Raw genomic sequence first — 115343 nt, forward strand, 5'->3', positions numbered from 1 at the left:
GTAAACCATCGCGCAGGGAAAGCCGGAATGCTTCGGTTGAACCTGTGGTCCTACCCCCGTGCTTTTTGTTGCACGGGGCCCATGGGTGCAACCGGCACCCGGCTTTCCCTGCACCCTCTGCTATCGAGGAGGGTGAAACGAGACGAAAAGCTCGGACGCAACGCGCCGCGAGAACGCGAACTTACATCCCCTCGCTGTTTGACATTTGAATCGTGATCTCTCCCCACGTCGTCCCGGGCTTGACCCGGGACCCATAACCACAGGGAGATGTTATGGCGCGGGCAGGCGGTCACAGCGGAGCAGGTCACATCGCCCTGTGGTTATGGGTCCCCCGCCTTCGCGGGGACGACGCCGGTGCGAGAAGCGCCAAAGCAATACCAACGACAGAGCTTAACCCGCCGTATCGAGCGCGAGCACGCGCCCATCTGCGCGAGTTGCATTCTCCTGTACCGCGCTCCGCCGGCCCACGATATGATCCGCCACGAACTCCGTGTCGCGTCCGATGCCGACGAACCGGCCCGAACCCCAGGTGTAAAGCCAGGGCAATCCGATCACATAGGCACCATCGACCGAGGTGACGCCGCGCTTGTGCGTGGGATAACCTGCGCCGTCGAACATTGGCAAATCCACCCACGACCAATCCGAACGAAAGCCGGTGGTCCAGATGATGCTGGTGATGCCGGCTGCCGCAAGGTCGAGCTCCGTCGGGGTCTCGGCGGGCGACCACACCGGCGCATAGTGCGGCGTCAGCGGCGCATCGATCCCGCCTCTCGCAATGTGGTCGTCGATCAGGCTGCAGATGCCGTTGTAGACTCGATCGGCATTGTCGAGGTTGGTCTTTAGATCGTCGCTGAGCCGCAACGTGGTGCCGCGCGCGTCCTTCAGGCGCCCGTAGAGCTTCATGCCTTCGAGCGCAAACTTGCGCAGATCGATGTCGCGGCCGCCATCGCGGCCGGTGAGATAGTGGTTGGCATTCCTGCGAACCTTTTCACGCAGCGGATGCTGATCCACCGGCAGATCGTATTGGCCGAGATCATCGAGCCAGTCGACGGCGTCGCGGCCGCGGTAGAAGCGGGGACAGCGCGGCGCGCTGCCGACCGCGAGATGAACCTTGCGGCCGGCCAGATGCAGGTCCTCGGCGATCTGGCAGCCGGACTGGCCGCTGCCGACCACGAAGATCTCGCCCGGCGGCAACTGGTCCGGATTGCGATAGGCGGACGAATGGATCTGCGTGATGGCCGGGTCCAGCCGCTCCGAGAATTCGGGAAGCTTGGGGATGTGATACCCGCTGACCGCGAGCACGACGCTATCGGCCATGATCTCGCCCGCGGTCGTCTCGAGCAGGAATCTTCCGCTTACCTGGCGTAGCCTGACGACCGCGACGCCTTCGCGGACCGGAGCTTTGATGTGCTTCGCGTAGTCTTCGATATAGCGGACGATCTCATCGCGCAGCATGAAGCCGTGCGGATCGTCGCCGGCATAGGGGAAGCCGGGGAGCTGGCATTGCCAGTTCGGCGTCACCAGGCAGAACGTGTCCCAGCGCTGCGTTTTCCAGGAATGGGCGATGCTGTTCTTCTCCAGCACCACATGGTCGATATCGTGCCGGCTGAGCTGCGCGCTCATCGCAAGGCCAGCCTGTCCGCCGCCGATCACGACGACCGGGTAGTGAGAGTCGAGATCAGACATCATGAACTCCTGTTATTCTTCGAACGAAACGATGGTGACGGAGGCCTCTGGCATGGCCTCGAATCGGCCGGCCGTTTCCTCGATCCGGGCGAGTTGACCGAGCGCGCGCGTGCAGAAGAAGCCGTATTTCTCGCGGACGCGCTCTGCTGCGATCGTCAGCGCGATGCGGCTGCGCTCCCGGAAATCGGCGAGCGAGTAGGTCGCGCCGACGGCGAGATGGTCCTTGATCACCAGCGAAGGCGAATAGCAGACCTCGATGCTTTCATCCGGCCAGCGCACATGGAAACGCATTTCAGGCATAATGCACCTCGCTCATGCGGCGATAGGCTGGAAGGTGCGCCTCAGCGGTGCGGCTCCAATCGTGACGTTCGGCGACGTTACGTCCGTTCGCGGCGAGGCGGGAGCGAAGCGGTTCGGACAGCGCGCTGATCATGGCATTCGCAATCGAGCCCGCCTGATGCGGATCGCACCAGGCAACGTCGTCCGCGCCGAGATATTCGGTGAAGGGCGGGATATGCGAGACGATCACGGGGACGCCGCTCGCCATCGCTTCGAGTACGACGAGGCCAAAGCCCTCGCGCAGCGACGGGAAGACCAGGGCGTCCGAAAGCCGATAGAGCGATGGCATCTCAGTATCGGCAAGCGGCCCGGTCTCGATCACCGCACCTGCGGGCAGCCCCGCATCCTGCAGCCGCAGCCGGAACTGCCGCTGGTAGGCGCCATGATCGAGCAGCGACGCGCCGCCGGCGATCACGAGCTGGGCGGAGCGGTGGATGGCATGCACTTGGCTGAAGGCATCAAGGATGGCATGGGTGTTCTTGCGTTGCTCGATGCCGCCAATCGCCAGCAGCACTGGTCCCTCGCGAAGCCCGAGACGGGCGCGGAGTGCGTGGTCGCGGGCATTGGCGACAGGCGAATAGCGATTGGTATCGACGCCGTTGCCGACCAGCGTAGAGGTGCAGGCCAATTCGATCCTCAGTCGCTCCTGCCACATCCGGCTGACGACAAAGAGGTGATCGGCGAGAACGATCGAGCGCTGGTCGAGCTGGCGCAGCCGCGCATCGCTGAAATCGTCGACGTGGTGCACGGTGCGGACGTAACCCTGGATCAGCCGGCGTTGCTTCAGCGTCGCCAGCGCATTGCCGGAGATGCCGTCCTGGGCATGGTAGACATCGAATTGCCGATGCGCGGGATTCTCGAAATGCCGCACATAATCCGCGATGCGCGTTTCCACCATCGACGTGACGTCATCAGACACCGCCGACGCCGGCACTGATATGGTCGGCGCGAGACTGGAACGGAAGAAGCTCTTGCCGGTGCGATCGGGCGCATGCACGATGGCGGCATGGCCGAGCCTCGTCAAGGCGTCCGCGAGCTCGAGCGCGTGCACCACGCCGCCACGCGGGTTGGTCGAGTGGGTCAGGATCGCGATGCGAAGCCGCGCGGACGAAGCGCTCATGCGACGCTCCGCTGGATCGGACGCTTGGCGGGGCCGCAGCCGATCAACGACTGCTGCGCGAAATCCCACACCGTCGCGCGGTCGGAGCCGGCGCGAATATCGACCGTGGTTCCGGCCATCACGTCGCCAACGGACGCGGCGGCGATGCCGCGCTGGCGAAAGCGCGCGAGCGTTTCGTCGAGATGTTCCGGCTTGATCGACAAGAGATAGCCGAAGCTCGGAAAGGTCTGCAGCCAGCGTTCCAGCAGAACGCCGTCCGGAATCGGGATCGCGTCGAGATCGATGGCGAGCGCCACCTGCGAGCACTCGGCGAGCATCGCGGCGGTGCCGACGATGCCGCCCTGGCTGATGTCCTTGGCGGCGCACGCGAGCCCGGACTCGGCAACCGACGGCAGGATCTCGATGTCGCCGCGCAGCCGTTCCGGCGGCGCATCGGTTGCCGCTTCCCAGTTCGCGAACGGCTCGCGGTAGCGGCCGCGAAGATCGATCGCGGCAACGAGCTTGTCGCCTGGCTTCGCATCGAAGCTGGTCAGCAGCCGCTTGGCACGGCCGAGGATCGCGACCGCGAATTGGCTCTGGCTGCTGCGAATATTGGTGTGGCCGCCGATGATGGGGACCCCGAACGCCTTCGCCGCCGCCTTCAGGCCGGCGAGGATCGGCGATGCGTTATCCGGGCCATCGGACCAGATCGCATTGACGATCGCGGTGGGCCGGCCGCCCATCGCCGCGACATCGGAGATGTTCACCATCGCGCCGCACCAGCCGGCGAACCAGGGATCGGCGGCGACGAATTCGTTCATGAAGCCTTCGATAGCAAACAGGAGGTGGCCGTCACCATCCGGAATTGCCGCGCAGTCGTCGCCCACGGGGATCGCCTGATCGCCCGACAGCTCGAGCGCGGTGGCCACCGCGGCGATGTCGGCCTTGGCGGCGATGCCGCGGCTCTGCCGCAGCCGTTCCGCAAGAGCATCGATGGCGGCACCGGAGAGCATGATCAGGCCGCCAGTTTCGCCAGGGAGAGGAAGCCGGTCTCAGGAGTGCGGAATGGCGGATAGTGATCGAGGTCGGCCTCCATGCGGTGATGCGGGCGGCCGTGCAACTCGAACTCGCCGAGCGAGCGCCAGTGCATGTGCTGGAACAGCAGCGCATTCTGGCTCTGGACATTGGCCAGGAAACGCCGGCAGCCGCGCGCGTGCGCGGACGACACCGCGAGCCGGATCAGGCCGGCGCCGACCGCGCTCAGCCGGCGGTAGTTCCTCGCAACCGCCAGCCGCGATCCCCACCAGACATCCGCCTCATGGTCATCGCGGTGAATGCGCACAGTGCCGACAACGTCGTCCTCGACGACGCCGAGCAGCGACACCGCCACGAGCGGAATGGCAAAGTCGTCGATCGCATCGCGATCGTCGTCAGCGAAGACGTGCTGCTCCTCGCAAAACACCTTACGGCGGAGCGCAGCGGCCGCAGCCTTCTCCCAAGATTCGGTCGCGAACTTCACTTGGAATTCCGGCGCAATGAACGGCTTGAACGATTCGAAGATCATGCGATGGCCCTCCGCTCATAGGTCGACAGCGCCGAGCAGGCGCCGCATTTGCCGCAGCCCGCCTTGATGTCGGAAGCGCGCAAGTCCCCGGCCCGCAGCATGTCCGCAAGCGGGCGCAGGATGTCGTGCATGAACGAAGGAGGTGGTGTCGGATGACTTTCCAGCGGCGTGCCGGCAATCGGTACAAACGGAACGACGAAGGGATAGACGCCGATGTCGATCAGGCGCCGGGAGGTCGCAAGAATCTCGGCAGGTTCGTCGCCGAGGCCGGCGAGGATATAGGTCGAGACCTGACCGCGGCCGAACACCGGCACCGCCGCCGCGAAGGCTTCGAAATAGTCGTCGATGGAAACCTGCGCCTTGCCCGGCATGATCCGTTGCCGCACATCGGCGCCGATGACTTCCAGATGCATCCCGAGCGCGTCGACGCCGGCATCCTTCATGCGGCCGAACCAGGCGAAATCATCCGGCGGCTCGCATTGCGCCTGGATCGGCAGGTCGACGGCGGCTTTGACGGCCGCGGCGCTCTCGGCAAGGATCGCAGCGCCGCGATCGGAGGTGCGCGGCGTGCCCGTGGTCATCACCATGTGACGCACGCCGTCGAGTTCGACCGCGGCCTTGGCGACTTCGGCAAGCTGCGCCGGCGTCTTGCGCTCGACCGTGCGTCCGGCCGCGAGCGACTGGCCGATCGCGCAGAACTGGCAGGTCTTGGTGCGGCTCTGGTAGCGGATGCATGTCTGCAGCACCGTGGTTGCGAGCACGTCACGCCCATGCAGCGTCGCGATCTTGGAATAGGGAATGCCGTCGGCGGTAGAGAGCTCGTAGAATTTCGGCCGCAGCGGGAACGAGACGTCAGCCAGAACGATGCCGTCGCGCGAGATGCGGCTGCGGCCCGCGGCGTCGGGCCGCTCGACGAGGTATGGGCTCTCGAACGCCGGTGCATTATGGACCGGCACCATCACTGTGGAACCATCGATGGTGAATGGCGTGTGGTCCGAGGGGCCGGCGCCACCGCGGCGGCTGATGCCGCCGTTCCTGGGATCAGCGAGGCGTACTCCGAAGGACTGCAACTCGTTGATCAACTGCTCGGTCGGCATCGCCTTGAGTCGCTCGTGCGGCATCTGCTGTGTCATCGGATACGTCTCCCGGATTGGGCATGAGGCGATTGGGGTGAAGGCCGTGCATCGGACGCGCCGGCTGGTCGTTGAGCACGAGCGACAAAAGCTCCGGGCGGGCATAATGGCCGACCGAGTCCATCATCCGCTTGCGCTTGGTGATCAGAGCCATGTCGAGATCGGCGATCAGAATTCCCTCGCCGCTGGTGAGCGGCGGGACGAGGTGATTGCCTTCCGGCGAGACGATCGCGGTCATGCAGCCGCCGCGCAGGCCCTTGCGCAGGCCTTCGTCCGGCGAGATCTTCGCGATCTGCTCCTCGGAGAGCCAGCCGGTGGCGTTGACGACGAAGCAAGCGCTTTCGAGTGCATGGTGGCGGATCGTCACCTCGATCTGGTCGGCGAAGATCTGTCCGACCAGCGATCCCGGAAATTGCGCCGCGTGAATTTCCTCGTGCTGCGCCATCAGCGCGTAGCGGGCGAGGGGATTGTAGTGCTCCCAGCAGGCGAGCGCGCCGACGCGGCCGACGGCCGTATCGGCCACCTTCAGTCCGGCGCCATCGCCCTGGCCCCAGATCATGCGTTCGTGGAAGGTGGGTGTGATCTTGCGGCGCTTCAGCACGATCGCGCCGGTGGCATCGAATACGAGCTGCGCATTATAGAGCGAGCCGTGATCGCGCTCGTTGACGCCGAGCACGATCACCATGGCATGGCGCTTGGCCGCTTGGGCGACGGCGTCGGTCACTGGGCCCGGCACCAGGACGGCGTGGTCGTAGAGTTGGATATGCTCGGCGCCGCTCAGGACCGGCGGGCGGACGAAGGAAAAATACGGATACCAGGGAACCAGCGTCTCCGGGAACACGGCGAACTGGACGCCCTTGCCGGCCGCTTCTGCAACGGCTGCCAGGATCCGATCGACGGTTCCACTCGGCGTCTCCAGATCGGGCGCGATCTGGATCGCTGCAGCCTTGACGATGCGCTTCGCTGTCACGGTCTCCTCCCTCGTCCGCTCGCCCCGCGTCAGAGCGTCCAGGTGTGGAGCATGAAGGCGTTGTCGTTGCGGTGGATCAGGATCAGATCCAGCACGTCGAGCGGATTGATCGGCCGGATGCCCGGGATCAGCGACGGCTCGCCATGGCCGTACAGCGCCTGCAAGGCGAAGCGGCAGGCGTAGACGTTGCCGCCTTCGTCCATGAATTTTGCGAGCTGGTTGTTGAAGTTCTGGGCGCCCGGAAACGCTTCGTCGCCGATCTTCGGAAAACCGCGCTGCACGCCGAGCGTGACGCCCGGGCCATAAAGCAGGATCGAGGTGTCAAAACCCTTTCGCTTCAGCCGAAGCGCCTGAAGGATGTTGACGAGACCGATCGAGCCTTCGAACGCGACAGTGTGGAACGTCACCAGCGCCTTCTCGCCGGGCTTGGCTTTGACGTCCTCGAAAACCTTCTCCTCATAATCGACAAGAAAATCGCCTTTCTGGCGAGCGGGCATCGTTACTGCGGGCATTGCGCACCTCCTGCTCTCGTCCGGCCTCCCGGATCGATTTCAGGATTTGCAATCAATGTGCCAAACGCCTGTTTGCTCGATTAATCATCAACGCAGTCAATATGCAGTCAGATATCCAGTCAATGTTGACTGGATATCTGACGGGACTGTAGGGATTGCTTCTTTGCCGTTAGAAAAAGCTGCCTAGCAGCGATGTGCAACGCGCTCGATTGCTATGCAGGCGCCCTCGTCGAGTCCCGCAGGAATAATGACAGTACTACGAACCCAATTGCGAAAAAGTATGCAACAACATACGGTCAATTTTGAGCTCATCTGGCTAGATCTCGCAAATGACCGACTGGCGACCCGACCTCTCCAACAGTGACAAGCCGCGCTATCTCGCGATTGCCGACGCCATCGCCGATGATATCGCCGCCGGAAAGCTTGTCATCGGCGACCGATTGCCGCCGCAGCGCAAATTGGCCAAGCGGCTCGACATCGACTTCACGACGGTAGCGCGCGGTTATGTCGAGGCGCAGAAGCGCGGGCTGATCGAATCGAAGGTCGGGCAGGGAACTTTCGTCCGCGACAAGCCGCGCCCGCGACGCTCAGTGCAGGCCTTTCCGCCGCGGCCGGTCGACCTCTCGATGAATCTGCCGCCCGAGCCTGATGATCCCGACTTGATCGCGCGGATGCAGGCGGCGGCGGACTACGTCATGCGCGATGTCGTCTCGCTTTTGCGCTACCAGGGATTCGGCGGCACCCAGGCCGACAAGGATGCGGCGTCGAGTTGGCTCGGCCGGCGCGCGCTGGTGCCGGCGCAGAGCCGTATCTTCGTGTCGCCTGGCGCGCATCCGGCGCTGCTTGGCATTCTCTCGATCCTCGCAAAGCCCGGCGAGATCGTGCTGTGCGAGGCCATCACCTATCCGGGCATACGCGCTATCGCCGCGCAACTCGGCATCACGCTGGTCGGCTTGCCGATGGACGATGACGGCGTCGAACCGCAGGCCTTGACCGACGCATGCAAGAAGCTGAAGCCGAAGGCGATCTATCTCAATCCGACCCTACAGAATCCGACTACGCTGACGATTCCCGACCCTCGACGACGCGAGATCGTTGCGATCGCGCGACGCCACAAGTTGCCGATTATCGAGGATGACGCCTACGGCTTCATCCCCGAACACGGTCACGGCCACGCGCCGTTTGCCGCGATCGCGCCCGATCTCACCTGGCACGTTGCGGGCCTTGCGAAATGCATCGGTGCCGGATTGCGCGCTGCCTATGTCGTGGTCCCCGATACGCGTTCGGCCTGGCCGTTCGCCTCGGCCCTTCGTGCCGCAACCGTCATGGCTTCGCCGCTCACAGTGTCGCTGGTGACGCGCTGGATCGAGGACGGCACCGCCGACACGATCCTGCGGTTCATCCGCACGGAGACGTCGGCGCGGCAGAGGCTGGCAGCGGAGATATTGCCGAAAGGTTCTTATCGCGGGGATCTGCTCAGCTTCAACATCTGGGTCCCACTGCCCGCGCCATGGACGCGCTCAGCATTCGTCGAGCATATGCGATCGACCGGCATCGGTGTCGTCGCAAGCGATGCATTCGTCGTCAACGGATCGCCGCCCGAGGCGGTCAGGATATGCCTCGGCGGTCCCGTCAATCGGCCGCAGGTCAGGAGCGCGCTGGAGTATACCGCGCATGCGCTTGCCGAGAGCCCGGCTCTGGCATCATCGTTTCTCTGACGTCGTCGAAATCAGCGCAACGAATCTGTTGCCGCGCATATCCTGAAACAACAAGCACTGCGATGTGCGATCGTCCGGCTAGCCTGTTCTGGCGCATAGGAAGACAGGTGTGCTCGTCATCACAAGTGCGCGAGCGTCCGCAATCACAATTGAATGAACAGATCGGCCTTCTGCGCATAGCTGATTAAGATTTGGCTCGCGCGATTTTCGACGCGGCTTCATCGCGTGAGGAGAAAAGTCCTCGCCAACTCACCGGATATTGAGTGCTGCGATCCGCGCCATCACCGAATGTTGGCTGATCGTAGCAGCTTGTTGATGCGATCCGACATCCAATCGGCGCCGTCGAAACCCTAAATCGTTTTTTAGTTGAGAATGGGATGTTCGACCGCCACTTGAATGGCGTCGGCGACGCGGCGTCTTTGGGCTTGTTCGGGCGGACTACCCACTAGAGGTATTCGGAAATGGAAGAGGTCGGATCGTGGGTCGCTCCACGTAGCGGCAGGTTTCGCTTGGAGGCATGTATGATCGTGCTGTCACGTTCTTTCGTTCGCAAACGCGTGATCTCACTCGCGACGACGGCCACCGTGGCGGCGACGTCGTTCGTGTTGGCCCAGAATCCCACCAGGGCGTATCACGTTCGCGGGGCCATGCCGGTTCAATATGTGGCTGATCGCCCCGACTATGCCGGCGAGCAGCCCTTCCTTTCAGAAAATGATGCCGCCATGAACAAGATGATGGCGGACATGACGATCAAGCCGACCGGCGATGTCGACCGTGATTTCGTCGCGATGATGGTTCCGCACCATCAAGGCGCGATCGACATGGCGAAGGCTGTCCTTCGCTACGGCCATAACGAGCAGCTTCGCCGTCTCGCGCAGGAGATTGTCGTGACCCAGCAGCAGGAGATTGCGGCGATGCGGCTCGCGGTTGGCGAGGAGTTGCCGCCGTCGGTTGCCGCGCCGACACAGCCGGGCACTGCACCTGCGCTGCAGCCGGACACCATACCTGCCATGCAATCACTGGACGCGATGTCTAGCCACACGATGCATATGCAGTAGGGGACGAAACAAATGAGGATGTCGGCTCTCGAGCCTCGCCGGCGCACGAGGCATGGCGAAGACAAAATTCAACGACGTTATCTGGTAATCACAGAGGGCGTTCCGGACAAGCCCGGTCACGTCGTGCAGGTGCATTTGAAATAGGCGCGCCGCTTGCTTGTGTGAGGACCGGCAGAGCGGCGCGCGGTTAAGGACCGATTATGGGTATCGTTCGCTTCGCTCTGCGGTTTCCACATACGTTCTATGTGGTCGCTGCGCTGATCCTGTTTCTGGGTGCCGTCGCCAGCTACAAGATGCCGACGGACATCTTTCCGGAAATCAACATCCCCGTGGTGACGGTGATCTGGAGCTACACCGGGCTGAGCACGCCCGAGATGGAGCAGCGCGTCACCACCTACAGCCAGTATTCGATCAGCTCCAACGTCAACGGCATCAGGAACATCGAAGCCCAGACCATGGCGGGGTTGTCGGTGCAGAAGATCTACTTCCAACCCGACGTCAATCTCGATCTCGCCATCGCCCAGATCGTCTCCGCCACCAACTCGATCCGCGCGCTGATGCCGCCGGGGATCCAGCCGCCGGTGGTGGTGCAGTTCAACGCCTCGAGCGTTCCAGTGCTGCAGATCAGCCTGAGCTCCGACACGCTCAGTGAGCAGCAGCTCTACGACTACGGCATCTATCGCATCCGCCAGCAACTGGCGCCGATCCCCGGCATCACGCTGCCGACGCCGGCCGGCGGCAAGTACCGCCAGATCATGGTCGATATCGATCCGGAAAAGCTGCTCGCCAAGGGATTGACGCCGCTCGACGTGGTGAACGCGGTCAACACCCAGAACCTGACATTGCCGGCAGGCACGGCGAAGTTCGGCAAGACGCAATATGCCATCCGCACCAATGCAACGCCGCCGAGCATCGACGACCTCAACAATATTCCGATCAAGGTGGTGAACGGCGCGACTGTGTTCGTCAAGGATGTCGGACAGGTGCATGACGGCTGGCTGGTGCAGCAGAACGTCGTGCGGCAGAACGGCCGGCGCTCGGTGCTGCTCAGCATCATCAAGAACGGCAATGCCTCCACGCTCTCGGTTGTCAATGCTGTGCACCAGGCGTTGCAGACGGCGCGGGCCGCGGCGCCTCCGGGCATGCAGATCAAGGAACTGTTCGATCAGTCGGTGTTCGTCAAGGAGTCGGTCACGGGCGTGCTGCGCGAGGGCGCGATTGCGGCGGCGCTGACCGCGCTGATGATCCTGCTGTTCCTGGGATCATGGCGCTCGACCGTGGTGGTCATGATCTCGATCCCGCTTTCGATCCTGACTTCGCTGATCGTGCTTTATTTCCTCGGCGAAACCTTGAACACGATGACGCTCGGCGGTCTGGCGCTCGCGGTCGGCATTCTCGTCGACGACTCGACGGTCACGATCGAGAACACCCATCGGCTGCTGACCGAGGAGGGGATGCCGCTGCCACAGGCGACGCTGCACGGCGCCGCCGGCATTGCCGTCCCGACCCTGGTCTCGACGCTTGCGATCAGCTGCGTCTTCACCTCCGTGGTGTTCCTGGATGGGCCGGCAAAGTACCTGTTCACGCCGCTCGGGCTCGCCGTCGTGTTCGCGATGCTGGCTTCCTACGGTCTGTCTCGAACCCTGACGCCGATCGTGATCGGACTTCTGCTCAAGGGCGAACATCACGGCGCACCAGGAGCGGCGGCGACCGGCTTGTTCGCGCGCTTCCATGCGGCGTTCGAGCGCGGTTTTGAGACCATACGCCATGCCTATTCGCGTTGGCTCACCGAACTCTTGAACCACCGCTTTATCATTCCCATCGGCATGGGATTCGTGCTGCTGCTGGGCGGCGTGATGTTTCCGATGGTCGGCCGAGACTTCTTCCCGGCGATTGATGGCGGACAGATTCAGCTTCACGTCCGCGCGCCGGCCGGGACCAGGATCGAGGCGACGGAGCGCGTCTTTCAGCAGGTCGAGAACAAGATCCGCGAAATCATCCCGGCCGATCAGCGCGCATTGATCGTCGACAATATCGGGCTGCCGGCACGGCCGTATAACCTCGCCTTCAGCGACGGCTCGACCATCGGCGTCAATGACGGCGTGATCCTTGTGGCGCTCAAGGAAGGCCACGCGCCGACGGCGAACTATGTGCGCAAGCTGCGCGAGGAGCTGCCCAAGGCTTTCCCGGAGGACACGTTCTACTTCCAGGCGGCGGATATCGTGACGCAGATCCTCAATTTCGGACTGCCGGCGCAGATCGATGTCCGTACGGTCGGCTACGACAAGGACAATAATCTGCGGGTCGCACAGGAACTGCGGCAGCGCATCGCCGATATCCCTGGCGTGGTGGATGCGCATCTGCAGCAGGAAGTCAACGCGCCAGCGTTCTATGCCGACATCGATCGCACCCGCGCGGCCCAGCTCGGCCTGAACGCCAACACGATCGCCACCAATCTCAATGTCAGCCTGAGCTCGTCCGAGCAGGTGCAGCCGAATTTCTGGACCGATCCCAAATCCGGCATTCCATACTACTTCGCGGTGCAGACGCCCGAGAGCAGGATTTCGTCCGTCAGCGATATCGGCAACACGCCGGTTTCCACGACGCTGGCGTCGCTGACCGATACACCCGTGCCTGGCCTGCTCAGCAACGTCGCCACGTTCAGGCGCGGCAGCGTTCCGACCAATGCCAACCAGGCCAATATTCAGCCGGTCTACGAGACCTATGCCAGCACGCAAGGCCGTGATCTCGGCAGCGTCGCGAGCCAGATCAGCCATATTGTCGGGGATCTGCAGAAGCAGCTGAAGCCAGGCAATTCGATCCAGGTGATCGGCCAGATCGACAGCATGAACAGCTCGTTCGTCAATCTCGGCATCGGCCTGCTGTTTGCCGCCGTGTTTGTCTACATGCTGATGGTGGTGAACTATCAGAACTTCGGCGACCCCTTCGTCGTTATCCTGGCCCTGCCCGCGACGCTCTGTGGCATCCTGACCATGCTGTTCGTGACCGGCACGACCCTGAACGTGCCGTCGCTGATGGGAGCGATCATGGCGGTGGGTGTGGCATCGGCCAACTCGATCCTGCTGGTGACTTTTGCCCGCGAGCAGCAGCTTGCCGGCAAGACTGCCTTCGAGGCTGCGATCGAGGCCGGGCATACCAGGATCCGACCGGTGCTGATGACCGCGGCCGCAATGATCGTAGGCATGATCCCGATGGCGATCGGGGCGGCCGGCGAAGAGCAGAATGCCGCGCTTGCGCGCGCGGTGATCGGCGGCTTGCTGTTTGCGACGCCGACGACGTTGCTGGTGGTGCCCTATCTGTTTGCCGTGCTGCGCAAGGGCAATGACGGCGAAAAACATCACGGGGTATTCGACGAGGTGCTGGAATGAATTTCAATCGGCCTTTGAAAATCGAGCCGACGCCCGGGGATCGCAAAAGCGATCCGGCGCCGGTGCGGCATGGCCGTTCGAGACGGTGGATTGGCCGGACTGTGGGCGTGGCCCTGGGGCTGATCGGAGGGACCGCACTGGCGTTCGGGGGATGGAATCACTACGCCCAATATCGCCAGACCATGGCCACGGCCGAACAGCGCCACGATCTCGTCCCGGACGTTCGTGTGGCGACCGTCGAGCCTAGCGATGGGATCGACGTCGTGAACCTGCCTGCAACCACCTCGGCTTTTGCCTCCGCCAACATCTTCGCGCGCGCCAGCGGCTATATCGCCAAGCGCGAGGTTGATATCGGTGACCATGTCAAGGAAGGGCAATTGCTGGCGGAGATCGTTGCGCCGGAACTCGACCATCAGATCGCACAGGCTGAGGCGACGCTCGGGCAGCTCAGGTCTGCGCTGCAGCAGGCGCAGGCCAACAGGGAACTGGCCAAGGTGACGTGGGACCGCGACAAGCCGCTGGTGGAGAAGGGCTGGCTTACCGCGCAGCAGGGAACGATCGACTCCCAGACGCTGAAGGCGCAAGAGGCCGCGGTCTCGGTCGCGCAGGCCAATGTGGTCGCCGAGGAAGCGCAGGTGCAGGTGTTGCATCAGCAGAAGATCTACCAGCACGTCGTTGCACCCTTCGACGGCGTGATCACCCAGCGCAATATCGACGTCGGCAGCCTGGTGCAGGCGGATGCGACCAGCGGCACGTTCATGTTCACGATCATGCAGAGCAATGTCATCCGCACCCAGGTGTTTGTTCCACAGGATGCGGCGTTCGGAGTACGTGCGGGGATCGATGCCATCGTGCACGTTCCGGAACTGCCCGACCGCACCTTCCCCGGCACGGTGACGCGGATCGCCGATGCGCTGCAGCCGGGTTCGCGAACGCTGTTGACCGAGGTCGATATCCCGAATCCGGACGGCGCGCTCACGCCCGGCACCTACTGCACGATCGAACTGCGCATCCCGCGCAAGACGCCGAGCTTCAAAGTGTCTGCGGATGCAATCATCTTCAATCAAGGCGGCCTGCAGGTCGCCGTGGTCGAGAACGGGGTGGCGCATCTGCACAAGGTCAACGTCGTGCGTGACCTCGGTCAGCAAGTGGAGATCAACAGCGGTGTTAAAGCGGGCGACAAGGTGATCCTCAATCCGTCGGTCGACTTGGCCGACGGCAGCCGTGTGACCCTCAGGACCCAGGCCGTTTCCTGATCTCTCTCCGCGGTCCGCCCGGATCGGCAGCAAAACCCCTCTCTAAAATGCAATTTAATGGCGTGGTTCCGCCGCCGAGCCTATGTTGGTTGAGCGGAGGGCGGACGCACGCTGCCAGCGGCGCGGGCCGGCCTCCGGCAGGGTGTTGTCGAGAACGGATTGATGACAAAGGTGCTCTTGATCGAGGATGACGGCGAGACCGCCGAGGAGATTACGGCCGAACTCGCTGAACGCGGGTTCGAGGTCGAATGGTCGGCCAATGGTCGAGAAGGCCTCGACAAGGCTCGCAATCTGCGGCCTGACGCCATGATTGTCGACCGCTTGTTGCCGGGAATGGATGGGCTCAGCGTGATCGAGACCTTGCGGAAAGAGCAGGTTCGCACGCCGGTGCTGGTGCTAAGTGCACTCGGCGCGGTGGACGACCGTGTGCGGGGCCTGCGCATGGGCGGCGATGATTATCTCACTAAGCCCTTTGCCGTCGTGGAACTGATCGCGCGGATAGAGGCGCTGCTGCGCCGGCCGGTGGAATCGCGCGAGACATTGCTGCGGGTGGGGCAGCTCGAACTCGACCTGATCGAGCGCAGTGCCAGGCGCGGCGATCGGGTGATCGATCTGTTGCCGCGCGAATTTCGCCTGCTCGAATACATGATGCGACGCAGCGACCAGTTGCTGACGCGCGCCATGCTGCTTGAAGAAGTCTGGAACTACAAGTTCGTCCCGGCGACAAACCTGGTCGATGTGCATATGGGCCGCCTGCGCCACAAGGTGGACGGGCCGGACGAGACTCCGATGATCCAGAATGTCCGCGGTGCCGGCTTCATTCTCCGTGCGGCCTCCTGAGATATTGCGCGCTCCGATCGATGGCCGTTGATCTCATGCAGAGACATCCGAACACGATGGGCCAGTGGCAATTCATTCGGTCGAACAGCTTTCGCTGGGCCCTTGCGGTGGCCGGCGTCCTTGCCGTCTTCATGATCGCGCTGTTCGGTTTCATCTATGTGAAGATCGACAATTATCTGATCGAGCGGACCGACCGCATGCTCGGCCGTCAGATCGCCTTCATGGCGACATTGCCGATGGAGCGCCAGCTCAACGCGATTGAAGATCATCTGCGGCAGGATTCGCGCGGCGTTCAGTTTGCAGGGGTGTTTGGCTCGGACGGGCGGAGGTTGGCCGGCAACATGCAGCGTCTTCCGGCCGGTCTCAAGATCGACGCCCCGGCGCAGAGCGTCACCGCGGCGAGGGTAGACCAGCCGGATCACAATCATTCAGTTCGCGCGATCGCAAAGCGCATGCCAAACGGCAACGTTCTGGCGATTGCACGCAATGTCGATGAGACCAAGGAAATCTCCCACGTCGTCGGCGAAGCGCTCGCGTTCGGATTGTTGCCGGCATTCATCATCTGTCTTCTGGCCGGCGCGTGGCTGAGCGTGCGGGCGCAACGGCAGGTCGAGGAGGTCAACCAGCGCGTCCAGCGCATTATCGCGGGCGATCTGCGTGAACGGCTGCCCTATCGCGATGGCAGCGAGCCCTTCTCCAAGCTCGCAGTCATCGTCAACGGCATGCTCGACGAGATGGAAACGATGATCAACGCGCTGGCTGGCGTCGGCAACGACATCGCCCACGATCTCAGGACGCCGCTGACCCGCGCAAGGCTCGCGCTCGAGCGCGGCCGCACCCATGCAACGTCGCTGGAGCAGCTTCAGACGGTCGCAGACAAGGCGATCGCAGGCATCGATCAGTCGCTGACGATCATCACTGCGCTGTTGCGGCTTGCCGAGATCGAGAACAGCCGGCGGTCGGCCGGCTTCGGCATCGTGCGGCTGCATGAGATGTTGCGGGAGGTCTGCGACATCTACGAGCCGATCGCGGAGAACAAGAATATCGTGCTGACGGTCCACGCGGAGCACGAGCTCAACGTGCGCGGCGACCGGGACCTGTTGATCGAGGCGGTCACCAATCTCGTCGACAACGCCATCAAGTTCACGCCGGAAGGCGGCAAGGTCGATATCGAACTGCTGCGCAACGGGAATGAAACCGTGATCCGCATTGTCGATACCGGTAGCGGGATCACGGCAGAGGAGCGCGACGCTGTGCTGCGGCGGTTCTATCGGTCCGACAAGATGCGCAACACGCCCGGCGTCGGCCTAGGGCTCAATCTGGTGGCTGCGATCGTCAAGCTGCACGGCTTCCGGCTGACGATCCACCCGGGCGCGGGATGCCGCGTCGAGATCGCCTGCCCGGATCCGGAAGCGTAATCGCCGAGGGGAGGGCCGCCTGTCCATGCGGCTTGCGCATAGCCTGCTTTTTCTCCGATATTGAGCGTGTCGTTTGGAGGATCGGGCCATGAGCACAGCGATACATCGCTATCGGATCGCGGTCGGTGACGATGTGCTCGAAGATCTCAAATCAAGGCTCGGCCGGACGCGGTGGCCCGAGGCCGAGCTGGTCGAAGACTGGAGCCAGGGTGCTCCGCTGAAGTGGATCCAGGAGGTCTGCCGCTACTGGGCCGACGAATATGACTGGCGCAGCCGCGAAGCGCGCCTCAATCGCTTCGCGCAATTCACGACAGAGATCGACGGACTTGGCATCCATTTCCTGCATGTTCGCTCGCCGCACGCGAACGCGTTGCCGCTGATCATCACCCATGGTTGGCCGGGATCGGTGGTCGAATTCCACAAGGTGATCGAACCGCTAACCGACCCGACCGCGCACGGTGGCCGTGCGGCCGACGCGTTTCATGTGGTCTGTCCGTCATTGCCGGGCTTCGCCTTCTCCGGCAAACCGCGTGCAACCGGCTGGGGCGTCGATCGCATCGCCGCGGCCTGGGCCGTGCTGATGGAACGTCTTGGCTATGCACGATACGGCGCGCAAGGAGGTGACTGGGGTTCGGCCGTCACGACCGCGCTGGGCGCGCAAGACGCTGTGCATTGCGCCGGCATTCACATCACGCTGGCGATGGCGACGCGGCCCAATGTCGAGGGACAGCCGACGCCGGAAGAGGTGCGGGCGCTAAACGGTATCAAATACTACGCCGACTGGGATTCCGGCTATTCGAAGCAGCAGTCGACCCGCCCGCAAACGCTCGGCTATGGGCTGACGGATTCACCGAGCGGTCAGGCCGCGTGGATCCTCGAGAAATTCTGGGCCTGGACCGACTGCGACGGGCATCCCGAGAACATCCTGTCCCGCGACGAACTGCTCGACAACGTCATGCTGTATTGGGTGCCCGCCACCGCGGCTTCCTCGGCGCGGCTCTATTGGGAAAGCTTCGGATCGAAACGGCGAACCGCGCACAAGGTCACCGTGCCGACCGGCGTCGCCGTCTTTCCCAAGGAGATTGTCACGCCGGTTCGAAAGTGGATGGAGGCGAGCTACACCAACATCTGTCATTGGAGCGAGATGCCGAAGGGCGGGCACTTCGCCGCCTTTGAGCAGCCCGAGTTGTTCGTGCGCGAGGTGCGCGAATTCTTCCGGCCGTTGCGCGAGGAAGCGAGTCAGTCATGAGCGAAGGACGCTATCGGCTGATCGGATCCACCGCTGCTGGAGCCCGCGGGGTGCTGGGCGCATCTGGCTGCGAACTGATCGCCTTCGGTTTCATCTAGCGAACCAGCTATCGCGAGCAGGACGGCAAGGTCTTGATCGCTTCCTCCGCCTCGGCCCGGCTCTTGTAAACCGTGTCGCTTGCGACCGTGATGTTCGGGGTATCCGTCTTGGGCGTCTTGTCGACGACCGAGCAACTCTTGGTCAGCGAGTTGAGCACAACATAAAATGCCGGACCGGTTCTCGTGCTTTGGGCGAGGGCAGGGCAGACAGCCGCGAGCAACGCAACCAAACCGAGACAAAGCAGATAGCGTTTCATCATGACCTCCCTCGGTTCGAGCGAAATTAGCGCGCGAAGAGGAGTTCGGTTCCGGATCTGGATGGCAGACCTCGACGCCTCAACCCTGCAAATTAATGGGCCCCGGTGCATTGGAGCATCGCGGGGCCCTGCATCTTCGTTTTAGCGAAGGATTCTGGTAGACACCAGGATAACTCTGGATCGTAAAGCGCGTGGCCTTTGCGCTCCCATCCGGTGGATATGTTCAGATTGTCGACGGCGCAATGCGGCTAGCAGCTGCTGTTCGCCTCAACTGCGCCGAGACCTTGCCGCTGAGCAAGGTCACAGGACTGTCCCGGTGGCGTCATGCTCCTCTCCAAGAGTGGCCCGACGGACATCTGTCCGTATCCTCTGCTTGCCGCCCGACGACATAATCGACCGGCAATCCCTGCAAGGCCGGGAGCCAAGCTCCAGCACCCCGACAGGTGCATCAGCAAAATGCTGCGGCAGATATTGGAGGCTGTCAAGTGAAGTCGCGGTTCCCCGAGTGAGGGAACCTTGAAGTGCAGGATCATTTCCTATGTCGGCTGCCAAGCGCTATCGCGATGGAGGTCGGATCCTTGATGCGCTCGATCAGCAAGTCGATGCGATCGCCACCCCAGAACAGCTCGCCATTGAACACCATGGTCGGGACGCCGAACACGCCGAGCGCCTCCGCTTCCTCGACGATCCGATCATGTTCCGCTCGCGCGGGCCCATGAACATATTCCTCGAACTCTTTCGCCGAGCCGCCGATCGTCGCGATCACGCCAGCGATATCAGATAGTTCGTCGATCTCCAGATCATGGTTCCAAAAGCGGCGAAAGACCGTGTCGTGGTACGGCCGGAACAGGCCGTGGCGTTGGGCGAACAGCATGCCGGCGCTGGAATAGAAGGCGTCGTAAATCCGCCGCGGCCCTTTCATCGTCAGGCCCTGCGCGTTAGCGAAACGCCGCGCGTCCATGTAGGCGTAACGCACCTTGCGCCAGAAATGCGGGGTGCGCTCTTCCACCGTCCCCATGAATTCCGGGATCCGCAGCGTATAGGGCAGCCATTCCAACTCGACGCCATGCTGCTCTTCGAGCTCGAACAGGCGCTTGTTGGCGACGAAGGCGTAAGGGCTTTTGTAGTCGGTGTAGATGCGTACGCGCGGCCTTTCCATCCTTGGCCCTCCCTGATCGTGGTGGCGCTCAGGCGTCTGCACGTTTCGTTTGTCGATACTGGCTCAGATCGGGATCGTGGGTCATCCCCCAATAGTCGACGAAGCGCCAGGGCATGGCCGAGAACACGCGGCCCCGGCTGTTGCGGTAATAGGTCGTCATGCCCGGATGGGTCCAGATCAACTGCTCATGTTCGGCATCGACCTTGCGGACATATTGATCATGGGCTTCCTGACTGACATCGATGGCGGCAATGCCTTTCTCGACCATCTCGACCAGGCAAGCCGAGATGTAGCGGCTCTGGCATTCCGACTGGAAAATCACGCTGCCGCCATGCGCAGGTCCTGAGTTCGGGCCCAGCATCAGGAACAAGTTTGGGAAGTTTGGCACGGTCAAGCCGAGATAGGCCGTCGGGTTATCGTTGGCCCAGACATCCCTGAGATTGTTGCCGCCGCGCCCGGTGATGTTGAGCCGCGCCGCCATCTCCGAAACCCTGAAGCCGGTTGAGATGACGATGATGTCGTGCGCACGCTGCTCGCCGTCTGCCGTGACGATGCCATCGCGCGCAAAATGATCGATCGGGTCGGTGACCAGCTCGACATTCGGCTTGGTCAGCGTCTTGAACCAGTTGTTGTCGAGCAGGATGCGCTTGCCATAGGGCGGATAGGTCGGCACGCATTTTTCGATCAGGTCGGGGCGATCCTTGAGCTCGGACAGGATGAAATCCGTCAGCTCCTGCCGGTGCCGGTCGTTGCCCTTGTTGACGGCGCGCGCCGGATGCGGCCAGTTCGGATCCTTGCGCAGGAATGGCAGCAGGCCGTCGCCATAGCGCCAGAACATGTTGAAGCGGTACCACTGCACATAGAAGGGCAAATGCGCGAGCAGCCATCGCGCGCCTTCGGTGATCGGGTCGGAGTAACCTTTGACCGGGCGTGCCCATTGCGCCGTGCGCTGATAGACCGTGACCGACGATACGCGATCGGCGATGGCAGGCACGAGCTGCATCGCGGTGGCACCGGTGCCGATCACGGCGACGCGCTTGCCGTCGAGATTGATATCGTCGGACCACAGCGCCGAATGCACGGCGAGGCCCTGGAAATCTTGCTCGCCCTTGAAATGGGCCGGGGCGGGGTCGTTGAGCTGACCGATCGCGCTGACGAGAGCGGTCGATTCAAAAGTTTCTTCTCCTTTCTCGGTCTTGAGAGTCGAGATCCAGCGCCGCTTATTGTTGTCCCAGCGTGAGGCGATCAGCTCGGTGTTGAGACGGACATGGCGTCGGATGCCGTGTTCGCGCACCACCTTCAAGAGATAGTCGAGCAGTTCCTGGCGCGGCGCGAAATAACGCGTCCACTGGTTCCGCTCGCCGAACGAGAAGGAATAGGAGTGGTTCGGGGTATCGACGCCGCAACCGGGATAGCGGTTGACGTACCAGGTGCCGCCGATCTCGTCCTCTTTCTCGACGATGGTATAGGGGATGCCGAGCCGGTCCAGCGCGACGCCGAGCGCAATCGCGCAGACGCCGGCGCCGACGATCAGGACGTGCTGTTCGGCGAGCTTCTCGTCCGATGGACGTTTGGTCCAGCGCGCATCGCGCGGGATGAAACCCATTTCCTCGCGCATCAGCGGCGCATATTCCGGCGCAACGGGCTCGCCGAGCGTTGCGCTCATCATCTTCAGCATCAATTCGTTGCCGGGATCGGTGATAGCAGGCTTGGGCTCGCCGTTCTCATAGAGCTTCAGGACCGCGGCGCGGATTTCGTCCTGAATTTCTTTCGGCACGCCGGCGTCCGGATCGGGGATCAGGCGCACGTCGCGCTTGGGCTTGTACGGTGGTTCCAGCCAGCGCTCATCGCCAGTCATGTGCACGAGCACCATCAACAGCACGCGGATGTCGCCTTCAGCGATCGCGGAAGCCAGGTCGAGTTTCTTGCGCGGCATTTCGATGTTCATGCTGTTGTCCTCACGCTTCCGGTGCTTCCGGCAATCCGCCATAGGCGGCCCATGTTGACCCCGCGATAAAGCCGGCATCGACAGGCAGGTTGATGCCAGTGACGCCGCTGCTCTTTGGTGAAAGCAGCCAGGCAATCGCCTGCGCCACCTCGAACGGCTCGACCAGCCGGCTCATGGCAGATGGCCGCGACAGCAATTCCTTGTCGAGCGCGCCCGAGGCGATGCCGGCTTCCAGCATCGCCGTGCGGGTGAAACCCGGCGATACCGCGTTGACGCGCACGCCGACCCGGCCCCATTCGGCGGCAAGCGTCTGCGTGATCTGGATGACGCCGGCCTTCGCCGCGGTATAGGCGTGGATCGGGCCCGAGGTCATGCCGGCGACTGAGGCGACATTGACAATGGCGCCGTTTCGCCGCGCGGCCATCCGCACGCCGACGCTGCGGGCGACCAGAAACGTGCCGCGCAGGTCGATGTTGACCTCGCGGTCCCATTGCTCCATCCGCACCCGCTCGATCCGATGCATCTTGCCGAACACGCCGGCGGCATTGACAAGGCCGGTGATCGGCCCATGCGCGGCCTCGATATCGGCAACGCCGGCGGTGACGGTCGCTTCGCTCGCGACATCGAACGGGGCGGGCCAGAGGATCGCATCGGTCCCGACCAGTGGTTCCGGCGCGATGTCGACGATGACGACGCGCTGGCCCTGGTCGGCAAGCAGCGTGGCGGTGGCGGCCCCGATGCCGCGGCTGCCGCCGGTGACGAGAACGAAGCCATCAGCGGTCATGGCCATTTTCCTGACTTGCTTTGTTGAACAGGCCGCGGGTCACAAGCTTCCGATAGGCCGAGATCACATGATCGGGCGGGGCGGTGACCTTGCCGTCGGTGTAGGAATAGCGGCGGCTGAGATAGCCGCGCGCGCCCATCAGCATCTGCACGATCGCCTCGAACTCCTCGTCGCTGAAATTAATGATCTCGCCGGCCTGCCGCGCGCGGCCGAGGATGCGCACATAGGCGATCGAGATATTGTCGAAATGCTTCTGGTAGCCGATCGGTGCAAAGAATTCGGCTTCGTTGAGGATGCGCAGGAACTCCGGCACTTCCAGGATGAAATCGAAGAAGGCGGTGAAGCGCTCGATCTCCTGCCGCGCGGTGTGGGCGGTGCCGGTGCGCGCGTGGATGAAGCGCACCATGTCCAGTCCAATCTTCGGCAGGAGCTGCTCGAGCAGTTCCTGCCGGTTCTCGAAATGATTGTAGAAGGTGCCTTGCGCGACGCCGGCTTCCTCGGTGATGCGGGCGACGGAGGCTTCCGCGTAGCCATATTTGCCGACCACCTTGGTCGCGGCGTCGAAGATCTTTTGCTTGGTCCAGGCGTTGCGCTCGACCCGGTTCAGCTTGGGGATCTTGATGGGCGCAGCGTGCGGTGCTTGGGTCATGTAGCGGTCTCCAGTTCGGCGCGCAGCACGCGCTTGAGCACCTTGCCGGAAGGGTTGCGCGGCAGGCTGTCGCGGATGATCAGTTGTTTCGGCACTTTGAAGCTGGCAAGCCGGGTGCGGCAGTAATCGGTGAGGGCGGGCAGATCGAGCGCAGCGCCTTCCGCCAGCACGACGATCGCGATCGGCTTCTCGCCCCAGCACTCATCGCGCGCGCCGATGACGGCGACCTCGCCAACCTCGGGCATTTCATAGATGACGCGCTCGACCTCGGAGGAGGCGATGTTCTCGCCGCCGGAAATGATCAGGTCCTTCTTGCGGTCAGTGAGATAGAGGAAGCCCTCCTCGTCGAGATAGCCGACATCGCCGGTGCGGAACCAGTCGCCGAAGAAGGCGGCTGCGGTCTTCTCCGGATCCCGCCAATATCCTTTCGTGACCTTCGGTCCGCGCAGGCAGATCTCGCCGTTCTCGCCGGCGGGGAGCCGATTGCCCTGATCGTCTCGGATCTCGATCTCGACATGGGCGATAGAGCGGCCGGTCGAGCCGATCTTCTCGATCTCGCGGCCCGGCTCCATGAAGGTGTCACCGCCGACGGTTTCCGTCAGACCATAGGCGTCGATGTAGCGGGCATTCTTGAAACAGTCGGAGAAGGCGCGGATGCGCACCTCCGGCGTTTTCTCGCCGCCGCCGATCGCCCATGCGAGACTTGAGACATCGTAACGGTCACGGGTGGGGCAAGTGAGGATCGCGGTCGTCATCACAGGGGCGAGCCAGGCCGCGTTCAGCTTCTCCGCTTCGATCGCAGCAAGTGCCTGTTCGGGCTTGAAGTCGCGATGGACCGAGAGCATGCCGCCGTGCCACAGCACACCGATTCCAGGCAGATCGAGGGCGCCGACGTGATAGAGCGGGCCGACGACAAGCAGGCGCGTATCCGCATTGAGGCCGAGCACCAGCGTCTGGTCGGCCGACTTCCAGTACATGTTCTCGTAACTGAGCATCACGCCCTTGGGGCGGTCGGTCGTGCCTGACGTGTACATCAGCCGCATCAGGTCCTGCGGTCGGCGGACATGCATCGGCGCGGGTGCGATATCGGGCGCGAGCTGCGTGGCAGTCGATTGCGCGGCTTCATCCAGCAATACGATTGGCGCATGGCCCGCCGCGGTTGCGGCAAGCTCTTGATCCGCGATCAGGATGCGCGCGCCGGCATTGCCGACGATGTAGCCGACCTCATCGGCGGAAGGGCGATAGTTGATCGGCAGGAGCACCGCGCCGATATGGCTGGTGGCAAACACCAGTTCGAGAAAGGCGGCGCTGTTCTTCATCAGCACCGCCACGACGTCGTCGGGACCGATGCCGCGAGAGGCGAGCCACCCGGCCACCCGGCGGATGCGCTCGTCGAAGTTGCCGTAGGAAATGTCCACGCCGCGATATTTCAGCGCACACCGATGCGGCGTCCGCTTGGCATGAAAGGCGATGAAGCTCGAAAGGTTGATCATCTGCCGCTCAAAGGGCCGTTTCGGCCTCGTTTCCTTCCCCGATGAACTGTGACTCGTAATTCATCTTTGGCTTGACGTCACCCCCCTTGCTCTGAAATCCTTGTGTCTACGGAGACGAGATGATCTCCGGCAAGGGAATAGGGAACGACAACCCGACTGGGAGGGGAGAATGAAGAGAACCCGTCAACCGGGCGTCAGCCGCCGTGCGACTCTGGCGCTGATGGGCGCCGGTGCGGTGACGATCGCTGCGCCATGGGTGGCGCGAGCGCAGGCCAAGACCATCAAGATCGGCATGCCGACGATTTTGTCGGGCCGCGTCGCGCAGCTCGGCACGTCCTCGCGCAATGCCGTGCTGCTGGAGGTCGAGAAGGTCAACGCCGCGGGCGGCCTGGCTGGCCGGCAGATCGAGATGGTGATCCGCGACTCCAAGGGCCAGCCGCAGGAAGCAGCCCGCGTCGCGCGCGAACTCGTCAACACCGACGGCTGCGAGATGCTGTTCGACGGCGAGGCCTCGTCCGGATCATTCGCGGTGCACGAAGTGGCGCGCGATCTCGGCGTGCTCTGCATCCACACCTGCTCGGAAGCCTCCTCGCTGACCGCGGATCCGAAGCAGCACATTCCGAACGCGTTCCGCTGCGTCCGGCAGGGCATTCATGATTCGATCGTCGGCGGCAGCTATGCGGCCGCAATCGCGAAGGCCAAGGGCTTGAAGAAATGGGCGACCTGCTCGCCGGACTATGCCTATGGCCGCGATACCACCGGCGAATTCGCGCTCTATCTCAAGCGCTTTGCGCCCGATGTCGAGATCATCAGCGAGTCCTGGCCAAAGCTGTTCCAGCCTGACTACACCGAAGTGGTGACGAAGATCCTGCAGGCCAAGCCGCAGGCGCTGTATACGTGCCTGTGGGGCGGCGATCTGACGTCCTATATCGACCAGGCCAACATCTACGCGCTGTTCACGCAGATGGAAGTGTTCGCCGTTAACATGGCCGACTACACGGCGCTCACGGTGGTGAAGAACCTGCCGAAGGGCATTCACTCCGGCAACCGCTACATCAAGACATTCCCGAAGACGCCGGAGAATGCCGCGTGGGGCGACGCCTACCGGGCGAAGTACAACGAGTACCCGACCAACTGGTCGTGGCAGAATGCGACTGCGGTGATGCTGCTAACCGAGGCGGTGAAAAAAGCCAACTCCACCGACGGCAAGAAGGTCGCGGAGGCGCTGCGCGGGCTGACGATCAAATGCCCGTTCGGCGCCGACGGCACCGTGACGATGCGCGCGGAGGACAACACCCTGGTCGGCTACGCCATCGGCTGGGGCACCACGATCCTGCAGGAACCTTATGTGCTGGAGGTGAAGGCCGGCGACTGGAAGACCATCTTCGAGCTCGAAGCCGAGTGGAAGAAGAGCAAGGGCTACACCTGACCGGCCTGTGAGTGGAGGCGGGCGGGCCGCTTCTACATACGTCACGTTTGGCGAGTTGCGCGCCGACGGTTTCGGCGCGCTGAGATGGAAATACTGCATTGGATATAGACGCGCTCGCTGGCTGCCTCGCCAGTCCGGCCTGCCTGGTGACGCAAACCACCAGCGGCCTCATTATCGGTATGCTGCTGTTTCTCGTCGCCGTCGGGCTGACGCTGATCTTCGGCGTGCTCAAGGTGGTCAATTTCAGCCATGGCGCCTTCTATATGTTCGGCGCCTATTTCGCGATGACTGCGTACCAGATTTCCGACAGCTTTGCGCTCGCGATGCTTTGCGGCGCGGCGGGCACGGCGCTCCTTGGCCTGATCTTCGAGCGCGTGTTCATGAGCCGCGTCTATGGCGCCGACGTGCTGATGCAATTGCTGGTCTGCTACGCCTTCGTGCTGATCTTCGACGACGTCGTACGCATGATCTGGGGGCCTGAATTCAAGTCGATGGGCATGCCATCGGCGTTCCAGGTGCCACCGCTGTTCATCGCCGGCGGCGTCGTGCCGCCCTATTACCTGCTGCTGATCGGGGTCGCATTGGCCGCCGCCTTGGTGCTTGGCCTTGGGCTTGCCCGCACCCGGATCGGCAAGGTGATCCGCGCGGCCGCCCACAATCCGGGCATGGTGTCGGCGCTCGGCATCAATACCGGGCTGCTCTATGGCGGCGTGTTCGCGCTCGGCGGCATGCTCGCTGGGCTTGCCGGCGCACTGGCGGCGCCGGTGCGCTCGCTGACGCCGGGAATGGGATTTTCAGTGCTGATCGAATCCTTCATCGTCACCGTGATCGGCGGCATGGGCTCGATCCTGGGCGCGCTGATCGGAGCTCTGCTCATCGGCCTGATCCGCTCGTTCGGCTCGCTCGGCTTTCCCTTGTTCACCGAAGGCCTGATGTACCTGTTCATGGTGATCGTCCTGGTGTCACGGCCGACCGGCCTGTTCGGCAAGGAGGTCGCATGACCGAGCTGCAGGCTGATCGCGCGTCGGAGACCTTGACTACGCCGCGCATCGAAACGCGCTCGTTCCGCTCGCGTTATCGCGACATTCTGATTGCGCTGGTCGCCTTTGCGGTGCTGGCGGCGCTGCCATTCTTCTTCGGCAGCAAGGCGCTGCTCGATTTCGTGATCCGTTGTTCAGCGTTCGGCCTGTTCGCGACGTCGCTCAATCTGCTCGTCGGCTATACCGGCATGATCTCGTTCGGGCACGGCATGTTCTTCGGTCTCGGCGCCTATGGCTTCGGCCTGCTGATGCAGCGCACCGGCGTGCCGATACCGGCGGCTTTTGTGGCGACGCTCGCGATCACCGCCGTTTGCGCTGCGATCATCGGTGCGATCTGCGTGCGGCTGAAGGAGATCTACTTCGCGTTCGTCACGCTGGCATTCCAGATGCTGATCCACTCGACGATCCTGACCTGGGCGTCGCTGACCGGCGGCGACCAGGGCTTGCGCGGCGGCATCCCACGGCCGGTTTTTTTCGGCATCGATCTTGCCAATCATGTGCATCTCTACATCACAAGCTGCGCGCTGCTGGTGCTCGGCCTGCTTCTGATGCGCCAGATCGCGCAATCGCCGTTCGGCTATACGCTGCGCATGATCCGCGACAATGCGCGGCGCGCCAGCTTCATCGGCATCGATGTCTGGCGCGCCAAGCTGACCATCTTCGTGCTGGCGGCGCTGTTCGCGTCCACCGGCGGCATGGTGATGGCGCTGTTCGTCTCCGGCGCCTATCCCGAATTCGCCTACTGGACGATTTCGGGCGAGGGCATCTTCATCAACATGCTCGGCGGCGTCACCACGTTCCTGGGGCCGATGGTCGGCACGGTGCTGCTGCTGATCCTCAACGATACCGTCACCCGCTACACGGAATATCATGGCATCGTGCTCGGCGCCGTGATCCTGTTCTTCGCCATCGGCCTGCGCAAGGGCCTGATGGATTATGTGCTCGAGTGGTATGCGCAGCGGCGCGACGGGCCAGGGGAGCGCGGCTAGCCATGCTGGATATTCGCGGGCTCTCAAAGTCGTTCGGCGGGGTGAAAGCGACGGACAATGTTTCGCTGGATTTTTCCGATGGCTCGCTCACAGCCGTGATCGGTCCGAACGGTGCCGGCAAGAGCACATTCTTCAACCTGATCACGGGCGCGCTCAGGCCGGATGCCGGCGAGGTCCTGCTCGATAGCGTCGATCTCGCCGGCAAGTCTCCACCCGACATCGTGCGGCACGGCATCGGGCGAGCGTTCCAGGTTGCCAGCATCTTTCCTTCGCTCACCGTGCAGGAGACCATGCTCGCCGCGGTCTGCGCGGATCAGCGCCGCTCGACCGTGCTGCACCGGCGTTTCCCGCTCGGCGAGACGCTGGACCGCGCGGAGCACGCGATGGAATTACTGGGCCTTGCCAACAAGCGCCACCGCACCGCCGCGACACTGTCGCATGGCGATCAGAAGCTCTTGGATATCGCGCTGGCGCTGGTGCTCGAGCCAAAGGTACTGCTGCTGGACGAGCCGACCGCCGGCATGGGCACCGAAGAGCGCTGGCGGATGATCGACAAGGTCCGGGAGCTCTGGGAGGCGCAGAAGATCACGGTCGTCTTCATCGAGCACGACATGGACATCGTGTTCAAGATCGCGCCGAGGATCGTCGTGCTCTGCTACGGCCGCATCCTTGCGACTGGCACACCTGATGCCATCAGGCGCAACGAAGCGGTGATCGAGGCTTATCTCGGCACCGAGGACCATGCCGAGGCCGTGACATGAGCGCTTTGCCAGTCGTGCAGGTCGAGGACCTCGACGTCTACTACGGCACTAGCCAGATCCTGTTTGGCGTCGGCCTCTCGGTGCGGCAGGGCGAGACCATGGCGCTCCTTGGCCGCAATGGCGCCGGCAAGTCCACTACCATGAAGGCGATCATGGGACTTGCGCCGGCGCGTCGCGGCAAGGTGACCCTGAACGGCAGGACCGTTTCCGGGATGCGGCCGCATCGCATCGCCCGCGCCGGATTGGGTTTTGTCCCGGAGGATCGCCAGATCTTCCCGGAGCATACGGTGGAAGACAATCTCGTCATCGGCCAGAAGAAGGGGCCAAATGGCGAGGACGAATGGTCGATTCAGCGCATCTATGACGTTTTCCCGCTGCTCGAGCCATTGCGCTACCGGATCGCGGGACGGCTGTCCGGCGGCGAGCAGCAGATGCTGGCCATCGCGCGGACGCTGATGGGCAACCCAGCGCTGCTGCTCTTGGACGAGCCGAGCGAGGGGCTGGCACCGATCATCGTGCAACGAATCGGCGAACTGTTGCGGCAGCTTCGCGCAACCGGCGCCACGGTGTTGATCGCCGAGCAAAACATGCATTTTTGCCTTGGCCTTGCGAGCCACGCGACGGTTATCGACAAGGGCCAAATCGTCTACACATCTCCCATCGAAGAGCTGAAGGCCAACGACAACATTCGGCAGCGCTATCTGGCGCTGTAGCCTTCGGCTCCATGGGGAGGATGAATGGCGATTGATAGCAGGCTGGCGCCAACGCACGAGGCGCCCTATCGCGGCCTTCGCGTGCTCGATTTCGGACAGGGCATTGCGTCGCCCTATTGCGCGATGCTGCTTGGGGTCTATGGCGCCGACGTCATCAAGGTCGAGCCGCCGGAGGGTGACTGGTCGCGCTATCTCGGGACCACCTATGGCAACCATACCACGCTGTCCGCCGTCTACAACCGCGGCAAGCGCAGCCTGTGCCTCGACCTGAAGCAGAAGGATGGGATCGGGATTGCTCAGAAGCTGGCAAGGGACACCGACATCCTGATCGAAGGCTTCAGGCCCGGCGTGGCCGCGCGGCTCGGGCTTGGGTATGGATCGCTGTCACGCGACAATCCCGGCCTGGTCTATCTCTCGGTCAGCGGCTTCGGGCAAAGTGGGCCTTACGCGAAGCGTCCCGGATCGGATTCCGTGGCGCAGGCGTTTTCGGGTCTGGTCTCGGTCAATGTCGGCGCCGACGGTACACCACACCGGGTCGGCACGACGATCTCCGACGTCGTCACCGGCGTCTACGCCTTCCAGGCCATCGCCACCACGCTGTTCGCGCGGGCGACCGTGGGCACGGGGCGCTGGATCGACGTCAATCTCTGCCAGTCGACGGCGGCGCTGCTGGGGCACAAGGTTGCTGAGTTCATTCTGGAAGGCGGTGCACCGCGCGCGCTCAACGTGCCGGCCGGCACCTACCAGGCCAAGGACGGCTGGATGATGGTGACGCTGGTGAACGAAGCGCAGTACAGGCGGCTCTGCACGGCGATCGGGCGCGAAGATCTCGCCGCTGATCCGCGTTTTGCCGATTTCGCTCGGCGTGCGGATTCGGCTGATACGCTGATCCCGCAGCTACGGGAAGTCTTCCTGACCCAAACGGCCGAGGCGTGGCTGACGCGGCTGCATGCGGCCGATATCATCGCGGAGCGCATCCACAATCCCGGCGAATGGCTGAGGAATGCTCACGTCGAGGCAACCAAGGCCGCGGTCTGCCAGGATACGCCCGGCGTCGGCCCGGTCTACACGCCGCGGACGCCGGGGATCGCAAGTCGTTCAGAGGACGATCTGCGTCCCGCGCCGGATATCGGACAGGACAGCGTCGAGGTTCTGACAGAGGCTGGCTTCGACGGTGCCGTCATCGATGCGTTGATCGCGGCCGGTGCCGTGCGTCAGTCGCGGCCGAATGGAGGTGGTGCATCATGAGCCACAAACTCGTCCGCTACTTGGTTGCCGACGGTATTGCCGAGATCATGCTGGATCGCCCGCCGGTTAACGCGCTGAGCCTGTCCTTGATCGATGCGCTGCTGGCTGCATTGCAGACGGCCAAGGACGATGCGGCCGTGCGCGCCGTGATCATCGGCAGTGCCCACAAGGTGTTTTGTGCCGGGCTCGATCTCGACATCGTGCGCGGCAAGCCGGCGATCGAGATCAAGGGCTTTCTCGAACGGCTCTACTTCGCCCTCAACGATGTCCAGTACCGAATGGGCAAGCCGACGATTGCAGCGATCGATGGTGCCGCGCGGGCTGGCGGTATGACCATTGCCATATCCTGCGACATGATCATTGCCGGCGACGCCTCGACCTTCGGCTATCCGGAGATCGATGTCGGGCTGATACCAGCGCTTCACTTCGTGCATTTGCCGCGGCTGGTCGGAAAGCACCAGGCCTTCGGCCCGTTGTTTCTCGGCGAGCCGTTCCATGCGGCAACCGCGTTTCGCATGGGCCTTTTGAGCGAAGTCGTGACGAAGGGGACCGCGCTCGATCGCGCCCGCGAGGTCGCCCGAAAGCTCGCCGCCAAGTCGCCGATCGTGATGAAGCTCGGCCGCGATGCCTTCATGCGCGCAGTGGATGCGGACTACCGCCGCGCGATCGAGAACGCGGCCGAGAGTTTTGCGCTTGTCGCGACGACGGAAGATTGTCAGGAAGGGTTGAACGCGTTCGTCGAGAAGCGGACGCCAAACTATCGGGGACGCTGATGGCAGGACTATATTTCGAGGAGTTCGAGGTCGGGCGGGAATTCCATCATGAATTCAGCCGCACCGTGACCGAGATGGACAATACGATGTTCAGTCTGTTGACCATGAACCCGCAGCCGTTGCATCTCGATGCCCATTTCGCCGAGAAGACCGAATATGGCCAGCGGCTGTTCAACAGCCTCTATACGCTCGGCATCATGATCGGCATGAGCGTCTATGATACGACGCTCGGCACCACCGTCGGCAATCTGGGCATGACGGACGTGAAGTTTCCGAAGCCGGTGTTTCATGGCGATACGCTGCGGGCGCACACCAAGATCGTCTCGAAGCGCCCGAGCAAGTCGCGGCCGACCCAGGGGCTCGTGGAATTCGAGCACACAATGACCAACCAGCGCGGCGAGGTGGTGGCGAGCTGCCGCCGTACTGGGCTGATGCTCTGCAAACCGAAGGCGTGAGGCGATGCGTTCGTTCCTGTTTGTTCCCGGCGACAGCGTCCGGAAATTCGAAAGCGCGAAGAAGACGGCCGCAGATGCCCTGATCCTCGATCTCGAGGATTCCATTGCGCCGGAGCAGAAGGTGGCGGCGCGCGGCATCACGCGCGAGATGTTGAATTCGCGCAATCCGGATCAGAAGATGTATGTCCGCGTCAACGCGCTCGACACCGACATGACGCTGGGCGATCTCGCAGCCGTCATGCCGGGGAAGCCAGACGGCATCGTCCTGCCGAAATGTGCAGGGGCCCCCGACGTCAACAAGCTCGCGCTTTACCTCGATGCGTTCGAGGCGGCATCCGGCATTGCCCAGGGCACGACACGCATCGTGACGGTTGCGACCGAGACGGCGCGGGCGGTGCTGAAACTGCTCGACTGCGAGAATATGAGCCCGCGGCTATGGGGCATGATGTGGGGCGCCGAAGATCTCGCCGCCTCGCTCGGGGCCTCGCGCAACCGCACCGGTAGTCGTTTTCACAGCCCGTTCTGGCTGGCGCGCGATCTCTGCCTGATCAGTGCGGCTGCCGCCGGCGTCGTCGCCATCGATACGATCGCGACCGACATCAACAATCTGGATGCGCTCCGGGAGGAATGCATCACGGCGCGGCAGGATGGTTTCCTGGCAAAGGCGGTGATCCACCCAAAGCATGTCGACGTCGTCAATGCTGCCTTCATGCCGACGGACGAGGAGATCGCGTGGTCGGAGCGCGTCGTCGCTGCGTTCGCGGAAAATCCGTCCGGTGTGGTGAAGATGGATGGCAAGATGGTAGACAAGCCGCATCTGCGCGCCGCGGAGAAGATTCTGGCGCTGCGGCGGGGGTAGCGTAGGATGGGCAAAGCGAAGCGTGCCCACCTTTCTGGCATCGACCGTAAGTGGTGGGCACGCTTCGCTTTACCCACCCTACGACAGCGAATTGACTTTGCCGGGTGATCGGCTGCAAATGCGCCGATGTAATACTGTCTGAGGAACACACCATGGTTGACGCGCTGATCATCGATGCATGCAGGACGCCGCGAGGCATTGGCAAGGCGGGCAAGGGCGCGCTGTCAGGCATCCATCCGCAGCAGCTCGGCGCCACCGTGCTGCGCGCGCTGGCCGATCGCACAGGCATCGATACCGCTGATGTCGACGACATCATCTGGGGCACCAGTTCCCAGCGGGGCGCGCAGAGCGGCGATCTCGGCCGCATGTCGGCGCTCGATGCCGGTTATGACGTGAAGGCGAGCGGCGTCACGCTCGATCGCTTCTGCGGTTCCGGCATCACCAGCGTCAACATGGCAGCTGCTTCGATCATGTCCGGCTCCGAGGATCTCGTGATCGCTGGCGGCACCGAGGTGATGTCGATGGAGGGACGGCGCGGCGAGGGGCCATTCATGATGGACGCCGGCAATCTCCGCCTGCGCGCAAGGCATCCGCAATCGCACCAGGGCGTTTGCGCCGACGCCGTGGCGACGCTCGAGGGCATCAGGCGGCAGGACGTCGATGCGCTCGGGCTGGAGAGCCAGAAGCGGGCGGCAGCCGCAATCAAGGGCGGCCATTTCGACAAGAGCCTGGTTCCTGTCTATCGCGAGGATGGCGCGCTCGCGCTCGACAAGGAGGAATATCCGCGGCCGCAGACCACGCTCGAAGGGCTCGCGGCGCTGAAACCTGCCTTCCCGGCGATCGCCGACTACGCGCTCGACGACAAGGGGACGACCTATCGCAAGCTGATCTTGGAAAAATATCCCGATCTCGATATCGATTTTGTCCATCACGCGGGAAATTCGTCCGGCGTGGTCGATGGCTCTGCCGCGATCCTGCTGGCTTCGCCCGACTACGCCAGGAAGCACGGCTTGAAGCCGCGGGCGCGCGTGGTCGCGATGGCCAATATGGGGGATTCTCCGACCCTGATGCTGAACGCGCCAGTGCCGGCGGCGCGCAAGGTGCTGGCCAAGGCCGGGCTGACGCTTGACGATATCGACCTGTTCGAGATCAACGAAGCCTTTGCCGTGGTCGCGGAGAAGTTCATCCGCGATCTCAAGCTGGATCGCGAGAAGGTCAACGTCAATGGCGGCGCCATCGCGCTCGGTCATCCCATCGGCGCCACCGGCTCGATCCTGATCGGCACGGTGCTGGATGAATTGGAGCGGCGTGACCTCAAGCGCGGTCTGGTGACGATGTGTGCCGCCGGCGGCATGGCGCCTGCGATCATCATCGAGCGGGTGTGAGGTTCAAGCGGCGGGAAGCCTAAGCTCGAAGGTCACGCCTTCACTGGTCGGCAGCAGTCGGATCGAGCCGCCGTGACTTGTCATCACGGCGCGCACGATCGCAAGCCCCATCCCGGTGCCGCCGGCATCGCGGCGGGTGGTGAAGAAGGCGTCGAAGATCCGTTCGCGGTTGGCTTCCGAGATCGGATCGCCATCATTGTCCACGACCAGCTTGACGGCCGTATGCTCGTCCACGGCGTCGAGCCGTATATTCCTGGCGTTGTGCCGCACGGCGTTGTCGGCAAGGTGTGAGAGGACGATCAGCGCCTTTTCGCCGGACATCCCGATCGGCCGGTCGAGACTGCCGGCCGCCGTGACAACGCAAGCCGGGAACCGGCCCTTGAGATCACTGATCACGGACGCGAGTTCGGTGCGCTCGTTCTGCGGCACGGTTTCGGCGCGCGCTAGTTCGCGCAAGCGCTGGGCCATCGCTTCGAGGCGCTCGGTATCGCCGAGAATGTTCGACACGAAGGTCTTCTGCTCGGAACGGGTCAGGCCGTCCGATTTGTCGTCCAGAGAATCCAAGAGCAGCTCCGCCGCGCCCTTGATCGAGGTGAGCGGCGATTTCAGCTCGTGCGTGAGATGTGCCGAGAACATCGCGATGTAGTCCGAACGCCGCGCCAACTGTTCGGCCGTGCCGAAGAAGCTATGCGAGAGCTGTGCGAATTCGCGCGTGCCGTAGTGCCGCAACGGACGGAATGCGCTGCGATCACCTTTGCCGATGCGCGCGGCGCGGCCGATCAGTTCGTGCATGGGCTGGGTGATGGTGCGAGAGAAAAACAGCCCGATCGCCATCGTCGCTAGGATCACGGCGAGGGCGGCAAGCAGGAACTTGACGCGTTCCTGATAGAGATGGTCGAAAATGTTGCTGGGCGTCCGGGTCGTATAGATCACGCCGGCCACGCGGTTGTTGACGATCACCGGCATCGCGGAAAACACGTGCACGCCGACGCCGCGGCTGATGGAATAGATCGGCGGCGGGGGCTTGTCCGGCACGCGGATTCGCAGCGCAGCGCGATATTCGCCATGGAGCGCCGCGGCGATTTCCTCGATATGGGCGAGCGATTGTCCGACTTCCTGACGTCCCGCGATCACGACGCCGTGCGGATCGAGGATCCTGAATCCGGCTAGCGTTACCTTCTGCGTCTCGCGGACGATCGGCAGCAGTCGCGCGCCGATCTCGACATAGGCCTGGTCGGCCGGTGCGCGCGCGGGCAGGGCGGCGGGCCGCCGTCGCAACAGGTCATTGCCGGTGAGATCGAGCGCGGGCCGGATCGGGGTAACCTGATCGCCAGGATCGGGCAAGACGCCGGGCGGGATCTCGGCGCCGAGCGGAATCCCGTTGGTGAGCTGCGCCTGTACCTCCTGCGCGAAGATCGCCGCCAGCACGCGGCTCTGCGCAATCAGCTCGGCCTGGGTCTGGCGAATGAGCTGGTTGTCATAGAGGCGGAAGAAGAACAGGCCGACCAGGGGCAATATGGCGACGGTCGCCAGCACGGTGAAGATGACCAGGCTGAGCGATGGCCGCCATTTGTCGGGCGCATTCGGACCGCTCATGCCTGCGGCTCGCATCGCCCGAGCTTGAAGCCGACGCCGTGAATGGTCTCGATGACGTTGTCGCAGTTCAGCGCGGCGAGCTTGGCGCGGATGTTGCGGATGTGGCTGTCGATGGTGCGGTCGGACACCTGGATGTTGAACTGGTAGGACGCGCGCATGAGCTGCTCGCGGTTGAAGACGGCCGTCGGCCGCGTCAGGAAGGCACGCAGGATTCCGAACTCGATTGCCGTCAGCCGGAGCGGTATCCCGGCAAACAACGCGACGTGCTGCTCGGGATCGACGGACAGTCTGCCTTGCGTGAGAACCGTGTTGCCGGCTTTGGCGTCGCCGCCGCGAGAGTTCATGCGCCGCAGGATGACGTTGACACGGGCGACGAGTTCGCGCGGGCTAAACGGTTTTGTCACGTAGTCGTCGCCGCCGATCTCGAGGCCCAGCACGCGGTCGATCTCGTCGTCGCGCGCCGACAGGAACAAGATAGGTACGTCGGAAGTCTTTCGTACCTCCCGGCAGACGTCGAGCCCGTCGAGCTCTGGCATCCCGATGTCGAGCACGATGAGGTCGGGCCGGTCGCTCGCAAACCGAGCGAGCGCCTCTTTGCCGTCACGCGCCTCGACCACGTTCATGCCGGCTTTCTTGAGGGCGACGCGGATGACTTCGCGGATGTGCAGGTCGTCGTCGACGATAAGAATACGGTGCGTCAAACGTCCCTCCAGCCCGCTCGTCAACCCGTGACTTTGTTCTTCTGTTCGCCGTCGAGATAGCGTTGCAGGCGCCAGCTTCGAAAACCCCAGGAACGCCAGGACGCCATGTCCCGCCGCTGCTGTTCTACAAGCGAATCTCGGCGGGAAACAAGGCACGGATCGCTGGTGCGAAGCTGCAGGACCTTCTCGATCGCGGGCAGCGCCTGCGGCCCGAGCTGAGCCAGGTAGTTTGTGTCGACCTGCAGGCCCTTGCCGGACACGTCGCGGCTGTGGGTGACATTGTAGTCGGCGATGATCGCGGCGAGGTCGACGAGCGAGCAGACATAGAGCACGGCCGTCAACGTGACCAGGTTTGCCGCTATCAGCCAGGCGTTGGAACGGTCCAGCACGATGCGGGCGACGATCAATAGAAGCCCGGCGGCGACCAGCAACATCCAGATGAAAGCAGCCACGCGCCAATAGGTCAGAAGATAGATCTGCACATAGAGGTCGAGCCGGTAGATGGCGGAAGCGACCAGCAGGACGTTCTGCGCCACCCATAAATAGACCAGGGCTCGTATGACCTTGGACCCTTCGGCGGGACCACCAGGCCGAATTGCGACGAGAACGAAGCCCGCTGCCAGCAGGGCCGTGACGATCAGGGGATAGGCGCCGCGATGGGCATATGAGGCATAGGTGACGCCGGCCGGGAGCGCCGCATTGCCCCAGAGATAGACCGCGTCCAGGATCGTCTGAACCGCGAACAGCAGATTGAACAGGATGAGCGAGCGCAGGATGGTCGGTGCGCCGAGGAAATCGACGACATCGGAAGATGTATCCGCGGCCGGCGTGGGGGATTCGGCCGCGGCAGCGACCGAGCCAGATTTGCGGCGCCACCTGACATGGATGAACGGCCAGACAAGGGATATCGCCACGATCCAGAACAGCGCCCGTCCGACGTTTAGATGCGAAGCAGCGTTGCTGGGGTTGATCAGGCCGATCCATATTTCGAGCACAGAGTTGGCGGCGACAAACAAGGCGACGAAAACTGTTCCAAGCAATGCGGGCACGAACCACAGGATGAGGCCGCTGGTCAGCGCCGGCAGATTGAACATCCCGAGCGCGTCCACAAAGAACCTGAAAGGACTGACCAGGAAGAGGTCGCAAAGCGCCGCCGCTCGTTCGCCAAGGCCGGTGAGACCAGGGTTGGTCGTGAGCAAGAGGGCCGCTCCGAGCGCGAGCAAGATGATCGCAAGTGATGCCGCATTGACTTCCTCCACGGTCGGGACGAGGCCGGCGATCATGAGGAGGCCGCCGAGCATCGCTCGACGCCCCTCCAGTTTGGCGATGTTGGCAAGCAGCGAACCGCAGGCCAGCGCAACAGCGAAGACAGCAACCGATATTCCGATTCGCTCGCCGTAGAACAGCAAGTCGGCAAGCGCAGCCAGCGCGACCGCGATCGCGAGCTTGGCTGGCAGCGATAAGCTTTGGACGGGTCGGATATCGGCGGCGGGCGAAGGGAGACTTGTCATGTCAATTCCTTTGCGGATGTCGAACGCGGCGGACCTTGAACTGACGTTGTGCAAATCTCGAAATGGTCGTCTGCACGACTTCAGGAGTTTTGTGCAGTTTCCGTGCAGACGTGGTTAAGTGCTCGCGCGGCATGTGTGCATTTGATAGGGGCGGGGTCTGTTGTTTCACATGCGGCGTCGCCAACCATGAAATTTCGAAATCGTGTCGTTATCATCGGGCTCTGGTGCGCCGGGTTGGTGCTCGCCCTTGTCGCCGCCAACAAGAACGAGCCCTATCTCGCCGTGCTGCGCGGAACGGGAAACATCGTGCTCGTGGTCACGAGCAGCGTGGTGGTCCTTGTCCTGCTGCTTCGCGGCTCCTGGCGGCGAGGGTTTTCGCGAAGATTGCTGGTCCTGTTGTGGTGCCTGCCGCCGCTTCTGATGCTGGGCGCGCATCTTACGTTCGAGCTGCGCAAGCGCGAGGTGTTGCAGGTCGATGCTGCGCAGGTGCGCAGCCTTGGGCCGCACTTCATGGTCGGCTATTCGTCGGTCTCAGCGGTGACAGTGCTGGCGGAGAAGGGCTTGATCGGCGGCATCTATGTCAGCAAGCACAATCTGCGGCGAAAGTCGGCGGAGGCGTTGAAAGCCGAGATCGCAGCCCTTCAGGACAAGCGGCGCGCCGCTGGGCTGCCGCCCTTGATCGTCGCAGCCGACCAGGAAGGTGGCATCGTTTCTCATCTGTCGCCGCCACTGACCAAGCTGCCGGCGCTAGCCACATTGGCGGAAATGACGTCGGACGTGCGGAAGGCGAAGGCCGAAGAATTCGGCCGCATTCACGGACAGGAATTGGCGGCGCTCGGGGTCAATCTCAATTTTGCCCCGGTGCTCGACCTGCGGCCCGAGGCTGGGCGTAATCGATTTGATTTCAATACGCTGATCGGCCGTCGCGCAATCTCAGCCGATCCCGCCATCGTCGGCGAGATCGCGCAGGCGTATGTTCACGGCCTCGAGGCGTTCGGCGTCGGGGCAACCGTCAAGCATTTTCCCGGGCTGGGCCGCGTCCGCGCCGATACCCATCACTTCAGCGCGGAACTCGAAACATCAGTGGACGAATTGGAAGCGTCCGACTGGCGTCCGTTCCGGGAGGTGCTGGCGAACTCAAAAGCGCAGCTCATGGTCGGCCATGTGACTCTCACCGCGATCGATCCGGATCATGCGGCCTCGCACTCAAAGCGCGTCGTCGACGGGATCATTCGAAACAAATGGAATTATCAGGGCATCGTGATGACGGATGACCTGGTGATGGGAGCGATCTACCAGCACAGTGTCTGCGATGCCGTCGTCGAGGCGCTGAATGCCGGCGTCGACATGCTCCTGGTCGCATTCGACGGCGCGCAGTTCTATCGCATCTTTGCCTGCGCGCTGGACGCGTCCCGACAGGGAAAGCTGGACCCGGCCATGCTGCGCCAAAGCGAGGCGCGCTTGAGACGCGCATTTCCAGGAGATTGAGGGCGCTCGTGGGGCGCGGGCGACGCGGATGCTCGGAACAAGCCCAGATGCTGCGAGAGCAAACTGCGTCGCCTTTTTTCAAAAATGAACGATCGAGCCCGCTGATCGCCGCGGGGCGGTTGAAATTTGATCGGACAATCCCGGGATGAACCTCTAAAGTCAGTGTATCAGTCTTCCTGTCGGGACCCCGGCGCCGTTGCCTTGATTCCGACCAAGCCGATCTCGTCCGCCGAAGTGTCGTTCCAAGACCCCGCTGTAGCAACAACACGGTCACGGCTTCGCGATGAACATCTTCGATCCGCAAGGTCCGATCGCCGCTGCCCAGAAGACAATTCTGATCGACTCGGTCGGGATCATGCTGGCGATCGTCCTGCCGACGATCGCGGCAATCTTTGCCTTTGCATTCTGGTTTCGCGAGTCCAATCCACGGGCGACCTATCAGCCCCATTGGGCTTATTCCGGCCGCCTCGAGCTCGTGGTGTGGTCGATCCCGACGCTGACGATCATCCTGCTTGGCGGGGTGGCGTGGATTGGATCGCATCAGCTCGATCCCGCCCGGCCCATCGATGGGACCGGCGCGCCGGTCCGCATCCAGGTCGTGTCGCTCGATTGGAAGTGGCTCTTCATCTATCCGGACCAGGGGATCGCAACGGTCAACACGCTGACGGTACCGGTCGGCTCTCCCCTTGATCTTGAGTTGACCTCCGGCAGCGTGATGAACGCGTTCTTCATCCCGCAGCTTGGCAGCATGATCTATACGATGAACGGGATGGTGACGCGGTTGAAGCTGCGCGCCGACAATCAGGGTACCCTTCAGGGCCTGTCGTCTCATTTCAGCGGGGATGGCTTTCCCAATATGATGTTCGACGTTCAGGTCGTACCGCAACTCGAGTTTCCTGATTGGGTGGCACGCACCGCCCAGACCAATCGTGTCTTGAATGCGGAGAGCTATGGAAAGCTCGCCCAGCAGTCAGTCGAGACCGTGACATCGACCTATCGGCTCGAGGATCCGCGGCTGTTCAACGCCATCGTGACCCAGGAGATACCCCCGGGGCCGGGACCGAAGCTGACGTCAGAAAGCGCGCAGTCGCATATCGGAGGCCAAGATGTTCGGTAAGCTGAACTGGTCCGCGATTCCGATCGATCAGCCGATTCCGATGATCGCCTCGGGCGTCGTCGCGCTCGTCATCCTCGGGGTCCTGGTCTGGGTCGTCCTTGCCGGCCACCTGCCATATCTCTGGCGCGAATGGATCACCAGCGTCGATCACAAGCGGATCGGTGTGATGTATACCTTGCTCGCCATGGTCATGCTGCTGCGCGGCTTCTCCGACGCTATCATGATGCGATCGCAGCAGGCAGTTGCCTTCCAGTCGCAAGGCTATCTGCCGCCAGAGCACTACAACCAGATATTCTCGGCGCACGGCACCATCATGATCTTCTTCGTGGCGATGCCGTTCGTGATCGGGCTGATGAATTTGGTGGTGCCGCTGCAGCTCGGCGTGCGGGACGTGGCGTTTCCGACCTTGAATTCCGTCGGCTTCTGGCTCACCGCAACAGGCGCGCTGCTGGTCAACATCTCGCTCGTGGTGGGCGAGTTCGCGCGCACCGGATGGCTGCCTTATCCGCCGCTGTCCGGACTCACTTATTCGCCGGGTGTCGGCGTCGACTATTATCTCTGGGCGCTTCAGATCTCCGGCGTCGGCACGCTGGTTGCCGGCATCAATCTCGTTACCACGGTGCTGAAGCTGCGCACCAGGGGCATGACCTATTTGCGGATGCCAATGTTCTGCTGGACCACGCTCGCCTCGAGTTTGTTGATCGTGGCGGCGTTTCCGATCCTGACAGCAACGCTGGCGATGCTGATTCTCGACCGTTATTTCGGCTTCCATTTCTTCACCAATGAGGCCGGCGGCAACGTGATGATGTTCATGAACCTGATCTGGGCGTGGGGTCACCCCGAGGTCTACATCCTTGTGCTGCCCGCGTTCGGAATCTTCTCCGAGGTGGTCTCGACGTTTTCGGGCAAGCCGCTGTTCGGCTATCGGTCTATGGTGCTCGCAACCATGGCGATCTGCGTCATCTCCTTCATGGTGTGGCTGCACCATTTCTTCACCATGGGGGCCGGTCCCTATGTCAATGCGATCTTCGGGATCGCCAGTATGATCATCGCGGTGCCGACCGGCGTGAAGATCTACAACTGGCTGTTCACGATGTATGGTGGACGGGTGCGGTTCGACACGCCGATGCTGTGGGCGATCGGCTTCATGGTGACGTTCATCCTCGGTGGCCTCACCGGCGTGCTGGTCGCCGTGCCACCGGCGGACTTCCTGCTTCACAACAGCCTGTTCCTGGTCGCGCATTTCCACAATGTGATCATCGGCGGCGTGCTGTTCGGCGCTTTCGCGGGCTATGCCTACTGGTTTCCAAAGGCGTTCGGCTTCCGCCTGCATGAGGGGCTCGGCAAGGCGGCGTTCTGGTGCTGGCTGATCGGGTTTTACGTCGCGTTCATGCCGCTCTATGCGCTCGGTTTTCTCGGCATGACGCGGCGAATGCAGCACTACGACGTCGCGGAATGGCGGCCGTGGCTTCTGATCGCGGCGGCTGGTGCCGTGATTATCCTGATCGGGATCATCTTCCAGATCATGCAGCTCACCGTCAGCATTCGGCATCGCGAAGAGCTGCGCGACCGCACCGGCGATCCCTGGGATGGGCGATCGCTGGAATGGGCAACGGCTTCGCCACCACCGGTGTTCAATTTCGCGATTCCACCTGATGTGACCGGCGAAGATGCCTACTGGTCATTGAAGGCGCATGCCAAGCAGCAGGGCCTCGAGAAGCGCGAGCTCGACTACAAGGACATCGAGATGCCGCGCAATTCCCCGACCGGCTTTGTGTGCGCCTTCTTCGCGACCATCATGGGCTTTGCGTTGATCTGGCACATCTGGTGGATGGTCGCGGCCGGCGCGATCGGTGCCTTCGCCACCTTCGTCGCATTCGCATGGCGGGACCATGACGAATACGTCATCCCCGCGAAGGAGGTGGCGCGCATCGACCGCGCCAATATCGAAGAGCGGCGCGCCCTGACCAGCCTGGCGGGAGCCTGAGCCATGGCCGACACGACGCTGGCATATGCTCAAGCCGATCCGCACCGTCTGCGCGGGATCGCGCATGCCGCGGTCGCGCACACGGGACCGGTGCCGAAGCGGATCGTCACGGGGTTCGGCTTCTGGATATTCCTGCTCAGCGACATCGTCATGTTCTCGTGCTTCTTCGCGACCTATGCGGTCCTGGTTGACCAGACCGCAGGGGGGCCGAAGGGAGCCGAACTGTTCGATCTCAGGAGAGTCGCGATCGAGACCGTCTTGCTGTTGCTGTCGAGTTTCACCTGCGGGCTCGCCAACATCGCGGCTGACGTCCGAAACAAGCTCTGGTTCCAGGTGGGCATGGCGGCAACCTGCGTCCTCGGGCTCGCTTTTCTCTACCTTGAGGGACGGGAGTTTGCGGACCTGGTCGCACGCGGGGCGGGGCCGACGCGCAGCGCGTTTCTGACCGCCTTCTTCAGCCTGGTCGGTTGCCATGGCCTGCATGTCTCTGCCGGCATCCTCTGGCTGCTGACGATGATGGCGCAAGTGGTCGCCAAGGGCTTTCGAGCCGACATCGGGCGACGCATCATGTGCTTTGCGCTGTTCTGGCACGCCCTCGATATCATCTGGGTCGCGGTATTTTCGGTGGTCTATCTGCTCGGGAGCAAGCCATGAGCGATCGAACCTCGGACCAGCACCGCATCGATCTGGCGCCGGGCGACGAACGCGAAGGCGGCGTTGGCCTGCGCGTACTCGGCTATGTCACCGGCCTCGGCCTTGCGCTCCTGCTGACGGCGACCTCGTTCTTTATTGCCGGCACCGATCTGGTCTGGCAGCCGAGCATTCCCGTCGCCATTATCGTGCTGGCGATCGCCCAGATGGGCGTGCATCTGGTCTTCTTCCTTCACCTCACGACCGGTCCTGACAACACCAACAACGTGATGGCGCTTGCCTTCGGCGTGCTCATCGTCTTCCTGGTGATTGGCGGCTCGCTATGGATCATGGCGAACCTCAATCAGAACATGATGCCGATGGACCAGATCATGCAGATGCAGCGCTAGCGCCGCACGCCTCCATGAAGCTGCATCAGGATCGTACGCCGACCGCGGATTTGTGGTCCTGCCGCTTGGACCAGGACGCGTAATAGGCGACGCAGGTCATGCCGAGAATGCCGGCGGCGCTGACCAGCACCTGCATCGCCAGCGACTTGGGGCCTGTGATCAGAACCAGGTGCCCGGCAAATGAAAGGAAGATGCCGGAGCAGAACACCGCCAGCCATTCCTCGCCGCATTTGATGAGGGGCTGCACCGCCTGCAACTGGAGTCCGTACCAGTCGCGAGGTATCAGCATGGTGAAAAAGAACGCCATTGCGAGCAGGTGCAGCACCCGATAGGGAGCGAGGTTCGCCTTGTCGTTGGGCGGAAAGGCATCGAGCACTGAACTGGGTATCATTTCCGCCAGCGCAGGTGATTTCCCGGCCGACATGATCGTCAGGGCGACGAGCAGGTAGATCAACGCGGTGACGCGCAAGGCCGGAAGCTTCTGCATCGCGCGAACCAGGTGTGCATCTCCTGCGCCACCGACCGCGAACCAAGCGCCCAGCACGAACAGCAATTGCCAGCAGAACGGATTGAGATACCAGCCCCCCTCCGGAAAGGCGGTCAGATTCCAGTCGAAGTGCCGCGCCGACAGATAGAGTGCAAAGGATCCAAGCATCGTCAGGCGCGGCCAGCGCATCATGCCGAACAGCACGGCGGGAAGGAACGCCATGAGGACGATGAAGAGCTGCAATACGTCCAGGTTGAGCGGCTTGGCCTGCAGCAGCAAGCCGCGGACGATTACGCGAATCGGGTGCTCGATGAAGTCGGTGATGTTGAATTCGGCGAAGAGATCGGGCGCGGCGGATTGGGCCGCGACATATCCGATCAGGTCGACGTAGACGACGAACAGCACCACATAGGCTGCGTAGAGCTGCCATACCCGCTTGAGCACACGGGTCGCTCCCACCACGAAGCCACGTTCCACAACGATCTTCCCGTACATGATCGCAGCGGCATAGCCGATCACAAATACAAACAGCTCGGTCGCCCCGCTGAATCCAAAGTTCCGCAAGGTCAACGCACTGACGGCGTTGTGCGGAATATGATCCAGGAACAGGGACCAGGTCGCGATGCCGAGCAGAAGGAATATGCGTAGATCGCCGTCGCGCGCCGCGATCTCAGCCTTCACATATGGATTCATTGAGAGCAAGACTTCACAAATTCGGAGCAGCGAATCGCGAATCCATCGTACCCCGCCGCTACTCCGAATAGCCGTTTGGCCGAAGATATTTGATCTGCAGCTGACGAATTAAAGCGGCGGACGATCACGTTTTCGAAATTGGAATGTGATTCATCGCGATTCATGTGAAGGGCCGATCATGCTTGCTCGTGCTTGCGCAGATCGCGGCGATGGTCGAAGGTGCTCGCCTGCAGGTCGGCTTCGGCCGCGCTGATGTCGGGGAGGGCGGCCTCGGCGAGGATATCGGCCGTCACGTCCTCGACAACCGAATCGGAGATTTCGTGGATGAAGCTGATATTCCTGTATTCGCCCGATACAACCCGCGCGATGACCTCGCGCCTTGTGATTTCGGGATCAACGACGGCCTCGCGGCCGCGCCGGCCATAATCGATCATCACGACGAAATACTGCATGTCGGCCAAATCGGCCACCTCTCTCGACAGGAGTCGATGGCGGCATAATTTCCGAAAATCGGAAATTTGTCAAGTGTAATTTCTGAAAATCAGAAATTGGGCCGTTTATTTCTCCGGCGTCCGAGGCCCCTTGGCGGCTTTGCGGGACCGTGCGGCCGCCTTGCTGCGCAGTCGCTCGATCTGGCCTCGCGGCAGGGTCACGCAGATTTCGCCGATCCATTCGAGCTTCACCCCGTTGATCGGCTTGGCGTTGAAGCTCGTGAGGTTGACCACCGTCGGCGACTTTCCGCGCTCGATCGTCTTCAGATAGCGCTCGCCGGTCTTCAGGCGAACGGCAGCCTCTTCGCCATAGAAGCTCGAGAGCGGATGTCGCTGCTCGCGATAGACGACAATGATGTCGCCATTCTCGTATTTCGGCAGCATGGAATCGCCCGATACTTCGAATGCGATGATTTCTTCTGCGATCGGGAAGGGTAACTCGACTTCACCGAGCCCCTCGGGCGGCACCTGCTCATATTCCGGCTCGATCGACGCGCCGGCACCGACACGCCCCATGACCGGCACCGAGTTGAGCTCGAGATATTCCATGATCGGTGCAATCTCGGACGCCTTGATCAGGCGTATCCCGGAGAGGATTTCGGAAACAGCGCCGGGGCGAACACCCATCGCCTGCGCGAGCCCACCCTTGGTCTTGCCTGGCTTCCGCAGGCCCCGCTCGATCAATCTGGCGTCCAGCATGGCGTATCCTTCTTTCGAATCCCCAGAAAGCGTAGCAATTCTGATAATCAGAAATCAAGCTTGACTTTCATTTCGGAATATCAGAAATTGGCGGTGAGGCGTCGGGCGCCGAGCGAAGGACAAGAATCAACAATGGAAGTGACAGGCTGGGCGCCCGAACATTCGGACGCGTTGCGGGAATATCTCGCTCAAGGCATGAGCTTTGCGAAGATCGCCAAGACGATCAACGCCAGATTCAACACCGACTATACGAGAAGCGCCGCGATCGGCCGTGCCAGGCGGCTCGGCCTGTCGACGCCGGACGGTTCGCCACCGGTGACGCCGCGGCCGACGCCAGTGCCGCAATTGAACAGATCGAGCGAGCCGCGGGAACGCCAGCCAAGATCGATCGAATTCCCTTGGCCGATGCCTATGTTCGAGAAGGCGCCGCAGGTCGAGCTCCGTTGTGTCGAGATCGCGCCGCGCCACCTTTCGCTGGTGGAGCTCGAATACGGAGATTGCCGATACCCCTATGGCGGTGACAGCGATGGCGAACCCATCACGTTTTGTGGTCATCGGAGGCGGCCAGGCTCAAGCTACTGCACGCCCCATTTCCACTTGAGCCGCAATCCGGAGCTCGAGACGGAGCCGTCACCGAGCACCGTACCGCTGCACCTAAGCGAGCCGGCATAGCGGCGTACGCGCCTCCCACCTCATCCATCTTGCTAGCGACCCGTCTTGCCGCCGGCGAGATGGTCCCGGTTGAATTTTGCCCTGAAGGAGCCAAGCCATGCCGCGCGCCAAACGCAAGAAACCATATCATCCCGCAAGAGCACATGACCGCCGCGCACAGGATTTGCCGTACAACGCCGAAGTCGCTGCCGTTGAGGTCGACGATCCACTTGCGCTCGAGCCTGGAGACAAAGTCGTTGCGCTGCGCTCGGTCCGCAACGATCCGCTCGGACGCCTGCATTCGCACCGTCAGATCGATGATACCCAGTTTCGAGGTGGCCGCGCGTTTCAGAGTGATTGGGAGAAGGCCGAGCGTGGGCCGCGCGCGGTCGACACGACCAGGGAATATGTCGATGGTGGCACGCAGCGCGAGCCGATCACCGAGGCCCAGCGCAGGGCGGTATCGCGGCTCAACCGGGTCGAGCGCGAACTCGGCGCCGACGGTTCGGCACTGGTGCATGAAGTCCTGATCCTCGGCATGACCATGGAGCAGGTCGGCGAGCGGCGGGGACTGCGAACCCAGCGCTGGAACGATTACTTTGCGCGGCGCCTCAAGGAATGTCTCGACCGGCTGGCGCTGATCTACGGCTTTGCGACGCCGCATCCCGTTCCCGTCAAAAGCCTCCAGCGCTGAAGCGGAGCGGCTGCACCACGTCATAGGCGGCTTTGGTCAACGGCACCGCGTAGTCGACGGTGAGGGCGCCGAACGGGGAGGCCCAAGTGAGGCCCATGCCGACCGAAGAGCGCACGACGTTTTTATTGGCAACTTGCAGCGAGGTGCCGCCCACGCTCGTCGGACCGGTATAACGGAATACACTTCCGGCATCGACGAAAGCCGATGCCTTGAGGCCGTATTCGTCCGGCACGCCGGGAATTCCGCTCTGTAGTTCCGCCGTCGTCGCCCAATAGGCACTGCCGCCGACGTTATCCATGGTGGTGCCGGGCGTCAGATCACGTGGGCCGAAGCCGTTGGTGGCAAAGCCCCGGACCATGGTCGGGCCGCCGAAAAAGCTGTTCATCAGCGGCACCTGTTGACCGCCCCAGCCGGTGACGTAACCGCCCTGAGCACGGACCATGCCGACGAGGTCGCCCGTGAGTGATTGATAATAGCGCGCGTCTTCGCTGGTCCGCAGGAACTTCACGTCGCCGCCGAGGCCGGCCAGATCCTGGCTCAGTTGCGACCTTAATCCGCTCGTAGGGCTCTTGTTGTTGTCGAGCGTGCTGTAGGTCGAGGTCGAACCAACGGCGGAGACCCAGGCTGGCCCATTAGCGGCGGCCTGCTGGACTGCGAGGGAAGGGGGCAAGCCGGAGCTGGTCGGGCCGAGCGAGATGTCCTGGTTGTAGATCGAGTAACGCCATTGCACGCCGAGCTGCTCGGTGATCGGCGTGCCCAATTGCAGGGTCGAGCCATAGGTCGTGCTGTTATAGGACTGATAGCTGCTCACCTCGCTCTGCCGGCCGAACAGTTCGATTCCCGCCGACACCTTTGTGCCGAGGAAATAGGGCTCTGACGCCGCGAGGTCGATGCCGCGGGCGTATTGGCCATAGCTCACAGAGGCCTGAACGTTCTTTCCGGTCCCATAGAAATTGCGGTCGCCCACCTTGACCTCGACCAGCGCGCCGTCAGTACTCGAGTAGCCGCCGGAGATGTTGAACTCGCCGGTTGGCTGCTCCACGGTCTCGACATCGAGCACGACGCGATCAGGCGTTGAGCCGGGCCGATTGGAGATCTTGACGGTCTTGAAGTAGTTCAAGTTCTTCAATCGCCGCTCCGCGCGATCGATCAGCGTCTTGTTGTAGGGATCGCCCTCGGCGATGTCGAACTCGCGTCGGATCACATAGTCGCGCGTGTGGGTGTTGCCGTGGATCTCGATGCGCTCGACATAGGTGCGCGGCCCCTGGTCGATCACGAACGTGACATCGATCCGCTGTGCGGCGGCATCGCGTGCGATGCGCGTCACCGCCCGCGCAAAGGGATAACCGAGCTTGGCCATCTCGACGGCAAGGAGTTCGGTGCTCTTGTCCAGCGCGTTGCCGTCAAACACCGCGCCGGCGCGAGCGAGCGCGACCCCGCGCAGTTTTTGCGGATCGAGCCCGGGAATGTTGCAGGCGATGCTGACATCGCCGAAGTGATAGAGTGGGCCTTCATCGATCACAAAAGTGACTGCAAATCCCTTGGCCGCTGGATCGTATTCGGCCGTTGCCGAGCGAACGGCGGCATCCGCATAGCCCTTGCTGCGATAATAGAGACGCAATTGCTCCTGATCCTGCGCGACGCGGTCCGGATCGTAGACGTCGCCGCCGGTGAGAAAACTGAGCATGTTGGTGGCCGACGTCTTGATCACGGCGTTGAGCTGGCGTGCGCCGAATGTCCGATTGCCGACAAACTTGATCTGGCGTACGGGCGTTTTCGCACCCTCCGTGATCACATAAACGAGATCGACGCGGCTGTTGCCTCGGTCGATGATCTCGGGCGCGACGCGGACGTCGTCGCGTCCGGCATGGCGGTAAGCTTCGATGATACGGCCGACGTCCGACTGTACCGTTGCACGCTGCAGGCTACCGTGCGGCTTGGACGCGATCGCGGCGGCCAGATCGGCATCCTTTATTCTCCTGTTACCCTCGAAGGCGACACGGTCGAGGATTGGCGCTTCCGCTACACGCACCGTCAGACCATCGCCGGTACGCTCGATCGAGACTTTCTCGAACAGGCCCATTGCGACCAGCGCCTTCAAGGCTTCATCGCGCGCGGCTTCATCGAGCCGGCCGTCCGGCCCTGGATGAAAGTAGGAGCGTACGGTATCGGCCTCGACCCGGCGATTGCCTTCGACGATAATTGTCGGTGTTGGCGCCGGCACGCCCTCGGCGGCAAGCGGTGCGGCCGCGTTCAACAGGGCTGCGGCGGCGACAAGCACCGAGCCGATCAGGCGCAGCCTCGATGGTTGCCGATACAGCGTGATGCGCTCGAGCTTCACGTCCCTTGCGGTCTCCCATTGACCGGCGATATCGAATTGCCGGTGCCGGGCAAAACGATGTCGCATCTGGGGTGAGTTGCAGGCTGGAATTGGCCGCGCGCCATAATTTGAGCGCGCATATTTAACCTGGCGGTTCTCAGAATTGTCGCAATGGCCGCATCATGCTTTGCAGCACAAAGTCCGAGATGTTGGTGCGGTGATACATCAACGCTCGCCAGGAGTGCCGGATGCGTTACGCAGCTCTCGTCGTAAGCTCCCTGCTGCTGATGCAATCGGCGCATGCGGAGAAGACGCCGGACATCGACCCGCGCGCCTCGCTCGCCGTAGTCCAGCAGTGGATCTATAATTATCGCGCCAAGCCGGATTACGCCCATGTGCCGGCCGCGGTGCGCATTCTCTTCCATTCGCAAAGCTTCAAGGAGCCGGAAAATGCCGGCATCTATCTCGGCTTTATCGCCGGTGCGATCGGCTCCAATCCGGAAAAGGCCGAGCAACTGGTTGCGAGTTTCTTCCCCGTCGCGCCGGAAGATGAATGGGTGATCGTGCGCGCAATCGCCTATTCTGGGCTGGTTGACTGGCGGAATATCCTGCGCAGGGTCGCGGCGCGAATGCCGGGGCGCCGCGTGATGATTGACAGCTACCTTTTGGGCAGGCTGCCGACACTCAACGATATTCCACTCGAGGAGGCGACTCCCGGGATGATGGACAAGCTGCGCGTCGCGTTTACGCGCAATCCGTTCTCCAAGGAGGAGAGGAAGCTGAACACAAAGCTGACCTTTGCCACCAACCAGGATCTCCTGGACACGCTATGGGGATATTATTTTGCGACCGGCTCCCATGTTCCGATCCAGCGCATCATCGAAATGCTGCCGTGGAGCAGGAGCCGTGATACCGTTGACAAGCTCACGGTCGGCAGCATGGCGCGCTATACGCTGGCAAGCTATGCGATCCGCGACGCCAGCCTGCGTGATTTCCTGCGCAACGAACTGGCGCGGCAGAAACCGCCGATCAAGGCGCCGCTCGCGGAGGTCGTCGATGCGGCCGATACGGTGGAGATCGCGGCACTGCGCAAGGATGCCCTTGCTGCCGTCGACGAACTCAAGGCCAAGGGCTCGGATAGCCGGCGCAATCTGGACTTCTGGGGCCAGGTTGGCGTCGGTGCGCTTTCGCTCGGGTGCGTCTCGGCGGCGGCGCTCGGGCAGGTCGCGATCGGCATCCCCTGCGTGATCGGTGGCTCGGCCTCGCAGGGACTGTTGCAGTTCTGGGAAAAGCAGCAATGAGGCTCGATCTGGCGTGGTGCCCTTTCTCGCCGCGGAATATCGGCGGTCTGAGCCCGTAGCCATGTCAGGCTGATATCCCGCCCTGCAAAATCCGGGTTTGGCGTCACCTTGGTGCTTCCGCTAGAAAGTCGTGGCGTCGCTCTTGGCGACCACGGGTGTTTGCCCGTGAACTGACATAAGAGGAAACACCCAACCATGACCGCTGGACCACAATTGCCCGAGCGCGCGCCGCGCGCAAAGGGCGAACCGACCGCCCTCGATGGTCTGCTGGTTATCGATTTCACCCGCGTGGTTGCCGGTCCCGCCTGTACGCAGACGCTTGCCGACTTCGGCGCGCAGGTCATCAAGATCGAAAATCCAGATGGTGGCGACGACACGCGCGCCTATGAGCATGCGGAAATCGGCGGCGAGAGCGCGGCCTATCTCAGCCTCAACCGTAACAAGCGGGGTATTGCGCTCGACTTCACCAATCCCGCAGCGCTCGAGGTGGTGCGCGAACTCATCGCCAAGGCTGATGTCGTGGTGGAGAATTTCTCCGGCGGAGTGATGAAGAAGTTCGGCCTCGACTATGCTTCGGTGGCGCCGAGCAATCCGCGACTGATCTATTGCTCGATCTCGGCCTATGGCCGCAAGGGCGAGTTTGCCCTGCGACCGGGGTTCGATCCGATCACGCAGGCCGAAAGCGGCTTCATGTCGCTGAACGGCTTTCCCGATAGTGAGCCGGTGCGGACCGGTCCGCCGATCGTCGACATGGCGACCGGCATGTCGGCCTGCAACGCGATCCTGCTTGCCTTGCTGGCGCGCGACCGGCTCGGGCGCGGCCAGCATGTCGAGGTCGCGCTGATCGATATGGCGGTAGCGATGACCGGATTTTACGGCATGGCCTATCTGATCAGCGGCCAGAATCCCGGTCGCTTCGGCAATTCGCCAAACGGTTCGCCAACGGTCGGTCTCTACCAGGCCGCCGACGGTCCGCTCTACATGGCCTGCGCCAACGACCGGCTGTACCGCCGCCTCGTCACCGAAGTGTTCGACCGGCCGGATCTCATCACCCATCCCGATTTCGCGCACCGCAAGAACCGGACCGCAAACAGAGAGAAGCTGCGCGCGATCATTGCCGGCATCTTTGCTGCCGACCGGCTCGAAAACTGGATGGCGAAGATGAAGAAGGCCAATATTCCGGTCGGCTATCTGCGCACGGTCGAGCAGGGGTTCAATGCGCCGGAAGTGCGCGACCGTGATCGCCTCAGCAGGATTCCGCACCCGACCGCGGGCTTCGTTCCCAATATCGAGACGCCGATCGGGATGAGCGTTACGCCGACCGTCGATCCGGTTGCCGCGCCGCTGCTTGGCCAGCACACCAGGGACGTGCTGCGCGCCACGCTCGGCTATGACGACGGCCGTATCGCGGCGCTGAAGAAAGCTGGAGCGTTCGGGAAGACGGACTAAGCGGACCATCGTCTGGCGGATCGGCCTGGGCACGCTCCGCCGGCGATCTCTAGAGTATATTCGGTTCTGATTGAATCAGAACCGGAGCTCTAGATTCTTGTTTTGACGCGTTTTCTTCACGCGAACCGGCATCCACTTCGCTCGAAAACGCTGTAGCCTTGGGCCGATCTCGCTTTTCGAGCCAGCCAAGCTACAGCTTCAGTTCGGCTTGCTGCGGAGTTTGTTGTTTGGCCTCTCGTCCGCTTCCTTGTGCTCGGCCCGGTCGATCTCGAGACGCGCCATCCGGAGTATCAAGGTGGCTGTGGTCAGACCGAGGCGTTCGGCCTCTTGGGCTGCGGTTTCAACCTTCTTGGCCAAGCCGTCGCGTTTGCCTGGATATGCCATAAATTCTTCCTCTCCTAATAAGCGGATTAACAATCCAAGTTGTGTGTTGTGGAGCTGCAGTAGATAGCTCGGAGCTCCATCGAGCGAAACGATCAGTTGCGCGCCATATTGGCGGGTGGCTGGGTCGCGATTGCATAGACCGCACCGCCTTCCAGCGCTTCCGATTGGTGGACCGTGCCGGCCGGGAGGAAGATGGTATCGCCGGGGCTGACGATGCGCTGGCCGCCATCCCAGGTGAAATTCAGCCTGCCGCTGATGATCATCAGGATCTCGTCGACCGGATGGGTGTGGAAGCTATGGACCTTGCCCGCAACGTCATGCTGCAGTTCGATCGAGCCTTGTTCCGGAAGCAGGTTGAGGATCGCCGGATCGATCGCGAATTCGGTCTTCTGAGCTGTCACAATCCTGGTCATGCCGCTTGCTCCGTGTTGCTGGTGTGAGCCGACTTGTTCTGCGCGAGCTTGGCGAAGGGGCAGCCCCCTAGGGAATGGTTGTCGTCCTGCAGGAAATATTGCTGGTACTCGCGCCCGTCGGTCGCGCCGTAGCGTCCGAGCAGCGGCGAGGGACCGGTGCTGTCGTAGGGAATGAGCCGTTTGCGCACTTCCGCGAATGCCGCATTGGCCCCCTTTTTCGTTCCGAGGATCTTTTCGAACACCCACCGCGGCTGGAAGGTCAGCATGAACGCGCTGGAGCGACGGCTCTGGCGCATCACATGCGCGGGCGTCGTGCACACCACGAAGATCGGTTCGCCGGCGAAGGAGAATTCCCACATCGGATCGTCCAACTGTTCAGGAATGTCGCTTGGCCAAGCAGACTTGTCCAGCCGCGCAAGCTGGTCGAGCGTCGACCACATCTTGCGATAATAGGCGTCAAGCGTTTGTACCGGGCGCGGCCGCGTAAACATGATCAGTGAAGTATTGGGGCCGAACGAGCGGGCTTGCGAGACATAGTGCGCGAGCTGTTCTCCGAGTACTTCGACGTCATACGGATCGAGGAACAGGTAGCGGAGCTGGTCCTGGCGATAACCGGCTACGCCGAACACGCAGGGGAACGGTCTCGCTTCGCTGCTCATCTGCGCTTCGAACTCGGCGAACATCACGCTTTGCCAACTGCTCACCGCAAATTTCGACGCGACTTCTTCTTTTCTCAAGAACAAACGCTCCATAACGCCCCCTACAAGGTTAACGCCACTACTGAACTATCAGTTTGCCTCTCATCAAAAGCGGTCCGGCAATCCCGGGCAGCGACATGAGCAGCAGAATTGCGATCAAGGTGCCGTAGCCGGCATCTCCGATCGCACCTGCGCCATGTGCGGTATCGGCTACGGCGAACTGGCTCGCGACAAGCATGGCGAACCCGATGATCGGTTGCGCGATGCCGGTAAAGAACCCGGCCGCGGTCGTGTTCACGGATGCGCCGACGCCGATGAGGTCGGCCGTGTAGAGCCGCTTGGTGCATTTGAGCACAAGGGGGACCGTTCCGCCGGCGACCAGGCCGAGCGTGGTGAACACCACGGTGACATAAACAAGGCCGAATGCCTTGGCGATCGGCGGCAGCAGCATCGCGACGAGGATCATGCGGAGCACGCAAATGCGGATCAGTGCTGCGTCGAGTGCCGCCACGCGGTCGGCTGCGTGACCGAGGAAGATGGAGCCGATGGCGTTGCCGATCATGAAGGCAAGCAGCGGCGTTCCGGCGGCGATCGGCGAGATGTTGAAGAAGTGCGCCACCATCGGAATGCCCCATACTCCCGACAGCGTCGTCACCACTGCGAAGTGGGACGCAAAGGTCATGGCGCATCCCCAATTGGCGACATGCGACAACGATTGCCGTGCGGCGCCGATGACGCTCTTCAGCGTCTTGTTGCCGGATGACATCGGATTTGGTTTTAATGCGAACTTGGCGGCGACGAGATTGGCGAGGCCGACAGCGGCTATGAACAGAAAGCAGGCGCGCCACCCGAAGCCCGTTACGGCGGCCGCAAGCGGCGTCGTCGCGATCACGCCTCCGACATATCCCGACACCTGTGAGATGCCCGACATGATGCCGAACCGCTCATCGGAGAAGTTCTGCGCGACCAGCTTCAAGAGCGCTGTGAACACCAGCGCATCGCCGCAGGCGACGATCAGGCGCGCTGCGAAGACATCAAGCAGGTTCGGCGCCAGCGCAAAGGCTGCGCTGCCCAGCGACGAAGCGGCCATGCTGGCTAGCACCACGCGCTTGACGCCGTAACGGTCGACCAGAAGGCCGGCCGGAATCTGCATCAGCGTGTAGCCCCAGAAGTAGCCGGAGGCGAGCATCGCGACGCCCGCGGCGTCGGTGCCGAAGTCGTGCATCAGGCTCAGATTGACCGATTGCGGCGAGACGCGCTGCAGGAAGGCGATGGCGTAGGCGACAGCGACCGTCGCCCAGGCCCAATAGGCTCGGTCACCGAGCCGCGAGGCCGTCGAGGCGTATGCGGTTTGCTGACCCAGCATCGACATCACACCCTCGCAAATCCAACCGAGAATAGTGCATCCGCCGAATCCGGAATCATGCGGGACATCGCCGCATCGACCAGTGATGCGGTGCCGCGGTAAGCTTGCCGATGGTGCTTAATGTGGCCATAGGCGCCGCGCATGATCATTTCAGGCACCTCGAGCGGTTTGCCGGGATAGAGGGTTGTGCACATCTCGACGCAGGCTGCCTGCAGGGCGGAATCCCTGATGTCGTCGAGCAGCGAGGGCGTCACTTTCTCGCAGATCTTGGCATTGGCCGCCCAGACGATTGGATTGCGTGTCCGCCATCCGTAGAACAGGCCGCCAATTCCCTTTGCTGCGGAGCTTGCACGCTTCAGCACTTCCTGAGTGAAGAAGCCGTACAGACCGTGTCCCTGGTGAGCCGGAAGCACCTCGGTGCCGCTGCGATAGACCGCAGGTCCGCAGGACATCTGCAGCACGCGATAGACGGAAAAGGCCGCCAGTCCCAAGCTGTCAAACACAAGGATGAGGCTATACTTGCGGTCGAATGGGGGAGAGCTTGCGGTCCAGTGCGGCTCCGTCGCCTTCCAGTTTACGGCGATGATGCCATTCATGGCGTCCATCAGCGGCTGGCGGTCGGAAGCTCCGATGCAGGATGCATCCGGAAAACTGTAGACTGCATAACCGGTCCAGGGCGAGTTGATGGCCTGGTATTGGCCGCCGAGCTTTCGCACCATGGCAGAACTCCACTGTCCATAGAGAGCTATACAGGCGAGGCTCGAATGGCTTAAAGGACAATATGCCCTCGAAATCTGCCAAATCCCGACGGCTCCCTCCGCGCCCGCAGGCCGCGATGCGGCGGATTGCGATTGTTGCTTTCCCCGGCGTGACACTGCTCGACATCTCCGGGCCGGCGCAGGTGTTCGCCGAATTGGAGGCAATCGAATTGCCGGGCCCCGGATATTCGCTTTCCTATCTGTCCACCTCGGGCGGACTGGTTTCGACGGATGTGGGGATGATGATCGGCACGGCTCCGATCAGCAGCGTGCGACCGCACCAGATCGACACGTTGGTGATCCCGGGTGGCCCCGGCATCTGGGAGATCCGCAATGACGCGCGCTTGATGAAATGGATTTCGCAGGCGCTGCCGCAGGTACGCCGGATCGCCTCGGTCTGCCTCGGGGCTTTCGCGCTCGCCTGGACCGGTGTGCTGGACGGCAAGCGCGCTGCGACGCACTGGCGCTATTGCCCGCGGCTGCAGGACAGCTTTCCAAATGTCCGCGTCGAGCCCAATGCGATCTTCGTCAAGGATGGGCATGTCTGGTCGTCGGCCGGCGTCAGCGCCGGCATCGACCTGGCGCTCGCCATGATCGAAGAGGATTTCGGCCATACGATTGCGCTCGATGTTGCCCGGCGGCTGGTGGTGTTCCTGAAACGGCCGGGCGGTCAGAGCCAGTTCTCGACCGTTCTCGCAGCACAGGCTTCCGATGTCGAAGGTCGCTTCAGCGCGCTCCATGCCTGGATCATCGAAAACATCGCCAGCGACCTGCGGGTAGAAACGTTGGCCGCGAAAGCCGGCATGACGCCGCGCACCTTCGCCCGCACCTATGCCAGCCGCACCGGCATGACGCCGGCAAACGGCGTCGAGGCCCTCCGCGTCGAAACCGCTCGGCTGCTGCTGGAGAGCCGGCAAATACGCGGCGTCGTCGAGGTCGCAAAACGTGCCGGCTTTGGTGACGACGAGCGGATGCGGCGCGCCTTCCTCAGGCATCTCGGCGTATCGCCGACCGAATACAGAAACCGCTTTTCGGGCGGTTGAGCGCTGGCGTTCTCCGCTGTCGGCAGACGGGTGATCGCAAGCGAATAGCTGCCCTTCATTTGCATCCGGGATTTAGCCCTTCAAGGCGGTAGCTTTTGCCGCTTATCTGCGGCTAATGTGCCGGTCAAAACGGGAGAGAAACCACCATGAATGACGGGACCTCCATCCGGCCGACACGCAATGTCGAACTCGGGGCCAGCGGCGAAGAATACCAGAACCTGCACGAATTTGTCCGTAAGGCTCGCGCCAGGCTGAACCAGAACGCCTGGGATTACATCGTCGGCGCTTCCGAGACCGAGACCACGCTGCGGCGCAACCGGGTGGCGCTGGATGAGATCGCGTTCCGGCCGCGTGTGCTGCGCAACGTCGTTCACGTCGATGCTTCGACGGAGGTGTTCGGGCGCAAGTTGCGACTGCCGGTCATGCTTGCACCGGTCGGCGCGCTCGAGATCTTCGATCCTGCGGCGGGAGCGGCGGTCGCCCGCGGCGCGGGCGCATTCGGCGCGGCGCACATGCTGAGCTCGGTGTCCGAGCCAGGGCTTGAGAATACCGCGAAGGCCGCACCCGATGCGCTGCGCATTTTCCAGCTCTATGTCCGCGGGGATGATGCCTTTGTCGAGGACGTCGTCAGCCGCAGTGTTGCCAACGGCTATTCCGCATTCTGCCTGACCGTCGACACCGCGCACTACAGCCGTCGCGAGCGCGACATTGCCAAGCGGTACGTGCGGGAAAGCCGTATTCGCGCCACCGGCGGCGACTTCCAGAAAGGGCTGGAATGGCGGACGGTGAAGTTGATCAAGGACAAGTTCAAGATACCGCTGGTCATCAAGGGGATCGCGACCGCGGAGGACGCGGTCATCGCGCTCGATCACGGCGTCGACTGGATCTACGTGTCCAACCATGGAGGCCGTCAGCTCGATCACGGCCGCGGTGCGATGCACGTCCTGCCGGAAATCGTCGAGGCGGTGAGGGGCCGCGCCAAGATCATGGTGGACGGCTCGTTCTGCCGCGGCACCGACATCGTGAAGGCGATCGCCTCGGGCGCCGATCTCGTCGGCATCGGTCGCCTGCAATGCTGGGCGCTGGCCGCCGATGGCGAGAGGGGCGTCGCCCGCATGCTGGAATTGCTGGAAGACGAGGTGATCCGCTGCCTCGGTCTGCTCGGCGTGACCAGCTTCGCCGAACTCGACAAGTCCTACCTGCACCCCGCGACGGCGACCAATCCGCCGGGCGTGTTCAGCGCATTTCCGCTGCTGGACATTGAGCCGTATCGCTACTAGCGGCATCGATTTCCGACCTGCGGAAGCGGGCGAGGGAACGCGAAGGCGGCTGTCGCGTTATCGCAACCATCGCCGCCGCATCCGAGAAGCGGGAAACGAGAATGCCGGAATGGTCGACGCGAATGGCGGATAACCCGTTCGCAGATTTTTCTCTCGAACGAGCCATTGCGCTCCGCTGGGCGTTGCGGGACATCCAGGCTCGCCGCCTGAAGATATCCCCTGTCAGCGACGAGGACCTCCGCATCCTGAGCGAGCTCGGTCTGGTCGAGCTGCAGGACGAGAGTCCCGTTCTGACTCAGGCCGGCATGGCCGTGCTGAGCGGCTGATGCAAGCTTTAGCGGGCCTGCAGGAAGCTCTCGCCGGAGTCGCACGGCGTGCAGCGATAGGTCAGCACGTCGTAAACCTGATCTCGCGGCTCGATCGAGGCGAGGCGCATCTGTGCGCCGCACTTCATGCATGGCATTTCGATGCCGGTCTTGAATCGCGTGCAGGTCGGCGTCGGCCGGAATGTGCGCAGCATTGGATCCCCTCTCCCCCAAGAGACGCAACGCCACTGACTTGTGGGCGAACAACCCACCGAATCACTGTGCCACACTCTCGCCACCATTGGAATCCGGGCAGGTTCGATGCCGCCAGAAAATGTTTATCGAGGGAGGTGTCGACAGCCGTGCCTGGCCGCTGCGCTCAACGCCGCCGCGCTACCGCGACGCCGAACAGGAATGCGACGAACAGGCTCGTTAGCGGCGCTTCGCGGGTGATCGCGCTGATCGTGGAAAGCGTGCCGCCGGGTTGACGCGAGGTCTTGATCGCGTCGCTGAGCCGATCGATCGCAGCCCGAAGACCATCGGAAACGTCCGTGATCGTACGCGATACATCGGTTGCGGTGTCGATCGCGCGTTCGCCAAGGCTGGGCTGCAGCGGGGATTCGGGTGTTTCGAAGTTCACGGCTAGAACCTCATGAAATCTGGTCTGGCAGCGCACGCCGCGCTGAAGGTCATCCTCAGCGGCAACCTATCAAATGCGTCAACGGCCAATTTGTTCCGCGTGCGGACAGTCCGTTCGGTCTGGCGGGCGCGGAACCTCCGAGCTCCCGAGGATTTGTTCGTCAGGCCACACGCATTCGATGGAGAAGAGTCCTTTGAACGAAAGACGTTCGAACCGGCACGGCGGGGCGCCACTGTTGGTCGCACTGGCGGTGGCAGCGGCCGGCGTGCTCGGCATATTGGTCGTCGATCATGGTCCATGGAGCAAGCCGAAGGTACAGCCGGCCGCGACGGCCAATTACTCCACGACCGGGGAAGCCGCGCGAGCGGCAGGCGCCGCGGTCATGCCGACGGAGCCGAAATCGCCGATCGAACCTGCTCCGCCCGGACCGAAGCCCGCGCATCCGGCTAACTCCACGGCGCCGGAATGACACTCGAGACTGGTTTTCGTTTGCTTCGCTCACACGGGAGCTGTGCGGTTCAGCGCACGCTGACGAACTGGTCCCGAACATCGAAATCGTTTCTTAGAAAGCGTTTGACGCGTCGGGCAAATCAGGAGCATAAGGACATCGTCGCGGAATTCGTCAATGCCCGCAGCGGAAGTAACCGCTGCGGGCATTTTGCTGTCCCAGCGTGCGACCACCGATGATGCGCCGCCGGATCGCTGGCTCTGCGCCAAGTCAACTCGGACGTTGACACGTCGGGCAAATCAGGGGCATAAGGACATCATCGCAAACATTGTGAAGCCCGCGCGGAGAAAATCCGCGGCGGGCTTTTTCTTTTCCGTTTTTCGAATCGGACGACGGCGGCGCGTCACGACGCCACATCTCCATGCCCCGACGCCGCGCGTCGCAAGCGCGCCGTCGTCCGAACCACTTTCACCGTCAATCAGCCGGCGCGCGCGAACGCGCCGGCCTCGCGGCCTGGCGCAGATGTGCCATGGCCGCAAGCGGCCCCCGACGATCCAGGGGATAAGGTTCGCGCCGAAATGATCGCTGTCTCCGGAGCGATCTGCCGCAAATTCAATACGCCGTCGCGCGCAAGCGAAGCCATACGACCTTCCTGATCTGCATGAGACTTAAGTGGCAAAAACTCTTACCGAAATTCGTTCGCTCGCCCGCAGTCACACCAGAACAGCGTTGAACGTCCTGGTGGGGATCATGCGCAGCAAAGATGCAACGCCGGCTGCGCGCGTGTCCGCCGCCAATGCCGTTCTCGACCGTGGCTGGGGCAAGGCCCCGCAGGCGATCGAGAACGGCGATGGCCAGCTAGAACTCGTCCACCGAATAGAGCGCGTCATTGTCCATCCTGAAAATTCCGACCGCGAAAGCATTTGAACCGCTGCTGCAACCCGGCCGATACAAGGGAGCATTCGGCGGGCGCGGCTCGGGAAAATCGCATTTCTTTGGAGAGCTTCTGGTCGAAACCTGCCAGGCCGAGCGTGGCACGCTCGCGGTCTGCATCCGCGAGGCGCAACGGACATTGGCACAGTCCTCAAAACGGCTGATCGAAAGCAAGATCGCTTCGCTCGGCATCGGCAGCGGCTTCAAGCTGTTTGCCGACAAGATTGAGACGCCGGGTGACGGTATCATAATCTTCCGAGGCCTTCAGGACCATACGGCGGACTCGATCAAGTCACTGGAAGGTTTTCGCATCGCCTGGGTCGACGAGGCGCAGTCACTGACCGCGCGCAGCCTCGCGCTGTTGCGTCCGACCATTCGTGCCGAAGGCTCCGAATTGTGGGCGAGTTGGAATCCGCGGCGTAAGACCGATGCGATCGACGACTTCCTGCGCGCGCGAAAACCGCCGGGTGCGATCGTCGTGCACGCGAACTGGCGCGACAATCCCTGGTTTCCGTCCGTGCTCGAGGAAGAGCGGCGGACCGACCTGTCGCTCTATCCCGATCGCTATGATCACATCTGGGAGGGGGACTACGTGCGAGCGTTCGAAGGCGCCTATTTCGCCGAGATGCTGACGCAGGCACGGAAAGAGGGACGCATCGGAAAGGTTTTCGCCGATCCGCTGCTGCCCTTGCGCGCCTTCATCGATATCGGCGGCTCCGGCGCGACCGCCGATGCCTTCACGATCTGGGTGACGCAGTGGGTCGGAGCTGAATTGCGGGCCGATTTCCAGCACTTGCGACGTTGGCGGCGGAGCGTAGAGCAAGCTCAGAGTTACACTTTCAAGGCAGTAATCACGGTCATCGCCACCGGGTTGCTTGGGGCAATCTGGCTGGGCATCAAGGCGACCCTCGCCAAGTGAATGACGAGTGATTGGAGAAAACCAACCGATGTATCGAATTCGTGAGGTCGACGGCCAGGATGAAGACGTCGCGGACACACTTGCCGAACTGCATCAGCAGACGTTCTTCGACCGGGCGCGCGTTCCTCAGTTCGATCATGGACATTGGTGGGTTGCTTTCGATGGAGCTGAGCCGGTGGCGTTTGCCGGACTTGTTGCTTCGACACACGTCGACAACGCCGGCTACTTTTGCCGGGTTGGCGTACTAAGAGAGCATTTGGGCCGGTCTCTTCAACTGCGCGTCATGCGCGCCCTCGAGGCTCGTGCACGCCGCAACGGATGGCATTCGATCGTTTCGGATACCACAGACAATATCCCCTCTGCCAACAACTTCATCCGTGCGGGGTATCGGCTGTATCAGCCGCAGGCTCCCTGGGCGTGGCCGCACACGCTGTACTGGCGGAAAACCGTGGAGTGAGGCTCGAAGCGAGCTCGCGAATGGGAGCCCGCAGGAGGTTAGACGAGGCCGCAGGTCCGTGAGAAGTTCCGAACAAGCCCGGTGGCCGTCCTGGCCGCCGGGCTTATTTTTGCTTCCAGGCGGCAACTCGTTCACGTCGGGATGCTGCGAGGAGTCTTGATCCGTGGTGTTCAAGCGATAAACTGCGAGCGGTCTTGGACACTTTGGGATCAGAAAGGCCGAGCGGGAAAACGCCAATGGCAACGGACGGCCACAGCCCCGGTGGAAGCTCGCCTATCGAGCGGCAAGCAGAAGATTATGTGGCCATGGTCGCGCGGGCCAGGGCACTCATTCCGGCACTTCGCGAGCGGGCGGCACGGACCGAGGAATTACGGCGCCTGCCGGCGGAGACCGAGTACGATCTGCATAACGCCGGCCTGTTCCGGATTCTGCAGCCGAGGCGCGTCGGCGGCGCGGAGCTCGACTATGTCGCGCTGATCGATTCTGCCGATGCGCTGGGGCAGGGCGATGCTTCTGTTGCGTGGAATTTCGCCAATCTTGCGAGCCACCACTGGATGCTTGGGATGTTCGATCCACAGGCTCAGGATGTGGTCTGGAGCAAGGAACCGAATACTCTGATTGCGTCCTCCTTCATATTCCCTGCCGGCCGGGCGCGGAAGGTCGATGGCGGCTACGTGTTGACCGGATGCTGGCCATTCTCGTCGGGCGTCGAATCCTGCGAATGGAATATGCTTGGCAGCGTGGTCTCCTCCGATGACGAGGCCGATGGAGTCGAATATCGGATATTCCTGCTCAATCGGCGGGACTACAGGATCAAGGATATCTGGAACGCGACCGGCCTGCGCGGGACCGGCTCGAATGAGGTCGAGGTCGAGGGAGCCTTTGTCGCAGATTCGATGTCGATCGCGGTGAGCGATCTCGCGGGTGGGCCGACGCCTGGCAGTTCGGTCAATCCGAACCCGCTCTACGCGCTGCCGGTCTTTGCGCTGTTTCCATATGTCTTGTCAGGCGTTGCCCTCGGCAATGCACAGGCATGTCTCGACGACTATGTCGGGATCGCCCGCCATCGCGTTTCGACCTCCAATCGCGCCAAGCTTGGCGACATGCAGAGCACACAGATCAAGATCGCGGAAGCTTCCGCCAAGATCGATGCGGCGCGCCTGATCATGCGAGCGAACTGCATCGGCGCGATGGCGAACGCACGGAGCGGCCATATCCCCGATATCGCCGCCAAGACCAGGCTGCGGCGCGACGGCGCTTTCTCAGTCAATCTCTGCAGCGAGGCGGTATCGCTGTTGTTCGCCGCAAGCGGGGCGCGCAGCCTTTTCACGTCAGGTACGTTGCAGCGGCAGTTCCGCGACGCCCATGCGGTCAATTCACACCTTGCCTTCAATTTCGATGCGGCGGGGACCAACTATGGACGCGTGGCGCTGGGCTTGCCGTCCGAAAATCTGACGCTCTGAGGTTCACCGGATGTCTGATGTACCCAAGCATCCGGCCGACCCGGCCAACGAATTTGCCAGCGGAAACTCGCCGATCGATCCACGGGATTTTCGGAATGCGCTGGGCACATTCGCGACCGGTGTCACGATCGTGACGGCGATGGCCGCGGACGGCGGGCCATATGGCGTCACCTGCAACTCCTTTGCGTCGGTATCGCTGAATCCGCCGTTGGTGTTGTGGAGCCTTGGCCTGTTCTCGCAGGGCCTGCCCATCTTCCAGAATGCGAGCCACTTCACGGTCAATGTGCTCGGCGCGTCCCAGCAGGCATTGGCGTCGCAATTTGCAAAATCCTCAAACGATAAATTCGCCGGGGTGAGCTGGACGCCTGGACTGGGGAATGCGCCCGTCATCGCCGACTGCGTCGCCAACTTTCAATGTCGTGCCGTCAATCGCTACTATGGCGGCGATCACGTCATATTCTTGGGTGCGGTTGAGGCCTATTCCTACAACCGACAGGAGCCCCTGCTGTTTGCGCGCGGGTCGTTCGGTCGCCTTCTCGCGGACGAGGGCGGCAAATAGACCCGGATTGCCGCGGGTGACGAGGCCGGGCGGCGCGGCAGCGCTCCAGCAAATTGGCGCAGTCACTTTGGAACGTGAAGCTGAAATTACTTAAGTTTGTCGTAGAGTTGTCGGATGTGTCGCACGTGCCGTCCAGGTGGCAGATGCAGGCGAGGGCTACTTGGGCGAGACAGGAGAGGGCTCCGGACGGCTGGCTTCCCACGTCAGGATCGGAGCGTTACACTCACATCAACGTATGAGGCCGCTTTCCAGTTGAAAAGCCGGTTTTGGTTGACTACGGAAGAACTACATCCCAGGCAGTCTTTGCTTTCGGAGTTGTAACGAGCGTGCCCCAGGATAAAACGGGCGAGACTCGCGGATTTTCGACCAGCAAATTGTCGGTTCTCCGCAAGCATCCATACTTTGTCGATCTCGAACCCGAGGCGTTCGAGCAGCTTTGCCGTTACGCCAAGCACACGACGCTGAAGCGCGGAGCTGCGATCTTCTCGAAGGGAGATCCGGGCACAAGCCTGTTTGCTGTCATATCGGGCACCGTCAAGATCAGCATCTCATCGCCCGACGGTCGCAACGCGATCCTGAACCTGATCGAGGCGGGAGAGATCTTCGGCGAGATCGCGGTGCTTGATTCAGGGTTGCGGACAGCCGACGCTACCGCGAACAGCAATTGCGAACTTTTCATCATCGATAAGCGCGAATTCATTCCCTTCGTCCGAAGCCAGCCGGCGCTTGCGATGAAGTTCATCGAACTCCTGTGCATACGGCTGCGCTGGACCAGCGATCAAGTCGAACAGGTCATCCTGCAAGACCTTCCAGGTCGGGTCGCCAGTGCTTTGCTTCGCCTTACCGAAAAGCACAAGCCTGAGCCGCAAGGTCGTGTCATTGCCATCACCCAGCAAGAGATCAGCGAGATGGTCGGCATGACCCGTGAAAGCATCAATAAGCAGCTCCGGGTTTGGGCCACGCGTGGCTGGGTGCGGCTCGAGCATGGTGCGATCGTGGTGCTGAAGCCGGAAGAACTACAGACCCTGGTCGATTCTGGATCGGAAAACGGCAGCGAATAGCACGCTCCGTGACATCTTTCACAACGCGGTGAGTTCGTCGGCCCTGTGAAGCTGCTCACAGGGTGGTGGCGCGCGTTGCGGTAACCCCACGTCAGGGACCGCAATGTGGAGAGATCCATGCACGACTCATTCGACCAGCCCCCTGACGACGACCAGAACATCTATCAAAGCTGGAGCATCAAGCTCATTGCTTTGCCGTTGCTCATCGTCATCGCCCTGATCGGCATGGTGGTTAGTCATCCGTCGGCTATGAATTGGGTTTCGGACACGGCGCAGGCCGAGCCTGTCGGCCCAGACTTCGTCGGCCCAGACATCATACCGGACGCTCCCCGACCGACACGACTTGCTCTCCCGGCGAGTCGAATCCGCACGCTCCCCGGCGATTGATGTCGCTGCTTGGCGGAACCCGGCTTATGCCCTGTTTCGCACGCAAATTCCCGACAATCCCCCTCGGCGGCGCTGGAATTTGATGTTACCTATTTGGCATGAACGAGCGCGCCAAAATCGACATTCGCCATTCAACCTGTCCGCACGATTGTCCGTCGGCCTGTGCGCTCGACATCGAAGTGATCGAGGGCCGCTCGATTGGACGGGTCCGCGGCTCAAAGTTGCAGACCTATACAGCAGGTGTCGTCTGCGCCAAGGTTGCGCGTTATGCCGAGCGTATCCATCATCCCGAGCGGCTCCTCTACCCGATGCGGCGAACCGGGCCGAAGGGCTCCGGCCAGTTTGACCGCATTTCCTGGGACGAGGCGTTAGACGAGATCGTCGCGCGCTTCGATGCGGCCGAACGCGAATTCGGGGCCGAGTCGATCTGGCCCTACTACTACGCCGGCACCATGGGGCTCGTGATGCGCGACGGCATCAATCGCCTGGCGCATGTCAAGAAATACTCCCGCTTCTATTCCACGATTTGCGCGAATATCGCGCGCGTCGGATTTTCGGTTGGCACCGGCAAGATCGCCGGCGTTGATCCGCGTGAAATGGGCGTCTCCGACCTCGTCGTGATCTGGGGAACCAACCCGGTGAACACCCAGGTCAACGTCATGACGCACGCGATGCGCGCTCGGAAGGAGCGAGGCGCCAAGATTGCCGCGATCGATATCTACAACAATGACACGGTGAAACAGGCTGACGTGAAGATCATCCTGCGGCCCGGCACCGACGCTGCCTTCGCCTGCGGCGTCATGCATGTGCTGTTTCGCGAAGGCTACGCAGATCGCGCCTACATGGATCGCTATACGGATTGCCCGGATGAACTGGAAGCACATCTCGCCACCAGGACGCCCGAATGGGCTTCCTCGATATCAGGCGTGCCGGTGGAGGAGATCGAGGCTTTCGCCCGCCTGGTCGGCCAAACCGAACGCTCGTTCTTCCGCCTGGGCTACGGCTTCACACGAAGCCGAAATGGTGCGGCGCAAATGCACGCGGCGCTCTGCATTCCGGCGGTGACTGGCGCCTGGCAATATGAAGGCGGCGGCGCATTTTTCAACAATGCCGCGATCTGGAAATTCAACGAATCCGTCATCGAGGGACATGATGCGATCGACCGCACCACGCGTTGGCTCGATCAATCGAGGATTGGACGTATCCTGACCGGCGACGCCGAGGCCTTGAAGGGCGGACCGCCGGTCAAGGCGATGCTGATCCAGAACACCAATCCGGTGACGGTGGCGCCAGAGCAGACCTTGGTGCGCGAAGGGTTTGCTCGGGAGGACCTGTTCGTGGCGGTCCATGAGCAGTTCATGACCGAGACCGCAGCCATGGCCGATATCGTCCTGCCCGCGACGATGTTCATGGAGCACGACGATCTCTATTACGGCGGCGGTCACCAGCACATTTCAGTTGGGCCCAAGCTGATCGAGCCTCCGGCCGAATGCCGCAGCAATCATCAAGTGATTCAGGCGCTCGGGCGCCGCCTCAATGCAGTCCATCCCGGCTTTGAGATGTCACCGCGTGAATTGATCGACGTGACGCTGAAGAAGAGCGGTCATGGCGATATCGAGAGGCTTGAGGCGGATTTGTGGCGTGACATCCAGCCAGATTTCCGTAGCTCGCACTACCTCGACGGCTTTGCACATGCGGACAAGAAGTTCCACTTCAAGGCCGATTGGGCTCATCCGCCTTTCGGGATCGCCGGTCTGGGGCCGTGGGATCAGATGCCGTCGCTACCCGACCATTGGACCATCATTGAGGAGGCCGACGAGCAGCACCCGTTCCGGCTGGCGACCTCGCCGTCACGGAGCTATCTCAACACCAGCTTCAATGAGACGCCGGGATCCCAGGCACGCGAGGGTAAGCCGACGGTGATGATCCATCCGGACGACGCGGCGGCCCTTTCGATTGCCGACGGCGATGCGGTGACGCTCGGCAACATGCGCGGCGAAACGACGCTAACGGCAAAGCTGTTCGACGGCGTGCGTCGCGGCGTGCTGATCGCCGAATCCATCCACCCAAATAAGGCCCATATCGGTGGCCGCGGCATCAATACGCTGACGGGCGCCGAGACGGTCGCCCCTGTCGGCGGCGCCGCGTTCCACGACAACAAGGTTTGGGTCCGTAAGGCTCGGGTCTCAGCCTAAATCGCTCTTGCAGTCGGCCGCCACCTGCCGCAAATGGTTGCCGGAAACGGCAAGAACAGGCGGGCAAGATGACCGAGAGCAGCAGCGTGATCCTGGAGAAGCGAGGCCAGGCGTTCTGGATCACGATCAACCGGCCGGACAAGCGCAATGCGCTCAACGGTGACGTGATCGCGGGCATCGCAAGAGGTTATCGCGACGCTCATGATGACAGCGAGGTCCGCGTCATCGTGCTGACAGGGGCGGGCGACAAGGCCTTTTGCGCCGGAGCCGACCTGCAGAACAGCGGCGCTGCCTTCGCGATGGACTATTCCAAGCCGAATGTCGATTACGCTGATCTGTTACGACTCTCGCAAAACTCGACCAAACCCGCGATCGCGCGCGTAGGCGGGGTGTGCATGGCCGGCGGCATGGGCCTGCTATGTATGACCGATATGGCCGTGGCCGCCGATCACGTGATCTTCGGCCTTCCGGAGGTCAAGGTCGGCGTCTTCCCGATGCAGGTGATGAGCCTTTTGCAGTCGATGGCGCCGCCTCGCCTGGTCAACGAATGGGCGCTGACCGGCGAGCCCTTTGACGCCAAGGCCGCGCAGGCCGCAGGGCTGCTGAATTATGTGGTGCCGGCGGCCGAGCTGGACGCGAAGGTCGAATGGTTGATCAACCGCATCGTCGACAAGTCGCCGACCGCAATCCGGCGCGGCAAATATGCCATGCGCGCGATAGCCTCGATGTCGTTCGACGAGAGCATCGCCTATACCGAGAGCCAGATCGCGTTGTTGGCGATGACCGAGGACGCCAAGGAAGGCCTCAAAGCGTTCAGCGAGAAGCGCAAACCATCCTGGCCCGGGCGATAAGGCCGGTCCAGGATAAGGAAATCTGCCTCGTCGCGCCTACTGCGACTGACCCGGATTCGCCTTGAGGCCGGCTGCTTCGATGCCCGCGATCGCGCAGATCTCATCGTTATCCGAAGTATCGCCGCTGACGCCAACGGCACCAAGCAGCGTGGTGCCATCCAGAACGAGTACGCCGCCGGGCACCGGTACCAGGCGGCCCTGCGCCAGCGCATTCACCGCGCCGATGAAATAGGCCTGCTCCTGCGCGCGCTGAAACAATGCCCGTGATCCCATGCCGAGCGCCAGCGCGCCATAGGCTTTCCCATGCGCGATCTCGGCGCGCATCAGGCTGGTCCCATCCTGCGCGGCGGTCAGTTTGACCGCGCCGCGCGCGTCGAGGATGGTGATGACAAGGGGCTTGAGCTTTTTCTCGACGGCCGTAGCAAGCGCGGCGTCGAGGATCTTTCGGGCAACATCAAGCGTAAGCTCAGTCATGGAGGGGTTCCTTTACGGGAGTGGAGTGACCTTCGGATTTCGCGCGATCCAGGCTCATGGCCAGCACACGTGCGACATGGAGCGGAGAACGTGCAGTGCCATCCTTGATCTGGTGTCGGCACGAGGTGCCGTCAGCAACAATCAGCGTCGTGTTGTCGGCGCGGCGCACTGCGGGAAGGAGAGAGAGTTCAGCCATATCGATCGAGGCCTGGTAGGTGTCAGCGCCGTAGCCGAACGCGCCGGCCATGCCACAACAGCTCGACTCGATGCTTTCGACAGTCAGGTCCGGGACAAGGCGCAGCACTTTTTCGACAGGCTTGAACGCGCCGAATGATTTCTGGTGACAATGGCCGTGGACCAGGGCCTTGTTGGCGATGGCGCCAAGCGGCAGCCGCAAGCGGCCAGCCTCCGCTTCGCGCACCAAGAACTCCTCAAAGAGCAGCGCATGGGCGCTGATGTTTCTTGCGATTTCGTCGGAACGCAATGAGAGCAGTTCGTCGCGCAGGGTCAAAAGGCAGCTCGGTTCTAGGCCGACGATCGGCACGCCGCGCGCTGCGAAAGGCGCGTAGGTGGCGACCAACCGGTCCAATTCGGTGCGAGCCTGATCCACCATGCCAGCCGAGAGGAATGTGCGTCCGCAGCAAAGCGGCCGGGCGCGATCGATGGGCTGCGGGAGATGAACGCGGTAGCCGCCCTCCACGAGTACACGCAGCGCGGCATCGAGGTTCTCGCGCTCATAGGTGCGGTTGAAGGTGTCGGCGAACAGAACCACTTCATGGCCCTGTTCCGGACCAAAGACTTCCGCGTCCGTCTTGAAGACATCGCGCCGGAATGCCGGCAGCGATCGTTTCGAACTGATGCCCGTGAACCTTTCGAACAGCGCTCGTAACGATCTACTGCTGTTGCGCCAATTGGCTAATGGCGCAAAGCGCGACGCAAGACCCGCATAACGGGGCAAATAGCCAACCAGCCGGTCGCGGAGCGAGAGCCCGTGCTTCGCCGCTCGCGCAGCCAATACCTCGATCTTCATCTTGGCCATGTCGACCCCAGTCGGACACTCATGACGACAGGCCTTGCATGAGACGCAGAGCTTTAGCGTCTCCATCATCTCGTCCGACGAAAGCGCGTCGGGTCCCAACTGCCCAGATATGGCCAGCCGCAACGTGTTGGCGCGTCCGCGCGTAACGTCCTTCTCGTTGCGTGTCGCGCGATAGGACGGGCACATCACGCCGCCCTCAAGCTTCCGGCAAGCGCCGTTATTGTTGCACATTTCGACGGCACCTTGGAAACCGCCGCCGGCGCCCGGATATGCCGACCAGTCGAGTACGGTCTTCAGTTCGTTGACCTTGTATTGCGGCGAGTAGCGAAACAACGAACGGTCATCCATCCTTGGTGGATCGACGATCTTGCCGGGGTTCAGCACACCGTTCGGATCGAACCGATGTTTGATCTCCCTGAAGTCGGCGACAATGCGCGAGCCGAACATCGTCTCGTGAAATTCCGACCGCACCAGGCCGTCGCCATGCTCGCCGGAATGCGAGCCCTTGTATTCGCGCACCAGGGCAAACGCCTCTTCGGCGATGGCGCGCATCGCCTTGACGTCCTTTTCGAGCTTGAGGTTAAGCACGGGGCGGACATGCAGACAGCCTTCGGAGGCGTGAGCGTACATCGTGCCGCTGGTGCCGTGCCTGGCGAACACGGCGTTGAGCCGGTCGGTGTATTCAGCGAGATGCGGCAACGGCACCGCGCAATCCTCGACGAAGGAGACCGGCTTGCCTTCCTGCTTCATCGACATCATGACGTTGAGCCCGGCGGCACGGAAGTCGGCGATAGCGCTTTGCAGGGCGGGTTCGACGATCTCGACCACGCCACCCCATTTGCGCGGCGGCTTGTCCCAGCCGAAGCCGAGATCTCCCATCAACTCGCCCAGTTGCTTCAGCCGCGTGAGATTTTCAGCCTGATCCTCCTCAGCGAATTCCACCACCAGGATCGCATCGGGATCGCCGCGCACGGCGGAGGCGATGACCGGTTTGAACATCGCGATATCCCGGCCGAGCGCGATCATGGTGCGATCGACCAGTTCGACTGCGATCGGCCGCAGCTTGACCAGATGCTGGGCTGCGTCCATCGCCTCGTAGAAGCTGCCGAAATGACAGACGCCTAGCACCTTGTTGCGGATCGTCGGCCACAGCTTGAGCTCGACTTTGGTGGTGAAGGCGAGGGTACCCTCGGATCCCACCAGCAAATGCGCCAAGTTGTTCGGCGCATTGCGCGGCACCAGCGCATCGAGATTATAACCGCCGACCCGGCGCTGCACTTTCGGGAATTTGTCTGCGATTTCGGCTGCCTCACGCTCGCCGAGATCGAGCATGTCCCGGAAGAGTGTCAGCCCGCTGTCCGGTGAATTCACCTGCGCGAGATCGCGCGGCACTTCGCTGAAATGCAGGAGCGTGCCGTCGGCAAGCGCGGCATCCATCGACAGCGTATTGTCGCGCATGGTGCCGTAGCGCAGCGAGCGCCCGCCGCAGGAATTGTTGCCGGCCATGCCACCAATGGTGGCGCGTGAGGCGGTGGAGACGTCGACCGGAAACCACAGCCCATGCTTTCTGAGCTGGCGGTTGAGATCGTCGAGCACGATGCCCGGCTCGACCACGCAGGTCCGGTTCTCCACATCCAACGATAGGATTTTATTCAGGTGCCGCGAGAAATCGATCACAACGCCGTGGTTAACGGTTTGGCCGCATTGCGAGGTGCCGCCTCCACGGGGAGTCACGATCCGGCCGGCGTCGCGCGCGATCGTCAGCGCCCGCAGCGCCTCGTCCATAGTTCGGGGAACCACCACGCCCTCGGGCACGATCTGGTAGAACGAGGCATCGGTCGCGTAACGTCCGCGGCTGAAGGCGTCGAAAAGCACATCGCCTGTGATCTCGCGGGCCAAGCTCTTAGCGAGCGCGCTGCTGTCGGCCGTTTTTTGGGTCTGTTCGGCTCTCATTGCCGCCGCCGGTCGGTTCTCGTGCATTGCACCATTCTCTTGCCTTCCAAGGACCGGCTTGGCAAGGCAAAGCCCTGCTTCTTATGCATTGATGGGCACCGTTGGGCGAGGGACAAGCCCGCAAAATGGTGATATTCGAGCGGCTCGCGACGCCAAGCTAGACCGGGAAGGACGCCTCATGACCCTGCATACTGGACGGCATTTTCTGCAGATTCCGGGACCGACTAACGTGCCGGATCGGGTTCTGCGCGCCATGGACATGCCGACCCTGGACCACCGCGGTCCCGAATTTGCGGAGCTCGGCCATGCGGTGCTGGCGGCCATGCAACGGGTATTCCGGACCAAGCAGCCGGTGATCATCTATCCGTCCTCGGGGACGGGCGCCTGGGAGGCCGCGATCGTCAACACGCTCGCCCCCGGTGACAAGGTGTTGATGTGCGAGACTGGCCAGTTCGCCGTGTTGTGGCGCGGCATTGCCGACAAGTTCAAGCTCGACATCGACTTCGTTCCCGGTGACTGGCGCCACGGGGCCGATCTTGAGCAGATCGACGCGCGGCTATCCGCCGACCGCCAGCACAAGATCAAGGCCGTCATGATCGTCCACAACGAGACCTCCACCGGGTGCGTGACGTACCCCCTCGAGGTTCGCAAGATTATGGATCGGATCAACCATCCGGCGCTCTTGATGGTCGACACCATCTCCGGCCTCGGTTCGCTTGAATATGAACATGACGCCTGGGGCGTTGACGTCTCGGTCGCGGGTTCCCAGAAGGGATTGATGCTGCCGCCGGGCCTTGGCTTCAACGCCGTTTCGGAGAAGGCGCTGGCGGTGGCCAAGGCCAACCCTGCGATGCGGTCCTACTGGGACTGGCAGGAGGTGATCGCCATCAACAAGGTGGGCACTTGGCCCTATACGCCGGCGACTAATTTGCTGATGGGCCTGAGAGAGGCCGTGAAGATGCTGGAAGAGGAGGGCCTCGAAAATGTCTTCGCCCGCCACAAGCGCCACAGCGCGGCAACGCGCGCGGCGATGAAGGTGTGGGGGCTGGAGACCCAGTGCCAGGATCCCCAAGCGCATTCGCCGGCCCTGACCGGTGTGGTGATGCCGGAAGGCCATGACGCCGACAATTTCCGCAAGGTGGTGCTGGAAAACTTCGACATGTCGCTCGGGACCGGCCTGAACAATATCAAAGGCAAGGTTTTCCGGATCGGCCATATCGGGCACTTCAATGACCTGATGCTGATGGGCACGCTGTCGGGCGTCGAGATGGGGCTGGACCTGGCCAAGGTGCCGCACCGGAGCGGTGGAGTGTTGGCGGCGATGGAGGTGCTCAAGGGGCGCGACGTCTTGCCGATGCCGAAGGCCGCGGTCGCCTGAGCCGGTCCGACAACGAGAGAAAGAGGTCGCCATGAACGCCCCAGTCACTCCCAGCGAAGACCTGATCTATTCCGTCGAGGAGGGGATCGCCAAGATCATTTTCAACCGGCCGCAGGCGCGTAACGCGCTGACCTTCGCGATGTACGAGCAGATGGCCTCGATCTGCGAGAGCATCAACGAGGACCGCTCGATCAAGGCGCTGATCCTGACCGGTGCCGGTGACAAGGCTTTTGCCTCCGGTACCGACATCTCGCAATTCCGCGCCTTCAAGACCGCGCAGGACGCACTTGACTATGAAGCGCGGATCGACCGTGTGCTCGGCGCTCTCGAGCAGTGCCGGGTGCCTGTCATTGCGGCGATTGCCGGAGCCTGCACGGGCGGCGGCGCCGGGATCGCAGCCTGCTGCGACATCCGGATCGGTACCGAAGCGACGCGGATCGGATTTCCAATCGCACGTACGCTCGGTAATTGCCTCTCGATGTCGAATATTTCGCGCATCGTCGCGCTGGTCGGTCCGGCGCGCACCAAGGATATGATTTTCAAGGCTCGCCTGGTCGAGGCGCCGGAAGCGCTGGCGCTCGGCTTGCTCAATGAAGTCGTGCCCGACGTCGCGACCTTGCAGCGCCGCGCCGACGAGACCGCAAAGCTCATTGCGAGCCACGCGCCGATCACGCTCGAAGTGACGAAGGAGGCGGTGCGTCGCATCCGCCGCACGCTGTCGCGTGATGAGGGCGAGGATCTGATCCTGCGCGCCTATATGAGTGAGGATTTTCGAGAGGGCATGGACGCCTTCCTCAACAAGCGCACGCCGAACTGGAAGGGCAAGTAGGTATCATCGTCTTTTCTGCGGCCGACGCTGGGCAGACGTGCCGCGAGAGCGGTGTGCGCTGGGCGGGCCTGCGGAGAGGACCGATTCCTCGCGCGGCGCTTACAATCTCATTCCAAAGTCAGTAGCAATCTGGCGGTTCGCGGCTTGAACTTCGCGTTCCCAGTCCGCACAATGGCGTGCGCAGGCATGCCCCTGATGTGCCAGATCCAAATAAAGACATAGGGAAGAGACGTGAGACATTTTGCAGGAGCCGCGACCGCTTTGGCGGCCGTTCTTATGACCGCGCCGGCACTTGCCGCTTGGGAGCCGACCAAACCCGTCGAGATCGTCGTCGCTGCCGGAGCCGGCGGCGCCTCCGACCAGATGGCGCGCATGATGCAGGCAGCGATCCAGAAGAACAATCTGATGAAGCAGCCGATGGTGGTTTCGCTCAAGGGCGGCGCATCGGGTGCCGAAGCGCTAATGTATATGAAATCGAGCGAGGGTGATCCAAACAAGGTGCTGATCGCCTATTCCCTGATTTACATGCTGCCGCTGTCGGCGAAAATTCCGTTCAACTGGCGTGACCTCACTCCGGTATCGGTGGTCGCAATGGATCAGTTCGTTTTGTGGGACAACGCATCGGGTCCCAAGACAGTGAAGGAGTTCATTGCGGCAGCGAAGGCTGCATCCTCGCCGTTCAAGATGGGCGGCACCGGCTCCAAGCGCGAGGATCACGTGCTCACCGTGTTCATGGAGCAGAAGACCGGCGCGAAATTCTCCTATCTGCCCTACAAGTCTGGCGGAGAGGCGGCGACGCAATTGGTCGGGAATCACACCGAAGCCAACGTCAACAATCCATCTGAGAATCTGGAAGTCTGGCGCGCCGGCCAGGTGCGCGCGCTTTGTGTGTTCGACAAGGAGCGCATCTCCTACAAGACCAAGGTCACCGAAACGCAATCCTGGAACGACATCCCGACCTGCAAGGAAGAGGGGCTCGACGTCCAATACCTGATGCTGCGGGCGATGTTCCTGCCGGGCAAAGTCACGGCCGAGCAGCAGGCATTCTATGTCGACCTGTTTCAGAAAGTAACGCAAACGCCGGAATATAAGGATTATATGGAAAAGCAGGCGCTGAAGCCGATCTTCCTCACCGGCAAGGACATGGTGCAGTTCCTGGAGGAAGACGACAAGCTCAACGCTTCGCTGATGAACGAAGCGGGCTTCGTCGCCAAGTAACGCGTCACGGCAGCAGTCGGATTCCCCGGTCTCATTTATCCGCGTGGCCGTAACCGGCCATGCGGACACGCACATTTTCGATCTCTTCGGTCGGCAGCTGACGCGGCTTCCCGATCTGCAGACAGCCGTGGTACTGCCGCGCCAGCGTTTCGACCTCGACCGCCAGCCACATGGCCTTTGCCAGCGATGGCCCGACGGCGATCATGCCGTGATGTTCGAGGAGGCAGGCCAGCCTTCCATCGAGCGCCTTGACCGCATGCGCCGAAAGTTCCTGCGTTCCGAATGTGGCGTAGGGCGCACAGCGGATCGTGTCGCCGCCGGCGCACGCGACCATGTAGTGGATCGGCGGGATCTCCAGACCCATGATGGCGAGGATCGTGCAATAGGTCGGGTGGGCGTGAACCACGGCGTTCACGTCCGGGCGAGCGCGCAGGATGTCCAGGTGGAAGCGCCATTCGCTCGATGGCCGCTGCGCCGGATCAAATGAGCCGTCGAGACCCATATAGACGATCTGCTCGGGCCGCATCGTCTCATAGGAGACGCTGGTCGGAGTGATCAGCAGGCCGGCCTCATGCCGCAGGCTGATGTTGCCCGAAGTGCCCTGGTTGATGCCGAGCGCATTCATGCGCAGGCAGGCATCGATGATGGATTGGCGTTTTTCCTTGTCGTTCATGGTTAACCTACCAAACGCCGTTTACGGCCCTCGAGAATGCTTGATTATTGCGTCGCAGTATAGTCGAACGTTACTTCGAAAGTCTGATCGGGAGAGGCCATGACCAGCGCCGTGCTAGGCATTATCGGCGGATCCGGCATCTATGACTTGCCGGGTCTTGAAAACGTCCGCGAGGAGGCGATCAGGAGCCCCTGGGGCGAGCCCTCCGCGCCGCTCCGCTTTGGCACCATTGCCGGCCTGCCGATCGTGTTCCTGCCGCGGCACGACAAGGGGCACCGCCTGTCCCCGTCCGACATCAACTACCGGGCCAATATCGATGTGCTGAAGCGGGCGGGGGTTACCGACTTGGTGTCGCTGTCGGCCTGCGGCTCGTTCAAGGAGGAACTGCCGCCTGGTACTTTCGTGATTATCGATCAGTTCGTGGACCGCACCTACAAGCGCGAAAGCTCGTTCTTCGGCAGAGGTTGCGTCGCTCATGTCTCGATGGCGCATCCGGTGTCGCCGCGCTTGCGCATTCATCTGGCGACCGCCGCAGACGCCGAAGGTATTCCCTTCGCGAGGGGCGGCACTTATCTCTGCATGGAAGGTCCGCAGTTCTCTAGCCTTGCCGAAAGTCTGACGTACAAGGAACTCGGCTACTCGGTGATCGGCATGACCAACATGCCTGAGGCGAAGCTCGCTCGCGAAGCCGAGATTTGCTACGCGAGCGTCGCGATGGTGACCGACTTCGATTGCTGGCATCCGGATCACGATGCGGTGACCGTGCAGGACATCATTCGCGTGCTTAATTCGAATGCCGAGAAGGCCAAGGCGCTGGTGGCGCGGCTGGCAAAGGATTTCCCGCGCGAGCACGAGCCGTGCCCGATCGGCTCCGATCGCGCGCTTGAGACCGCGCTGATCACGGCGCCCGAGGCGCGCGATCCGGAACTGCTCAGGAAACTCGACGCGGTAGCAGCGCGGATCCTGCGTTCATGAAAGTCGATGGCCGGCATTTCCGCAGCATTTGGCTCGACCCCGACGGCTGGTCCGTCGGGGCTATCGATCAGCGGTGGCTGCCGCATGAGTTTGTCATCGCGAGCCTGACGAGTGCGGAGGAGGCTGCGGACGCAATCCAAGCCATGCTAGTCCGCGGTGCGCCGCTTATCGGTGCTACCGCCGCTTACGGCATGGCGTTGGCCATGCACGCTGATCCGTCCGACGTGGCGCTCGATCGCGCATACAAGCTGCTGATCGCGACCCGGCCGACGGCCATCAATCTGAAATGGGCGCTCGACGAGATGGCGGCTGTGCTTCGTCCGCTGGCGCCCTCCGTGCGCAGGGAGGCAGCATATAAGCGTGCCGGCGAGATCGCCGATGAGGACGTCGGGATCAACCAGGCGATCGGCAGCCACGGCCTCGAAGTCATCGAGGCGATCGCTGCCAAGAAAGCCGGCGGCACCATCAACATTTTGACGCACTGCAACGCGGGCTGGCTGGCTACCGTCGATTGGGGGACGGCGACGGCACCGATCTACCGGGCTCATGACATGGGACTCAGCGTTCATGTCTGGGTCGACGAAACGCGTCCGCGCAATCAGGGGGCCTCACTCACCGCCTGGGAACTCGGCCACCATGGCGTCCCACACACCATCATCCCCGACAACACGGGGGGTCATCTGATGCAGCACGGCATGGTCGATCTGGCGATCGTTGGAACCGACCGGGTCGCAGCCAATGGCGATGTCTGCAACAAGATCGGTACCTACCTGAAGGCGCTCGCCGCGCGCGACAACAGCGTGCCATTCTATGTTGCACTGCCGTCGCCGACTATCGACTTTAGTATCAATGATGGCCGGGAAATTCCGATCGAACAGCGTGCAGCAAGCGAAGTGACGCATATGAGTGGGCGTACGGCGGATGGACGAATTGAGATGGTGCGTGTGGTCCCCGAGGGCTCGCCGATCGCTAATTACGGCTTTGACGTCACGCCGGCGCGCCTGGTGACTGGTTTGATCACCGAACGCGGCGTGGTCCGGCCCGATCATGCTGCACTTGCGAGCGCGTTCCCGGAGCGGACCGGCAGGCGTTGAGCGCTAGATTGACGCCGGTTGCGGCAGCACGTATCCACGCTGGAGCGCCTGTCCGAACCGTCTGCCTCCATGTCCAACACCGATATCGAAATCGTCGTCGACGATCCGACTGCGCCGGAAGCTAATTCACCCGCGGTGACCAGCAATCGCGTCGTGGACGCTGTCGTGTCGCTCGTGTTGCTCGCGCTTGCCGTCACGCTCGGATGGGATAATTGGCGCACGGGCGCGGCCTGGGATGCGACCGGCCCCGAGCCGGGCTACTTCCCGTTCTACCTTTCGATCGTTCTTGGCGGCGCCAGCCTCTACGGGCTGTCTGCAGCGATCTTCTCGCGCAAGGAAGCTTCCGAGATCTTTGTGACACGGGCACAGCTTCGCCGGGTCATGGCGGTGTTCGTGCCGACGGTCTTGTTCTGTCTCGCCACGCAATTCCTTGGGCTCTATGTTGCGAGCTTCCTCTTGATCGCTGGCTTCATGCGCTTTGTCGGCAAGATCGCGGCGTGGAAGTCTCTGCTCACCGCTTTCATCTTCACCGCCGCGATGTTCGTGACGTTTGACATCGCCTTCGACGTCATCATGCCGAAGGGACCGCTCGAAGCGGCCCTTGGCTACTAATCGATCGGCGGGACTTTCAGTCATGGAAGCTTTTGGCCTGCTCCTTCACGGCTTCGTCGTTCTCCTCACCTGGAAAACGCTGTTACTGATGATGGTCGGGCTCGTGCTCGGCATTTTCGTCGGCGTACTGCCGGGGCTTGGTGGGCCGAATGGCGTGGCGATCCTGTTGCCGTTGACGTTCACGATGGACCCGACCTCGGCCATCGTGATGCTATCCTGCATCTACTGGGGGGCACTGTTCGGCGGCGCCATTACCTCGATTCTGTTCAATATTCCCGGCGAAGCTTGGTCTGTTGCGACCACGTTTGACGGCTATCCGATGGCGCAGCAGGGCAGGGCGGCGGAAGCGCTGACGGCTGCTTTCACCTCGTCCTTCATCGGCTCGCTGGTCGCGGTGCTCCTGATCACATTCCTGGCGCCGATGATCTCGTCATTCGCGCTGAAGTTCGGGCCGCCGGAATTCTTCGCGGTCTATCTACTGACCTTCTGCTCCTTCGTCGGTCTTGGCCGCGAGGCCAAGCACAAGACCGTCATCTCGATGTCACTTGGTCTTCTGCTTGCCGGCGTCGGCATGGACACCGTGTCCGGCCAGCTCCGCATGACCTTTGGCTCTACTGAGCTGCTCCGCGGCATCAACTTCCTGGTCGCGGTCATCGGCCTGTTCGGCATCAGCGAAATCCTGCTGACAATGGAAGAGCGTCTGGCGCTGCGCGGCCATGCTGCCGGCATCAGCCTGCACGTGGTGCTGTCGGTCTGGAAAGATTTACCGAAATACTGGGTGACGCTGGTGCGTTCATCCTTCATCGGTTGCTGGCTTGGAATCACGCCGGGCGGCGCGATCGCCGCCTCGTTCATGGGCTACAATCTCGCCAAACGCTTTGCCAAGGACCAGGACAGTTTTGGCAAAGGCCGTATCGAGGGCGTATTTGCGCCGGAGACGGCGGCGCATGCGTCCGGCACGTCAGCGCTGCTTCCGATGCTTGCGCTCGGAATTCCCGGATCTGGAACCGCCGCCATCCTGCTCGGCGGCTTGATGGTATGGGGACTTAATCCTGGGCCGCTCTTGTTCGTCGAGCACAAGGATTTCGTTTGGGGCCTGATTGCCTCGATGTATCTCGCCAACGTCGTTGGCCTGGTCCTGGTGCTGACGACAGTGCCGATCTTCGCCTCGATCCTGCGCGTGCCGTTTGCGGCGGTTGCACCGATGATCGTGGTGTCCTGTGCGATCGGCGCTTACGCGATCCAGAATGCGATGTTCGATATCTGGCTGATGCTGGGCTTTGGCGTGGTCGGTTACGTCTTCAAGAAGATCGGCATTCCCTTGGCGCCGTTTACGCTCGCGCTTGTGCTCGGCAACCGTGCGGAGGATGCGTTCCGGCTATCGATGATCGGCTCCGGCGGCGATATGAAGGTGTTCTGGTCGAACGGGCTTGTCGGTTCGATCACGACGCTCGCAATCGTCCTGTTGTTCTGGCCCTTGATCGACAAGGCGCTTAGCGGCGCCACTCGCCGGCTGCGGCCGGCGAAGGCGTAAAGCCTCACACGACTTTGCGCTGCCTGAGTTCGGCGATCTCATCCTTGCTGAAGCCGAACTCCGCCAGCACTTCATCGGTCTGCTCGCCGAATTCCGGTGGGCGCGCCGCCATCGTGCTTGGCGTCCGCGACAGCGTCACCGGCTGGCCCACCAGTCGGATGTGGCGGTTCTCTGTGTTCGGCACGTCCTGGGCGATGCCGAGATATTTCACTTGCGCATCCTCGAACATCTGGTCGATGGAATAGATCGGGCCGCAGGGCACGCCGGCTGCGTTCAGCTCGTTGACCCAGGTCTCAGTGGATTTCTTATGCGTCAGCTCGTTGATCCTCGCATTGAGCGCGTCGCGGTTCTTGGAGCGTGCCGGAGCCGTGGCATAGTCGGGATCGCTGATGAGTTCGGGCGCCCCGATCGCCTGTGCGCAGCGTTCCCAGATGCGTCCGCCTGTCGTGGCGATGTTGATGTAACCATCCGACGTCTTGAACACGCCGGTGGGGATCGACGTCGGGTGGTTGTTCCCGGCCTGCTGCGCCACTTCCTTTTCCATCAGCCAGCGCGCGGCCTGGAAATCCAGCATGAAGATCTGCGCCTGCAACAGCGAGGTTTGTACCCATTGACCCTCACCCGATACGTCGCGTTCCAGGAGCGCCGTGAGGATGCCGATCGCACAGAACAGGCCGGCGGCAAGGTCGGCAACGGGAATACCGACCCGCATTGGGCCGCCGCCGGGCGCGCCGGTCACTGACATCAATCCGCCCATGCCCTGCGCGATCTGATCGAACCCCGGGCGTTTATGGTAGGGCCCGTCCTGGCCGAAGCCGGAGATGCTGCCATAGACAATGCGCGGATTGATCTGGCGGAGACTCTCGTAGTCGATGCCGAGTTTGGCTTTGACATCAGGCCGGAAATTCTCAACCACAACGTCAGCCTGTTCGGCTAGCCGCTTGAATACTTCGAGGCCTTTCGGATCCTTGAGATTGAGCGTCATCGCGCGCTTGTTGCGGTGCAGGTTCTGGAAGTCCGAGCCATGCCGTGGGCCGCCCGGTTGCTCGCCGCCGGCGTCCTCCGTCAATGCATCGATCTTGATGACATTGGCACCCCAGTCCGCGAGCTGCCGCACACAGGTGGGGCCGGAGCGGACGCGGGTGAGGTCGAGAACTGTGAATCGGGACAGGGCTTGCGATGCATGCGGGACGGGCATTACGAGGAGCTCCGGATAGAACGGCGGCGCTACAATAGCGCCGGACAACCTCCCGGCAAGGTCTGCCTCCCGCCAGCAACGGCATGGCGGACTTGATGTTTTGAGTGGCTTGGCGGGGATCGTAAGGGAAGGCGGCCGGGATTTGCTTTAGGGACACCCCGCAAGGCCGGGTGCGCTTTTCATATTCGGGTGGCTGCTCCGCGCCAGTGGCCTCTGTGGTCCATGAGAGGCCGCTAGCCGCATGTTTTGGCACGAGGGCCAAGTATCGACATCCCATCGGGTTGCTGCTAGCCCCCCTCTGTACGCCAAAGGGGTCCCCGGACTTGATCGAAGAGCCAAACGCGCGCGGCAGAGAGAACGTCCCCGCGGGCATTTCGCCCCCGACCCGGGCACGACGGCTGCTTGCGGGTTGGTCCGCCAGCATTTTCCAGATGGTGCTCGGGATCATCCAGCAGGTCGCGCTGGTTCCTGTCTTTCTGCATTTCTGGAACGGCGAGGAGCTGGCCGCCTGGTTTGTCATCTATGCGATCGGCAATCTTGTGCTGGTTGCTGATGCCGGCCTGCAGCTTCGTGCCATCAATCGCTTCTTCTCATTCAAGTCCAGCGTTGATTGCGACGGCCGCACCACGACATTCTATGCTGCGATAATGCGGCTCTACCTCTGGCTTAGCGTCGTGCTCGTCGGTCTGGTGCTGGCAGCGGCGCTGGCTGTTTCGCCGTCCACGGTGTTCCGGTTCGAGGCGATCGAGAATTTCGATGCTGCCTTTGTGGCGATGACGGCGGGCATGCTGCTCACGCTTCCGGCGGGTCTGGTGTCGGCACTCTATCGGGCGCGGGGCCTGTACGGCCGCGCTGTCTGGTTGCAGAGCTTCGGAACGCTGATCGGACAGGTCGCGCAGTTGGTTGCTATTGTCGTGACAGCGAGCTTGTTTGCCGTCACGTTCGCCTATGTCGCGATGCAGATATTGATTGCGGTCTATCTGATCACCATCGATGCGCCGCGCTTGCATCCATTCCTGCGCAAGGCGCGGGGCAGGCGTCCCATGCGCTGGATGGTCGGTCAGCTACGCAAGGCGGCGCCGTTCGGAATCGCTGGCGCGACCGAGCTGGCGCTGATGAACCTCCCGGTGCTCCTAGTCAGCGCGCTGGTAGCCGATCGCGTCGCTGTCGCACAATGGGGATTGATCCGCGTTGCGGCTGGGCTATTGCGGGCGCTCTGCCTGCAGGTAACTCTTCCGCTGGCTGCTGAACTCGGCCACGACTATGCTGTTGGTGCGACCGAACGGTTGCGCGCGCTCTATGCCCGCGGTTCGGTATTTGTGGCGGTGCTCGCCAGTGCGGTCGTGTCGGGACTGTTGCCGTTCTGGCCTGATTTCTTCGTGCTCTGGACCCGCGGCGCCATTCCCTACGATCCGTTGCTGGCAAAGACGATGCTGATCGGCACCAGCGTGGCCGCGCCCGCGATCTTGGCGTTAAGCTATGCCAATTACAGCAACCGGGCCGATCTTCTCGTACGCAGCAAGGGGCTGCAGATCATTGTCTTTCTCGTGCTATCGCTGCTGCTGATCCCTCAACTGGGCCCGCTCGGCGCGGCGGCCGCGATCGTGGCGAGCGATCTGCTGGTTCAGTTCGGTCTGTTGACGCTTGTCATCATGCGTCAAACGCTCATGCATCCGTTCCGTCACCTGGCGTTTCTGGCGGGGGTAATGGGTGCGACGATAATCGCAGGCTGGGGGTTGGGAATTATGATCCGCTCCATGATATCCTGGACCGGCATGCAGGGCTTCTTCGCGGAATGTGCGATCTGGCTGGTGGTTGCAGGAGTGGCGGCGATCCCGTTGCTGATCGGAAATATCCGCGAAAAGATAATCGCGACGATACCCCGATAGGATCGTCCGCGGTCCTCAATAGATCCGAGGGTAGCGGCGGTACCGCAGTCTCAGAAGGTGCTGCGCGAACTCGCGATGTCCGTCGTCAATCTGGCGCGCAAAATATTCGAGCCTCTCTTTGCCCGCTGTGGCGAGCCGGGCACGTTCCTCGGGTAGGCTGACCTTGACGATGGCTTCCGCCAGCGAAGCGGGATTGTCGTAGTCGAACAGGATGGCGGCATCGCCGGCTTGCGCCTTGAAGGCTTCGGGATAGATCACGGGCGTACCGACCGACCAGGCTTCGAGCGGCGGCAGATTGGTCGGACCGAAGTAGCTTGCCATCACTAGCGCCCCTGCGTTGCGATAGAGCGGGCCGAGTTCGATAGAGGGAACAAAGCCGAGGATACGCACGCGGTCGCCAAGGCCGAGTTGCGCGGCTAAGGCTTCGATTGCGCTACGCGAACCGCGATCCGATCCACATAGCACCAGCGTTGTCTGTACCCCGTGCTTCTGCAGCAAACTCATCGCCAGCAGGATGGTTGCGTGATTTTTATGAGACCAGAACTGGGCGGGGTAGAAGAGATAGCCGGGCTCGAGCCCGTACTTGCGCAGGATCGCGCCGTCCGCATCCGTTTGCTCGCCAGCCTCACTCGACCGTGTCACATAAGGCGATGGCGAAAACGGGATACAAACCGCACGATCCTGTTCCATCGCATAGCGACGGCATAGCGCATCAATCACCTCTTTGGCATTGGCGACGACCAAAGCTGCCTTGGTGCTGGCGCTGCGAAAGACGATTTCGCGGCGTTCGAACTCGGCGAATTCGCGCGCCTCGTCGAATTCCGGCGAATCGCGGTGGCAACCGTCGAATATCGTGACGATGAAAGGCAGCTTGTAGAGCACAAGTTGCCAGTTCGACGTCGTCAGGAAATAGACGATGTCGACCTGCTCCCGGATCAGCCGCTTTTCAAAGGGCGGACACAGATGCAACGCGTACTGCAGGAGGTCGAACCATCCGCAGTATTTCAGGAACAGGAACAACCGGTCGAACCAGCCAATCCGCAACAGCTTGGCCTCGATGCCGAGTTCAGCCAGGATGGCGATATTGTTCGGCTGAGTAGTGAAGACGGTCACACCAATGTCGGCCGTCTTCGCCCAGCCGCGCAGCCATGTGATATCGCTAAGCCCTTGCTGGAAGCCGCCGCCAACCTCGAGCGGCAACTCCAGCACGACGCCAACGTGAAACTGCCTCACGGTTGAACCGTCTTTTTTCTGGCGATAGAATAAGCTGCCCAGTCTCGCGAGTTCGGCGGGCTGGTCGTCGACAGCCACGCATAGTGACCGATTGGTTCGAAACCGGTCGCGCCGAGAAGCGCCTCGACCTCGAACGGAAACCAGTAGCGGAGGTGGTGTGCTTCGTCGATCCGATGGATCGTCGATTGCGCAATGTCCTCGCAGAACAGCGTGTAGTTGACCTGAACGGTCGCGCTGGCCTCGTTATGGTTGGATTGGGCGATCCGGGTGACGCGCAGTGGCGCGCGTTCAACGACCTTGACACGGGTTTCAACGCCTTGCGCGAGTACGGCGCCGCCATACCAATAGTCGAACAGGAGAATACCGCCCGGCTTGAGTGCGATGGCCGCACTCGCCAGCATGTTCTGAAGTCTTCCCCGGCTGGTCTGGTAGCTTGCCACATGGAACAGGGCGACCGCGGCGTCGAAATCCCGCTCCGGGCCGGATTCACAGACGTCCCCCTGCCGGAATCGAACGTGTTCCGAACCGCCTCCCGTGCGCGCCTCGGCCCGGCGGATCATGTCTGCGCTGATGTCGACCCCGGTGACTGTCCATCCCATGCGCGCGAATTCATGGGCGTGTGCGCCGGTGCCGCAACCGAGATCGAGCAACGTACCGGGCGTAGCGCCATGACGACGGAGTTGCACGTCCACAAAGGATGCTTCCGCGGCATAATCCTTGTCCTGATAGAGGAGGTCATACCACGGCGCGTAGCGTTCGAAGGCGCTCAAGCAAGGATCTCCTTCAGCGCCTGTGCGGATCGCACGATCTGGTCGTCCGTCAATCCAAGGCCGCTCGGGAGATAGAAGCCGCGGCGCGCGATCCGCTCCGCGTGAGGATGCGAGTCGCTCGCGAACAGGCCGGCTCTGCGCAGGACGGGCTGTTCATGCATGCACCAAAAGAAGGGACGGGTGCCGATGCCCTTGCCGGCAAGCCGGCGCATCGCTTCCTTGGCGTCGAACTCGACCGCGTCTTTCAGGACGACGCCGTACACCCAATAGACGTTGTCAGCGTAATTGGTGCGGGGGACAGGGCGCTGGATCAGATCGACCGCTTCCAGGAGCTCGTCATAGCGTCGGCCGGTCCGGCGCTTGATATCGATCATCTCGCCCAGCCGTTCGGTCTGGGCGACGCCGAGCGCGGCCTGCAGGTTGGTCATGCGCGCGTTCCATCCAAGCTCTTCATGGACGAAACGCTGCTCGGGCTTGAAGCAGAGGTTGCGGAGGCTGCGCAGCCGGTCGGCGAGTTGCGCGTCATCGGTCAGGATCATGCCGCCTTCGCCCGTCGTGACGTGCTTGTTCGGATAGAAGCTGAACGTGCTCGCGTCTCCAAAGCTGCCGCAGGGCTGGCCGCGATAAGTCTGGCCGTGCATCTCGGCAGCGTCCTCGATCACGCGAAGGTCATGCTTGCGCGCAAGTTCAAGGATCGGGTCGAGGTCGACCGGCAGGCCGTAGATGTGCACCACCATGATTGCGCGGGTTTTCGGGGTGATCGCTGCTTCTACTGCGTCCGCGGTCATATTCCAGGTGTTCGGATCGCAGTCGACCACGACGGGAACAAGTCCGGCGCGGATCACCGCGGATGCGCAACTGATGATCGTAAACGTCGGGATGATGACTTCGCTGCCCGGCTCGAGCGAAAGCGCGTGAACGGCAATATCGAGCGCAACGGATCCGTTGGTGACGGCAATGCCGTGGCGCCGTCCCGCGATCTGCGCCATCGCCGCCTCAAACCGCGGAATGAATGGGCCTTCCGAAGATATCCATCCGGTGCGAACGCACTCGGCCAGATATTCAGCTTCGTTTCCGTTCAGGAGCGGCGTGTTGACTGGAACGAAATCCTGCGTCACGCAATCGGACCCTTGATCCGCCTCACGGCCGCTGGCGCCTCGGGAAAGCGCGTTTTGTCACCTTCGCCCGCGTATGGGCCCTGCTTGATTTCAATCATCTCAAGCGGTTCCAGCACCTCGAATCCGTGGGCGCCGCTGCACAGAAGAATGACGTCTCCGGCCGCGAGCACGCGGCTCTCCAGATATTCTTCGGCCTCCGTGTAGAAGTCGACCTGCAGCTTGCCTTTCTGGATCACCAGCACTTCCTGGGTGTAGTGAACCTCGCGCGTCACCTTGTTGTGCCGATGCGGCGCGATGCTCTTGCCCTGGGGGTGGCTCATATAGGCAAGCTGCTGCGACAATTCGGGTGTGGAGAAAAACGTGATCCCCGGTTCCCGAAAGGAGGCGCGAACGATGATCGCGTAGAGCTGATCGTTAAAGCGACAGTGTTCGACGCTATCCATCGGCCGGCCGAAAAAGGTGAGTAAAATCAACCGCAAAGCGGCTATTTTGAGGGCAATGTGGCTGCTTTGCCCCCCGGCGTCAAGGAAATATTCCGTCCATCCCGTCGCGCCGGAGTGGTCACGAATTTTCGACGGCGGCCAGGATTGCGCGGGTACGTTCGCCGTAATTATGCACCGTCAGCGTGCGGCGCTGACCGGCAGCAGCGATCTCCTTTCGTGCCGCATCGTCCGCGAGATATTGTTCAATCTTTTCGAGGCAGTCGTCGATCGAGCGCCACGCCACGACTTCGTGGTCAAGATCGAACAGCGTGTGCAGATTGTCCTTGAAGTCGGTGAGCAGAAACGTGCCGATGCCGGTCGCTTCGAATAGCCGCACATTCCCGGCTTCCTGGCCGACCATATCGATGTGAGAGTTCAGCGTGATGCGGGAGCGCCGCAGAGCCTGATACATCTCGGCACCCCAGGCCTCGCCCTGAAAGCAGCGATGCAGGGGAGAGGAGGCGGGGAGACCCGGCGCGATGTTGCCGAACAGCTTGAGGTCGTAGCGCTTGGCGACGGCCTCCAACAGCGCGATCCGTTGCTGGTGATCGGCCGAGACCGTGCCGACGAAGGAGATATCGACGTCGGCGGCTGGCACTGCAGGAAGCGCATCGTTCACGGTGGGCTCGAAGGCGAGGTGACTCACTTCGGCGCGGACGCCCTGGCTTCGGAAAAACTCAACCGTGGCGGCCAGCTGGGAGATCAAGAGATCATAGACCCGCCAGTCCTCACCGCGGGTCGGCGAAATGCCGATCTGGCCAACAAGTTTGGGCTTACCGATTCCCTTAATGCGCCGCATCAGCGCGGTATCGATGTGAAACGTATCCTGGTTCAGCACCAGGTCCGGCCTGAAATCCTCGATTTGGGCGAGCAGGATTTTTTCCGCCTGCGCATCGAGCTTCGGGCTAAGCCCAATCTTGCGCGCGAACGGCCTCAACATCGGCTTGAACGGCGCGACCGCCTGCAGCAGCCACGCAGGAAGTCGGTTACTGGTGCCCATGGCCGGCTCGGCGAGCGCCACCGCCATGCCACGCCCCCGTGCCCAGGCTGCCTGCAGCCAGGGATTGTTGACGTGGATCTCAGCAGCGGAGTGCCCACAGGCGTGGAAGTTCCTCGAGTAGAAGTCCGCAACGCCGAACAGGCTCCTGTTGCGCGCCGCCATTTGCGTGGCGTAGGGCGCGTTGTCGAGCCCCGGCTGGCCGCGATAGAGCCAGGTCAAGAAGCGCGGGTAGTCGGCGTTGAGGATAAGAATCCGCATATCTCGGCTAAGCCACAGGGGTATGTGTCACGTGCGGACCAGCACGCCGGACACCGACCCCACGAGGGGCCGTCTGTTCTGTAAACATCGAGCGCGGTGTTAGATACCAAAGCAGGAAAAGAAAAGCGGCGCCGTGCGAAAGGAGGGTCGTCGTCAATGGAACATTCAAGAGAATCTGAGGGACAATCGAGCCCGAGATGAGGATGAAACGGGGTGGTAAGCCCGAAGAAAGGCGATTTGCGAAGGCGATCACAAGTCCGCAGGCCAATGCCGAAATCGGCGCCCACAGGGGGCCAACCGAGGCGATCCCTTCAGTTGCGAACAGCGAGGCATTGAAGTTACCGAGATCGTAGGCCTTTTGCATCACTTCGCCCAACTGTTCCTGATAGGGACACGAGACAAAGGCTTTGAGAAGCGTGATCTGGCAAAAGTGAGTGAAGGGGTGGCTGAAGAAGAAGTCGTTGTACACGTCCATCGCATTTGAGGGCGTTGCGATCATCCGCAAATTGACGATTTCGAGATAGCGCGCATCCTGCAGGCCGAAAATCCCGTACAAGACGATCCCGGCAAGCAGAGGCAGCAACAGCGAGGCTACGACCACAATCCTGCAATCGAACACGCGCGTCAACATAGCCAAGACCAAGAGCCATCCCGGTGCAAAGAACGCGATCTTGTTCAGAGTAATTGGATAGAACAGCAGCAGGAGGGCGAGCGTAAGGCCGGCTCGCCAGTAATTTTCTCGGACTGCGAAGCAGGCAAAGACGAAAGGCAAGAGGGCGTTCGAAATGATACCGACCCAATAGATGAGCACGGTCGGCATATTGGACTTGCCGCGGAAGTCATACATGCGTTGGAGCGACACCATCTTGAAGCCATAGCTTGCGCTGATGATGATCGTGGCCACGCCAAGTATGAGGATGAGAGTTAGCACGCGATCAAAAGCGGCTTCCGAAATCGCGAACCTTTGTTGGAGCGGGGATCTGACGAACAATGCGGGAATCAGGAATGCGGCAATCGACAGAACCGCGGAGCCTCCGCTGAGCCAGTGATTGTACTCAAAGCGGGAGAAGCAGTTCAGCCAAAGATATCCCAGCACCATGGTGTAGAAATAGAAGCCGAGAAAATAGCCGAAGCTGAATGGGGCTTTCAGGAAAAGGTACGAGAGGATGGAAAACGCGGCGATCGTCGCAATCGCACCGCCGAGCAGCGCCGGATCATAATAGATATGATAAAAGCCATAATTGCGGCTGAGATAGGCGAGCGAAATGCAGCTGGCAATGATGTGCAGGCCAATCAGGAGAGCCAGGCTCACACGCATCGAAATCTTGTCCGCTAGTACGTCGGTATTCGCACGCATTTGGGCAATCCTACCGCAGGTTCAAGATCGAGTAGACGGACGCGACTCGTGCAGCTCGAAAATCCGAGGCTTCGACTAACTTCGTAAATGGCCACGTGTAAATGATCGTCACGGAGCCGCTAAATCGTTGTAAAGCTGGACAATCGCGCTTCCGATGATTCTCGCTGAGAACCTCTCAACAACAACTTGCCTTGCTGCTTTACCGTACCGCGCTCGCAATTCTGGGGATTCGGCAAGCCGTACAATGGCCTGTGCTAGCGCGGTTGGGTCTTCAATCGGCACGAGTAGACCTGTTAGGTCGTTGTGGACAATTTCCCGGCAACCCGGAGCGTCGGTTGCGATCAGTGGGCGGGCGCATGCGGCCGCCTCCATCAGGGCTCCCGGCAGGCCTTCGCGATGCGACGGCAGCACTGCGATATGACAGCTGCGCCACAACGAGACGATGTTGTCAATGTGCCCGAGCCAGGTGATACCGGACCGATGCGTCCACCCTTCGACTTCGTCGCGTGAAATCGACGCAGGATTGGCCGGATCGGGATCGCCCGCGATGATGAGCTTAAAGTCGTACCCTCGGCTGCGTAGGATACCGTGGGCGGATACCAGCGCACGGATGCCTTTGTCGATCAAAAGTCGTCCGGCAAATCCGATCGTGATGGGTGCTTCCGGCTCCGGTAGGGGTCTTAAAGCCTCGGTATCGACGCCGGACCCGGGGATCAGCGTCATCCTGTCCGGCTTTACGCCGAGCGCAAGGAGAGTTTCTCGGTCATCAGGATTTTGGACCAGGACGGTGCTGTGCTTGCCGTTCAATATCCATGGCAGGAGGCGCACTATACCTTGTTTCAACAGTCGCGACCGCCACCCCGCGGAGGTGAAGATGTAACCGAGCCCGGTGATCGCGTTGACCATGGGCAGGTTTTGGCCGAGCGCGGCCACTGAGCCGAAGACGCAGCATTGCAGGCCGGAGTGATGCACTATGCTCGGCTGGATTTTCCTTTCGAGCTGCCGGATCGCTTTCAGCGTCCGCATTGCGGCAAGCGGCGAGAGCCCGCCGCGCTGGAACGGAATCCGGTGCAGAAGAAACCCTTCGGCCTCAATAGCGGCGGCGGCGCTGTTCACGTTGGTCGCCACATGTACCTGAAACCCTGCATCGCGAGCCGCTCGTGCCATAGGCAGACGGTTGAGCAGGAACGCAAAATCCTCGTTGACGACATAGAGGACACGCCGCGGGGGACTCCTTTCTCCTGCTGTCATCGTTTTCTTGATAGCTATTGGCTCGGTTTATCGAGGGTGCGCAGGGCCGAGCCACGGCCCACGTCATCCGACCTAACAAAGCAGCTGCGAGCGGCGCCCGAGCATCCCAATCGCGTCGGCACTGGCGGTATATTCTGGGCTTGGATGCCGACATGGCTCTGGGCGGCCAAGTTATCGATCTCGGCGGACCGGATCGGCTGGATCGGGTTGGTCGAGCCGGTCATGTCGCCATAGTGCAGCAGGAACGGCACATTGCCGGCGTGGCGATCCTTAAAGAAATGGTCGACGCGCTGGGTGTTGAACGAGGACGAACGCCGCTTGATGCCATGCACGGAGTAGCCGAGGCCAAGCAGATATTCGGCGAGATAGGCGCCGTCCTGCCCAGTCGCACCGGTGATCAACGCCACGCGCCGTTTCGAATCCTGGGCCGCCAAATTTTTTCTCCAAATACGCCCCGCCAGCCGCCCATAGCATTGACTCCCCCGCGAAGTCTAATGTCAAGGCGGCCGTGGATGGATCCGCCCGGCGCCCTGGTGTCAATCGAAAGGGCCATCGGTCGAAGCGACGACCAGCGTACAACGCTGAACAGGATCCGGGGATAAATAGCGACCTATATCAGAGGCTCGAAGCCCTGCCGAAACAGCCTTGATGTGAAAGAGGCGTGAAATCGCGCGTACCGCGACTAGTCGCATTCCTGCGCGAAAGGGTACTAGATTCGGAGCGCCGAAGCAGGCCCATATCCCACCGACGCCAAGTGTCTAGCTGGAAACGCGATTGACTTCAGCACCGGCTGAAGCGCGAGGGAACGCCAGGACATTCAGGCCGCCTCCCTCGGGTATTATCTTTCTCAACTCTGCTGCTACAGTGGGAGAACACGTTCAGTAGCCATGTCTTTAAGATCATAGCCAAGCCGGGTGATCTCACGTATAAGATTGTCGAATACTTCAGGTCGGTCCCGCATGCACGTACGGGGCGAGCTCGATCATGAGCCTTGGGACGAACGTCTTACAAGTGGATCGCGCACCTCTCAGAACGCTAAGCTCGTTGCCTTCTACGTTGATCTTGATGAAGTCAATGTGGTTAATTCCGGCGCTCTTGAGCAATGCATCGAGCGTCGAAGCGCTCGCTCCGGTTGTCGCCTCAGACGTCCATGATGATCTTCGTGCAAGTCGTCCGCGGCATCGAGTGGCCAACTTGAGTAGATAGCATCGGGCATCGCGGCCGTTTCTGATCCGACAAACAACATTTGCTGCGCAACGATGCGCGAACCGAGATCTTTGTTGAGCTCGATATTGAGCGTCAACTTCTTGAAGGCATAGGCCGTCGGCTCGAACGGGGAGACTTTTCGGCTTGTGCCGACCAGCTTGGCTAGCGGTAGTATATGTGCTCCGATATAGAGCACGATATCGCCCTCCTTGCCGAGTTCCCGATAGCACCGAAGTATGCGGACTTTGAAGCCGCCCAGTATATATATCGAGAGATCCAGTCCTTCAGAGAGGTCGAGATGCCAATTGATGTCTCCGCGGCGCACAGCGGCGGTAGATGGTAGCCCCACGATGCGCCGCACGAAGAGCAGGAACACGCCGAATTAGGCGCGCTACTTTAATCTTATAGCTCGTTGGTAGCATTCGCATTTGCCACTGGATAGAGGTCTACGGTCGCGCGACAACCACGTTGCAATATTGATCTATCTTGCTCGGTCGCGACAGGAGGGTTCTGATTGAGCCGTTCGGTTCGTCGAGTATGGGGATAATCTTGAAACCGAGTTTTTCTAAGAAGACGAGCAACTCGTGCGGGTCCGTTCCGGCGCGGGGGAGGCCGTAAAGTCAGAGCTCCATCAACACTGTGATGCCATCGCTCTCCTGCAGCGTGCGAAGCGCGCCCTTCAGGACTTCCATTTCGAATCCCTGTACATCGATCTCGATGGCGTCGACTTCTCTGCTATGAAATAGTCGTCGAGCGAAATGAGCGGTATATCCACGCTCACGCGTCCCTCGCCGCTGTCGAACGTCTGACGATCCACGTTGAGTTGCGGTGATAGATAGAGCCTCGTTTTGCCGCTGACATTGCCCACGGCCGATTGATTGGCTGTCACATTCTTCAATCCGCGGGTGGTGGCTCGCAGCCGACGGAAATTCTCAGGTGCGGGTTCAAACGCGTGAACTGCACCTGCGCCGCCCAGTACCTGAGCAAAAAAGCGCGTGTAGACCCCAATGTTTGCGCCAACATCGGCGACCGTCATGCCGGGTCGAATGATGCTTTTCAGAGCCGCTCTCTACCAGCGACCCGCAAAGGCCTTCCACGTCGAGTATAGCGGGTAATAAAGCGGATAGACGTGCGAATACAGCCCATTCGCCAAAAGGAATGCTTGATCGTGTAGAATCATTTTGCTGAGATCAATCTCGCGATAAAAAATGAAGCGAACAACCTGGGGAGGGCATCGGCCACCGCTTTGTCAATCGCGAAGCCGAACCGATAGAGCCACTTGGGGATCGGAAATTTGCGTGATATCCCCCCTGTGAGGGGGTAGGATAGGCCGGTGAAGAAAGTGACGCGGGTATCGGCAAGCCGGTAGACGTCGGAGAGCTCGGCGAGCCACTCTGGCCGCGAGAAAAAGATCATGTGGGGCATAGCCTGGTTTGACGTCGATAGTGGCCCCTTGATCTCGCTTAGCACCGGGCGATCGATCAGAAAGTCGACGGGCTCATGGTGCAGGATTTTGTACATCGGGTATGACAGCCAGGAAAAGTATGGCTCCGTAAGGTAGAGTCTGCCGCCTTCCTTCAGTTTTCTTGTTGCGCTGCGCAGAAACAAGAGTGGATCACGCAGATGATGTAACACGTTTGTCAATGTTATAATATCCAAGCTCTTATCCTGGATAAGCGAAAGCTCTGCGATGTCGTGACAGTCAAAGATGATATCCAGATAATCGAGCTCGAGTACGTCAGAGGTAATGACGTTTGGAATGATCGTTTTGAGCGGCGAAGCGCCGCTGCCGATCTCAAGTATCTTCAGAAGTCGAACATCTCCTTCATCCCGAAACTGTTCATCGTACAGGCGGCGGTACCAACTCATGAGGTTTGGATGCGACTGGAGCCGCGCACGATGATCAAGCGTCTTGGTATGGTCAGTGGCGAACTGCATGGCGCGGTGCGGTCTTCAGATGAATTTGATTCGTCGGGCCGCGAATATAAGCATGGCCAACAGGATCGCGCCGTGCTTCCAGCGTGAGATATTTGTCTCGCCGTAAATCCGTTCACGATAGATAATTGGTACCTCAACAATCTTGAGGCCCATACGGGCTGCACCGAAGATCAAGTCAAAGTCGCCGAACGGGTCGAAATCACCAAAGTATGACCTGTTTGCGCTGAGCTTCTGATAATGGGTGCGCGAGATGACCTTAGTACCGCACAGCGTGTCCTTATAGCGCTGGCCGAGCACAAACGAGAATGCAAGTGCGAAGAATTTGTTGCCGAGGAGATTGAAGAAGCGCATCGCCCTTTTCTCCATCGGGTAAACAAGGCGCGTGCCGTTGATGAAGTCGCCTTTCCCTTCAACAATTGCTTTGTAGAACTTTGGAAGGTCCTCTGGAGGGACTGTCATATCCGCATCGAGGATCATCAGGATGTCGTTGCTGGCAAGGGAGAACCCCTTTCGCACTGCATCACCCTTGCCCTTACCGTCCTGCTGGGCGATCAAGATCCGCTTCGCTCCAGAATATTGTCTGTGGACAGACTGAATGACATCCCATGTTTTGTCGCTTGAGTTGCCCTCAATGAAAATCAGTTCGTCGTTCGGACCCATCTTCGGTAGGCGCTGGACGATACGCTCAATATTTCCCTCTTCATTGCGGGCGGGTACCACGACCGAGACGGACGGTGCTTCTTCGGCTCTGGGGTGAAGTGGGCGCGCCACGGCAATGTTGAGAAGGCAGAAATTGCGAATGAAGGGGAGCGGAGCGAGGTAGCGGTTCACAAAGGTACTGATGACCGGAATATACAAAGGTATCAGAACCTTTTGTTCGATGCGAACCAGTTCAAAATTCTCGAGCGTCAGAAGGTTTTGCACGTCTTCGTGCGCAAGCCAATTCGGTTCCGGAACCTTGTCTCGTAGGCCTAAGCGCGACATGAGAACGGCTAATGGCTTCCACAAGCTGCTATAATAGGTCAGGATTAGTCGGGTGTCCGGACTGCTCATCTTGTGAGTCTGAGCCAAAAGGCTCAGGATATCGCGCTCGTAGTGAATGAGGCCGCCCAGCATGATGTAGTCTGGCTTGAGTTCCGGAATCTCGCCTGCTTCAATGACCTTGAGAGGATCGATTCTGTTTCTGATCACTGCCCATGGGTCTCGAAATGCAACCTTGCCCTGCGGCAACTCTGCGGCGAGCAGGTCAGTCGTCGGATCGATTTCTACGATGGAGTTCTGCGCTAGAACAAAAACTGAAACGTACTTGCGGATCAGCGAATACAGATACCGTTTCATGGTTGGTCTTTGCCTCGTCGCGGATAGAGCATTCGCCCCAGCACTATCAATGCGAGCATCGCATACGCGAGGAATAAAAGAAAGCGAATCACGACGCCGGGAAGCAGTCGCTGCGGCCGACGCCGGAGGATAGTAAGGTCCGGAAACGGCGAAATGGCGACTGCGTCAATACTCGATGAATCTGCTTATATCATGTGGCCGAGCGCGCCCGTAGTACACCCTGACGTCGCACAGATCTAAGGACTCGAGTTCCGGCCACCATTATGTACGATGGCGTTGTAGAACGCGGTCGATATAGCGAGAGTCACGACTGCGGGGACGGCCGTTTCTGACAGGAGGAAGTTTCTCCTTCATTCCTGACCAAATTGACAATGCCGTCATAAAAGAAAGTCTTGCAATCGGGCTGTTCGGAAATCGGTCTGGGCGCGCTGAAGAAACGTGAGGACGACGAGAGCTTTGTAAGATTGGTCGCAAAGCCGACCTTTGCGCCTGGCGACAAGGTACGGGTGCTTACGGGCGCATTCGTGGACAACACCGGGCTTTTCAATGGAATGGCTGACCGTGATCGGATCTCCATTCTTCTGGATATGCTTGGGCGCAAGGTTCGCGTGCGGCTTGACGCGGATATGGTCGTCGCCGCATAGGTTGCGTCGAAGCGCGCTGCAGGCCGCCGTGCGTTTTTGTTTCGGCTCCGATCAAGGGGCAACCGTGTGACTCGAGAGTCACCCGGAGTGCGGTAGCGTGGAATTTCTTTGACGAGGTGGCCGGAATAGCGCGAGAATTAAGGGCGAGTAGTTCAGCCGGCGGGAGGTGTTAAGGTTCGTGGATCATTCTCGAACGTTATCTCGCTGTAGAGTTGAAGCGTGCGAGCGACCATAGTGGATATGCCATAGTTAGAAACGATCCGCTGACGCGGATCGGGCCAGTCCGCATGCTGTGCAGAGAGAAGTTCGGTTACTGCGCGCCCTAAGGCTTCTGGATCTCTCGGCGGTACTATACGTCCGCTTGGACCCACGACACGTTTCACGTCCCCAACGTCAGTGCCCACGACCCGCAATCCACAGCTCATCGCTTCCGCCACAACGTTTGGAAAGCCCTCGCCAAACGCAGATGGCAGAACGAATGCGTCAGCTGCCGAATACGCATTCTCGATGTCGCTCATCCTTTCAATTAATTGCGCTCGACCAGTAAGTCCAAGTTTGTCGATTTCCGATCGCAGCTTTGACTGTGCTTGTGCGGGTGCGGATCCAACGATGGCGAGAAGGGAGTTGGTCGGCCAGTATTCGATGGAACGGAGCAGGGTCTCGTGATCCTTCATCGGATCTAGTCTTCCAACGGCGAGGCAAAGTTTTGCTGTTTCGGGAATTTTCCAAAGGGTGCGCAGCCGCATCCGTTGGTCAAGGCGAAGCCTGAAGCGTTCTGTGTCGATGCCGTTCTCAACGACTTCGAAGCGTTTCGGGCGAAGACCACGCTGAATGTGTGCGCGAATTCCGGCGTGTGAGTTTGCAATTGCAAGATCGCAGCTGGGAGACAAAACCGTTTCGAATTTGGCGCAAAGCCTGCTGAACGCGTCGTAATGGCTCAGGTCCACATCCGAGTTTCGTATACCCCAGACTAGGCGCGTTCGCCCGAGCCTTGGCCGAAGCAAGGAGCCGATAACGTTCGGGGTTGTCAGAAACGTTTGGAATATATCGGGACGAAAGATGCTGATGACGTTGGAGAGGGCTAGGAAAAAAAACGCGACGTCCCACCTTCCCCTCTTTTGAAGCCGAAAGATTTTGACATCGGATGCAGCCAGTTCGCCCTCTAGCTCACCGCCCGGGTACATGATGGCAATGCCGACCTCGTGTCCGAGTCCAGCCATGGAGCGCGCCATTATGGAAATTTGGCGCTCGGCGCCTCCTAACGCCAAATTTCCCGTAAGGATAAGGATTCTCATTTCGATAAGAAAAACCGTTGCATTTCCCCGACTAAACGGTAGATACGAGAAGGTAGGACAGCAACTTGAAGTTTTTCGTGCGCGACCATGCAATTGCGACAACATTCGCAAGAGCAGTGATTTGCATTGCTAGGAGCCAAGAGCTTCCTTGTGCCTTAGTGCGCGAACTGTCCTCATTCCAGCGCCCGTTGCGTCCCGAGCTTCATTCGCGTATCAGATCAAGGCGTTACCTCGCAACTCGGGAGTGTGCTTCTCGGGGCGCTCGTGAGCAATTTTGCAGGGCAGCGGCTTCGTGGGTGGACGAGATAGCCACTTTGTGCGTCGGAAGTTCCTTGCTCGGTGGCGCCTTGTTCGGCGAATCAGCATTCGGCCGGCGAGATGATGGCATTTGAGAGCTGACACATGATGCGAAAGATTTTCAGTAACAGGTTTGTTCTCAGGGTAGCTCGCGAAGCTCTTCCCCACCGCTTCCGTCAGAAAGTCGGCGAGATCGTCCTTCCAAAGCCGACCGAAGCGCATTTTCAGGCGATGCTTGCTGACATGGCCTCGGAGAAGGCCATTCCCGGCCGCGTGGTCCTAGTCTGCGGCTCCCTCCAGCCGGGCGGGGCGGAGCGGCAGGTTGCCAATAGTCTCGTAGGACTCGCTCCGGTCCTTGGCAATGAAAATCTGACGCTTCTTTGCGACTATCTGCACGCTGGCGCGAAGGAGCGATATGATTTCTACTTACCCCACGCGCGCAGATCTGGGGCCACCGTTCGCGAAATCCGAAAGGATTTCGCCGCGAAGGATCCGCTTCCGCCAAGCTTTGAGAAAGCGGCGCGGCTCCTACATCCTGGCCTCGTAGCCGATATCGCTGCTCTATTTCACGAATTCCGAGTTCTGCAGCCGGAGGTCGTCCACGCGTGGCTCGATTGGAGCAATGTCCGGGCTGGCCTCGCGGCGCTGCTTGCCGGAGTACCACGAGTGCTTCTATCGGGCCGCAATTTGAGCCCGCGGCACTTTGCACTGAATGCGGACTACTATCATCCAGCTTACCGGGCTTTGCTCGAGTGCGGAGATCGGATCGTTTGGCTGAACAATAGCCAAGCCGGAGCAGCCGACTATGCTGACTGGCTGTCCATTCCTGCTGGGCGTATCCGGGTCATTCGAAATGGCGTCCAGTTTGAGGAACAAATGCGACCCGAACCGGAACATTATGGCGAACTCCGGGCCAGATGGCGTATTCCCGCCAACGTACCGCTGATTGGCGGCATGTTCCGTTTCAGGCAGGAGAAGCGTCCTCTTTTGTGGATCGAGGCAGCGGCGCGAATTGCCGACGCGCTGCCGGACGTGCATTTCGTCATATTTGGCGAAGGTCCTATGCGTTCCGAAATGGAGACGCTAATCCGCCAATGCGGCCTCGGCGAGCGCGTCCAAATGCCCGGCGTCGTTTTGTCCTCGCTCGATGCTTTAGCACCCTGTGATCTCGTCCTTCTGACTTCGTCCGGTGAAGGAATCCCCAACGTGCTTTTGGAAGCGCAATGGCTTGGCGTCCCTGTCGTCACGGTCAATGCCGGTGGCGCCGGCGAGGCAGTGAACGATGGTACCACAGGGCTGGTCGTTGACTCGGACGGCGTCACCGATATTGCGGCCGCCGTCCTAACTATTCTAAGAGACGCCGTATTGCGGGCCAAAGCTCGCAAGGCTGGGACAGCCTTCGTCAACGCAAGATACGGAATGGACCGTATGATCGCCGAAACACTCGCAGCTTACGAATTGCTGCCAACGGAATCGTTCAGCCCATCCATCAAGGCAGTGAACAGGATCAGTAAATGAGCGGTGGTCACGAGCAAGAGATCCGGGCTGGTAAGCGATTTCGCTTCGGCGGCAACTGGCGTCGTTTTCTGCGCGTACTCAATGCGGAGCGGATTCTCGAAGCAGAGAAATCATTGAAGGAGTTCCTGCAGACGGACTCGCTTGCCGGGCGCACCTTTCTCGATGCTGGAAGCGGCAGCGGCCTGTTCAGCTTGGCAGCCCGGCAGCTGGGGGCCAACGTCGTCTCGTTCGACTACGACCCTCAATCTGTTGCCTGCACGACCGAATTGAAGCGTCGCTATTTCAACGGCGATGAGAATTGGCGCATCCTCGAAGGATCGGTACTCGATCCGGCTTTCCTCCGGTCGCTAGGCACTTTCGACATCGTATATTCTTGGGGCGTGCTGCACCACACCGGCGCGATGTGGCAGGCCCTGGAGAACATCAAACTTAACACGCGGGTTGGCGGAAAGCTTTTCATCGCCATCTACAACGATTGCGGCGAAATCAGCCAATACTGGTTGAAGAAGAAGATCATCTACAACAAACTGCCCAGGCCGTTGAAATTTCCATATGCCGTCGCGGTGTGGACGCCCGTCGAGGCGCGCTATCTTTGGCACTACTACAAAAACAAGAACATCCGCGGCTATTTCGCCCTCTGGTCGGAATACAAGAAGAGCCGCGGCATGAGCCGCTGGCACGACATGGTCGACTGGATTGGCGGATATCCTTATGAGTACGCCACAGCCGAAGCATTGACCGCGTTCTACGAGAAGGACGGTTTCAAGTTGGACAAACTTTTGCCCAACGACGGCTATGGTTGCCATCAGCTTGTCTTTTCTCGAAGTGCGTAACACGGCGACCCTATGTGCGGATTGACCGGCTTCCTTCTGAGCGGGCAGATCGACGAGTCTATCGCTCGGCGTCGTCTGTCATCGATGGCGGCCACGATACATCATCGCGGGCCTGACGACGAAGGCGTCTGGACCGACGGGCGAGTAGGTCTCGGCTTCAAGCGTCTTGCTATCATCGATCTGACGCCGGCGGGACATCAACCCATGGGCAGCGCCGACGGCCAGGTTTGGCTCGTGTTCAACGGAGAGATCTATAATTTTCCGGAACTAAGGGCCGAACTGGAAGCCAAGGGGCACATCTTCCGCAGCCATAGCGACACTGAGGTGATCCTGGCTGGGTATCTCGCATGGGGCGAGAAGGTTTTGAGCCGACTGCGCGGCATGTTCGCCATTGCGATCTGGGACGGCCGGACGCGCCGGCTTATGCTTGCTCGTGACCGTATCGGCAAGAAACCGCTTTACTATGCTTTGACCGACCAGGGGCTGTTCTTCGGCTCGGAGATCAAGGCCATTCTCGCTTGGCCTGGCATTGAACGACAGGCCGACCTTGGCGCTTTGCACCTCTTTCTCAGCTACCAGTATATTCCGGCGCCGCAGACCGCTTTCCGCTCAGTACGCAAGTTGCCTGCTGCGAGCGTTATGACCGTAAGCCTTGACGCTGAGGGGCGTCTATCTTCTCCTCAAATCGAGCGCTATTGGCGGCTCCACGCACCGCGCCCACCCAGCCGCACTCGCTTTGATTCCAGGGCGGCTGCGGATGAGTTGACACATCGCCTCAAGGAGGCTGTGAAAATACGGTTGATATCCGACGTCCCGCTGGGTGCTTTTCTATCAGGTGGGCTCGATTCCTCCGCCATCGTCGCAATGATGGCGCAACAGAGCGGTGACCGCATCAAGACGTTCTCGATTGGCTTCGAGAATGAGGAATATGACGAGACGCGCTATGCGCGCATGGTGGCGGAGCGCTACAACACCGACCATCACGAACTCGTCGTGCGCCCGGACGCCGTCGCGATCCTGCCCAAACTGATCTATCAGTACAATGAACCTTTCGCCGATCCTTCGGCTGTGCCCAGTTTCTATCTCGCCGAGCTTGCGCGTCGCCACGTGACTGTCGCGCTCAATGGTGACGGTGGTGACGAGGCGTTCATGGGCTACGGCCGCTATGCCTCCATGCATGCTCTGTCCCGGGTCGACAGGGTGCCGAAATCGCTCCGCCACATGGCTACCGCCGCCATCGGACGACTACCCGGCGGAACGTCCTCGCGAGCCGCGAGCCTGGCAGCGCTTCTGCGTTCCGCTGATCGGCCGCGCCAAGATCGCTATTCTTTCACCATCACGGCGTTTGCCGATGAGCACAAGGTCGGCGCATATGGCGAGGCGATGCGCGGTTATCTAAGCCAGTCCGCGCTTGATCTGTTCGCCCCCTTTCTGAACGAGGCAGAAACCCTCGTCTCCGGCGCGAACTGGGCAGACATTCATATCTATCTCCCAGATGATCTCATGGTGAAAGTCGATATTGCCACCATGGCCTATTCGTTGGAGAGCCGCTCGCCGTTACTCGATCATGTTTTGTTGGAATGGGCGCTTACACTACCGGAGAGCGCTACGATACCCGGCGGCACGACCAAGGCTATCTTCAAGAAGGCGATGGAACCCTTTCTGCCACACGAGGTGCTCTATCGTCCGAAAATGGGGTTTGGCTGTCCCGTCGATCATTGGCTGCGCGCAGAACTCAAGGAAATGGCGTATGATCTACTGCTGTCGCCGCGCGCCCAAAGCCGTGGCATCGTGGATCGCAACGCTGTACAAGTTATGCTGGACGAGCATTGTTCCGGATCAAACGCGCACCATACGCGGTTGTGGCCTCTATTGATCCTAGAGCTTTGGTTCCGCATGTGGATTGACCACGAGACCGATACTGCTCGGAAGGAATCTTGAGGAATGCCGAACAGTTCGAACGCGGTTTTGATCTCACTTGATCTGAGTCATATCAAGCTCGACCAGGGCTACTGCTACGTTTACGAACTCCCGTCAGATGTGCCCTCGGGGGATAGCGAGCGCGATCCGTACAGTTCGGCTGCCGTCTTGTTCGAGAACGGTGTGGCACTAGGACCAATGCACGTGTCTCACGAGAGTATACGGGCCAATGGCAACGGCCGATTTTCGCATTGGAATAGGAATCTCTATTTCTCAACTAGCGACAACACGACGCCGCTTTTGGGCAACCGCCAATATCATCTCTATGTCCCCGCTGACGTGGGTTCCGATCCGGACTGGTCGTTAGTCGACCACGTCAGGACCGCGCCAGAGAGTGTATCGCTGCAGGAGAGGTTCGATGCAGCGCGACGCGCTTTTCGTCGGATCTGGGGAAACATGTTGTTGCCTGATCATGGTCGAATGATTGACCACAATGATGAGTTCTCGCGGGAATTCGCCCGTCTTTCGCCGGAGAATGACGTAACCGCCGAACGCAAATTCAATCTCAATGAGCTGTTTCGGCTTGTCTACTCGATTGCTGGAGACGTTGCTGAGTGTGGTACCTATAAGGGAGCCTCGGCCTACTTTCTTGCACGCCACATCCAACAGGCAGCCCTAAACAAGAAGCTGCTTCTCTTCGATTCTTTTCAGGGACTTTCTCAACCTGAATCCATTGACCAGTCCTACTGGAAGGAGGGCGACTTAACCTCTCATTTCAACGATGTTTGGAGCGCTCTGGCACCGCTCGGTCCCACGTCGTTCGTGGAGCTTTATAAGGGATGGATTCCGACGCGGTTTTCTGAGGTCGCCGATCGGCACTTCTGCTTCGTCCATATCGATGTCGATCTCTATAGGCCAACACTTGATGCAATCGCCTTCTTCTATCCGCGTATGAGTTCTCGAGGCGTGATCCTGCTCGATGATTATGGCTTCTCCTCTTGCCCAGGTGTGACCCAAGCAGTGGAGGAATTTATGGCGGACAAGCCTGAGCCGATCATAAATCTGGCCTCCGGCGGCGCATTCATAATGAGAGAAGAAAAATGAATGCTGTTTTTGAGGGCGTTCCCGTTCACGGCCGTCTCAATCGGGCCGTTTGAAATGCTCCGGCTACTCGACCCTAGTGCCAATGCTCGAGCGTTCCTGCTTCTCTGGCGCAACGTCAAACAATATCGCGAATTGCTTTGGGAGATGACGCGGCGCGACGTGTTCGAGCGGCAGGCCGGGTTGGCCTTCGGAAGTTTTTGGGTCATCGGGCAGCCGCTCTTGATGATGCTGGTTTACGTCTTTGTGTTTTCCTTCATCTTTACGGTTCGCCTCAATGTTCACGATACCGGACTCGGCTATACTGCGTTCTTGATGGCGGGGCTCGTGCCATGGCTTGCGTTTCAGGAAGCACTAGGCCGCGCGCCGACCGTGATCCTCGAAAGCCGGAGCCTTGTGAAGCAGATCGTCTTTCCAATCGATATCTTGCCGCTCAAGGTGGTGCTGTCCACTCTTGTGGTTCTGGCCGTCGGGCTTGCTTTCCCACTGGGTTTGATGCTCTTCGACGGCACGGCGCGGCCGCTCTTCTGGCTTCTTTTGCCAATACCCATAGTGAGCTATCTCGCGCTCGCGATTGGACTCACCTACGCGTTGGCGGCTGCCGGCGTTTTTTTGCGTGACACGCGCAACATCGTTCAGCTTTTTCTTATGGTAGGGCTGTTCCTGCATCCCATTCTCTATGCGCCTGGCATGGTCCCGGAAAAGCTGGAATTTATCTTTTATCTCAGTCCCTTAAGTCACAATATTTGGTTATATCGCGATGCGGTTCTTGGTCATCTAACGCATCCATCGTCCTGGATTATAGCGCCGGTGGCTTCGTTTTTTGTTTTGGTAATCGGCTATCGACTGTTTCGCAGTATGAGCCACATGTTCGGAGACGCGTTATGAGCGAGATAGCGATCTCCGCGAGATGTGTTTCCAAGGCTTTCCGCGTCTACCAAAGTCCCATCGACATGTTGCGCGAAGTCCTGACGGGCAAGAAAAGACACTTCGACTTTGTCGCGCTGGACAACATCGACCTATCAATCGAGAGAGGACAGGTTGTAGGTCTCATCGGCCGTAACGGCGCCGGCAAATCAACACTTCTGAAGATCATCGCCGGTACACTGGAAGCAACCTCCGGCGAAGTCAATGTGAATGGACGTGTCTCGGCCATTCTGGAACTCGGCACCGGATTTAATCCCGAATATACGGGGCGCGAGAACGTCTATCTTGGGGGGCTGTGTCTTGGCCTCTCGCGCGATGAGATCCGTGCGCGTGAGGCGGACATCATTGCCTTTAGCGAACTAGAGGAGTTCATCGATCGGCCCTTCAAGACGTACTCCAGCGGCATGCAAGCGCGGCTCACCTATAGCGTAGCGACGTCGGTCGACCCGGATATTCTCATCGTCGACGAAGCACTTTCAGTCGGCGATGCGAAGTTTCAGCTTAAATCCTTTGATCGCATGCGTTCTTTTCGCGAGCGTGGCAAGACGATCTTGCTCGTAAGTCATGAATTGAACTCACTGGCTTCGATCTGCGATCGAGCCATTCTCCTCGACCGAGGGAAGGTCCTTGCCGATGGCGAACCAAACGCCGTTGGAAAGTTCTATCACGAGCTCTTATTTGCTTCTGAGCCTCGTCCAATACCTGCGAGCGCGGTAAGCACCACCGCCGAAGAAGCAACGCCGCGTGAGCATCGGTACGGCGATCATCGTGCTATCATCACCGATATTCGCCTTCTCGACCAGGCTGGCCGGCCAAGCCTGCACATGGAAGTCGACGGAGCGTATCTCGTGCGATTTGAGATTCAAGCCCGAGAAGACATTGACGATTATTCTCTCGGCATGTTGATCAGGACGCCGAAAGGGGTTGAGGTTTTCGGAACCGACACGACGCTTTGGGACCGGCAGGATGCGCCTAAGGTCGTCCTGCGCGCCGGCCATCACTATTGCTTCGATATTGCATTCACCAATCGCTTGGCACCCGGCCGCTTCTTTCTGACCGCTTCTATCGCCGAGAGCGATGGAACCAAACTCGACATGCGCTTCGACTGTTTGATGTTCGAAGTGATAAACCAGGCGCGCAAGCTTTACACCAATTCTCTTGTTGCTCTCGACATGCGAATTGTAGATGCCGCGGATATGGCTGTTCAACAGTCGACGGAAGGGGCCGAATGAACGTGGGGTTCCTGAAATCGGTTGGGTCTGCTGCGCGATTTCTGCCACTGCTCGGGGCGACTTGGTCGGATCTTTTGCGGAAGATCGATTAGATCCACGTGACCCGATCCGCAGACGGATTCTTCGGCGCTCCCGCTGTGCGTGGCAATTGAGAAAGGCATTCGCAGCAGGGAGTTGTAGGTGTATTGATGGGCTAGGCTTGATAACTCTGTGAATGAGCGAAAGAAGATGGGAAGCTGTCGTTGCTTCCAGCACGACAAGGATAACGAACTTCATTGACTCGCCCCGATGCGACAGACTGATCGATCCCCGGCCAACATCCTGTTCGTCGTCAGTTCGCTGAGCGTCGGTGGTACAGAGAAGCATCTTGTTTCGATATCCCGAGCGCTGCGATCGCGCGGCTGGAATGTCTCGGTCTACAGCACCGGAGGCAATGGTCCTTTAGCTAACGATCTCCGCATTGGTGGTGTGAGGGTAATTCCATCGCCGCCGAGTGTATGCAGCATCTCCGGGCTCGGGCCCGTCTTTCGTTTGCCGCTGACGGCGCTGCATCTGCTGAGCGTACTTATCAAAGGGCGCTTCACGATTGTTCACTTTTTTCTACCAGAAGCCTACTTAGTCGGCGCTCCGCTCGCGTTATTGGCGGGAATCAAGTTGCGCATTATGAGCCGACGCAGCTTGAACGTGTATCAAAACAAGCATCGCGTGGCAGGCTTCGTTGAACGCCGGTGGCATTCCTTCATGACCGCCGTTCTGGCGAACTCTCGTAGCGTGGCGAGGCAGCTTGAATTGGAAGGCGTAAGAGCAGAGCGGCTGGGGTTGATCTACAACGGATTGGATAGGGAAGTGCGCCCGCGAACCGGCCGCGATCGGGTCCGCGATGCGCTCGGCGTTAATGACGCCACCTTGGTTTTTGTCATTGTTGCCAACCTGATCCCCTACAAAGGGCATCTCGATCTCATTGAGGCGTTCGGCCGCGTGGCCGATCAGCTGCCCGCAGACTGGCGGCTTCTGGTCGTGGGGAGAGATGATGGCGTCGCGCCGGCGGCCAAGGCTTTGGCCTCGTCGTTCGGTATTGCCGATAAGATCTGGTTCCTGGGGCCGCGAAACGACGTGCCGGACCTGCTCAGCGCAAGTGACATCGGCCTCTTGTCCTCGCACGAGGAGGGGTTCTCGAACGCGATCATCGAAAGCATGCAGGCAGGCCTTCCGATGATCGTCACTGACGTTGGCGGCAATGCAGAGGCCGTGATCGACGGCGAGACCGGGCTCGTCGTTCCTCCACACGATCCGTCCGCACTCGCCAATGCGATCCTGCAACTGGCATCCGATCCGCAGCTTCGTCGCAACTATGGTGACAAAGGACGCCGTCGCGTGGAGCAATACTTTACACTGGAGGGTTGCGTCGCAGCTTACGAGGCGTCTTATCTTGGCTTGCTGGCCGGAAAATCGCCAAGCCAGATTGCGGAAATCCGTTATTAATAGACGCCGCGACTAGGCTAGCAGCCCCATCGCTCGCGCCACGCCTCGAGCATCAGCACGTCCCACAGCAGGTATTGCCAATTGCGGTGTCCGGCCAAGTGCTCTTGCCAACGCTGGCGAACGAGCCGAGCATCGAGCAAGCCGCCATTATCGAGTTGCTTCGCGAAGATCAGGCTGCTGGCCCATTCACGCAGCGGCCCCCTGAGCCACTCCCCGAGAGGCACTCCGAAACCCATCTTGGGTCGCTCGATCAGTTTGCGCGGAACATGTCGGTACAGCACCTCGCGCAATACCCATTTCGTGACACCGCCTCGCATCTTGAGTGATTGAGGTAGCCGCCATGCAAGCTCGATCACCCGATGGTCCAGCAACGGTACTCGCGCTTCAAGGGCAACAGCCATGCTCGCGCGATCCACTTTGGTCAGGATATCGTCCGGCAAATAGGTGACGAGATCAAGGAACTGCATTCTGTCGAGCGATGACGGAAAGTCAGCACGGACCGAGTTGTCCCATAAAAGCCCTCGAGGTTCTCTTGCGCTAGGGATAATTTCCGAAGGCTCCCAATGGCTTACGATACGACGATAGATAGCGTCGCCATCTGATAGTTCTAGGATCTGGGCTACTTTATGAAGTTTGTCGCCGACCAGCGGCGGCAGAGGCGCTGGCAAGATACGCGCCAGCATGTCCCAATGCTCTGTGCGGAGCGAACGAATGCCCGAAGCCATTATGCCTCGCATCGGTCGTGGGATTGCGGAAAGTGCGCGGTGGAAACGCTTTGCGATTTGGTAGCGATTGTAGCCTGCGAAAATCTCGTCGCCGCCATCGCCGGACAATGCAACCGTAACGTGTTTTCGCGTCATCGCCGAAACGAGATAGGTCGGTATTTGTGAGGAGTCCGCGAAGGGCTCGTCATACAGCTCTGCGAGACGCGGAACTACGTTCAATGCGTCACGTGCTGTCACGGTCAGTTCCGTATGGTCGGTGCCGAGATGCTTTGCAATGGCGGATGCGTACGGCGCCTCGTTGAAATCGGTGTTCTCAAAGCCGATCGAGAACGTCTTCACGGGACCAGAATTTGACGCTTTCATCAGGGCAACGACCAGTGATGAATCGACTCCTCCCGAAAGAAACGCGCCGAGAGGCACGTCGGCCATCATCCTCCTGCCGACTGCATCCGTCAGCAATGCCTCTACACGATCGATAAGCGTCGTATCGTCTTCGCCAAGCGGATTCTGAAGGCCGTCAATCGCGACACTTCGCGCGTCCCAGAATTTCTCGAAAAGCGGCTCACCGCCCAACGGAAGCGTCAGAATTGCCCCGGGCTCGAGTTTGTATACTCCCTCGTAAATGGTGTGAGGTGCAGGGATATAGTTGTGTCGCATGAAGGCCGCGACGGCGTCGGGCTTGATGCGCGGTGACCAGCCCGGATATTCGCGGAGCGCCTTGAGTTCGGAGCCGAAGATGAAGAGGCCGTTGAACTTCGCCCAGTAGACTGGCTTGATCCCAACTCGGTCTCGCACAAGAGTTAGAGTTCGCTGCTGCCTATCCCAAATGGCGAGCGCAAACATGCCGATCAATCGTTTTGCGGTCGCCTTGACACCATGCCGGGCAATGGATTCCAGGATAACCTCGGTATCGGAGTGGCCACGAAATCGAACGCCGCTGGCCTCCAGCTCGGCCCGAATTTCAAGATGGCTGTAGACTTCGCCATTGTACGTGATGACAAGGCGACGATTGGCGGACATCATGGGCTGATGACCGGCGGGAGAAAGATCCACGACCGCCAAGCGACGGTGTACGAGTGCCGCACCAGCCTCGGGATCGATCCAAATGCCGTTCCCATCAGGGCCGCGATGCGCGAGAGATGAATCCATCGCCCGCGCAATCGTCTCGATTTGAGCGAGGGATTGTTGACGTGGGCTGGAGACGAAACCGGCGATGCCACACATTCTCAGATCATCTCAAATCCAAACGGCCCGATCGTTGCGCCCGGTTCAAAAAGCGCATTCGAAATAGCAGATAATGCACGCTCGCCTATCAGTCATCAGCTTTCATGATCGCGGAGCGTCCAGCTTCAGTTCCACTCTTGAGGTCCTCGCCGATAGGGGGCTAAACAATCGTTGGAGTGCCGTCAATGGCGTCGCCTTCGTTGGCAATCTGTCGGTCACGGTTGATACTGACTCACTTGGGTGTGAATACTATGGGCCCCTGTTCTGATTGCCCCGGGACGCGAACTCCGGTGCGGACGCCGCCAAGAAATGCAAGTCTTGACGGCCCACGTGTTCAGCGAGCTTGCACTGATGTGTCGGGCGACTTCAGAAACAGGGCGTCGACGTAGCCCTGACGCAATACCCTTGCGTGAATCTCTTCAGGGGGGGCTTGCTGGTGCGGACCTCTTCGCATCAGCCAATGCGCCGTATAGCCATGCTGGGCGAGATGATCGAGAATTGCGGTCACCGAGCTGCCGAACTTGTTCAATCCATCCTCCGACAGCTCGATAAAAAGGGCTGGACCGGATTGGCTCAGGATCTCGGATGCACCCTGCAGAACCAGCATCTCCGCGCCCTGAACGTCGATCTTGACCAAGCTTGGTCTCAAAACGCCCTTATCCTGGATCAGGTCATCCAGCCTCACGGCAGCCACCGGCACGCCCGGACCGTCTAAAGTAAGCTTGTGATCTGCGGGGTGAAGGCGATTGATTTCAAGGGTCATCGTACCGGCAGTCGCGGCGGCTACAGCTCTTAGCGGACGCACCCTGGTGAGCAGGCCTTCGCTCTTAAGCGTCGAGAGCAGAATTTGATAGTTGCGCTCTTCCGGCTCGATTGCAATAACCTCACCGGTGCCGACCCAACGTGCGAAACGGCGCGCGAAAAAGCCGACATTTGCACCGACATCGATAGCGACGGATCCCTCCGGAACGAATTCGCGAAGTCGTTCGACTGGACCGGCTTCAAAATGTCGCTTGTAGCCGGCGTAGAGCGCCAGAAAAAGCCGATCGAAAGCCGGCAGGCGATCGACACCGAGCGTTGTAGCCAATCCGAAGAGGCGCACCGCCGATTGTCTTATGAGATTTGCAAACATCCGAATACCTGCAGTTGGGGAGCAGCACGAGTGGTGCCGCGCGCATAGCTTACACTGTAATCTCATTTGGCCACATGTGCCCTTCGATCCTGATCCGAGAACCCGACTGCTCTTCCGGGAAAATGATGGCGATTGGGTCCGCGCAACCGTCTGTTCCGATTGGCCGATTGCACGCGAGGTTAGTACTCGGCCGGCGTCGCCTTAGTGACTAAAAGAAAGGGCTGCCCACGCGCCGGGCTTCGATCGTAATCAAACTCCAGCCGCCAATGACTGGATGTTCTATTGGTCATCAGCTCTGGCGGACCAATAAAGTACGCAAATCCCCGTTGTAAATCCTGCGGTACAGCAAATACGACGGCGAAAGGTGCCTGAGGCAAATAACTGAGTGCTGCTGGCCCAAGCTCGGCTGCATAGATTGCGCGGTACATTGTAGTGTATTGGGACAGATCGAGAGACGGAATGTCACCTTTTCGCTTTGATCCATCTGGCACAACTATAAATCCGGTCGTGATGGGCGTTCCAGGAATGGTGCTGGCATCGGTTCTCTCAGGTGAAATCGGAGGAGGGAATTTAGACGCCCATCGGACTGCCGCTCCTTGGACCAATGGAATGACTAACAGCACAAAAAGGGCAGCCACCAGCGCGTAAGTAGAACGCTGCCAAGATAAGGGGGTAACTTTCGCTGGAATGAAGCTGCCTGGCGTTGAGAGGCCAAGCGACACAAGGATCGCCACGAAGACGTAGGTGACGATCATCGTTCGGTTACCGTCGTCCATAAAGATGATCGCCGCGGAAAAAATAGAACTGACGATCAATAGGAGTGCGAAGGAAAGCAGCCGAGATATTCCCAGCTTCGTTAGTAAATACGTCCATCCTGGTATCAACAACAGCAAGCCGATGTTGAGGTAGCTGCTGTCTACCCGATCGATGCGCGAGTATTGCTCCACAAGCATCGCTGGAAGGTCAAGGGTGAAGGAATAGCCATTTTTCCAAAGCTCATGAAGAGCTATGAAAGGATCTTGTCGAAAGGCGCGCATCGCCTCCGCGTAGAACATCTGGTTCCTTGCGTTTATCGGCGCCGATGCTATCTGGCTCGCGAACAAGTCGAAGCAAGTCGTCCAATTCGAGCCGTGGGCAAGCCCGCAGAGGGTGGCCGAAAAATTGCCGCCAGCCTCGCTGCCTTGCGCGGCGTAAAGCCAGCCGAGCAGCCCGTTGGCTGCGACAGCACCGATCGCAATTCCGACCGTTCCGATTAGTATCATTAACCTGGGACGCCACTCCCGGGCAAAGGCAAAGGGAAGCCATAACATTAACGCGGGGATGTTGAACATACTTCCCATCCGCGTCATCAGCGCACCGGTTAAAGTCGCGAATCCCAGGAGTCCCATGGGAAGCGATTGACGGCGAAAGGACTCAGCAAAAAAGCCGATCGAGATCACGGCCCACACGAAGCCGAGGTTTTCGGTCAGCGTGGTCAGAAGAAATGGTCGGATGAGCCCGTACGTTAGCGCGAAAAAGGCCAGCCCGACCCAGAATCCCCGCCAAGCTACGACTCTTCTGAGAGCGAATGCGATGCCAAGTGTTATAAGAGCGGTTTGGGCGACTAACGTCCCTGCATAGGTCTCACCACCGAGGAATACGGTCAGATTGCGTAGTGCTGCCGCAAAGGGGCGTTGCGAGGCAATCCAATTCCAATGCCCCCAGTAGCCGATTTCGAATGCTGAAGAATAATAGGCTGCCGCATCGGAGTAGGGCACTAGCCCCGCGTTGCTCATATAATTGATGTCTGTCCTTAGATAGTGCCCGCTCCAGCCTCCGCCGCTCATATCGAACACGAAAGTCAAGAAAATTACGGGTATCGCCGTGTAGCTCCAAAAATTAATAAGTCTTCGTTCTCCTGTTTGCCAATGATCCGATGGGAGTCTCACCGCTACCCAAGAAATCGCCGCTCCTGTTGCCGCAATAGCGAGAAGGCTCCAAGGTAAAAACAGCCAGGCGCGATGCAGGCGGGAGGCGGTCGATGAGACGAAGAAAATGGCTGTCGTCGGTAGGGCGTAGCCAGACAGGAATCCGTACACTATTGTTACAGCGTAGATCGCCGAGGCGGCTGCGAAAATCCAACTCGCTATAAGCAGCGCCGTCCATACGGCGGTTGGCAGCCCAGCGATCCGTTCGGGCGTGACCCAAGGTCTCGCGACCGCAAACCAGATCGCGCCAAGCAGGGCAACCAGAATTAGCGTCAGCCACGGCGAAGCGAGCTGTATGGGGTAGTTGAGCTCAACAATCGTGCCAGGACCGTTGTCGGTTCCTGGTGGAAGCAAGAAGTAGACCGCTCCTCCCCAGTGACTGAAGGTTCCTAATGCACCGGAGCGAATGTCGTCGTGCAGCGCATGGGGCTTTGTAAATTCGGTACCGTTCACCCACAATCGAAGCTTCGAGCGGTTTCCGCCACCTATCGAATCATCACGGGCAACAAGAAAGGGTGCCGGTTGCCGGACAGGGATGCCGAATATCTTGGTCGGGCTCTCGGCGCCAGCAAATGGCCCCGGGACAACGAGCACGCGCCGCACCAACCCCGCTTCGAGAATGAGGAGAAATACAGTGAGGCTAAGGATCGAAACGGCCGCAAAGATCCGAGCCCACATCATGCTTCTTGATGATATCAAGTGACCGAGCATCCCACGAAGTGATCCAGGTTGAGAGTTTCTTGATGGTCTCGGCGCCAGCTTGAGCCTGACGAACCAGTACGCCTTTCCGCTCCCGCGTGTTGAACGATGCGGCTTCGGCCATTGACACGGCAACACCAACATTGCCTCGAGATTTATCGAGGAGAGAGATCGCTCCGGGCGCCGGCGGCCGCATCCACGTTAGTAGTCTTGTTACGTCTTAAGCGGCTCCGTCTAGCGACGTCACCGAATTTTCTTGAAAACGAACTCGTGGCATCCTGATCCAAACAAACCGAAGCTGGGCGGCAGTGGGAACGAGCGCTCCTCAACGAAGCCCATACGGCAGACGCGGTCGCGGATCTCGGTCGCGGTTGCCGTTTCATAGGGGTAGCCGCCGAGCCAGTCATGGACATCGTGCGAAAAGTTCATGCCTCGCATCTTTGAATAATTTCGCACGTATGCGATGGGGCTCTCCCGTGAACGGAGGGTCCTTGCTGCGAGAAAGGCCGCTATATACGCTTGCCTGATCGTCCACTGAATGGAGCGAGGTGCACGGGCGTAGAACCTCTTTTCGGCCTTCCAGATGTTGTCACAAGCGGTTGCAGAATAAATCGCGAGCGCGAACTGCCCGCCCAAACTCACAAACTTGGTGGCGCGGTCAATCGCACGCCACATGTCGCCTGTGTGATGTAGGACACCCCAAGAATAGACAACATCAAATTGGCCGAGCTCATCGGCCGACGCATCGAAAATAGAAACGATTTTCGCGTCCCACTTCGAGTTTGACGCTCGGTTGCCAAGCAACGCGCGTGTCGTGCTGACCGAGTTCTCGTCGATATCGATCGCGAGAACGGATGCTGCGCCGAGCGACAATGCGGCGAACGAGTGCAGGCCCGAGCCGCAGCCGATGTCCAAGAATGTCTTACCGGATAGCCTGCCGGGAAAAAGCTTTCTTACGCCTTCGATTGCCCAGTCGACACGCTTCTGGTCAATCGTCTTCGAATAGCTTCTCCAGTTTTCCCCGAACTCGAAATGCGATTCTCGGTCAGTCAAACTCATAACACCCACACCCGTAAATAGCCGAGGAACTGGGCACGGTAGCCCGACACGCTGGTTATCAAGACCTTGTACGTTGGTTATGGCGTAAGTCAACTTTCCTAGCCGCGTAAGTTGTGCTAGGTATGGAACCTCCGAATACTCGTGCCGCGATGCTCTCGTCGCCAGGGGTTTCATCATCGAAACATCCCTCACTACGAACCTAAGTGCAAAGCATCCGGAGCTGCGTAGTCACGATTTTCAAATTTCGGAAGGGGCATAGGCTCATTGTGATGAGGCACTGAGAGCGCCTGGCCACAACCTTCGGTTGCGCGGAGCGTCCCTGGAGGTCCGGTCGCTAGCCGAAGGTCTCTCAATTCCATTTCACCAGGGCAGAACCCCTAGAGCTTTGAGCGAGAAGAAGTCACGGAGCGCCAAGGAAGGGTCGCAAGAGGAGAAACGCTGCTCGGGGCGAGCGCGCTGGTACAAATTCCCGATTTGATGTGTCTTTGAAGACCCTGCTGAGGTAAGCCCTGTCTGTTTACGGGCAGGTGCGACCCCTTGCGGTCTCCATCATCCGCTGGCTAAACAGTTGGCGGAGCAGCGTCAACAGCCCTAGAAACCTGGAAGATCATTTTATGTCATGCGGCCGGAAGATCGCTGTCATTGGACTTGGTTATGTCGGGCTGCCTGTGGCGGCGGCATTCGCCCGAAGCGACAGGCCGGTGATCGGCTTTGACATCGATGCCGCCCGTATCAGGGACTTGCAGGCGGGGAGGGACGTCACCCGTGAGGTCGACGCTACCGCTCTCAAACTGGAGACGCTGAACTTTACCGCCGAGGTCGCCGCGCTGCGCTCCGCCGATTTTTTCATTGTTACGGTTCCGACCCCGATTGACGGCGCCCGCAGGCCGGATCTGCACGCCATGTTCGAGGCTTCGCGCCTGGTGGGCGCGGCGCTGAAGAAGGGCGACATTGTGGTCTATGAGTCAACTGTCTATCCCGGGGCCGTCGAAGAGGAATGTGTGCCGATCCTGGAGCAGGCCTCTCACCTCAAGGCAGGGTCGGATTTCAACGTCGGCTATTCGCCCGAGCGCATCAATCCCGGCGACAAGAAGCATCGCTTTGAAACCATCACCAAGGTGGTCTCTGCCCAGAACGCAGAGACACTTGACATCGTCGCTGATGTCTACGGATCGGTGGTGACTGCCGGCATTCACCGAGCGCCTTCGATCAAAGTCGCCGAAGCGGCAAAGGTCATCGAAAACACCCAACGCGACCTCAACATCGCCTTCATGAACGAGCTGTCGCTGATTTTCCAGGCGCTCGATATTGACACCGGCGACGTACTCGCGGCAGCAAGCACCAAATGGAATTTTCTTCCTTTTCAGCCCGGTCTCGTCGGCGGTCACTGTATCGGCGTCGATCCCTATTACCTGACCTATCGTGCCGAGAAGGCCGGCTACCATCCCGAAGTCATTCTGGCGGGCCGCCGCATCAACGACGAAATGGGGCGCAAGATAGCGCGAGAATGCATTCGCGGCCTGTTGCGGGGGAAGGGAAGAGGCGGGGTGGTGACTGTTCTTGGCATGACGTTTAAGGAGAACGTGCCCGACATCCGCAATTCCCGCGTCATAGACGTTGTGCGCGAATTGCAGTCGTTCGGTGTCAAGGTGCAGGTCGCCGACCCTATTGCCGACACGCGTGCCATCGAGGAGGAATATGGGGTTGCCCTGCGTGACATTGGCGAACTGGATCCAGCCGATGCCATCATCCTAGCGGTCGCGCACGATGCATACGTTGAGGGAGGCTGGCGGCTCATGCAGCGATTGCTGCGCG

The 115343-nt window shown here is 60.8% G+C and carries 104 protein-coding genes and 3 pseudogenes (1 of these 107 running past the window's edge); 56 read left to right on the top strand and 51 right to left on the bottom strand.

Annotated elements, in window-relative coordinates:
* Positions 1–390: 390 nt before the first annotated feature.
* The 8 genes from AC5ZG1_RS08015 to AC5ZG1_RS08050 are packed head-to-tail and all read right to left on the bottom strand — an operon-like array spanning position 391 to position 7303.
* Positions 391–1686 (bottom strand): MSMEG_0569 family flavin-dependent oxidoreductase, encoded by a 1296-nt coding sequence (locus AC5ZG1_RS08015; protein ID WP_496132517.1) that lies wholly within the window; start codon positions 1684–1686, stop codon positions 391–393.
* A gap of 12 nt (positions 1687–1698) precedes the next feature.
* On the bottom strand, positions 1699–1986 hold the full coding sequence (locus AC5ZG1_RS08020; RefSeq protein ID WP_130223711.1) for an MSMEG_0570 family nitrogen starvation response protein: 288 nt from the start codon (positions 1984–1986) through the stop codon (positions 1699–1701).
* Complete coding sequence (locus tag AC5ZG1_RS08025; RefSeq protein WP_496132518.1) at positions 1979–3145, bottom strand: MSMEG_0565 family glycosyltransferase; 1167 nt, start codon at positions 3143–3145, stop codon at positions 1979–1981. Before AC5ZG1_RS08025 ends, AC5ZG1_RS08020 begins: the two co-directional genes overlap by 8 nt.
* Positions 3142–4137 carry a sll0787 family AIR synthase-like protein gene (locus AC5ZG1_RS08030; RefSeq protein ID WP_496132519.1) on the bottom strand — a complete coding sequence of 332 codons (996 nt, stop codon included), beginning with the start codon at positions 4135–4137 and terminating at the stop codon, positions 3142–3144. Before AC5ZG1_RS08030 ends, AC5ZG1_RS08025 begins: the two co-directional genes overlap by 4 nt.
* 2 nt (positions 4138–4139) lie before the next feature.
* Complete coding sequence (locus AC5ZG1_RS08035; RefSeq protein ID WP_496132520.1) at positions 4140–4688, bottom strand: MSMEG_0567/Sll0786 family nitrogen starvation N-acetyltransferase; 549 nt, start codon at positions 4686–4688, stop codon at positions 4140–4142.
* Positions 4685–5821, bottom strand: coding sequence for an MSMEG_0568 family radical SAM protein (locus tag AC5ZG1_RS08040; protein ID WP_245287340.1), 1137 nt, complete (start codon positions 5819–5821; stop codon positions 4685–4687). The genes AC5ZG1_RS08035 and AC5ZG1_RS08040 overlap by 4 nt, the downstream gene beginning before the upstream one ends.
* Complete coding sequence (locus AC5ZG1_RS08045) at positions 5730–6791, bottom strand: Nit6803 family nitrilase (RefSeq protein ID WP_496132521.1); 1062 nt, start codon at positions 6789–6791, stop codon at positions 5730–5732. Before AC5ZG1_RS08045 ends, AC5ZG1_RS08040 begins: the two co-directional genes overlap by 92 nt.
* A 29-nt stretch (positions 6792–6820) precedes the next feature.
* Positions 6821–7303: an MSMEG_0572/Sll0783 family nitrogen starvation response protein gene (locus tag AC5ZG1_RS08050; protein WP_130582573.1), complete on the bottom strand. Its 483-nt coding sequence runs from the start codon at positions 7301–7303 to the stop codon at positions 6821–6823.
* A 329-nt stretch (positions 7304–7632) separates the two neighbouring features.
* On the opposite strand from AC5ZG1_RS08050, the gene AC5ZG1_RS08055 reads away from it, so the two are divergent.
* The 7 genes from AC5ZG1_RS08055 (at position 7633) to AC5ZG1_RS08085 (ending at position 18231) form a co-directional block, all read left to right on the top strand.
* Positions 7633–9021, top strand: coding sequence for an aminotransferase-like domain-containing protein (locus AC5ZG1_RS08055; protein ID WP_130223701.1), 1389 nt, complete (start codon positions 7633–7635; stop codon positions 9019–9021).
* Positions 9022–9668: 647 nt separating this feature from the next.
* The gene (locus AC5ZG1_RS08060) at positions 9669–10079 is read left to right on the top strand and encodes a DUF305 domain-containing protein (RefSeq protein WP_496132689.1); all 411 of its coding nucleotides are present in this window, start codon (positions 9669–9671) and stop codon (positions 10077–10079) included.
* Between the two features lie 200 nt (positions 10080–10279).
* Complete coding sequence (locus tag AC5ZG1_RS08065; protein WP_496132522.1) at positions 10280–13468, top strand: efflux RND transporter permease subunit; 3189 nt, start codon at positions 10280–10282, stop codon at positions 13466–13468.
* A 14-nt stretch (positions 13469–13482) separates the two neighbouring features.
* Positions 13483–14724, top strand: a complete 1242-nt coding sequence (locus tag AC5ZG1_RS08070) for an efflux RND transporter periplasmic adaptor subunit (RefSeq protein WP_496132523.1) — start codon at positions 13483–13485, stop codon at positions 14722–14724.
* 162 nt (positions 14725–14886) lie between these two features.
* Entirely contained in the window at positions 14887–15564 is a 678-nt protein-coding gene (locus AC5ZG1_RS08075) for a response regulator transcription factor (protein WP_028164860.1), read from the top strand.
* A gap of 20 nt (positions 15565–15584) precedes the next feature.
* Positions 15585–16982 (top strand): sensor histidine kinase, encoded by a 1398-nt coding sequence (locus AC5ZG1_RS08080; protein ID WP_456643177.1) that lies wholly within the window; start codon positions 15585–15587, stop codon positions 16980–16982.
* 88 nt (positions 16983–17070) lie between these two features.
* Positions 17071–18231: an epoxide hydrolase family protein gene (locus tag AC5ZG1_RS08085; protein WP_496132524.1), complete on the top strand. Its 1161-nt coding sequence runs from the start codon at positions 17071–17073 to the stop codon at positions 18229–18231.
* Between the two features lie 106 nt (positions 18232–18337).
* On the opposite strand, the gene AC5ZG1_RS08090 is transcribed toward AC5ZG1_RS08085, so the two are convergent.
* From AC5ZG1_RS08090 to AC5ZG1_RS08115, 6 genes are all read right to left on the bottom strand, one after another.
* Positions 18338–18586 (bottom strand): hypothetical protein, encoded by a 249-nt coding sequence (locus AC5ZG1_RS08090; protein ID WP_130223693.1) that lies wholly within the window; start codon positions 18584–18586, stop codon positions 18338–18340.
* Positions 18587–19115: 529 nt separating this feature from the next.
* On the bottom strand, positions 19116–19745 hold the full coding sequence (locus AC5ZG1_RS08095; RefSeq protein WP_208824547.1) for a 2-hydroxychromene-2-carboxylate isomerase: 630 nt from the start codon (positions 19743–19745) through the stop codon (positions 19116–19118).
* Positions 19746–19773: 28 nt separating this feature from the next.
* The gene (locus AC5ZG1_RS08100) at positions 19774–21693 is read right to left on the bottom strand and encodes a flavin-containing monooxygenase (RefSeq protein WP_496132525.1); all 1920 of its coding nucleotides are present in this window, start codon (positions 21691–21693) and stop codon (positions 19774–19776) included.
* 10 nt (positions 21694–21703) lie between these two features.
* Complete coding sequence (locus tag AC5ZG1_RS08105) at positions 21704–22477, bottom strand: SDR family NAD(P)-dependent oxidoreductase (protein WP_496132526.1); 774 nt, start codon at positions 22475–22477, stop codon at positions 21704–21706.
* Positions 22467–23126, bottom strand: coding sequence for a TetR/AcrR family transcriptional regulator (locus tag AC5ZG1_RS08110; RefSeq protein ID WP_496132527.1), 660 nt, complete (start codon positions 23124–23126; stop codon positions 22467–22469). The genes AC5ZG1_RS08105 and AC5ZG1_RS08110 overlap by 11 nt, the downstream gene beginning before the upstream one ends.
* Positions 23123–24619 (bottom strand): AMP-binding protein, encoded by a 1497-nt coding sequence (locus AC5ZG1_RS08115; RefSeq protein WP_496132528.1) that lies wholly within the window; start codon positions 24617–24619, stop codon positions 23123–23125. The genes AC5ZG1_RS08110 and AC5ZG1_RS08115 overlap by 4 nt, the downstream gene beginning before the upstream one ends.
* 169 nt (positions 24620–24788) lie before the next feature.
* Between AC5ZG1_RS08115 and AC5ZG1_RS08120 the strand changes: the two genes are divergently transcribed.
* The 10 genes from AC5ZG1_RS08120 (at position 24789) to AC5ZG1_RS08165 (ending at position 34271) form a co-directional block, all read left to right on the top strand.
* Entirely contained in the window at positions 24789–26048 is a 1260-nt protein-coding gene (locus AC5ZG1_RS08120; RefSeq protein WP_496132529.1) for an ABC transporter substrate-binding protein, read from the top strand.
* Between the two features lie 98 nt (positions 26049–26146).
* Positions 26147–27049, top strand: coding sequence for a branched-chain amino acid ABC transporter permease (locus AC5ZG1_RS08125; protein ID WP_130223679.1), 903 nt, complete (start codon positions 26147–26149; stop codon positions 27047–27049).
* On the top strand, positions 27046–28077 hold the full coding sequence (locus AC5ZG1_RS08130) for a branched-chain amino acid ABC transporter permease (RefSeq protein ID WP_496132530.1): 1032 nt from the start codon (positions 27046–27048) through the stop codon (positions 28075–28077). Before AC5ZG1_RS08125 ends, AC5ZG1_RS08130 begins: the two co-directional genes overlap by 4 nt.
* Positions 28078–28079: 2 nt before the next feature.
* Positions 28080–28838 carry an ABC transporter ATP-binding protein gene (locus tag AC5ZG1_RS08135; protein ID WP_496132531.1) on the top strand — a complete coding sequence of 253 codons (759 nt, stop codon included), beginning with the start codon at positions 28080–28082 and terminating at the stop codon, positions 28836–28838.
* Positions 28835–29551, top strand: coding sequence for an ABC transporter ATP-binding protein (locus AC5ZG1_RS08140; protein WP_496132532.1), 717 nt, complete (start codon positions 28835–28837; stop codon positions 29549–29551). Before AC5ZG1_RS08135 ends, AC5ZG1_RS08140 begins: the two co-directional genes overlap by 4 nt.
* Positions 29552–29575: 24 nt before the next feature.
* Positions 29576–30799, top strand: a complete 1224-nt coding sequence (locus tag AC5ZG1_RS08145; RefSeq protein WP_496132533.1) for a CaiB/BaiF CoA transferase family protein — start codon at positions 29576–29578, stop codon at positions 30797–30799.
* The gene (locus AC5ZG1_RS08150; protein WP_496132534.1) at positions 30796–31572 is read left to right on the top strand and encodes an enoyl-CoA hydratase/isomerase family protein; all 777 of its coding nucleotides are present in this window, start codon (positions 30796–30798) and stop codon (positions 31570–31572) included. The genes AC5ZG1_RS08145 and AC5ZG1_RS08150 overlap by 4 nt, the downstream gene beginning before the upstream one ends.
* Positions 31572–32027: a MaoC family dehydratase gene (locus tag AC5ZG1_RS08155; protein ID WP_028164873.1), complete on the top strand. Its 456-nt coding sequence runs from the start codon at positions 31572–31574 to the stop codon at positions 32025–32027. Before AC5ZG1_RS08150 ends, AC5ZG1_RS08155 begins: the two co-directional genes overlap by 1 nt.
* A 4-nt stretch (positions 32028–32031) precedes the next feature.
* Positions 32032–32886: an HpcH/HpaI aldolase/citrate lyase family protein gene (locus AC5ZG1_RS08160; RefSeq protein WP_496132535.1), complete on the top strand. Its 855-nt coding sequence runs from the start codon at positions 32032–32034 to the stop codon at positions 32884–32886.
* 152 nt (positions 32887–33038) lie between these two features.
* Entirely contained in the window at positions 33039–34271 is a 1233-nt protein-coding gene (locus AC5ZG1_RS08165; protein WP_496132536.1) for an acetyl-CoA C-acetyltransferase, read from the top strand.
* 3 nt (positions 34272–34274) lie between these two features.
* Here AC5ZG1_RS08165 and AC5ZG1_RS08170 read toward each other — a convergent pair whose 3' ends face one another.
* From AC5ZG1_RS08170 to AC5ZG1_RS08180, 3 genes are read right to left on the bottom strand one after another with little or no spacing between them, the layout of a single operon-like run.
* Complete coding sequence (locus tag AC5ZG1_RS08170) at positions 34275–35867, bottom strand: sensor histidine kinase (RefSeq protein WP_496132537.1); 1593 nt, start codon at positions 35865–35867, stop codon at positions 34275–34277.
* Entirely contained in the window at positions 35864–36568 is a 705-nt protein-coding gene (locus tag AC5ZG1_RS08175) for a response regulator transcription factor (protein ID WP_496132538.1), read from the bottom strand. Before AC5ZG1_RS08175 ends, AC5ZG1_RS08170 begins: the two co-directional genes overlap by 4 nt.
* 20 nt (positions 36569–36588) lie before the next feature.
* Positions 36589–38079, bottom strand: coding sequence for a DUF4153 domain-containing protein (locus AC5ZG1_RS08180; RefSeq protein WP_496132539.1), 1491 nt, complete (start codon positions 38077–38079; stop codon positions 36589–36591).
* 186 nt (positions 38080–38265) lie between these two features.
* On the opposite strand from AC5ZG1_RS08180, the gene AC5ZG1_RS08185 reads away from it, so the two are divergent.
* From AC5ZG1_RS08185 to cyoD, 5 genes are all read left to right on the top strand, one after another.
* Positions 38266–39567 carry a glycoside hydrolase family 3 N-terminal domain-containing protein gene (locus AC5ZG1_RS08185; protein ID WP_496132540.1) on the top strand — a complete coding sequence of 434 codons (1302 nt, stop codon included), beginning with the start codon at positions 38266–38268 and terminating at the stop codon, positions 39565–39567.
* A 283-nt stretch (positions 39568–39850) separates the two neighbouring features.
* Positions 39851–40684: a cytochrome ubiquinol oxidase subunit II gene (locus AC5ZG1_RS08190; RefSeq protein ID WP_028164876.1), complete on the top strand. Its 834-nt coding sequence runs from the start codon at positions 39851–39853 to the stop codon at positions 40682–40684.
* The gene (cyoB, locus tag AC5ZG1_RS08195) at positions 40674–42671 is read left to right on the top strand and encodes a cytochrome o ubiquinol oxidase subunit I (RefSeq protein WP_496132541.1); all 1998 of its coding nucleotides are present in this window, start codon (positions 40674–40676) and stop codon (positions 42669–42671) included. Before AC5ZG1_RS08190 ends, cyoB begins: the two co-directional genes overlap by 11 nt.
* A 3-nt stretch (positions 42672–42674) precedes the next feature.
* Positions 42675–43325, top strand: a complete 651-nt coding sequence (locus tag AC5ZG1_RS08200; protein ID WP_208824491.1) for a cytochrome (ubi)quinol oxidase subunit III — start codon at positions 42675–42677, stop codon at positions 43323–43325.
* A complete protein-coding gene (gene cyoD / locus AC5ZG1_RS08205) occupies positions 43322–43711 on the top strand; it encodes a cytochrome o ubiquinol oxidase subunit IV (RefSeq protein ID WP_496132542.1) in 390 nt (129 codons plus the stop codon). The genes AC5ZG1_RS08200 and cyoD overlap by 4 nt, the downstream gene beginning before the upstream one ends.
* A gap of 25 nt (positions 43712–43736) precedes the next feature.
* Here the strand turns inward: cyoD and AC5ZG1_RS08210 are convergent, their stop codons facing one another.
* The 3 genes from AC5ZG1_RS08210 to AC5ZG1_RS08220 all read right to left on the bottom strand — a co-directional run bounded on the left by AC5ZG1_RS08210 (position 43737) and on the right by AC5ZG1_RS08220 (position 46081).
* Complete coding sequence (locus AC5ZG1_RS08210) at positions 43737–44891, bottom strand: OpgC domain-containing protein (RefSeq protein ID WP_474418606.1); 1155 nt, start codon at positions 44889–44891, stop codon at positions 43737–43739.
* 176 nt (positions 44892–45067) lie between these two features.
* A complete protein-coding gene (locus AC5ZG1_RS08215) occupies positions 45068–45343 on the bottom strand; it encodes a hypothetical protein (protein ID WP_208824887.1) in 276 nt (91 codons plus the stop codon).
* Positions 45344–45448: 105 nt separating this feature from the next.
* On the bottom strand, positions 45449–46081 hold the full coding sequence (locus AC5ZG1_RS08220; protein ID WP_456643156.1) for a S24 family peptidase: 633 nt from the start codon (positions 46079–46081) through the stop codon (positions 45449–45451).
* A gap of 132 nt (positions 46082–46213) precedes the next feature.
* On the opposite strand from AC5ZG1_RS08220, the gene AC5ZG1_RS08225 reads away from it, so the two are divergent.
* A complete protein-coding gene (locus tag AC5ZG1_RS08225; RefSeq protein ID WP_456643155.1) occupies positions 46214–46753 on the top strand; it encodes a GcrA family cell cycle regulator in 540 nt (179 codons plus the stop codon).
* Between the two features lie 97 nt (positions 46754–46850).
* On the top strand, positions 46851–47426 hold the full coding sequence (locus AC5ZG1_RS08230; RefSeq protein ID WP_456643154.1) for a DUF6456 domain-containing protein: 576 nt from the start codon (positions 46851–46853) through the stop codon (positions 47424–47426).
* Here the strand turns inward: AC5ZG1_RS08230 and bamA are convergent.
* Positions 47407–49833, bottom strand: coding sequence for an outer membrane protein assembly factor BamA (gene bamA, locus AC5ZG1_RS08235; RefSeq protein ID WP_496132543.1), 2427 nt, complete (start codon positions 49831–49833; stop codon positions 47407–47409). The two genes, AC5ZG1_RS08230 and bamA, sit on opposite strands and share 20 nt — an antisense overlap.
* A 161-nt stretch (positions 49834–49994) precedes the next feature.
* Here bamA and AC5ZG1_RS08240 point away from each other — a divergent pair, with 161 nt between their 5' ends.
* Together AC5ZG1_RS08240 and AC5ZG1_RS08245 are read left to right on the top strand one after the other, a co-directional pair.
* Entirely contained in the window at positions 49995–51047 is a 1053-nt protein-coding gene (locus AC5ZG1_RS08240; RefSeq protein WP_496132544.1) for a hypothetical protein, read from the top strand.
* A 195-nt stretch (positions 51048–51242) separates the two neighbouring features.
* Complete coding sequence (locus tag AC5ZG1_RS08245; RefSeq protein WP_496132545.1) at positions 51243–52496, top strand: CaiB/BaiF CoA transferase family protein; 1254 nt, start codon at positions 51243–51245, stop codon at positions 52494–52496.
* Between the two features lie 198 nt (positions 52497–52694).
* Here the strand turns inward: AC5ZG1_RS08245 and AC5ZG1_RS08250 are convergent, their stop codons facing one another.
* The 5 genes from AC5ZG1_RS08250 to AC5ZG1_RS08270 form a co-directional block, all read right to left on the bottom strand.
* Entirely contained in the window at positions 52695–52853 is a 159-nt protein-coding gene (locus tag AC5ZG1_RS08250; protein WP_245474543.1) for a hypothetical protein, read from the bottom strand.
* 119 nt (positions 52854–52972) lie between these two features.
* On the bottom strand, positions 52973–53293 hold the full coding sequence (locus AC5ZG1_RS08255) for a cupin domain-containing protein (protein WP_496132546.1): 321 nt from the start codon (positions 53291–53293) through the stop codon (positions 52973–52975).
* A complete protein-coding gene (locus AC5ZG1_RS08260) occupies positions 53290–54030 on the bottom strand; it encodes a YqcI/YcgG family protein (RefSeq protein ID WP_496132547.1) in 741 nt (246 codons plus the stop codon). Before AC5ZG1_RS08260 ends, AC5ZG1_RS08255 begins: the two co-directional genes overlap by 4 nt.
* A gap of 40 nt (positions 54031–54070) precedes the next feature.
* Positions 54071–55363, bottom strand: coding sequence for an MFS transporter (locus tag AC5ZG1_RS08265; RefSeq protein ID WP_496132548.1), 1293 nt, complete (start codon positions 55361–55363; stop codon positions 54071–54073).
* A complete protein-coding gene (locus AC5ZG1_RS08270; protein ID WP_496132549.1) occupies positions 55363–56076 on the bottom strand; it encodes a hypothetical protein in 714 nt (237 codons plus the stop codon). The genes AC5ZG1_RS08265 and AC5ZG1_RS08270 overlap by 1 nt, the downstream gene beginning before the upstream one ends.
* 116 nt (positions 56077–56192) lie before the next feature.
* On the opposite strand from AC5ZG1_RS08270, the gene AC5ZG1_RS08275 reads away from it, so the two are divergent.
* From AC5ZG1_RS08275 to AC5ZG1_RS08285, 3 genes are all read left to right on the top strand, one after another.
* Positions 56193–57158, top strand: a complete 966-nt coding sequence (locus AC5ZG1_RS08275; protein WP_496132550.1) for a GlxA family transcriptional regulator — start codon at positions 56193–56195, stop codon at positions 57156–57158.
* Positions 57159–57304: 146 nt separating this feature from the next.
* A complete protein-coding gene (locus AC5ZG1_RS08280) occupies positions 57305–58438 on the top strand; it encodes an alpha-hydroxy acid oxidase (protein WP_474418616.1) in 1134 nt (377 codons plus the stop codon).
* A gap of 101 nt (positions 58439–58539) precedes the next feature.
* Entirely contained in the window at positions 58540–58764 is a 225-nt protein-coding gene (locus AC5ZG1_RS08285) for a hypothetical protein (RefSeq protein WP_245287343.1), read from the top strand.
* A gap of 8 nt (positions 58765–58772) precedes the next feature.
* On the opposite strand, the gene AC5ZG1_RS08290 is transcribed toward AC5ZG1_RS08285, so the two are convergent.
* Together AC5ZG1_RS08290 and AC5ZG1_RS08295 are read right to left on the bottom strand one after the other, a co-directional pair.
* Positions 58773–58958, bottom strand: coding sequence for a hypothetical protein (locus AC5ZG1_RS08290; protein WP_028164894.1), 186 nt, complete (start codon positions 58956–58958; stop codon positions 58773–58775).
* 164 nt (positions 58959–59122) lie between these two features.
* Entirely contained in the window at positions 59123–59383 is a 261-nt protein-coding gene (locus tag AC5ZG1_RS08295; RefSeq protein ID WP_130223614.1) for a hypothetical protein, read from the bottom strand.
* A gap of 193 nt (positions 59384–59576) precedes the next feature.
* On the opposite strand from AC5ZG1_RS08295, the gene AC5ZG1_RS08300 reads away from it, so the two are divergent.
* From AC5ZG1_RS08300 to AC5ZG1_RS08345, 10 genes and pseudogenes are all read left to right on the top strand, one after another.
* Complete coding sequence (locus tag AC5ZG1_RS08300) at positions 59577–59852, top strand: hypothetical protein (RefSeq protein ID WP_474418617.1); 276 nt, start codon at positions 59577–59579, stop codon at positions 59850–59852.
* Positions 59853–60503: 651 nt separating this feature from the next.
* Complete coding sequence (locus AC5ZG1_RS08305) at positions 60504–60758, top strand: hypothetical protein (protein ID WP_474418618.1); 255 nt, start codon at positions 60504–60506, stop codon at positions 60756–60758.
* A pseudogene (locus AC5ZG1_RS08310) lies at positions 60721–61278 on the top strand (phage terminase large subunit); the annotation flags it as partial. The gene AC5ZG1_RS08305 and the pseudogene AC5ZG1_RS08310, both read left to right, overlap by 38 nt.
* Before the next feature lie 433 nt (positions 61279–61711).
* Complete coding sequence (locus tag AC5ZG1_RS08315) at positions 61712–62140, top strand: GNAT family N-acetyltransferase (RefSeq protein WP_496132551.1); 429 nt, start codon at positions 61712–61714, stop codon at positions 62138–62140.
* Between the two features lie 236 nt (positions 62141–62376).
* Positions 62377–63603 (top strand): acyl-CoA dehydrogenase family protein, encoded by a 1227-nt coding sequence (locus AC5ZG1_RS08320; RefSeq protein ID WP_496132552.1) that lies wholly within the window; start codon positions 62377–62379, stop codon positions 63601–63603.
* 10 nt (positions 63604–63613) lie between these two features.
* Positions 63614–64162 carry a flavin reductase family protein gene (locus AC5ZG1_RS08325; RefSeq protein WP_496132553.1) on the top strand — a complete coding sequence of 183 codons (549 nt, stop codon included), beginning with the start codon at positions 63614–63616 and terminating at the stop codon, positions 64160–64162.
* Between the two features lie 326 nt (positions 64163–64488).
* Positions 64489–65223 (top strand): Crp/Fnr family transcriptional regulator, encoded by a 735-nt coding sequence (locus AC5ZG1_RS08330; protein ID WP_027582438.1) that lies wholly within the window; start codon positions 64489–64491, stop codon positions 65221–65223.
* 117 nt (positions 65224–65340) lie between these two features.
* Positions 65341–65610 carry a hypothetical protein gene (locus AC5ZG1_RS08335; RefSeq protein ID WP_208824460.1) on the top strand — a complete coding sequence of 90 codons (270 nt, stop codon included), beginning with the start codon at positions 65341–65343 and terminating at the stop codon, positions 65608–65610.
* Positions 65611–65708: 98 nt separating this feature from the next.
* Positions 65709–67805, top strand: coding sequence for a molybdopterin oxidoreductase family protein (locus AC5ZG1_RS08340; RefSeq protein WP_496132554.1), 2097 nt, complete (start codon positions 65709–65711; stop codon positions 67803–67805).
* Positions 67806–67873: 68 nt separating this feature from the next.
* Entirely contained in the window at positions 67874–68656 is a 783-nt protein-coding gene (locus AC5ZG1_RS08345; RefSeq protein ID WP_474418624.1) for an enoyl-CoA hydratase/isomerase family protein, read from the top strand.
* Positions 68657–68692: 36 nt separating this feature from the next.
* Here the strand turns inward: AC5ZG1_RS08345 and AC5ZG1_RS08350 are convergent, their stop codons facing one another.
* Positions 68693–69130, bottom strand: a complete 438-nt coding sequence (locus AC5ZG1_RS08350) for a GlcG/HbpS family heme-binding protein (protein ID WP_496132555.1) — start codon at positions 69128–69130, stop codon at positions 68693–68695.
* Entirely contained in the window at positions 69123–72122 is a 3000-nt protein-coding gene (locus AC5ZG1_RS08355) for an FAD-binding and (Fe-S)-binding domain-containing protein (protein ID WP_496132556.1), read from the bottom strand. The genes AC5ZG1_RS08350 and AC5ZG1_RS08355 overlap by 8 nt, the downstream gene beginning before the upstream one ends.
* A gap of 178 nt (positions 72123–72300) precedes the next feature.
* Between AC5ZG1_RS08355 and AC5ZG1_RS08360 the strand changes: the two genes are divergently transcribed.
* From AC5ZG1_RS08360 to AC5ZG1_RS08370, 3 genes are all read left to right on the top strand, one after another.
* Entirely contained in the window at positions 72301–73500 is a 1200-nt protein-coding gene (locus AC5ZG1_RS08360; protein ID WP_496132557.1) for a pyridoxal-phosphate-dependent aminotransferase family protein, read from the top strand.
* A gap of 31 nt (positions 73501–73531) precedes the next feature.
* On the top strand, positions 73532–74329 hold the full coding sequence (locus AC5ZG1_RS08365) for an enoyl-CoA hydratase/isomerase family protein (protein ID WP_130223594.1): 798 nt from the start codon (positions 73532–73534) through the stop codon (positions 74327–74329).
* 276 nt (positions 74330–74605) lie between these two features.
* Positions 74606–75547, top strand: coding sequence for a Bug family tripartite tricarboxylate transporter substrate binding protein (locus AC5ZG1_RS08370; RefSeq protein ID WP_051334756.1), 942 nt, complete (start codon positions 74606–74608; stop codon positions 75545–75547).
* Between the two features lie 31 nt (positions 75548–75578).
* Here AC5ZG1_RS08370 and AC5ZG1_RS08375 read toward each other — a convergent pair whose 3' ends face one another.
* Positions 75579–76220 (bottom strand): class II aldolase/adducin family protein, encoded by a 642-nt coding sequence (locus AC5ZG1_RS08375; protein WP_496132558.1) that lies wholly within the window; start codon positions 76218–76220, stop codon positions 75579–75581.
* A 99-nt stretch (positions 76221–76319) separates the two neighbouring features.
* Between AC5ZG1_RS08375 and AC5ZG1_RS08380 the strand changes: the two genes are divergently transcribed.
* From AC5ZG1_RS08380 to AC5ZG1_RS08395, 4 genes are all read left to right on the top strand, one after another.
* Positions 76320–77195: an S-methyl-5'-thioadenosine phosphorylase gene (locus tag AC5ZG1_RS08380; protein WP_496132559.1), complete on the top strand. Its 876-nt coding sequence runs from the start codon at positions 76320–76322 to the stop codon at positions 77193–77195.
* A complete protein-coding gene (gene mtnA, locus AC5ZG1_RS08385; protein ID WP_496132560.1) occupies positions 77192–78289 on the top strand; it encodes an S-methyl-5-thioribose-1-phosphate isomerase in 1098 nt (365 codons plus the stop codon). Before AC5ZG1_RS08380 ends, mtnA begins: the two co-directional genes overlap by 4 nt.
* Positions 78290–78358: 69 nt before the next feature.
* Positions 78359–78901 carry a tripartite tricarboxylate transporter TctB family protein gene (locus AC5ZG1_RS08390; RefSeq protein ID WP_496132561.1) on the top strand — a complete coding sequence of 181 codons (543 nt, stop codon included), beginning with the start codon at positions 78359–78361 and terminating at the stop codon, positions 78899–78901.
* A 22-nt stretch (positions 78902–78923) separates the two neighbouring features.
* On the top strand, positions 78924–80435 hold the full coding sequence (locus AC5ZG1_RS08395) for a tripartite tricarboxylate transporter permease (RefSeq protein ID WP_496132562.1): 1512 nt from the start codon (positions 78924–78926) through the stop codon (positions 80433–80435).
* Between the two features lie 4 nt (positions 80436–80439).
* On the opposite strand, the gene AC5ZG1_RS08400 is transcribed toward AC5ZG1_RS08395, so the two are convergent.
* Positions 80440–81633, bottom strand: a complete 1194-nt coding sequence (locus tag AC5ZG1_RS08400; RefSeq protein WP_496132563.1) for a CaiB/BaiF CoA transferase family protein — start codon at positions 81631–81633, stop codon at positions 80440–80442.
* A 323-nt stretch (positions 81634–81956) separates the two neighbouring features.
* On the opposite strand from AC5ZG1_RS08400, the gene AC5ZG1_RS08405 reads away from it, so the two are divergent.
* Positions 81957–83522, top strand: coding sequence for an MATE family efflux transporter (locus AC5ZG1_RS08405; protein ID WP_496132564.1), 1566 nt, complete (start codon positions 81957–81959; stop codon positions 83520–83522).
* A 15-nt stretch (positions 83523–83537) separates the two neighbouring features.
* Here AC5ZG1_RS08405 and AC5ZG1_RS08410 read toward each other — a convergent pair whose 3' ends face one another.
* The 13 genes and pseudogenes from AC5ZG1_RS08410 to AC5ZG1_RS08470 form a co-directional block, all read right to left on the bottom strand.
* Complete coding sequence (locus tag AC5ZG1_RS08410) at positions 83538–84833, bottom strand: glycosyltransferase (RefSeq protein WP_496132565.1); 1296 nt, start codon at positions 84831–84833, stop codon at positions 83538–83540.
* Positions 84752–85525 (bottom strand): class I SAM-dependent DNA methyltransferase, encoded by a 774-nt coding sequence (locus AC5ZG1_RS08415; protein ID WP_496132566.1) that lies wholly within the window; start codon positions 85523–85525, stop codon positions 84752–84754. Before AC5ZG1_RS08415 ends, AC5ZG1_RS08410 begins: the two co-directional genes overlap by 82 nt.
* Positions 85522–86643: a DegT/DnrJ/EryC1/StrS family aminotransferase gene (locus AC5ZG1_RS08420; RefSeq protein ID WP_496132567.1), complete on the bottom strand. Its 1122-nt coding sequence runs from the start codon at positions 86641–86643 to the stop codon at positions 85522–85524. The genes AC5ZG1_RS08415 and AC5ZG1_RS08420 overlap by 4 nt, the downstream gene beginning before the upstream one ends.
* Positions 86640–87086 carry a cupin domain-containing protein gene (locus AC5ZG1_RS08425; RefSeq protein ID WP_496132568.1) on the bottom strand — a complete coding sequence of 149 codons (447 nt, stop codon included), beginning with the start codon at positions 87084–87086 and terminating at the stop codon, positions 86640–86642. Before AC5ZG1_RS08425 ends, AC5ZG1_RS08420 begins: the two co-directional genes overlap by 4 nt.
* Positions 87087–87204: 118 nt before the next feature.
* Entirely contained in the window at positions 87205–88383 is a 1179-nt protein-coding gene (locus AC5ZG1_RS08430; RefSeq protein ID WP_496132569.1) for a CgeB family protein, read from the bottom strand.
* Between the two features lie 7 nt (positions 88384–88390).
* Positions 88391–89740 (bottom strand): hypothetical protein, encoded by a 1350-nt coding sequence (locus AC5ZG1_RS08435; protein ID WP_496132570.1) that lies wholly within the window; start codon positions 89738–89740, stop codon positions 88391–88393.
* Between the two features lie 108 nt (positions 89741–89848).
* Positions 89849–90991 carry a glycosyltransferase family 4 protein gene (locus AC5ZG1_RS08440; protein ID WP_496132571.1) on the bottom strand — a complete coding sequence of 381 codons (1143 nt, stop codon included), beginning with the start codon at positions 90989–90991 and terminating at the stop codon, positions 89849–89851.
* Between the two features lie 99 nt (positions 90992–91090).
* Positions 91091–91425: pseudogene (locus tag AC5ZG1_RS08445) on the bottom strand (GDP-mannose 4,6-dehydratase); the annotation flags it as partial.
* A 510-nt stretch (positions 91426–91935) separates the two neighbouring features.
* Entirely contained in the window at positions 91936–92094 is a 159-nt protein-coding gene (locus tag AC5ZG1_RS08450) for an FkbM family methyltransferase (RefSeq protein WP_496132572.1), read from the bottom strand.
* Positions 92043–92573: a hypothetical protein gene (locus AC5ZG1_RS08455; protein ID WP_496132698.1), complete on the bottom strand. Its 531-nt coding sequence runs from the start codon at positions 92571–92573 to the stop codon at positions 92043–92045. Before AC5ZG1_RS08455 ends, AC5ZG1_RS08450 begins: the two co-directional genes overlap by 52 nt.
* A gap of 244 nt (positions 92574–92817) precedes the next feature.
* Positions 92818–93233, bottom strand: a pseudogene (locus AC5ZG1_RS08460) (FkbM family methyltransferase).
* A gap of 140 nt (positions 93234–93373) precedes the next feature.
* Positions 93374–94135 carry a class I SAM-dependent methyltransferase gene (locus tag AC5ZG1_RS08465; protein WP_496132573.1) on the bottom strand — a complete coding sequence of 254 codons (762 nt, stop codon included), beginning with the start codon at positions 94133–94135 and terminating at the stop codon, positions 93374–93376.
* Between the two features lie 15 nt (positions 94136–94150).
* Positions 94151–95473: a glycosyltransferase family 2 protein gene (locus tag AC5ZG1_RS08470; protein WP_496132574.1), complete on the bottom strand. Its 1323-nt coding sequence runs from the start codon at positions 95471–95473 to the stop codon at positions 94151–94153.
* 392 nt (positions 95474–95865) lie between these two features.
* Between AC5ZG1_RS08470 and nusG the strand changes: the two genes are divergently transcribed.
* The gene (gene nusG / locus AC5ZG1_RS08475) at positions 95866–96117 is read left to right on the top strand and encodes a transcription termination/antitermination protein NusG (RefSeq protein ID WP_496132575.1); all 252 of its coding nucleotides are present in this window, start codon (positions 95866–95868) and stop codon (positions 96115–96117) included.
* Positions 96118–96269: 152 nt separating this feature from the next.
* Here the strand turns inward: nusG and AC5ZG1_RS08480 are convergent, their stop codons facing one another.
* On the bottom strand, positions 96270–97517 hold the full coding sequence (locus AC5ZG1_RS08480) for a glycosyltransferase (protein ID WP_496132576.1): 1248 nt from the start codon (positions 97515–97517) through the stop codon (positions 96270–96272).
* Positions 97518–97814: 297 nt separating this feature from the next.
* On the opposite strand from AC5ZG1_RS08480, the gene AC5ZG1_RS08485 reads away from it, so the two are divergent.
* From AC5ZG1_RS08485 to AC5ZG1_RS08515, 7 genes are all read left to right on the top strand, one after another.
* Positions 97815–99227: a glycosyltransferase gene (locus AC5ZG1_RS08485; RefSeq protein ID WP_496132577.1), complete on the top strand. Its 1413-nt coding sequence runs from the start codon at positions 97815–97817 to the stop codon at positions 99225–99227.
* Positions 99224–100060, top strand: a complete 837-nt coding sequence (locus AC5ZG1_RS08490; RefSeq protein ID WP_496132578.1) for a class I SAM-dependent methyltransferase — start codon at positions 99224–99226, stop codon at positions 100058–100060. The genes AC5ZG1_RS08485 and AC5ZG1_RS08490 overlap by 4 nt, the downstream gene beginning before the upstream one ends.
* 12 nt (positions 100061–100072) lie before the next feature.
* Entirely contained in the window at positions 100073–102001 is a 1929-nt protein-coding gene (gene asnB, locus AC5ZG1_RS08495) for an asparagine synthase (glutamine-hydrolyzing) (protein WP_496132579.1), read from the top strand.
* 3 nt (positions 102002–102004) lie between these two features.
* Complete coding sequence (locus tag AC5ZG1_RS08500) at positions 102005–103084, top strand: TylF/MycF/NovP-related O-methyltransferase (protein ID WP_496132580.1); 1080 nt, start codon at positions 102005–102007, stop codon at positions 103082–103084.
* Entirely contained in the window at positions 103085–103969 is an 885-nt protein-coding gene (locus AC5ZG1_RS08505) for an ABC transporter permease (protein WP_496132581.1), read from the top strand.
* Complete coding sequence (locus AC5ZG1_RS08510) at positions 103966–105240, top strand: ABC transporter ATP-binding protein (RefSeq protein ID WP_496132582.1); 1275 nt, start codon at positions 103966–103968, stop codon at positions 105238–105240. Before AC5ZG1_RS08505 ends, AC5ZG1_RS08510 begins: the two co-directional genes overlap by 4 nt.
* Before the next feature lie 288 nt (positions 105241–105528).
* Positions 105529–106722, top strand: a complete 1194-nt coding sequence (locus AC5ZG1_RS08515) for a glycosyltransferase (RefSeq protein WP_496132583.1) — start codon at positions 105529–105531, stop codon at positions 106720–106722.
* 17 nt (positions 106723–106739) lie between these two features.
* Here AC5ZG1_RS08515 and asnB (AC5ZG1_RS08520) read toward each other — a convergent pair whose 3' ends face one another.
* From asnB (AC5ZG1_RS08520) to AC5ZG1_RS08540, 5 genes are all read right to left on the bottom strand, one after another.
* Positions 106740–108671, bottom strand: coding sequence for an asparagine synthase (glutamine-hydrolyzing) (gene asnB, locus AC5ZG1_RS08520; protein ID WP_496132584.1), 1932 nt, complete (start codon positions 108669–108671; stop codon positions 106740–106742).
* 334 nt (positions 108672–109005) lie between these two features.
* Complete coding sequence (locus tag AC5ZG1_RS08525) at positions 109006–109803, bottom strand: FkbM family methyltransferase (RefSeq protein WP_496132585.1); 798 nt, start codon at positions 109801–109803, stop codon at positions 109006–109008.
* A 179-nt stretch (positions 109804–109982) separates the two neighbouring features.
* Positions 109983–112448, bottom strand: a complete 2466-nt coding sequence (locus AC5ZG1_RS08530; protein WP_496132586.1) for a hypothetical protein — start codon at positions 112446–112448, stop codon at positions 109983–109985.
* Positions 112411–112593 (bottom strand): hypothetical protein, encoded by a 183-nt coding sequence (locus tag AC5ZG1_RS08535; protein ID WP_496132587.1) that lies wholly within the window; start codon positions 112591–112593, stop codon positions 112411–112413. Before AC5ZG1_RS08535 ends, AC5ZG1_RS08530 begins: the two co-directional genes overlap by 38 nt.
* 119 nt (positions 112594–112712) lie before the next feature.
* Positions 112713–113528 (bottom strand): class I SAM-dependent methyltransferase, encoded by an 816-nt coding sequence (locus tag AC5ZG1_RS08540; RefSeq protein WP_496132588.1) that lies wholly within the window; start codon positions 113526–113528, stop codon positions 112713–112715.
* Between the two features lie 614 nt (positions 113529–114142).
* Between AC5ZG1_RS08540 and AC5ZG1_RS08545 the strand changes: the two genes are divergently transcribed.
* Positions 114143–115343 carry the 5' portion of a nucleotide sugar dehydrogenase gene (locus tag AC5ZG1_RS08545; RefSeq protein ID WP_496132690.1) on the top strand. It continues 83 nt past the right edge of the window, so only the first 1201 of its 1284 coding nucleotides appear in the window; its start codon is at positions 114143–114145; its stop codon lies off the right edge, out of view.

This window comes from Bradyrhizobium sp. Leo78, from assembly GCF_059512425.1.

Excerpts from the sequence above, each read along its gene's own strand:
- AC5ZG1_RS08015 (WP_496132517.1), bottom strand. The coding sequence starts at position 1,686 with ATGTCTGATCTCGACTCTCACTACCCGGTCGTCGTGATCGGCGGCGGA.
- AC5ZG1_RS08020 (WP_130223711.1), bottom strand. The coding sequence starts at position 1,986 with ATGCCTGAAATGCGTTTCCATGTGCGCTGGCCGGATGAAAGCATCGAG.
- AC5ZG1_RS08025 (WP_496132518.1), bottom strand. The coding sequence starts at position 3,145 with ATGAGCGCTTCGTCCGCGCGGCTTCGCATCGCGATCCTGACCCACTCG.
- AC5ZG1_RS08030 (WP_496132519.1), bottom strand. The coding sequence starts at position 4,137 with ATGCTCTCCGGTGCCGCCATCGATGCTCTTGCGGAACGGCTGCGGCAG.
- AC5ZG1_RS08035 (WP_496132520.1), bottom strand. The coding sequence starts at position 4,688 with ATGATCTTCGAATCGTTCAAGCCGTTCATTGCGCCGGAATTCCAAGTG.
- AC5ZG1_RS08040 (WP_245287340.1), bottom strand. The coding sequence starts at position 5,821 with ATGACACAGCAGATGCCGCACGAGCGACTCAAGGCGATGCCGACCGAG.
- AC5ZG1_RS08050 (WP_130582573.1), bottom strand. The coding sequence starts at position 7,303 with ATGCCCGCAGTAACGATGCCCGCTCGCCAGAAAGGCGATTTTCTTGTC.
- AC5ZG1_RS08055 (WP_130223701.1), top strand. The coding sequence starts at position 7,633 with ATGACCGACTGGCGACCCGACCTCTCCAACAGTGACAAGCCGCGCTAT.
- AC5ZG1_RS08060 (WP_496132689.1), top strand. The coding sequence starts at position 9,669 with ATGCCGGTTCAATATGTGGCTGATCGCCCCGACTATGCCGGCGAGCAG.
- AC5ZG1_RS08065 (WP_496132522.1), top strand. The coding sequence starts at position 10,280 with ATGGGTATCGTTCGCTTCGCTCTGCGGTTTCCACATACGTTCTATGTG.
- AC5ZG1_RS08075 (WP_028164860.1), top strand. The coding sequence starts at position 14,887 with ATGACAAAGGTGCTCTTGATCGAGGATGACGGCGAGACCGCCGAGGAG.
- AC5ZG1_RS08080 (WP_456643177.1), top strand. The coding sequence starts at position 15,585 with ATGGCCGTTGATCTCATGCAGAGACATCCGAACACGATGGGCCAGTGG.
- AC5ZG1_RS08085 (WP_496132524.1), top strand. The coding sequence starts at position 17,071 with ATGAGCACAGCGATACATCGCTATCGGATCGCGGTCGGTGACGATGTG.
- AC5ZG1_RS08090 (WP_130223693.1), bottom strand. The coding sequence starts at position 18,586 with ATGAAACGCTATCTGCTTTGTCTCGGTTTGGTTGCGTTGCTCGCGGCT.
- AC5ZG1_RS08095 (WP_208824547.1), bottom strand. The coding sequence starts at position 19,745 with ATGGAAAGGCCGCGCGTACGCATCTACACCGACTACAAAAGCCCTTAC.
- AC5ZG1_RS08100 (WP_496132525.1), bottom strand. The coding sequence starts at position 21,693 with ATGAACATCGAAATGCCGCGCAAGAAACTCGACCTGGCTTCCGCGATC.
- AC5ZG1_RS08105 (WP_496132526.1), bottom strand. The coding sequence starts at position 22,477 with ATGACCGCTGATGGCTTCGTTCTCGTCACCGGCGGCAGCCGCGGCATC.
- AC5ZG1_RS08110 (WP_496132527.1), bottom strand. The coding sequence starts at position 23,126 with ATGACCCAAGCACCGCACGCTGCGCCCATCAAGATCCCCAAGCTGAAC.
- AC5ZG1_RS08115 (WP_496132528.1), bottom strand. The coding sequence starts at position 24,619 with ATGATCAACCTTTCGAGCTTCATCGCCTTTCATGCCAAGCGGACGCCG.
- AC5ZG1_RS08120 (WP_496132529.1), top strand. The coding sequence starts at position 24,789 with ATGAAGAGAACCCGTCAACCGGGCGTCAGCCGCCGTGCGACTCTGGCG.
- AC5ZG1_RS08130 (WP_496132530.1), top strand. The coding sequence starts at position 27,046 with ATGACCGAGCTGCAGGCTGATCGCGCGTCGGAGACCTTGACTACGCCG.
- AC5ZG1_RS08135 (WP_496132531.1), top strand. The coding sequence starts at position 28,080 with ATGCTGGATATTCGCGGGCTCTCAAAGTCGTTCGGCGGGGTGAAAGCG.
- AC5ZG1_RS08140 (WP_496132532.1), top strand. The coding sequence starts at position 28,835 with ATGAGCGCTTTGCCAGTCGTGCAGGTCGAGGACCTCGACGTCTACTAC.
- AC5ZG1_RS08145 (WP_496132533.1), top strand. The coding sequence starts at position 29,576 with ATGGCGATTGATAGCAGGCTGGCGCCAACGCACGAGGCGCCCTATCGC.
- AC5ZG1_RS08150 (WP_496132534.1), top strand. The coding sequence starts at position 30,796 with ATGAGCCACAAACTCGTCCGCTACTTGGTTGCCGACGGTATTGCCGAG.
- AC5ZG1_RS08155 (WP_028164873.1), top strand. The coding sequence starts at position 31,572 with ATGGCAGGACTATATTTCGAGGAGTTCGAGGTCGGGCGGGAATTCCAT.
- AC5ZG1_RS08160 (WP_496132535.1), top strand. The coding sequence starts at position 32,032 with ATGCGTTCGTTCCTGTTTGTTCCCGGCGACAGCGTCCGGAAATTCGAA.
- AC5ZG1_RS08165 (WP_496132536.1), top strand. The coding sequence starts at position 33,039 with ATGGTTGACGCGCTGATCATCGATGCATGCAGGACGCCGCGAGGCATT.
- AC5ZG1_RS08170 (WP_496132537.1), bottom strand. The coding sequence starts at position 35,867 with ATGAGCGGTCCGAATGCGCCCGACAAATGGCGGCCATCGCTCAGCCTG.
- AC5ZG1_RS08180 (WP_496132539.1), bottom strand. The coding sequence starts at position 38,079 with ATGACAAGTCTCCCTTCGCCCGCCGCCGATATCCGACCCGTCCAAAGC.
- AC5ZG1_RS08185 (WP_496132540.1), top strand. The coding sequence starts at position 38,266 with ATGAAATTTCGAAATCGTGTCGTTATCATCGGGCTCTGGTGCGCCGGG.
- AC5ZG1_RS08190 (WP_028164876.1), top strand. The coding sequence starts at position 39,851 with ATGAACATCTTCGATCCGCAAGGTCCGATCGCCGCTGCCCAGAAGACA.
- cyoB (WP_496132541.1), top strand. The coding sequence starts at position 40,674 with ATGTTCGGTAAGCTGAACTGGTCCGCGATTCCGATCGATCAGCCGATT.
- AC5ZG1_RS08200 (WP_208824491.1), top strand. The coding sequence starts at position 42,675 with ATGGCCGACACGACGCTGGCATATGCTCAAGCCGATCCGCACCGTCTG.
- cyoD (WP_496132542.1), top strand. The coding sequence starts at position 43,322 with ATGAGCGATCGAACCTCGGACCAGCACCGCATCGATCTGGCGCCGGGC.
- AC5ZG1_RS08210 (WP_474418606.1), bottom strand. The coding sequence starts at position 44,891 with ATGAATCCATATGTGAAGGCTGAGATCGCGGCGCGCGACGGCGATCTA.
- AC5ZG1_RS08215 (WP_208824887.1), bottom strand. The coding sequence starts at position 45,343 with ATGCAGTATTTCGTCGTGATGATCGATTATGGCCGGCGCGGCCGCGAG.
- AC5ZG1_RS08220 (WP_456643156.1), bottom strand. The coding sequence starts at position 46,081 with ATGCTGGACGCCAGATTGATCGAGCGGGGCCTGCGGAAGCCAGGCAAG.
- AC5ZG1_RS08225 (WP_456643155.1), top strand. The coding sequence starts at position 46,214 with ATGGAAGTGACAGGCTGGGCGCCCGAACATTCGGACGCGTTGCGGGAA.
- AC5ZG1_RS08230 (WP_456643154.1), top strand. The coding sequence starts at position 46,851 with ATGCCGCGCGCCAAACGCAAGAAACCATATCATCCCGCAAGAGCACAT.
- bamA (WP_496132543.1), bottom strand. The coding sequence starts at position 49,833 with ATGCGACATCGTTTTGCCCGGCACCGGCAATTCGATATCGCCGGTCAA.
- AC5ZG1_RS08240 (WP_496132544.1), top strand. The coding sequence starts at position 49,995 with ATGCGTTACGCAGCTCTCGTCGTAAGCTCCCTGCTGCTGATGCAATCG.
- AC5ZG1_RS08245 (WP_496132545.1), top strand. The coding sequence starts at position 51,243 with ATGACCGCTGGACCACAATTGCCCGAGCGCGCGCCGCGCGCAAAGGGC.
- AC5ZG1_RS08255 (WP_496132546.1), bottom strand. The coding sequence starts at position 53,293 with ATGACCAGGATTGTGACAGCTCAGAAGACCGAATTCGCGATCGATCCG.
- AC5ZG1_RS08265 (WP_496132548.1), bottom strand. The coding sequence starts at position 55,363 with ATGTCGATGCTGGGTCAGCAAACCGCATACGCCTCGACGGCCTCGCGG.
- AC5ZG1_RS08270 (WP_496132549.1), bottom strand. The coding sequence starts at position 56,076 with ATGGTGCGAAAGCTCGGCGGCCAATACCAGGCCATCAACTCGCCCTGG.
- AC5ZG1_RS08275 (WP_496132550.1), top strand. The coding sequence starts at position 56,193 with ATGCGGCGGATTGCGATTGTTGCTTTCCCCGGCGTGACACTGCTCGAC.
- AC5ZG1_RS08280 (WP_474418616.1), top strand. The coding sequence starts at position 57,305 with ATGAATGACGGGACCTCCATCCGGCCGACACGCAATGTCGAACTCGGG.
- AC5ZG1_RS08285 (WP_245287343.1), top strand. The coding sequence starts at position 58,540 with ATGCCGGAATGGTCGACGCGAATGGCGGATAACCCGTTCGCAGATTTT.
- AC5ZG1_RS08290 (WP_028164894.1), bottom strand. The coding sequence starts at position 58,958 with ATGCTGCGCACATTCCGGCCGACGCCGACCTGCACGCGATTCAAGACC.
- AC5ZG1_RS08315 (WP_496132551.1), top strand. The coding sequence starts at position 61,712 with ATGTATCGAATTCGTGAGGTCGACGGCCAGGATGAAGACGTCGCGGAC.
- AC5ZG1_RS08320 (WP_496132552.1), top strand. The coding sequence starts at position 62,377 with ATGGCAACGGACGGCCACAGCCCCGGTGGAAGCTCGCCTATCGAGCGG.
- AC5ZG1_RS08325 (WP_496132553.1), top strand. The coding sequence starts at position 63,614 with ATGTCTGATGTACCCAAGCATCCGGCCGACCCGGCCAACGAATTTGCC.
- AC5ZG1_RS08335 (WP_208824460.1), top strand. The coding sequence starts at position 65,341 with ATGCACGACTCATTCGACCAGCCCCCTGACGACGACCAGAACATCTAT.
- AC5ZG1_RS08340 (WP_496132554.1), top strand. The coding sequence starts at position 65,709 with ATGAACGAGCGCGCCAAAATCGACATTCGCCATTCAACCTGTCCGCAC.
- AC5ZG1_RS08345 (WP_474418624.1), top strand. The coding sequence starts at position 67,874 with ATGACCGAGAGCAGCAGCGTGATCCTGGAGAAGCGAGGCCAGGCGTTC.
- AC5ZG1_RS08350 (WP_496132555.1), bottom strand. The coding sequence starts at position 69,130 with ATGACTGAGCTTACGCTTGATGTTGCCCGAAAGATCCTCGACGCCGCG.
- AC5ZG1_RS08355 (WP_496132556.1), bottom strand. The coding sequence starts at position 72,122 with ATGAGAGCCGAACAGACCCAAAAAACGGCCGACAGCAGCGCGCTCGCT.
- AC5ZG1_RS08360 (WP_496132557.1), top strand. The coding sequence starts at position 72,301 with ATGACCCTGCATACTGGACGGCATTTTCTGCAGATTCCGGGACCGACT.
- AC5ZG1_RS08365 (WP_130223594.1), top strand. The coding sequence starts at position 73,532 with ATGAACGCCCCAGTCACTCCCAGCGAAGACCTGATCTATTCCGTCGAG.
- AC5ZG1_RS08370 (WP_051334756.1), top strand. The coding sequence starts at position 74,606 with ATGACCGCGCCGGCACTTGCCGCTTGGGAGCCGACCAAACCCGTCGAG.
- AC5ZG1_RS08375 (WP_496132558.1), bottom strand. The coding sequence starts at position 76,220 with ATGAACGACAAGGAAAAACGCCAATCCATCATCGATGCCTGCCTGCGC.
- AC5ZG1_RS08380 (WP_496132559.1), top strand. The coding sequence starts at position 76,320 with ATGACCAGCGCCGTGCTAGGCATTATCGGCGGATCCGGCATCTATGAC.
- mtnA (WP_496132560.1), top strand. The coding sequence starts at position 77,192 with ATGAAAGTCGATGGCCGGCATTTCCGCAGCATTTGGCTCGACCCCGAC.
- AC5ZG1_RS08390 (WP_496132561.1), top strand. The coding sequence starts at position 78,359 with ATGTCCAACACCGATATCGAAATCGTCGTCGACGATCCGACTGCGCCG.
- AC5ZG1_RS08395 (WP_496132562.1), top strand. The coding sequence starts at position 78,924 with ATGGAAGCTTTTGGCCTGCTCCTTCACGGCTTCGTCGTTCTCCTCACC.
- AC5ZG1_RS08400 (WP_496132563.1), bottom strand. The coding sequence starts at position 81,633 with ATGCCCGTCCCGCATGCATCGCAAGCCCTGTCCCGATTCACAGTTCTC.
- AC5ZG1_RS08425 (WP_496132568.1), bottom strand. The coding sequence starts at position 87,086 with ATGGATAGCGTCGAACACTGTCGCTTTAACGATCAGCTCTACGCGATC.
- AC5ZG1_RS08430 (WP_496132569.1), bottom strand. The coding sequence starts at position 88,383 with ATGCGGATTCTTATCCTCAACGCCGACTACCCGCGCTTCTTGACCTGG.
- AC5ZG1_RS08435 (WP_496132570.1), bottom strand. The coding sequence starts at position 89,740 with ATGCGTGCGAATACCGACGTACTAGCGGACAAGATTTCGATGCGTGTG.
- AC5ZG1_RS08440 (WP_496132571.1), bottom strand. The coding sequence starts at position 90,991 with ATGACAGCAGGAGAAAGGAGTCCCCCGCGGCGTGTCCTCTATGTCGTC.
- AC5ZG1_RS08465 (WP_496132573.1), bottom strand. The coding sequence starts at position 94,135 with ATGCAGTTCGCCACTGACCATACCAAGACGCTTGATCATCGTGCGCGG.
- AC5ZG1_RS08470 (WP_496132574.1), bottom strand. The coding sequence starts at position 95,473 with ATGAAACGGTATCTGTATTCGCTGATCCGCAAGTACGTTTCAGTTTTT.
- AC5ZG1_RS08480 (WP_496132576.1), bottom strand. The coding sequence starts at position 97,517 with ATGTTGTCGCAATTGCATGGTCGCGCACGAAAAACTTCAAGTTGCTGT.
- AC5ZG1_RS08485 (WP_496132577.1), top strand. The coding sequence starts at position 97,815 with ATGATGCGAAAGATTTTCAGTAACAGGTTTGTTCTCAGGGTAGCTCGC.
- AC5ZG1_RS08490 (WP_496132578.1), top strand. The coding sequence starts at position 99,224 with ATGAGCGGTGGTCACGAGCAAGAGATCCGGGCTGGTAAGCGATTTCGC.
- asnB (WP_496132579.1), top strand. The coding sequence starts at position 100,073 with ATGTGCGGATTGACCGGCTTCCTTCTGAGCGGGCAGATCGACGAGTCT.
- AC5ZG1_RS08500 (WP_496132580.1), top strand. The coding sequence starts at position 102,005 with ATGCCGAACAGTTCGAACGCGGTTTTGATCTCACTTGATCTGAGTCAT.
- AC5ZG1_RS08505 (WP_496132581.1), top strand. The coding sequence starts at position 103,085 with ATGCTGTTTTTGAGGGCGTTCCCGTTCACGGCCGTCTCAATCGGGCCG.
- AC5ZG1_RS08510 (WP_496132582.1), top strand. The coding sequence starts at position 103,966 with ATGAGCGAGATAGCGATCTCCGCGAGATGTGTTTCCAAGGCTTTCCGC.
- AC5ZG1_RS08515 (WP_496132583.1), top strand. The coding sequence starts at position 105,529 with ATGCGACAGACTGATCGATCCCCGGCCAACATCCTGTTCGTCGTCAGT.
- asnB (WP_496132584.1), bottom strand. The coding sequence starts at position 108,671 with ATGTGTGGCATCGCCGGTTTCGTCTCCAGCCCACGTCAACAATCCCTC.
- AC5ZG1_RS08525 (WP_496132585.1), bottom strand. The coding sequence starts at position 109,803 with ATGTTTGCAAATCTCATAAGACAATCGGCGGTGCGCCTCTTCGGATTG.
- AC5ZG1_RS08530 (WP_496132586.1), bottom strand. The coding sequence starts at position 112,448 with ATGTGGGCTCGGATCTTTGCGGCCGTTTCGATCCTTAGCCTCACTGTA.
- AC5ZG1_RS08535 (WP_496132587.1), bottom strand. The coding sequence starts at position 112,593 with ATGGCCGAAGCCGCATCGTTCAACACGCGGGAGCGGAAAGGCGTACTG.
- AC5ZG1_RS08540 (WP_496132588.1), bottom strand. The coding sequence starts at position 113,528 with ATGAGTTTGACTGACCGAGAATCGCATTTCGAGTTCGGGGAAAACTGG.